This is a genomic window from Pseudomonas allii, assembly GCF_055380095.1.
The window spans coordinates 4,845,101-4,958,805 of record NZ_AP039450.1 but is presented as its reverse complement, the minus strand read 5'-3'; the positions used below and the strand labels follow the sequence as shown (position 1 = coordinate 4,958,805).

102 protein-coding genes, 1 other RNA gene and 1 pseudogene (2 of these 104 running past the window's edge) are annotated in these 113,705 nt (G+C 59.3%); 57 read left to right on the top strand and 47 right to left on the bottom strand.

Annotated elements, in window-relative coordinates; translation table 11 throughout:
• Together xdhB and xdhA are read right to left on the bottom strand one after the other, a co-directional pair.
• Positions 1-138: the start of a xanthine dehydrogenase molybdopterin binding subunit gene (gene xdhB / locus ACZ445_RS22580; RefSeq protein ID WP_058427359.1), read on the bottom strand. Its footprint begins 2,262 nt before the window's first position; the window shows 138 of its 2,400 coding nt (coding positions 1-138); its start codon is at positions 136-138; the stop codon falls past the left edge of the window.
• Complete coding sequence (gene xdhA, locus ACZ445_RS22575; RefSeq protein ID WP_464707599.1) at positions 131-1,579, bottom strand: xanthine dehydrogenase small subunit; 1,449 nt, start codon at positions 1,577-1,579, stop codon at positions 131-133. Before xdhA ends, xdhB begins: the two co-directional genes overlap by 8 nt.
• 280 nt (positions 1,580-1,859) lie before the next feature.
• Between xdhA and ACZ445_RS22570 the strand changes: the two genes are divergently transcribed.
• From ACZ445_RS22570 to ACZ445_RS22525, 10 genes are all read left to right on the top strand, one after another.
• Entirely contained in the window at positions 1,860-2,519 is a 660-nt protein-coding gene (locus ACZ445_RS22570) for a GntR family transcriptional regulator (protein WP_464707598.1), read from the top strand.
• Positions 2,520-2,521: 2 nt separating this feature from the next.
• Positions 2,522-6,010, top strand: coding sequence for a chromosome segregation protein SMC (gene smc / locus ACZ445_RS22565; RefSeq protein WP_464707597.1), 3,489 nt, complete (start codon positions 2,522-2,524; stop codon positions 6,008-6,010).
• Positions 6,011-6,269: 259 nt separating this feature from the next.
• A complete protein-coding gene (zipA, locus tag ACZ445_RS22560) occupies positions 6,270-7,133 on the top strand; it encodes a cell division protein ZipA (RefSeq protein WP_179030156.1) in 864 nt (287 codons plus the stop codon).
• An 87-nt stretch (positions 7,134-7,220) separates the two neighbouring features.
• Complete coding sequence (ligA, locus tag ACZ445_RS22555; RefSeq protein ID WP_464707595.1) at positions 7,221-9,578, top strand: NAD-dependent DNA ligase LigA; 2,358 nt, start codon at positions 7,221-7,223, stop codon at positions 9,576-9,578.
• Positions 9,579-9,724: 146 nt separating this feature from the next.
• Entirely contained in the window at positions 9,725-10,891 is a 1,167-nt protein-coding gene (locus ACZ445_RS22550; RefSeq protein ID WP_464707594.1) for a zinc-binding metallopeptidase family protein, read from the top strand.
• 224 nt (positions 10,892-11,115) lie between these two features.
• Positions 11,116-11,212, top strand: an RNA gene (gene ffs, locus ACZ445_RS22545) — signal recognition particle sRNA small type.
• A gap of 125 nt (positions 11,213-11,337) precedes the next feature.
• On the top strand, positions 11,338-11,751 hold the full coding sequence (locus tag ACZ445_RS22540) for a hypothetical protein (protein WP_179040977.1): 414 nt from the start codon (positions 11,338-11,340) through the stop codon (positions 11,749-11,751).
• A 20-nt stretch (positions 11,752-11,771) separates the two neighbouring features.
• Positions 11,772-13,733: a hypothetical protein gene (locus tag ACZ445_RS22535; RefSeq protein WP_464704320.1), complete on the top strand. Its 1,962-nt coding sequence runs from the start codon at positions 11,772-11,774 to the stop codon at positions 13,731-13,733.
• A gap of 157 nt (positions 13,734-13,890) precedes the next feature.
• A complete protein-coding gene (locus tag ACZ445_RS22530; protein WP_058427350.1) occupies positions 13,891-14,937 on the top strand; it encodes an N-acetylmuramidase family protein in 1,047 nt (348 codons plus the stop codon).
• Between the two features lies 1 nt (position 14,938).
• Entirely contained in the window at positions 14,939-15,529 is a 591-nt protein-coding gene (locus ACZ445_RS22525) for a type 2 periplasmic-binding domain-containing protein (RefSeq protein WP_058427349.1), read from the top strand.
• On the opposite strand, the gene ACZ445_RS22520 is transcribed toward ACZ445_RS22525, so the two are convergent.
• The gene (locus ACZ445_RS22520) at positions 15,530-16,393 is read right to left on the bottom strand and encodes a LysR family transcriptional regulator (RefSeq protein ID WP_058427348.1); all 864 of its coding nucleotides are present in this window, start codon (positions 16,391-16,393) and stop codon (positions 15,530-15,532) included.
• Positions 16,394-16,495: 102 nt separating this feature from the next.
• Here ACZ445_RS22520 and ACZ445_RS22515 point away from each other — a divergent pair, with 102 nt between their 5' ends.
• Positions 16,496-17,455, top strand: coding sequence for a DMT family transporter (locus ACZ445_RS22515; RefSeq protein WP_179029789.1), 960 nt, complete (start codon positions 16,496-16,498; stop codon positions 17,453-17,455).
• Here the strand turns inward: ACZ445_RS22515 and ACZ445_RS22510 are convergent.
• Positions 17,369-17,740, bottom strand: a complete 372-nt coding sequence (locus ACZ445_RS22510; protein WP_179029790.1) for a VOC family protein — start codon at positions 17,738-17,740, stop codon at positions 17,369-17,371. The two genes, ACZ445_RS22515 and ACZ445_RS22510, sit on opposite strands and share 87 nt — an antisense overlap.
• Before the next feature lie 54 nt (positions 17,741-17,794).
• Positions 17,795-18,544, bottom strand: a complete 750-nt coding sequence (locus tag ACZ445_RS22505; RefSeq protein ID WP_179029791.1) for a substrate-binding periplasmic protein — start codon at positions 18,542-18,544, stop codon at positions 17,795-17,797.
• Positions 18,545-18,677: 133 nt separating this feature from the next.
• Here ACZ445_RS22505 and dnaX point away from each other — a divergent pair, with 133 nt between their 5' ends.
• From dnaX to ACZ445_RS22480, 5 genes are all read left to right on the top strand, one after another.
• Positions 18,678-20,723: a DNA polymerase III subunit gamma/tau gene (gene dnaX, locus ACZ445_RS22500; RefSeq protein WP_464707592.1), complete on the top strand. Its 2,046-nt coding sequence runs from the start codon at positions 18,678-18,680 to the stop codon at positions 20,721-20,723.
• Positions 20,724-20,766: 43 nt separating this feature from the next.
• Positions 20,767-21,105, top strand: coding sequence for a YbaB/EbfC family nucleoid-associated protein (locus ACZ445_RS22495; protein WP_003175481.1), 339 nt, complete (start codon positions 20,767-20,769; stop codon positions 21,103-21,105).
• Positions 21,106-21,287: 182 nt separating this feature from the next.
• Complete coding sequence (locus ACZ445_RS22490) at positions 21,288-22,322, top strand: NADP-dependent oxidoreductase (RefSeq protein WP_464707591.1); 1,035 nt, start codon at positions 21,288-21,290, stop codon at positions 22,320-22,322.
• 65 nt (positions 22,323-22,387) lie between these two features.
• On the top strand, positions 22,388-22,990 hold the full coding sequence (recR, locus tag ACZ445_RS22485) for a recombination mediator RecR (RefSeq protein WP_015885312.1): 603 nt from the start codon (positions 22,388-22,390) through the stop codon (positions 22,988-22,990).
• A 200-nt stretch (positions 22,991-23,190) separates the two neighbouring features.
• On the top strand, positions 23,191-24,339 hold the full coding sequence (locus ACZ445_RS22480) for an acyl-CoA dehydrogenase family protein (protein WP_464707589.1): 1,149 nt from the start codon (positions 23,191-23,193) through the stop codon (positions 24,337-24,339).
• Positions 24,340-24,453: 114 nt separating this feature from the next.
• Here the strand turns inward: ACZ445_RS22480 and ACZ445_RS22475 are convergent, their stop codons facing one another.
• Together ACZ445_RS22475 and fnr are read right to left on the bottom strand one after the other, a co-directional pair.
• Positions 24,454-25,002: an adenine phosphoribosyltransferase gene (locus ACZ445_RS22475; RefSeq protein WP_058427341.1), complete on the bottom strand. Its 549-nt coding sequence runs from the start codon at positions 25,000-25,002 to the stop codon at positions 24,454-24,456.
• 80 nt (positions 25,003-25,082) lie between these two features.
• Positions 25,083-25,817: a fumarate/nitrate reduction transcriptional regulator Fnr gene (gene fnr / locus ACZ445_RS22470; RefSeq protein WP_058427340.1), complete on the bottom strand. Its 735-nt coding sequence runs from the start codon at positions 25,815-25,817 to the stop codon at positions 25,083-25,085.
• Between the two features lie 155 nt (positions 25,818-25,972).
• Here fnr and ACZ445_RS22465 point away from each other — a divergent pair, with 155 nt between their 5' ends.
• The gene (locus ACZ445_RS22465; RefSeq protein ID WP_058427339.1) at positions 25,973-26,470 is read left to right on the top strand and encodes a hypothetical protein; all 498 of its coding nucleotides are present in this window, start codon (positions 25,973-25,975) and stop codon (positions 26,468-26,470) included.
• Between the two features lie 6 nt (positions 26,471-26,476).
• Here the strand turns inward: ACZ445_RS22465 and hemN are convergent, their stop codons facing one another.
• The 14 genes from hemN to ccoN (ACZ445_RS22395) all read right to left on the bottom strand — a co-directional run bounded on the left by hemN (position 26,477) and on the right by ccoN (ACZ445_RS22395) (position 40,475).
• Positions 26,477-27,859: an oxygen-independent coproporphyrinogen III oxidase gene (gene hemN / locus ACZ445_RS22460; protein ID WP_464707588.1), complete on the bottom strand. Its 1,383-nt coding sequence runs from the start codon at positions 27,857-27,859 to the stop codon at positions 26,477-26,479.
• Positions 27,860-27,962: 103 nt separating this feature from the next.
• Positions 27,963-28,646, bottom strand: coding sequence for a sulfite exporter TauE/SafE family protein (locus ACZ445_RS22455; protein ID WP_093122081.1), 684 nt, complete (start codon positions 28,644-28,646; stop codon positions 27,963-27,965).
• Positions 28,639-28,851 (bottom strand): cbb3-type cytochrome oxidase assembly protein CcoS, encoded by a 213-nt coding sequence (gene ccoS, locus ACZ445_RS22450; RefSeq protein ID WP_010208549.1) that lies wholly within the window; start codon positions 28,849-28,851, stop codon positions 28,639-28,641. The genes ACZ445_RS22455 and ccoS overlap by 8 nt, the downstream gene beginning before the upstream one ends.
• 22 nt (positions 28,852-28,873) lie before the next feature.
• Entirely contained in the window at positions 28,874-31,318 is a 2,445-nt protein-coding gene (locus tag ACZ445_RS22445) for a heavy metal translocating P-type ATPase (RefSeq protein ID WP_464707587.1), read from the bottom strand.
• Positions 31,319-31,459: 141 nt separating this feature from the next.
• On the bottom strand, positions 31,460-31,999 hold the full coding sequence (locus ACZ445_RS22440) for a FixH family protein (RefSeq protein ID WP_071491367.1): 540 nt from the start codon (positions 31,997-31,999) through the stop codon (positions 31,460-31,462).
• Between the two features lie 14 nt (positions 32,000-32,013).
• Positions 32,014-33,417, bottom strand: coding sequence for a cytochrome c oxidase accessory protein CcoG (gene ccoG, locus ACZ445_RS22435; RefSeq protein ID WP_464693824.1), 1,404 nt, complete (start codon positions 33,415-33,417; stop codon positions 32,014-32,016).
• A 302-nt stretch (positions 33,418-33,719) separates the two neighbouring features.
• Complete coding sequence (ccoP, locus tag ACZ445_RS22430; RefSeq protein WP_058427333.1) at positions 33,720-34,697, bottom strand: cytochrome-c oxidase, cbb3-type subunit III; 978 nt, start codon at positions 34,695-34,697, stop codon at positions 33,720-33,722.
• Positions 34,694-34,879, bottom strand: a complete 186-nt coding sequence (locus ACZ445_RS22425; RefSeq protein WP_003175465.1) for a CcoQ/FixQ family Cbb3-type cytochrome c oxidase assembly chaperone — start codon at positions 34,877-34,879, stop codon at positions 34,694-34,696. Before ACZ445_RS22425 ends, ccoP (ACZ445_RS22430) begins: the two co-directional genes overlap by 4 nt.
• A gap of 3 nt (positions 34,880-34,882) precedes the next feature.
• Entirely contained in the window at positions 34,883-35,491 is a 609-nt protein-coding gene (gene ccoO / locus ACZ445_RS22420) for a cytochrome-c oxidase, cbb3-type subunit II (RefSeq protein ID WP_003193167.1), read from the bottom strand.
• Positions 35,491-36,933, bottom strand: coding sequence for a cytochrome-c oxidase, cbb3-type subunit I (gene ccoN, locus ACZ445_RS22415; protein WP_058427332.1), 1,443 nt, complete (start codon positions 36,931-36,933; stop codon positions 35,491-35,493). The genes ccoO (ACZ445_RS22420) and ccoN (ACZ445_RS22415) overlap by 1 nt, the downstream gene beginning before the upstream one ends.
• 350 nt (positions 36,934-37,283) lie before the next feature.
• The gene (ccoP, locus tag ACZ445_RS22410) at positions 37,284-38,231 is read right to left on the bottom strand and encodes a cytochrome-c oxidase, cbb3-type subunit III (protein ID WP_058427331.1); all 948 of its coding nucleotides are present in this window, start codon (positions 38,229-38,231) and stop codon (positions 37,284-37,286) included.
• Positions 38,228-38,428 (bottom strand): cbb3-type cytochrome oxidase subunit 3, encoded by a 201-nt coding sequence (locus ACZ445_RS22405; RefSeq protein WP_010208563.1) that lies wholly within the window; start codon positions 38,426-38,428, stop codon positions 38,228-38,230. The genes ccoP (ACZ445_RS22410) and ACZ445_RS22405 overlap by 4 nt, the downstream gene beginning before the upstream one ends.
• Positions 38,429-38,431: 3 nt before the next feature.
• Positions 38,432-39,040 carry a cytochrome-c oxidase, cbb3-type subunit II gene (gene ccoO, locus ACZ445_RS22400; protein ID WP_017735321.1) on the bottom strand — a complete coding sequence of 203 codons (609 nt, stop codon included), beginning with the start codon at positions 39,038-39,040 and terminating at the stop codon, positions 38,432-38,434.
• Between the two features lie 10 nt (positions 39,041-39,050).
• The gene (ccoN, locus tag ACZ445_RS22395; protein WP_058427329.1) at positions 39,051-40,475 is read right to left on the bottom strand and encodes a cytochrome-c oxidase, cbb3-type subunit I; all 1,425 of its coding nucleotides are present in this window, start codon (positions 40,473-40,475) and stop codon (positions 39,051-39,053) included.
• 79 nt (positions 40,476-40,554) lie between these two features.
• On the opposite strand from ccoN (ACZ445_RS22395), the gene ACZ445_RS22390 reads away from it, so the two are divergent.
• Complete coding sequence (locus tag ACZ445_RS22390) at positions 40,555-41,247, top strand: alpha/beta family hydrolase (protein ID WP_464707585.1); 693 nt, start codon at positions 40,555-40,557, stop codon at positions 41,245-41,247.
• Between the two features lie 100 nt (positions 41,248-41,347).
• Here ACZ445_RS22390 and ACZ445_RS22385 read toward each other — a convergent pair whose 3' ends face one another.
• A complete protein-coding gene (locus tag ACZ445_RS22385) occupies positions 41,348-42,913 on the bottom strand; it encodes a methyl-accepting chemotaxis protein (RefSeq protein ID WP_058427327.1) in 1,566 nt (521 codons plus the stop codon).
• Between the two features lie 104 nt (positions 42,914-43,017).
• Positions 43,018-43,809 (bottom strand): lysostaphin resistance A-like protein, encoded by a 792-nt coding sequence (locus ACZ445_RS22380; protein WP_464707584.1) that lies wholly within the window; start codon positions 43,807-43,809, stop codon positions 43,018-43,020.
• A gap of 409 nt (positions 43,810-44,218) precedes the next feature.
• Between ACZ445_RS22380 and ACZ445_RS22375 the strand changes: the two genes are divergently transcribed.
• Entirely contained in the window at positions 44,219-45,079 is an 861-nt protein-coding gene (locus ACZ445_RS22375; RefSeq protein WP_058427325.1) for a DMT family transporter, read from the top strand.
• Positions 45,080-45,135: 56 nt separating this feature from the next.
• Here the strand turns inward: ACZ445_RS22375 and ACZ445_RS22370 are convergent, their stop codons facing one another.
• Positions 45,136-46,524, bottom strand: a complete 1,389-nt coding sequence (locus ACZ445_RS22370; RefSeq protein WP_058427324.1) for an FAD/NAD(P)-binding protein — start codon at positions 46,522-46,524, stop codon at positions 45,136-45,138.
• 675 nt (positions 46,525-47,199) lie between these two features.
• Here ACZ445_RS22370 and ACZ445_RS22365 point away from each other — a divergent pair.
• The 8 genes from ACZ445_RS22365 to cysC all read left to right on the top strand — a co-directional run bounded on the left by ACZ445_RS22365 (position 47,200) and on the right by cysC (position 57,529).
• Positions 47,200-48,096, top strand: a complete 897-nt coding sequence (locus ACZ445_RS22365) for a glycosyltransferase family 2 protein (protein ID WP_058427323.1) — start codon at positions 47,200-47,202, stop codon at positions 48,094-48,096.
• A 186-nt stretch (positions 48,097-48,282) separates the two neighbouring features.
• Positions 48,283-49,977, top strand: coding sequence for a sulfotransferase family protein (locus tag ACZ445_RS22360; RefSeq protein ID WP_310863404.1), 1,695 nt, complete (start codon positions 48,283-48,285; stop codon positions 49,975-49,977).
• Between the two features lie 61 nt (positions 49,978-50,038).
• Entirely contained in the window at positions 50,039-51,691 is a 1,653-nt protein-coding gene (locus ACZ445_RS22355) for a glycosyltransferase (protein WP_179029801.1), read from the top strand.
• Positions 51,688-52,956 (top strand): hypothetical protein, encoded by a 1,269-nt coding sequence (locus ACZ445_RS22350; protein ID WP_058427320.1) that lies wholly within the window; start codon positions 51,688-51,690, stop codon positions 52,954-52,956. Before ACZ445_RS22355 ends, ACZ445_RS22350 begins: the two co-directional genes overlap by 4 nt.
• Positions 52,957-53,089: 133 nt before the next feature.
• Positions 53,090-54,436: a hypothetical protein gene (locus tag ACZ445_RS22345; RefSeq protein ID WP_179029800.1), complete on the top strand. Its 1,347-nt coding sequence runs from the start codon at positions 53,090-53,092 to the stop codon at positions 54,434-54,436.
• A gap of 270 nt (positions 54,437-54,706) precedes the next feature.
• A complete protein-coding gene (locus ACZ445_RS22340; RefSeq protein ID WP_058427318.1) occupies positions 54,707-55,546 on the top strand; it encodes an ABC transporter permease in 840 nt (279 codons plus the stop codon).
• Positions 55,536-56,900: an ABC transporter ATP-binding protein gene (locus ACZ445_RS22335; RefSeq protein ID WP_183133315.1), complete on the top strand. Its 1,365-nt coding sequence runs from the start codon at positions 55,536-55,538 to the stop codon at positions 56,898-56,900. The genes ACZ445_RS22340 and ACZ445_RS22335 overlap by 11 nt, the downstream gene beginning before the upstream one ends.
• Before the next feature lie 35 nt (positions 56,901-56,935).
• A complete protein-coding gene (gene cysC, locus ACZ445_RS22330; RefSeq protein WP_464707582.1) occupies positions 56,936-57,529 on the top strand; it encodes an adenylyl-sulfate kinase in 594 nt (197 codons plus the stop codon).
• A 16-nt stretch (positions 57,530-57,545) separates the two neighbouring features.
• Here the strand turns inward: cysC and ACZ445_RS22325 are convergent, their stop codons facing one another.
• Together ACZ445_RS22325 and ACZ445_RS22320 are read right to left on the bottom strand one after the other, a co-directional pair.
• Entirely contained in the window at positions 57,546-57,884 is a 339-nt protein-coding gene (locus ACZ445_RS22325; protein ID WP_058427316.1) for an EamA family transporter, read from the bottom strand.
• Positions 57,881-58,879, bottom strand: a complete 999-nt coding sequence (locus ACZ445_RS22320; RefSeq protein ID WP_058427315.1) for a glycosyltransferase family 2 protein — start codon at positions 58,877-58,879, stop codon at positions 57,881-57,883. The genes ACZ445_RS22325 and ACZ445_RS22320 overlap by 4 nt, the downstream gene beginning before the upstream one ends.
• A 1,362-nt stretch (positions 58,880-60,241) precedes the next feature.
• Between ACZ445_RS22320 and ACZ445_RS22315 the strand changes: the two genes are divergently transcribed.
• Both ACZ445_RS22315 and ACZ445_RS22310 read left to right on the top strand, forming a co-directional pair.
• The gene (locus ACZ445_RS22315) at positions 60,242-61,693 is read left to right on the top strand and encodes an MBOAT family O-acyltransferase (protein WP_081049274.1); all 1,452 of its coding nucleotides are present in this window, start codon (positions 60,242-60,244) and stop codon (positions 61,691-61,693) included.
• Positions 61,694-61,702: 9 nt separating this feature from the next.
• Entirely contained in the window at positions 61,703-62,875 is a 1,173-nt protein-coding gene (locus ACZ445_RS22310; protein WP_464707581.1) for an alginate O-acetyltransferase AlgX-related protein, read from the top strand.
• 136 nt (positions 62,876-63,011) lie between these two features.
• Here ACZ445_RS22310 and ACZ445_RS22305 read toward each other — a convergent pair whose 3' ends face one another.
• The 3 genes from ACZ445_RS22305 to ACZ445_RS22295 form a co-directional block, all read right to left on the bottom strand.
• Complete coding sequence (locus ACZ445_RS22305; protein ID WP_464707579.1) at positions 63,012-63,758, bottom strand: class I SAM-dependent methyltransferase; 747 nt, start codon at positions 63,756-63,758, stop codon at positions 63,012-63,014.
• A 170-nt stretch (positions 63,759-63,928) separates the two neighbouring features.
• Positions 63,929-64,813 carry a DMT family transporter gene (locus tag ACZ445_RS22300; RefSeq protein ID WP_058425376.1) on the bottom strand — a complete coding sequence of 295 codons (885 nt, stop codon included), beginning with the start codon at positions 64,811-64,813 and terminating at the stop codon, positions 63,929-63,931.
• A 52-nt stretch (positions 64,814-64,865) separates the two neighbouring features.
• Complete coding sequence (locus tag ACZ445_RS22295) at positions 64,866-66,476, bottom strand: methyl-accepting chemotaxis protein (RefSeq protein ID WP_464708635.1); 1,611 nt, start codon at positions 66,474-66,476, stop codon at positions 64,866-64,868.
• Between the two features lie 406 nt (positions 66,477-66,882).
• On the opposite strand from ACZ445_RS22295, the gene aceK reads away from it, so the two are divergent.
• A complete protein-coding gene (gene aceK, locus ACZ445_RS22290; RefSeq protein ID WP_464707578.1) occupies positions 66,883-68,589 on the top strand; it encodes a bifunctional isocitrate dehydrogenase kinase/phosphatase in 1,707 nt (568 codons plus the stop codon).
• Positions 68,590-68,642: 53 nt separating this feature from the next.
• Here aceK and ACZ445_RS22285 read toward each other — a convergent pair whose 3' ends face one another.
• Positions 68,643-70,520, bottom strand: a complete 1,878-nt coding sequence (locus ACZ445_RS22285) for an NAD(P)/FAD-dependent oxidoreductase (protein WP_464707577.1) — start codon at positions 70,518-70,520, stop codon at positions 68,643-68,645.
• A 238-nt stretch (positions 70,521-70,758) separates the two neighbouring features.
• Here ACZ445_RS22285 and ACZ445_RS22280 point away from each other — a divergent pair.
• Positions 70,759-70,908, top strand: a pseudogene (locus ACZ445_RS22280) (isocitrate dehydrogenase kinase/phosphatase-domain containing protein); the annotation flags it as partial.
• Positions 70,909-70,933: 25 nt separating this feature from the next.
• Here ACZ445_RS22280 and ACZ445_RS22275 read toward each other — a convergent pair.
• On the bottom strand, positions 70,934-71,521 hold the full coding sequence (locus ACZ445_RS22275) for a hypothetical protein (protein ID WP_058425372.1): 588 nt from the start codon (positions 71,519-71,521) through the stop codon (positions 70,934-70,936).
• 585 nt (positions 71,522-72,106) lie between these two features.
• Between ACZ445_RS22275 and hrpA the strand changes: the two genes are divergently transcribed.
• From hrpA to ACZ445_RS22255, 4 genes are all read left to right on the top strand, one after another.
• Positions 72,107-76,018, top strand: a complete 3,912-nt coding sequence (gene hrpA / locus ACZ445_RS22270) for an ATP-dependent RNA helicase HrpA (RefSeq protein ID WP_464707575.1) — start codon at positions 72,107-72,109, stop codon at positions 76,016-76,018.
• Positions 76,019-76,326: 308 nt separating this feature from the next.
• Positions 76,327-77,448: a beta-ketoacyl-ACP synthase III gene (locus tag ACZ445_RS22265; RefSeq protein WP_464707573.1), complete on the top strand. Its 1,122-nt coding sequence runs from the start codon at positions 76,327-76,329 to the stop codon at positions 77,446-77,448.
• 17 nt (positions 77,449-77,465) lie between these two features.
• The gene (locus ACZ445_RS22260) at positions 77,466-78,080 is read left to right on the top strand and encodes an RNA polymerase sigma factor (protein WP_058425369.1); all 615 of its coding nucleotides are present in this window, start codon (positions 77,466-77,468) and stop codon (positions 78,078-78,080) included.
• Complete coding sequence (locus tag ACZ445_RS22255) at positions 78,074-78,319, top strand: anti-sigma factor family protein (RefSeq protein ID WP_464707571.1); 246 nt, start codon at positions 78,074-78,076, stop codon at positions 78,317-78,319. The genes ACZ445_RS22260 and ACZ445_RS22255 overlap by 7 nt, the downstream gene beginning before the upstream one ends.
• Positions 78,320-78,466: 147 nt before the next feature.
• Here the strand turns inward: ACZ445_RS22255 and ACZ445_RS22250 are convergent, their stop codons facing one another.
• On the bottom strand, positions 78,467-79,789 hold the full coding sequence (locus tag ACZ445_RS22250; RefSeq protein ID WP_028617432.1) for a putative porin: 1,323 nt from the start codon (positions 79,787-79,789) through the stop codon (positions 78,467-78,469).
• Between the two features lie 283 nt (positions 79,790-80,072).
• Here ACZ445_RS22250 and ACZ445_RS22245 point away from each other — a divergent pair, with 283 nt between their 5' ends.
• From ACZ445_RS22245 to ACZ445_RS22235, 3 genes are all read left to right on the top strand, one after another.
• Positions 80,073-81,197: a GNAT family N-acetyltransferase gene (locus ACZ445_RS22245; protein WP_179030091.1), complete on the top strand. Its 1,125-nt coding sequence runs from the start codon at positions 80,073-80,075 to the stop codon at positions 81,195-81,197.
• Positions 81,198-81,274: 77 nt separating this feature from the next.
• Positions 81,275-81,553, top strand: coding sequence for a BrnT family toxin (locus tag ACZ445_RS22240; protein WP_464707569.1), 279 nt, complete (start codon positions 81,275-81,277; stop codon positions 81,551-81,553).
• Entirely contained in the window at positions 81,531-81,779 is a 249-nt protein-coding gene (locus tag ACZ445_RS22235) for a BrnA antitoxin family protein (protein ID WP_058425365.1), read from the top strand. The genes ACZ445_RS22240 and ACZ445_RS22235 overlap by 23 nt, the downstream gene beginning before the upstream one ends.
• 56 nt (positions 81,780-81,835) lie before the next feature.
• Here ACZ445_RS22235 and aqpZ read toward each other — a convergent pair whose 3' ends face one another.
• The 5 genes from aqpZ to ACZ445_RS22210 all read right to left on the bottom strand — a co-directional run bounded on the left by aqpZ (position 81,836) and on the right by ACZ445_RS22210 (position 87,009).
• Positions 81,836-82,537: an aquaporin Z gene (gene aqpZ / locus ACZ445_RS22230; protein WP_058425364.1), complete on the bottom strand. Its 702-nt coding sequence runs from the start codon at positions 82,535-82,537 to the stop codon at positions 81,836-81,838.
• A gap of 245 nt (positions 82,538-82,782) precedes the next feature.
• Complete coding sequence (locus ACZ445_RS22225) at positions 82,783-84,615, bottom strand: ABC transporter ATP-binding protein (RefSeq protein ID WP_058425363.1); 1,833 nt, start codon at positions 84,613-84,615, stop codon at positions 82,783-82,785.
• 85 nt (positions 84,616-84,700) lie between these two features.
• Positions 84,701-85,264 carry a peptidylprolyl isomerase gene (locus ACZ445_RS22220; protein WP_058425362.1) on the bottom strand — a complete coding sequence of 188 codons (564 nt, stop codon included), beginning with the start codon at positions 85,262-85,264 and terminating at the stop codon, positions 84,701-84,703.
• A gap of 3 nt (positions 85,265-85,267) precedes the next feature.
• The gene (locus tag ACZ445_RS22215) at positions 85,268-86,071 is read right to left on the bottom strand and encodes an alpha/beta fold hydrolase (protein ID WP_179040592.1); all 804 of its coding nucleotides are present in this window, start codon (positions 86,069-86,071) and stop codon (positions 85,268-85,270) included.
• 14 nt (positions 86,072-86,085) lie between these two features.
• On the bottom strand, positions 86,086-87,009 hold the full coding sequence (locus ACZ445_RS22210; protein ID WP_058425360.1) for a LysR family transcriptional regulator: 924 nt from the start codon (positions 87,007-87,009) through the stop codon (positions 86,086-86,088).
• 49 nt (positions 87,010-87,058) lie between these two features.
• Here ACZ445_RS22210 and ACZ445_RS22205 point away from each other — a divergent pair, with 49 nt between their 5' ends.
• The 3 genes from ACZ445_RS22205 (at position 87,059) to ACZ445_RS22195 (ending at position 89,181) form a co-directional block, all read left to right on the top strand.
• Positions 87,059-87,373, top strand: a complete 315-nt coding sequence (locus tag ACZ445_RS22205) for a hypothetical protein (RefSeq protein WP_058425359.1) — start codon at positions 87,059-87,061, stop codon at positions 87,371-87,373.
• Positions 87,374-87,512: 139 nt separating this feature from the next.
• Positions 87,513-88,112, top strand: coding sequence for an FMN-dependent NADH-azoreductase (locus ACZ445_RS22200; protein WP_179030089.1), 600 nt, complete (start codon positions 87,513-87,515; stop codon positions 88,110-88,112).
• Positions 88,113-88,314: 202 nt separating this feature from the next.
• Positions 88,315-89,181 carry a carboxylate/amino acid/amine transporter gene (locus ACZ445_RS22195; RefSeq protein ID WP_058425357.1) on the top strand — a complete coding sequence of 289 codons (867 nt, stop codon included), beginning with the start codon at positions 88,315-88,317 and terminating at the stop codon, positions 89,179-89,181.
• Between the two features lie 19 nt (positions 89,182-89,200).
• Here the strand turns inward: ACZ445_RS22195 and ACZ445_RS22190 are convergent, their stop codons facing one another.
• Positions 89,201-90,499: a mechanosensitive ion channel family protein gene (locus ACZ445_RS22190; protein WP_058425356.1), complete on the bottom strand. Its 1,299-nt coding sequence runs from the start codon at positions 90,497-90,499 to the stop codon at positions 89,201-89,203.
• Between the two features lie 193 nt (positions 90,500-90,692).
• Here ACZ445_RS22190 and ACZ445_RS22185 point away from each other — a divergent pair, with 193 nt between their 5' ends.
• Positions 90,693-92,039, top strand: a complete 1,347-nt coding sequence (locus ACZ445_RS22185) for a DEAD/DEAH box helicase (RefSeq protein WP_025855790.1) — start codon at positions 90,693-90,695, stop codon at positions 92,037-92,039.
• A gap of 50 nt (positions 92,040-92,089) precedes the next feature.
• Here the strand turns inward: ACZ445_RS22185 and ACZ445_RS22180 are convergent, their stop codons facing one another.
• Positions 92,090-92,365 (bottom strand): hypothetical protein, encoded by a 276-nt coding sequence (locus ACZ445_RS22180; protein ID WP_058425355.1) that lies wholly within the window; start codon positions 92,363-92,365, stop codon positions 92,090-92,092.
• A 154-nt stretch (positions 92,366-92,519) separates the two neighbouring features.
• On the opposite strand from ACZ445_RS22180, the gene ACZ445_RS22175 reads away from it, so the two are divergent.
• The 5 genes from ACZ445_RS22175 to copD all read left to right on the top strand — a co-directional run bounded on the left by ACZ445_RS22175 (position 92,520) and on the right by copD (position 96,839).
• On the top strand, positions 92,520-92,909 hold the full coding sequence (locus ACZ445_RS22175; RefSeq protein ID WP_015885270.1) for a hypothetical protein: 390 nt from the start codon (positions 92,520-92,522) through the stop codon (positions 92,907-92,909).
• 127 nt (positions 92,910-93,036) lie between these two features.
• A complete protein-coding gene (locus ACZ445_RS22170; protein ID WP_058425354.1) occupies positions 93,037-94,734 on the top strand; it encodes a copper resistance system multicopper oxidase in 1,698 nt (565 codons plus the stop codon).
• Positions 94,735-94,744: 10 nt separating this feature from the next.
• Positions 94,745-95,560, top strand: coding sequence for a copper resistance protein B (locus tag ACZ445_RS22165; protein ID WP_058425353.1), 816 nt, complete (start codon positions 94,745-94,747; stop codon positions 95,558-95,560).
• A 53-nt stretch (positions 95,561-95,613) separates the two neighbouring features.
• The gene (copC, locus tag ACZ445_RS22160; RefSeq protein ID WP_081049272.1) at positions 95,614-95,988 is read left to right on the top strand and encodes a copper homeostasis periplasmic binding protein CopC; all 375 of its coding nucleotides are present in this window, start codon (positions 95,614-95,616) and stop codon (positions 95,986-95,988) included.
• Positions 95,985-96,839 carry a copper homeostasis membrane protein CopD gene (gene copD, locus ACZ445_RS22155; RefSeq protein WP_058425351.1) on the top strand — a complete coding sequence of 285 codons (855 nt, stop codon included), beginning with the start codon at positions 95,985-95,987 and terminating at the stop codon, positions 96,837-96,839. Before copC ends, copD begins: the two co-directional genes overlap by 4 nt.
• Here the strand turns inward: copD and ACZ445_RS22150 are convergent.
• The 3 genes from ACZ445_RS22150 to ACZ445_RS22140 form a co-directional block, all read right to left on the bottom strand.
• Positions 96,836-97,702 (bottom strand): DUF6279 family lipoprotein, encoded by an 867-nt coding sequence (locus ACZ445_RS22150; protein WP_058425350.1) that lies wholly within the window; start codon positions 97,700-97,702, stop codon positions 96,836-96,838. The genes copD and ACZ445_RS22150 overlap by 4 nt on opposite strands.
• Before the next feature lie 65 nt (positions 97,703-97,767).
• Positions 97,768-98,490 (bottom strand): TorF family putative porin, encoded by a 723-nt coding sequence (locus ACZ445_RS22145; protein WP_058425349.1) that lies wholly within the window; start codon positions 98,488-98,490, stop codon positions 97,768-97,770.
• A gap of 196 nt (positions 98,491-98,686) precedes the next feature.
• A complete protein-coding gene (locus ACZ445_RS22140) occupies positions 98,687-98,866 on the bottom strand; it encodes a hypothetical protein (protein WP_003193095.1) in 180 nt (59 codons plus the stop codon).
• A 323-nt stretch (positions 98,867-99,189) separates the two neighbouring features.
• Between ACZ445_RS22140 and ACZ445_RS22135 the strand changes: the two genes are divergently transcribed.
• The 3 genes from ACZ445_RS22135 to ACZ445_RS22125 all read left to right on the top strand — a co-directional run bounded on the left by ACZ445_RS22135 (position 99,190) and on the right by ACZ445_RS22125 (position 102,118).
• Positions 99,190-100,026 (top strand): CvfB family protein, encoded by an 837-nt coding sequence (locus ACZ445_RS22135; RefSeq protein WP_017134857.1) that lies wholly within the window; start codon positions 99,190-99,192, stop codon positions 100,024-100,026.
• Positions 100,027-100,078: 52 nt separating this feature from the next.
• Positions 100,079-100,477, top strand: coding sequence for a DUF2177 family protein (locus ACZ445_RS22130; protein ID WP_179030085.1), 399 nt, complete (start codon positions 100,079-100,081; stop codon positions 100,475-100,477).
• Positions 100,478-100,675: 198 nt separating this feature from the next.
• The gene (locus ACZ445_RS22125) at positions 100,676-102,118 is read left to right on the top strand and encodes an NCS1 family nucleobase:cation symporter-1 (protein ID WP_179030084.1); all 1,443 of its coding nucleotides are present in this window, start codon (positions 100,676-100,678) and stop codon (positions 102,116-102,118) included.
• Here the strand turns inward: ACZ445_RS22125 and ACZ445_RS22120 are convergent.
• Complete coding sequence (locus ACZ445_RS22120; protein WP_179030083.1) at positions 102,030-103,235, bottom strand: MFS transporter; 1,206 nt, start codon at positions 103,233-103,235, stop codon at positions 102,030-102,032. The two genes, ACZ445_RS22125 and ACZ445_RS22120, sit on opposite strands and share 89 nt — an antisense overlap.
• Before the next feature lie 103 nt (positions 103,236-103,338).
• On the opposite strand from ACZ445_RS22120, the gene ptrR reads away from it, so the two are divergent.
• The 5 genes from ptrR to ACZ445_RS22095 all read left to right on the top strand — a co-directional run bounded on the left by ptrR (position 103,339) and on the right by ACZ445_RS22095 (position 108,000).
• The gene (gene ptrR / locus ACZ445_RS22115) at positions 103,339-104,232 is read left to right on the top strand and encodes a putrescine utilization regulator PtrR (RefSeq protein ID WP_179030082.1); all 894 of its coding nucleotides are present in this window, start codon (positions 103,339-103,341) and stop codon (positions 104,230-104,232) included.
• A gap of 143 nt (positions 104,233-104,375) precedes the next feature.
• Positions 104,376-104,498: a PA1414 family protein gene (locus ACZ445_RS22110; protein ID WP_003193089.1), complete on the top strand. Its 123-nt coding sequence runs from the start codon at positions 104,376-104,378 to the stop codon at positions 104,496-104,498.
• 232 nt (positions 104,499-104,730) lie between these two features.
• On the top strand, positions 104,731-105,333 hold the full coding sequence (locus tag ACZ445_RS22105) for a peptidoglycan recognition protein family protein (protein WP_058425344.1): 603 nt from the start codon (positions 104,731-104,733) through the stop codon (positions 105,331-105,333).
• Positions 105,330-105,713, top strand: a complete 384-nt coding sequence (locus ACZ445_RS22100; RefSeq protein WP_179030081.1) for a hypothetical protein — start codon at positions 105,330-105,332, stop codon at positions 105,711-105,713. The genes ACZ445_RS22105 and ACZ445_RS22100 overlap by 4 nt, the downstream gene beginning before the upstream one ends.
• A gap of 196 nt (positions 105,714-105,909) precedes the next feature.
• Positions 105,910-108,000, top strand: a complete 2,091-nt coding sequence (locus ACZ445_RS22095) for an amino acid dehydrogenase (RefSeq protein ID WP_464707565.1) — start codon at positions 105,910-105,912, stop codon at positions 107,998-108,000.
• Between the two features lie 64 nt (positions 108,001-108,064).
• Here ACZ445_RS22095 and ACZ445_RS22090 read toward each other — a convergent pair whose 3' ends face one another.
• From ACZ445_RS22090 to speB, 4 genes are read right to left on the bottom strand one after another with little or no spacing between them, the layout of a single operon-like run.
• Complete coding sequence (locus tag ACZ445_RS22090; RefSeq protein WP_222540211.1) at positions 108,065-109,447, bottom strand: sodium:solute symporter family protein; 1,383 nt, start codon at positions 109,445-109,447, stop codon at positions 108,065-108,067.
• Positions 109,448-109,482: 35 nt separating this feature from the next.
• Positions 109,483-110,994, bottom strand: coding sequence for a purine-cytosine permease family protein (locus ACZ445_RS22085; protein ID WP_464707563.1), 1,512 nt, complete (start codon positions 110,992-110,994; stop codon positions 109,483-109,485).
• Between the two features lie 21 nt (positions 110,995-111,015).
• Complete coding sequence (locus ACZ445_RS22080) at positions 111,016-111,438, bottom strand: YybH family protein (protein WP_179029665.1); 423 nt, start codon at positions 111,436-111,438, stop codon at positions 111,016-111,018.
• Positions 111,438-112,388, bottom strand: a complete 951-nt coding sequence (gene speB / locus ACZ445_RS22075) for an agmatinase (RefSeq protein ID WP_033900672.1) — start codon at positions 112,386-112,388, stop codon at positions 111,438-111,440. Before speB ends, ACZ445_RS22080 begins: the two co-directional genes overlap by 1 nt.
• A 249-nt stretch (positions 112,389-112,637) precedes the next feature.
• Here speB and ACZ445_RS22070 point away from each other — a divergent pair, with 249 nt between their 5' ends.
• Both ACZ445_RS22070 and ACZ445_RS22065 read left to right on the top strand, forming a co-directional pair.
• Positions 112,638-113,531, top strand: a complete 894-nt coding sequence (locus ACZ445_RS22070; protein ID WP_024076785.1) for a LysR family transcriptional regulator — start codon at positions 112,638-112,640, stop codon at positions 113,529-113,531.
• A 7-nt stretch (positions 113,532-113,538) separates the two neighbouring features.
• Positions 113,539-113,705 carry the 5' end (the start) of a tRNA-uridine aminocarboxypropyltransferase gene (locus ACZ445_RS22065; RefSeq protein WP_464704293.1) on the top strand. It continues 424 nt past the right edge of the window, so only the first 167 of its 591 coding nucleotides appear in the window; its start codon is at positions 113,539-113,541; its stop codon lies off the right edge, out of view.

The following is a 113,705-nucleotide window of genomic DNA, read 5'->3' as shown; positions in this document are numbered from 1 at the left end:
GATGTACTGCGCTTCGCCGGATACGTGCTTTGCGGCGCTGTCATGCTTGACGCTGCGGCCCACACCGGAGGTGAGGTCCTGGGCAAACAGCTCGGCGAGTTCGGCCTGGGTTTTAACGACGGCGTGATGGTTAGACATAAGCGGTCACCCGAGTCTCGATGTGCGGTGTTTGCAGTTCGATGAAGTACTTGCGCAGCAGGTTCTGCGCGCTGAGCAGGCGGTATTCCTTGCTGGCGCGGAAGTCCGACAGCGGGGTGAAGTCCTGGGCCAGGGCGGCGCAGGCTTTCTCCACGGTAGCGCTGTTCCAGGTGGCGCCGACCAATACGGCCTCGCAGATTTTGGCGCGCTTGGGCGTGGCGGCCATGCCGCCGAACGCCACGCGGGCCTCGCGGATCACGCCGTTGTCGAGCTTGAGGTTGAACGCGGCGCAGACGGCGGAAATATCATCGTCCAGGCGCTTGGACACCTTGTAGGCGCGGAACAGCGTGTGGCCTTTGGGCACGATGATTTTCTCGATGAACTCGCTGTCCTGCCGGGCGGTGACGCGGTAATCGATGAAGTAGTCTTCGAGCGCCAGGGTGCGACGCGTGTTGCCCTTGCACAGCACAATCTGCGCGCCGAGGGCGATCAGCAGCGGCGGTGAATCACCGATCGGCGACGCATTGCCGATATTGCCGCCCAGGGTGCCCTGGTTGCGGATCTGCAGGGAGGCGAAGCGGTGCAGCAGCTCACCGAAGTCGGGGTATTCGTGGTGCAGCGCGCTATAGCAGTCGGAGAGGGCGGTGGCGGCGCCGATTTCCAGGCGGTCGTCGAAGTCGTCGATGCGCTTCATTTCTTCAATGTTGCCGACGTAGATCATCACCGGCAGCGTGCGGTGGAATTGGGTGACTTCCAGCGCCAGGTCGGTGCCGCCGGCCAACAGCCGGGCTTGCGGGTAGGCGTCATAGAGGTCGGCCAGGTCGGCGACGGTGAGCGGCACCAGGCAGCGTTTGTCGCCGCTGTTGAGTTCACCGGTCTGGGTCGGCGCAATGGCTTTGAGGCGGGCGATGGTCTGCGCCTCACGGCTGTCGAACTGATCCTGGGGCTTGTTGCAGCAGGCCTGTTCAGCGGCGGCGAGGATCGGGCGGTAGCCGGTGCAGCGGCACAGGTTGCCGGCCAGGGCTTCATGGGCTTTCTGGCTGTCGGGGGCGTCGCTGTTCTTTTGCAGGGCGAACAGTGACATCACGAAACCGGGGGTGCAAAAGCCGCATTGCGAACCGTGGCACTCGACCATGGCTTGTTGCACGCTGTGCAGTTGGCCCTGGTGCTTGAGGTCTTCGACGCTGATCAGTTGTTTGCCGTGCAGTGACGAGACAAAGGTCAGGCACGAATTGAGGCTGCGATAACGAATCTGCTCGGCGCCCTGATCATCGGTGTGCAACTCGCCCACCACCACAGTGCACGCCCCGCAATCGCCGCTGGCGCAGCCTTCCTTGGTACCGGATTTGCCCAAATGCTCGCGTAAATAGTTGAGCACGGTCAGGTTGGGGTCCAGGGCGTGCTCGCTACGGAGTTCCTGGTTAAGTAAAAACTGGATCACGGAAGGCCTCGCAGACTCATTATTGTTGTTAACCGCTTTGCGCCGAATCTAGTCATCTCTGACTTTTCGGTCAATGATTTTCTGACCAGAAGGTCAAGAAAATGCGATCGCAACACTTTCAATTATGGTCCAGTCTTCTGGAACCGGCGTTTTTGGGGGCTTGTAGCTTTTCATCGCTGCTTATTCCGTGCCAAATTCGCCAGCGTGGGCGTAGCGCCATCAGCCAGCCAATGCGCTACACTGCCGCGCTTGTACCGATAGAAGATTTTGAAGGGAAAACATGACGTTCAAGGCGCCGGACAGTCTCGCCGAGCAAATTGCTCACCACCTCGCCGAACGCATCATTCGCGGCGATCTCAAGCCTGGGGAGCGGATCCAGGAACAGAAGGTCACGCTGGCGCTCAATGTCAGCCGTGGTTCCGTGCGCGAAGCCTTGCTGATCCTCGAACGCCGCCACCTGATCGCGATCCTGCCGCGCCGTGGCGCCCATGTCACCGAGTTAACGGCGCACAAGGTGCAGAGCCTGTGCACCTTGATGGGCGAGCTGTACATCCTGCTCGGCAATGCGGTGGCCCAGGGCTGGCAGGTGCAGGCCGACATGGCGCCGTTCCTACAGATCCAGCAGCGCCTGGTGATCAGTTACGAGCGCGAGGACATCCGCGCCTTCGTTGAAGAAAGCTTCAACGTGATGCGCGCCGCGTACCCCTTCGCCAATAACCCGTACTTGCAGGAAACCGTCGAGAACCTGCAGCCGGCGATGAACCGCGCCTATTACCTGGCACTGGATCAGCGCAAGGCGTCCATGAGCGAATACCTGGCGTTGTTCGAGCAACTGCTCGCCGCCGTACTCGCTCGTGACTTGCCGCAGATCCGCCAAGTGCTCTCGGCTTACGGCGAGCGCAGTTGCTCACTGGTCATCGCTGCGTTGGCGGACGCCTAAACGTGCGGCTCAAGTGCATCAAACTGGCGGGGTTCAAATCCTTCGTCGACCCGACCACGGTGAACTTCCCCAGTAACATGGCGGCGGTGGTCGGGCCCAATGGTTGCGGCAAGTCGAACATCATCGACGCCGTCCGCTGGGTGATGGGCGAGAGCTCGGCCAAGAACCTGCGTGGCGAGTCGATGACCGACGTCATCTTCAACGGCTCCACCAGCCGCAAGCCAGTGAGCCAAGCCAGCATCGAACTGGTGTTCGACAACTCCGACGGCACCCTGATCGGCGAGTACGCGGCCTACGCGGAAATTTCGATCCGCCGCAAAGTCACCCGTGACAGCCAGAACAGCTACTTCCTCAACGGCACCAAGTGTCGCCGTCGAGACATCACCGATATTTTCCTCGGCACAGGCCTGGGGCCGCGCAGCTACTCGATCATCGAGCAGGGCATGATCTCCAAGCTGATTGAAGCCAAGCCCGAGGACCTGCGTAACTTCATCGAAGAAGCGGCCGGCATCTCCAAGTACAAGGAGCGCCGCCGCGAGACCGAAAACCGCATTCGCCGCACCCACGAGAACCTCGCCCGCCTGACCGACTTGCGTGAAGAGCTGGAGCGCCAGTTGGAGCGCCTGCACCGCCAGGCCCAGGCCGCCGAGAAGTATCAGGAATACAAGGGTGAGGAACGCCAGCTCAAGGCACAACTGTCGGCCCTGCGCTGGCAGGCGCTGAATGACCAGGTGGGCCAGCGCGAAGCGATCATCGGCACCCAGGAGATCAGCTTCGAAGCCCTGGTGGCCGAGCAGCGCAATGCCGACGCCAGTATCGAACGCCTGCGTGACGGTCACCATGACCTGTCCGAGCGCTTCAATCTGGTGCAGGGGCGTTTCTATTCGGTGGGTGGCGATATCGCCCGTGTCGAGCAGAGCATCCAGCATGGCCAGCAGCGCCTGCGCCAGTTGCAGGATGACCTCAAGGAAGCCGAGCGCGCGCGCCTGGAGACCGAATCCCACCTCGGCCACGACCGCACCTTATTGCTGACCCTGGGCGAAGAGCTGGACATGCTCACCCCCGAGCAGGAAGTCACCAGCGCCGCCGCCGAAGAAGCCGCCGCTGCCCTGGAAGAAGCCGAAGCCACCATGCACGGCTGGCAGGAGCAGTGGGACACCTTCAACCTGACGTCTGCCGAACCACGACGCCAGGCCGAAGTGCAGCAGTCACGCATCCAGCAGCTGGAAACCAGTATGGAGCGTCTGGCCGAGCGCCAACGCCGCATGCAGGAAGAGCGCGCGTTGCTGTCCGCCGACCCGGAAGACGCGGCGATCATGGAACTGAGCGAGCAACTGGCCGAAAGCGAAATGACGCTGGAAGAGCTTGAAGCCAGCGAAGAACAACAAGTGGAGCGCCTGGAGCAATTGCGTCAGCAGTTGCAACAGGCGACCCAGGCACAGCAACAGGCCCAGGGGGATTTGCAGCGACTCAATGGCCGGCTGGCTTCCCTTGAGGCCTTGCAGCAAGCCGCGCTGGACCCAGGCACCGGCACCGCCGAATGGTTGCGCGATCAGCATCTGGCCGAGCGCCCGCGTTTGGCGGAAGGCTTGAAGGTAGAAGCCGGTTGGGAGCTGGCGGTGGAAACCGTCCTGGGTGCCGACCTGCAAGCGGTATTGGTGGATGATTTTGGCGGCTTCGACCTGGCCGGTTTTGCCCAGGGCGACCTGCGTTTGCTCAGCCCAGCCGCCGATGGCACGCGGGTGCCGGGCAGTTTGCTGGATAAAGTTGAGGCGGCGATTGATCTGTCGCCGTGGCTGGGCCAGGTCAAGCCGGTGGATTCCCTGAAGCAGGCCCTGGCCCAGCGCGGTCAGTTGGGTGCTGGCGAAAGCCTGATCAGCCGTGACGGCTACTGGGTCGGTCGCCACTTCCTGCGCGTGCGCCGCGCCAGTGAAGCGGAAAGCGGCGTGTTGGCCCGTGGCCAGGAAATCGTCAACCTGATCGCCGAGCGCGAAGAGCGCGAAGCCACCCTCGAAAGCCTGGAAACCGAACTGCAAACCCTGCGCGCCACCCAGCGCCAGCAGGAGACCGGCCGTGAACACCTGCGCCGCCTGTTGCAGGACGAAGCGCGCCAGCAAGGCGAATTGAAGGCCCAGCTTTCCGCGAGCAAAGCCAAGGTCGAGCAACTGACCCTGCGCCGCACCCGTCTCGACGAAGAAGTCGCGGAAATGGGCGAGCAGCGCGCCCTGGAACACGAACAGATCGGCGAAGCGCGCCTGCAGTTGCAGGAAGCCCTCGACAGCATGGCCCTCGACACCGAGCAGCGCGAGCTGTTGCTGGCCCAGCGCGACAGCCTGCGCGAACGCCTCGACCGTGTGCGCCAGGAAGCGCGCCAGCACAAGGACCACGCCCACCAGTTGGCCGTGCGCCTGGGGTCGCTCAAGGCCCAGCACGCGTCCACCGCCCAGGCCCTTGAGCGCCTGGAGATGCAGTCTGAACGCCTCACCGAAAAGCGCGAGCAACTGAGCCTCAACCTGGAGGAGGGCGAAGCCCCGCTGGAAGAGCTGCGCCTGAAGCTCGAAGAGTTGCTCGACAAGCGTATGACCGTTGATGAAGAACTCAAGACCGCGCAGATCGCCCTCGAAGACGCCGACCGCGAACTGCGTGACGCCGAAAAACGCCGGACCCAGGCCGAACAGCAATCCCAGCTGATCCGTGGTCAGCTCGAACAGCAGCGCATGGAGTGGCAAGCCCTGACCGTGCGCCGCAAGACCCTGCAAGACCAATTGCTGGAGGACGGCTACGACCTGCACGGCGTACTCAACACCCTGACCGCCCAGGCCAACGAGAAAGAAGCCGAAGAAGAACTGGAGCGCATTGCCGCACGTATCCAGCGACTCGGCGCGATCAACCTGGCGGCCATCGACGAGTACCAGCAGCAATCCGAACGTAAACGTTATCTGGATGCCCAGGACGCCGATCTGGTGGAAGCCCTGGAGACCCTGGAAAACGTGATCCGCAAGATCGACAAGGAAACCCGTAACCGCTTCAAAGATACCTTTGATCAGATTAATGGCGGTTTACAGGCGTTATTCCCAAAAGTTTTCGGCGGTGGCAGCGCTTACTTGGAACTGACGGGCGAAGATCTACTCGATACAGGGGTAACGATCATGGCGCGGCCTCCGGGCAAGAAGAACAGCACCATCCATTTGTTGTCCGGCGGCGAGAAAGCCCTGACCGCATTGGCCCTGGTATTTGCCATCTTCAAGTTGAACCCGGCGCCGTTCTGCATGCTCGACGAAGTTGACGCGCCGCTGGATGACGCTAACGTTGGACGGTACGCGCGGTTGGTCAAAGAGATGTCCCAGACCGTGCAGTTCATCTATATCACCCACAACAAGATCGCCATGGAAATGGCGGATCAGTTGATGGGGGTCACGATGCACGAACCGGGCTGTTCGCGTTTGGTGGCGGTGGATGTCGAAGAAGCGATGGCGATGGTGGAGTCTTGACCCATGCCAGCCAAGAATTTTTGTAGCGTGCGGTAAGAGGCTTAACCGGTCTGGCGAAAGTGGCAAATGGACATATTTGTTCAAGGCATTTTGACAGACGGTGTAAAGTTATCTTTGGTCGTGCTAGTTTAATGTCAAATTTTCGTATGCGTGGGCAAAACGTCAGTCAGAACATAGAGTTGGCGCCACGTTTTAAAGCGGTTTGCACGTTGCTAAACCCCTTATTTTTCAGCATTTTTTATTAGAGGCACGGGATTACATGGAAATCGGTCTGCGCGAGTGGCTGATCGTCATCGGCATTATTGTCATTGCCGGTATTCTTTTTGATGGCTGGCGCCGGATGCGCGGTGGCAAGGGCAAGCTTAAATTCCGTCTGGACCGCAACCTGTCCAACTTGCCCGACGACGACGGCAGCGCCGAGCTGCTGGGGCCGCCCCGTGTGCTGGACACCCATAAAGAACCGCAACTGGACGAGCACGACTTGCCGTCGATGAGCGCGCCGGTGCGTGAAGCCCGCGAGCCGTCGTCCAAGCGGGGCAAGCGCACCGCTCCGGTGGTCGCAGAACCGCGCCAGGCTGACCTGGACCTGGACGTCAATGACGGCCCGAGCTTCAGCAGCCGCGACGATGATTTCCCCGACGAAAACGCCGGCAAAAATGTCCCGCGCCAGTCCGTGAACGACCAGCCTGCCGCCGAAGAAGTGCTGGTGATCAGCGTGATCTGCCGCGACGCTGCTGGCTTCAAGGGCCCGGCCCTGTTGCAGAACATCCTCGAAAGCGGCCTGCGGTTTGGCGAGATGGATATCTTCCACCGTCACGAGAGCATGGCCGGCAACGGCGAAGTGCTGTTCTCCATGGCCAATGCGGTCAAGCCGGGCACCTTCGACCTGGACGACATCGACCTGTTCAGCACCCCGGCCGTGAGCTTCTTCCTTGGCCTGCCAGGCCCGCGTCACCCGAAACAGGCGTTCGACGTGATGGTGGCCGCCGCCCGCAAGCTGTCCCAGGAACTCAATGGCGAGCTCAAGGACGACCAGCGCAGCGTGCTGACCGCGCAAACCATCGAACACTACCGTCAGCGCATCGTCGAGTTCGAGCGTCGCGCCCTGACACAGAAGCGCTGAGGTCCGAGCTTAAGCGTTGCCTGTAGAATCCGTGCACTAACATATTGAGCAGCTTCGGCTGCTCTTTTGCTTTATGAGAGAACACCCATGACCGCCGCCCACACCCGCATCCTCGAACTGCGCGCTGAACTGGATCAGCACAACTACCGCTACCACGTCCTCGACGAGCCGAGTATTCCGGACGCCGAGTACGATCGCTTGTTCCATGAGCTCAAGGCCCTGGAGGCCGAGCACCCGGACCTGGTGACGCGTGATTCACCGACGCAGCGGGTCGGCAGTGCGGCGCTGTCGGCGTTCACCCAGGTCAAGCATGAGATCCCGATGCTCAGCCTGGGCAACGCGTTTGATGAAACCACCATGCTCGAGTTTGATCGCCGGGTCACCGAAGGCCTCGACCTGCCGGTGGGCGACCTGTTCGGCGCTGGCGCGGCGGTGGAATACAGCTGCGAACCGAAGCTGGACGGCCTGGCGGTCAGCCTGCTGTATCAGGACGGCGAGTTGGTACGCGGCGCCACCCGAGGCGACGGCACCACCGGCGAAGACATCAGCGTCAACGTGCGCACCGTGCGCAATATCCCGCTGAAACTGCACGGCAGCGGCTGGCCAGCAACCCTGGAAGTGCGCGGTGAAGTGTTCATGTCCAAGGCCGGTTTCGAGCGGCTTAACGCCTCGCAACTGGAAGTCGGCGGCAAGACCTTTGCCAACCCGCGCAACGCCGCCGCCGGCAGCCTGCGTCAGTTGGACTCGAAGATCACCGCCAGCCGCCCGCTGGAGTTCTGCTGCTACGGCGTGACCACCGATATCAGCGACACCCACATCGGCAACCTGCACCAGTTGAAGCAGTGGGGCATGCCGATCAGCCATGAGCTGAAGCTGGCCAAAGGTATTCAGGATTGCCTGGACTACTACCGTGACATCGGCGAGCGGCGTAACAGCCTGCCGTATGAGATCGACGGTGTGGTGTTCAAGGTCAACAGCATCGCCTCCCAGCGTGAACTGGGCTTTCGCGCCCGCGAACCGCGCTGGGCCATCGCGCATAAATTCCCGGCCATGGAAGAGTTGACCGAACTGCTCGACGTGGAATTCCAGGTCGGCCGCACCGGCGCCGTGACGCCAGTGGCGCGCCTCAAGCCGGTCAAGGTTGCGGGCGTCACCGTGTCCAACGCCACCCTGCACAACATGGATGAAGTCGCGCGCCTGGGCCTGATGATCGGCGACACCGTGATCATCCGCCGCGCGGGTGATGTGATCCCTCAGGTAGTTTCCGTCGTCACCGAGCGTCGTCCGGAAAACGCCCGCGCCGTGCAGATCCCGGAAAGCTGCCCGGTGTGCGGTTCCCACGTGGAGCGCACGCAACTGGTCAAGCGCAGCAAGGGCAAGGAAACCGTCAGCGAAGGCGCGGTGTACCGTTGCGTCGGGCGTCTGGCCTGTGGTGCGCAGCTCAAGCAGGCGATCATTCATTTCGTCTCGCGCCGCGCCATGGACATCGACGGCCTGGGCGACAAGACCATCGAGCAATTGGTGGATGAAAAGCTCATCGGCTCACCGGCCGACCTCTACAAGCTCAAGTACGAGCAGATCATCGACCTCGAAGGCTTTGCCGATATTTCCAGCAAGAAGCTGATCACCGCTATCGAAAACAGCAAGACCCCGACCCTGGCGCGGTTCATCTACGCCCTGGGCATTCCCGACGTGGGCGAGGAGACTGCCAAGGTGCTGGCGCGTTCGCTGGCATCCCTGGAGCGCGTGCAGAAAGCCTTGCCGGCAGTGCTGACGTACCTGCCGGACGTGGGCCTGGAAGTGGCGCACGAGATCCACAGCTTCTTTGAAGACAGCCATAACCAGGACGTGATCGGCGCACTGCTGTCGCCGCAGGAGTGCGGCCTGCAATTGCAGGACCAGGGCGACCTGAGCGCCGAATTCGCCGCCAGTACCACGCTGGGTGGCTTGCTCGACAAGTTGCATGTGCCGAGCGTCGGCCCCGGCGCTGCGCAGAAGTTGGCAGACAAGTTCGGCACCCTCGAAGGCGTGATCAAGGCCGACTGGCTGGACATGCGCCAGGCGTTGCCCGAGAAGCAAGCCAAGGCGGTGCGTGAGTTCTTCGATAACGCAGACAACGCCAACCATGCCCTGGCCATCGAGCAGCAGCTCAAGGACTTCGGCATGCACTGGTTGAGCGAGAAGAAGGTCGTCGAAGGCTTGCCCGAAGCGGGGCACACCTGGGTGCTCACCGGTTCCCTGGAACTGATGAGCCGCGACGTGGCCAAGGAAAAACTCGAAAGCCTCGGGGCCAAGGTGGCGGGTTCCGTCTCGGCGAAAACCCACTGCGTGGTGGCGGGGCCGGGCGCCGGTTCCAAGTTGGCCAAGGCGAGTGAGTTGGGCCTGAAGGTATTGGATGAAGAAGCTTTCGTCGCCTTCCTGGGCAAGCACAACATCACGGTCTGATCTGGGCTTTGTAGCGAGCGGGCTTGCTGTGGCGAGCGGGCTTGCCCCGCGTCGGGCTGCGCAGCAGCCCCCTCCCAACCATCACTAAAGTGGAACGATCCTGAACAGAAAGTGATCTAGTCTCAGTCACTCAGGGAGAGATCGCCATGTTCCGCTACTTCGAGCAACTCAGTTCGCGCATCGCTGCACCGTTTGTAGCCGGCACCTCTCGCGACAGCAAGGTCTGGCAGTGTCGCTGCGGCCAATCCCTGTTTTTTCGCAACAGCCAGTGCCTGGCTTGCCAGGCGCTGCTGGGCTACCAACCCCAACAAGCCCGGCTGGACTCCCTGCAGCCCGGCCCGGTCGAAGGCACCTGGCTGCAGGACGGCAACCTCGACGCCGGCGCCTTCCGCCGCTGCGCCAACCTCGACACGCCGGCCGCCTGCAACTGGCTGATCCCGGCCCACAGCACCGCGCCGCTGTGCGCGGCATGCAGCCTGAACCGCACCATTCCTGACCTGTCGATCCCGGAAAACCATGAACGCTGGCGCAAAGTCGAAACCGCCAAGCGTCGGTTGGTCGCGCAACTGATCAGCCTGGGTTTGCAAGTGGTGCCCAAAAGCGTCGACGAAGACACCGGCCTGGCCTTCGATTTTGTCGGTATCGACCTGGAAGGCAACGCGCCCATGACCGGCCATGCCAACGGCCTGATTACCCTCGATATCAAGGAAGCCGACGACGCCCACCGGGAAAAGGTCCGCGTCCAGATGCGCGAACCCTATCGCACGCTGCTCGGTCACTTTCGCCATGAGGTCGGCCATTACTACTGGGATCGCCTGATCGCCAATACCCACTGGCTTGAAGCGTTTCGTGACCTGTTCGGCGACGAACGTGCCAGTTATGCCGACGCCCTCGACCAGCACTACCAGCACGGCCCACGCGCTGACTGGCAGCAAACCTGCGTCAGCGCCTACGCCACCATGCACCCCTGGGAAGACTGGGCCGAAACCTGGGCGCACTACCTGCACATGATGGACGCCGTCGACACCGCCCTTGGCTTTGGCATGAGCGCCCGTGAGATGGACCTGGACTACCAGCCATTTCCCCTCAGCACCCTCTACGACCCCGAACACCCCGGCGGCGTGGCGTTCCTGTCGTTCGTCAACGCCTGGATCGAACTGGCCGGCATGCTCAACGAACTGTCGCGCAGCATGGGCCAGCCGGATTTCTATCCCTTCGTGCTGCCCCCAGCGGTGATCGCCAAGCTGCACTTCATTCACCTGGTGATCCAGGAAGAAGGCGGCCGAGCAGATGAGGTGGTACTGGCACAATGATGAGCGCTGTGGGAGGGGGATTGCCCCCGATGGCGCTGGATCAGTCACCTGTTTATTGGCTGATGTACCATCATCGGGGGCAAGCCCCCTCCCACAGATGCTGTTGACGGTGACAAGTACTTGAACCCCTTCATATTTTTAATCCGGCCCCAACGGTTGTAACTTCCGATGAGATCGGTACAATGGCCCCGCTTGCCGAGAGGCCAGCGTCGTTATGGTGACCCCATCGGTCCCCCCGCAACGATTACCCGTGAACCTGGTCAGAGCCGGAAGGCAGCAGCCACAGCGGGAACATTGTGTGCCGGGGTGCGGCTGGTGGGGTTGCCTCCATAACGCTCTTCCTTGCAGTACCTCTTCAAATCCAAATCAAAAATGCTTTCACGCCATCTGCCATCGGGCAGTCCATGGCGGCATACTCCAGTGCCTGGCATCCGGAGACAGCACACGTGGAAAAAGTCGACGACCTCACTCGCGAAAAACTGCGGGAATGGCAGATGCGCCGCCTGGAGATCAAGGACCGCATTCAATCCCACCCTGAGCAGACCCTGGAATTGTCGAGGGTGCTGGACCTGATGGACGATGAGCATGCGGAAATCCTCAGCCAGGCGGAAATGATCCGCTCTGCGCAAGTGGCTGATGAGCCCGCGCAGCCACCGCTGGCGGGCGCCTGCACGCTGCAATTGAACGTGGCCGCGCAGAGCGCCGAAGACTTGCGTCGGTTGCTCGATATGGCTGTGTTCGAACTCCAGCAACAGATCAGCGCGATGGCGTCTGCGGCTGACGCTGGCCCTCATGGCGGCGGTATGTCGGGCTCGCTGGGCGAGTATCGGTTTGAACTGGGCGGTCAGGGCAATGCCTGATTCCCTGGCGGCGAGGCACTATGCAACCTGAACACTTTGACCTATCCAGCCCGGTCTTCCTGCCGGTCACGGATGAAACCTGCACGGCCCTGCTCGGTTCGGACGGCGCCCAGGCCCTGGTCGGCTTGGCGGACCCGGAACTGGCCGCCGTACTGGTCATCCAGAACCTGGCCCAGGCCGCGGAAAAAGACCTGACCTGCGCGGGCGCCGAGCGCATCCTGGCCAAGTTGCTCGACTGGTCGGTCGACACGCAGGCAGAGGGCGCAGCGACGCTGCTGTCCGAAGCCCAGCGCCTGTTCGACCCGCGCAAGCTTTACTTCGGTTTCAATGTGCTGAAAAGCGTCAACCTGCGCCTGCTGTCGGCTGAAGAAGTCGCCGCGCGGGATTACCTGCTGCCTACGGGCAAATGGGATATCGGCTACAAGGTCCGCCACCTGCGCAGCAACGACCCATTCAGCCAGCAGATGATCACGCCCCGCCAGCGCGAGCGCTGGCTCAGCCCGGCCCAGGACAAGCTGGTGCGTACCTTCCGCGCCAACCTCAACGAAGACCTGCACGTTCAAGGCTACGCCGGCATCGGCAAGAGCCACCTGCTCGGCGCCTTGATGGAGTGCCTGCGCCCCGCCCAGACCCTGGTGCTGGCGCGCACGGGAGCAAAGCTGGCGACGTTGCGTGAGCGCATGGGGTTGGGCAAGGACAGCAAGGCAGGTTCGACCTTCGCTGCGTTCGCCAAGGCGCTGCTGCAGGGGCCGCGCCCCTCCGTGCAGGGCACGCCGACCAGGTTGCCCGGCAAGCATGAGGTGTCGCAGACCCTGAATATCCACGGCTGGCGGGGGCACGAGGGCGTGGCGACACTGGATATCTGTCTGAAGGTGCTCGAAAGCTATTGCCACTCCAGTCATCACAGCCTGTCGGCCAGGCACCTGCCGCATTTCAAGCACCCGTTGTCCAGCGTGGATACCCAGGCGTTGCTGGAGTATTCCAGCCGGTTGTGGACGTACCTGGAGGCCAACCCACAGTGGGCCGGCCAGACTGCTTTCGCGGCGCTATGGCTGATCAAGCGTGCGAGTCTCGAAGGCTGTGTGGTGCCGCCTCGCTATACCCACGTGTTGATCGATGAAAGCCAGGACATCCCGCCTTCATTGCTGCAGATCATCGAACGTGGCCGCCAAGTGCTGATCACCCTCGGCGATGAATACCAATTGGCCAGCGGTGTGATGGTGCGAAGAAAGCGCGAAGTCCGGCACACCGACATCAGTTACTCGGTGCGCTCGGGCCGCAATGTCGAGCGCCTGGTCAACCCATTGATCAGTGTGCATTCACAAAAGTGCAAGACACCCTTCGAAGGCGCGCGGGATGCCGACGTCGGCATCGAACATTACCCCCAGGGCTTCGTACCGCCGGAAGGCTGCGTGGTGTTGACCGCCTCCCATTGGGACACCATGAAATGGGCCATCCAGTTGCAGCAGGCCAACTGCCCGTTCGGGTTCTTCGACACTGCGGCGCAGCAGGATCTGCAGCGTTTCATGATCAGCGTCATTGCCTTGTTCAAGCCGGAGTTCTACAGCAACGAGCACAACGACAACGGCCCTCACGCCTATTTCAGTGACATGCAAGACTGGCAGCAGGTGCGCGACGCCAGCCAGTTCGATGAAGCGTTTCTGTGGGTCGAGAGCGAGCTGGAAAAAGGCTTCAACGTCGCCGATATCACGCGCTTGAACCGGCTGGGCGGCGTGGCCGGCAAACGTTGCCTGCTGATGCTGGCGGCAGAGGCAGGTGGCATGGAGTTTGACCGGGTATTGCTGACGCCCGAGTTGCTCACCAACGTGAAGTTCAAGGACGCCTACGCGTTCGACCAACGGCTGTGCGAGGTGTACATCGCTATTTCCCGCGCGCGGATGCAGCTTTACCTGCCTTACGATGTAGTCGAGTGGATTGATTTCCACACCTATCAGAAAACCCGTGAATTCCACGGCTACTGAATGATTTAATTCGGCTGTTTCACAACTTTTGCAGGTCGCTCTGGACAACCTAAAACCACCTTGTTAGTTTCCGCCAGCCACTTGTTTCAGAGTGTGACAAGTGTGCGAAGTTGATATTGAAGTGCCATCACTTCTTTAACTAACAAGGATGTCTGTGATGAAAAGCCTGCAAGGATTGCCCCGTCTTATCAGTGCTTCGGTAGGCGCGCCCGGCAAAGCCCGCAACTTGCCCGCCGATGTGCAGTGCGTCCAGTACTTATTCAATCTGATCATTCCAAAAATGGGTTTCCCGCTGGCCGAAAACGGCAAGTGCGATGGCCAATTGGTGCAATGCATCAGCCAATACCAATTCCGTCATCTCAAATATGCCCACCCTGATGGCGTGATCGACCCGACTGGTAAAACCTTCAACAGCCTGATCGAAGAAGCGGTGAAAGTGCCGGTGAAGGCGTTCCCGAGCATGCGTATCCCGAGCTTTCTGAATGTGTTCGGCAACAATCAGGGCGACGCAGTGCAGGCCACGGTCAATGTGTACCTGGACCGCATGCGCGCGATGATCGAGGCCGAGAAGCGCAACCGCCAATTGATGTTGCAGGCCACGTGCGACGGGGGTATGACCCTTAGCGAGACGGATTTCCAGAATGCCGCTACGCAGTTGGGTGGCGGTATTTCGGTGAACATCATCAAGGCCTTCGCCACCGTGGAGTCCGGCGGCCGTTCCGGTTTCGGCCCGGCCAAATTGCCGGTGATCGCGTTCGAAGGGCACCTGTTTCGCAAGTACACCAAGCACATCTACGACCAGGCGCATCCGCTGCTGTCCTACCCCTACAAGAAAAAGGCCGGGCCGCAGTGGCAGACCAATAACAAGGACCAGACCAAGGCCTGGGAAACCATGGCCACCGCGTTTGCGCTGGATCAGGAAGCCGCGTTGATGTCGGCGTCCTGGGGTATGTTTCAGATCATGGGCTTCAACTACGCGTCCTGCGGTTACAAGACGGTGTTTGAATTCTCTGCGGCATTAAAAGTGAATGCCGGTAACCAACTAAAGGCCTTCCTCGGTTTTTGCAGCAAGAGCCCGGCGTTGATGAAGGCCATGAAAGCCAAGGATTTTACCGGCATGGCGCGTAACTATAACGGTGAGGACTACGGCAACTATGACGTCCTTATGCAGAAAGCCTACGAGAAACTTGAAGGGAAAAAATAAGATGATCCGTTTTCTAGCGATGGGTGTGTTTTCGTTGTGCGCCGTAGCCCCTGCGTTTGCCGGTTCGCCCGCGTTGCATTCGGGCAAGTACGAAGGGCTGATGCTGGCGGTGACGCCTGAGCACCAGGTGGAGGGTTACTACTCGGAAGCGATGGGCGAGGGCGTCACCCGCAGTTGCACGTTCTACCTGCAAGGTAAACCCGCTGCGCTGACTACCTGGGCCGACGCCACCTACCCCGGCAGCCTGGCACCCTCGTCCGATGGTGTGACCCTGACCGTGGCAGAAGGCCGTCAGCACCCGGGTTGCCTCAATGTGCTGATGCCGGAGATCGCCACCGGCCTGGACCTGAGCCAGACCGCCAACACGAAATGGATCGGCCTGGTGAAGGTGTCCGCCGACAAGGCTTACCTGCTGAAGAACCCAAGCGCCAAGGCCGCCAAGCGTCCGTACATCGTCAAGAATGATGTGGTCGGGGTGCTGGCCTTCAAGGATGGCTGGGCCCAGGTCGAGTTCATCAATGCCGATGACCGTTCGTTTACCGGGTGGATCAGCCAGGATCAGTACAGCCGTCTGGCTGCCCCCAAAAGCTGATCAGCCGAAGGTTTCGCGCAGCAGCCCGGCAAACGCATCCCGCGCCAGGTGCCGCTGGGTGTCCTTGTGCCAGAACAGCAGGTTGTCCACCGCCTGCAGTTCCTCGAACCGGTACGACGCCAACTGGTTGGCCTGCTCATAGCGGGCCAGGATGCCTTCGGGTGCTAGCGCTACGCCGATCCCCGCACTGACACAACCAATGATCGTGCCCCAACTGGCATAGCTGGCAATCGCCGGCTTGAACGCGTGGGGCTTGACCCAGTTCTCCAGCGCCGCCCGATAAGGGCAGCCGGGCGGCCATACCAGCAGCGTGCGGCCGGCCAGGTCTTCGGCGCTGCGGATCGGCGCGCTGGAGGCGCTGGCGATCAGCACCAGGCGTTCGCTGTAGACCACGCTGTGTTCGAGCTTTGCGCGTTTGTTGCCGGCGGCCACCAGCGCCACGTCCAGGCGGTGGTGTTGCAGGTCATCGAGCAGTTCGCCCCAGGCACCGGTCACCAGCTCCAGGCTGACATCCGGGTAGCGCCGATGGTATTCGGCCAATAACGGCGGCAGGCGTCCGCTGGCGCTGGACTCCACAGCGCCGATACGCAGGGTGCCACGGGGAATCGCGTTGGCGTCGACCGCGCGTTTGGACTCGTCCACCAGCGCCAGGATGCGTTCGCAATACTCCAGGAAGATCTCACCGGCCGCACTGATCGCCAGCCCGCGCCCGGCACGGATAAACAGTGGTGTGCCCAACTCGCTTTCCAGCTGCTTGATGCGCGTGGTGATGTTGGACGGCACACAATGCAATTGCACGGCGGCCTGGGCCACGCTGCCGGTTTGCGCCACGGCTCGCACCATTTTCAGTTGGGCCAGTTCCATTGCTCAGTTCCAGTGATTTCAGAAGTCAGAAACGGTTAATTGTCCTGCGCGTTGCTCGGGCCAAGACTGACGGCTTTCCTTCTCAGTTTTCGGATGCCGTCGATGAATACCCCGTCACCCCTGAAGCTTACGCTAGTCATCGCCAGCGTCGTCCTCTGTTGGGCCTATTCGCCGATTGGCGTGCATATGGGCTTGCACAGCTACAGCCCTGGCCAGCTTGCGCTGCTGCGGTTTCTGATTGCTTCGGTGTTCATGGCCGGTGTGGCGCTGGTGCTGGGCATTGGCCGACCGCGCCTGCGGGATCTGCCGTGGCTGTTGGTGTTGAGTTTTTTCGGGGTGTTCCTGCACCACACCAGTCTTAATTACGGGCAGCAGTTCGTGACGGCGGCGGCGTCCAGTGTGCTGGCGCAATCGGCGCCGCTGTTCAGCGTGTTGATCGCGTTCTTCTGCTTGAAGGAGCGGGTCAGCCTCTGGCGCTGGAGCTGCGTGCTGCTGGGTTTGCTCGGCGTGCTGGTGGTGATCTGGGGCGATCACGGCGTGGGTGATATCGACCCGCGCGGCTTGCTGATCCTGCTGGCGGCGGTGTCATGGAGCCTGTACTTCGCCATCCAGAAACATTACGCCCATCGCTATAGCCCGCTGACGATGGCGTGCTACATGGTCTGGGCCGGCACTTTGATGCTCTGTGTGAACCTGCAGGGCCTGTCGGCTGCCGTGGTGCAGGCGCCGTTGCCGGAGAACCTCGCGGTGCTGGTGCTCGGGATTTTCCCCAGCGCCCTGGCGTACCTGGCCTGGGGTTATGTGTTGAAACATGTCGAGGTCAGCCGTGCCTCGGTGGCGATGTACCTGATCCCGCCGGTGGCGATGACGATGGCGGCAACGCTGCTCGGTGAGCACATGGCCCTGCAAGTGGTGCTGGGCGGTGTGATCGTGTTGGCCAGCGTGGCCGCCATCAGCCTGGAGGGGCGCTGGCGGTCAGTCGCTCAGGCAAAACGCGCGCAGCCGGTGGCCGTCGAGGTCCTGAGCGACGAAGGTGTAGCCGAAGTCCAGGGTGGTCGGTGACTGGATGATGGTTGCGCCGCGCGCTACCCATTGATCATGCAGCGCGTCCACAGCGGCTTTGTCAGCCAGGGACAAGCCCACTTCGCCGCCACCCCCGGTGACCTGGGCCGCCGGTTCCACGGTATGGCGCGACCACAGCCCCAGCTTTACGCCATTGTCGAGAATGAACAGGGCGAAGGTCGGGTTGAGTTCCACGGGCGGCTTGTCCAGCAGGCGGCTGTAGAAGTTGGCGCTGGTGGCCGGGCTGTCGACGTACAGCAGGAAGTAATGGGCGAGGGTGTTCATGCAGGCTCCTTGGGAATACGTGTTCGATGGCGCCAAGTCTATAAGGCGGCACTGTCAGTTTCTGTCAGGAGTCTCACCGGTGTAGAGCCGGATGATCTGCTCGATCTCGTCCGACTGCTGCATGCGCAGCAAGGTGCGCAGGATCTGCTGCACCGGCACATTCGGGTCGTTGCGCACAATGCAGCCCAGGCGCTGCTCATCAATCACCATAACCTTGTGCAGCCGTTTGCCGACCGGCATGCGTTGATTGAAGCGGTCGAGTATCCATTCGTTGCTCACCGCAAACTTGAAGCGCCCGGCCACCAGTTTGTGCAGCACCTGCTCTTCGCTGCGCGCATCGTCGCGGCTGAGTTGGCCTTTGGCGAACAGCGGGTCGAGGGTCGTATAGCGGTAATTGAGCACGGTGCCGATCGCCTGCGGCGCGAGTGTGTCCAGCTCTACCGGCTTCGGGGGGATGTGGGTGCTGACCAACAGGCTGCGCTGCACCATCAGCGGCACGCTCCAGACGTAATCGCCGGACGCGTCGTCGACCCAGGCTTGGGTGACATAACAGCGCACATCAATATCGCCATGCTCCATGGCGCTGGAGATACGCGCCCGTGCCAACACATGGAATTCGGCCGGCCTGCCGACCTGGGTAGCCAGGCTCAACATCAGGTCATACAAAATGCCCTGGGTGGGCCGGCCGCCCTCCAATTGCACCAGGGGCATCGCCCAGCTGTCGGAAACCGAGAAACGCAACGGTGCGGGCGCTGCCAGGCAAGCCGTGGTGATCATCCATAAAGCGCCCAGGACTACGCGCATACACACTCCGGGTTCAGGCCTTTTTGGGGCCAGCCAGGCAAGCTTAGTCAGATTAGGCGAGCGTGCCGGATGCAATTTCCCCCTTGCTCCGCTAGCATTACCGGCTTCCGCTTCCCAGTTGCGACGGTTTTCGATGAGTTATCAGGTTCTTGCACGTAAATGGCGTCCGCGCTCGTTCCGCGAAATGGTCGGCCAGACCCATGTGCTCAAGGCTCTGATCAATGCCTTGGACAGCCAACGGCTGCACCACGCCTACCTGTTCACCGGTACCCGTGGGGTGGGCAAGACCACCATTGCGCGCATCATCGCCAAGTGCCTGAACTGTGAAACCGGTATCACTTCGACGCCCTGCGGCACCTGCTCGGTGTGCAAGGAAATCGACGAAGGACGTTTCGTCGACCTGATCGAGATCGACGCCGCGAGCCGCACCAAGGTCGAAGACACCCGCGAGTTGCTCGACAACGTGCAGTACGCGCCCAGCCGTGGTCGCTTCAAGGTCTACCTGATCGACGAAGTGCACATGCTGTCCAGCCATTCGTTCAACGCCCTGTTGAAAACCCTGGAAGAGCCGCCGCCCTACGTCAAATTCATCCTGGCCACCACCGACCCGCAGAAACTTCCTGCAACGATTCTGTCGCGGTGCCTGCAGTTCTCCCTGAAAAACATGACCCCCGAGCGGGTGGTCGAGCATTTGACCCATGTGCTGGGCGTCGAGAACGTACCGTTCGAAGACGACGCGCTGTGGCTGCTCGGCCGCGCCGCCGATGGTTCGATGCGTGATGCCATGAGCCTCACCGACCAGGCCATCGCCTTTGGTGAAGGCAAGGTCATGGCCGCCGATGTGCGCGCCATGCTTGGCACCCTCGACCACGGCCAGGTCTTCGACGTGCTGCACGCGCTGATCGAAGGCGATGCCAAGGCGTTGCTCGAGGCCGTGCGCCACCTGTCGGAGCAGGGCCCGGACTGGAACGGCGTGCTCTCGGAAATTCTCAACGTGCTGCACCGTGTCGCCATCGCCCAGGCCCTGCCTGAAGGCGTCGACAACGGCCATGGCGACCGCGACCGCGTGCTCGCCCTGGCCCAGGCGCTGCCGGCCGAAGATGTGCAGTTCTACTACCAGATGGGCCTGATCGGTCGCCGCGACCTGCCCCTGGCGCCCGACCCGCGCGGCGGTTTTGAAATGGTGTTGCTGCGAATGCTGGCCTTCCGGCCCGCCGATTCGGCAGACGCGCCGAGACAGCCGTTAAAGCCAGTGGGGATCAGCCAGGCCACAGTTGATTCCGCCAAACCAGTGGCTGGCGCGGCAGTGGCTGCGCCAGTGGTTGCTGCGCCTGCGCTTGCGCCGGTGCCTGAACCTGCGGCGGCTGCACCAGTGGTCGAGCCGGAACCAGTTGTCGAGCCCGAGCCCGTCGTCGACCTGCCCTGGAATGATCCGGTCGAAGCTGAAGTCGAGGCCGAGCAAGCGCCCGCCGTGGAGCCCGTGCTGGAAACCAGCGGTGAGCAGCCCGAGCTGACGCCGATGCCCACGCCGACTCCGGATAGCGTGGTGCCGGATGCCCCCGAATGGGTCTCTGCCCCCGTCCCCGAGCCAACCGTGGCCCAGGTGGAAGCCGCCACGCCGGGCATCGACCTCGACGACGAACCGCCGCTGGACGAAGACTACATCGAGCCGGACATGGATTCGGCCTACAGCTACCTGGACGACCTGGCCAGCGAGCACACCGCCGAACCGGCCCCCGAGCCCGAAGCGGAGCCCGCTGCGGCCCCGGCCACCGGCCTGGCCCTGCAATGGCTGGAACTGTTCCCGAAACTGCCGATCTCCGGCATGACCGGCAGCATCGCCGCCAACTGCACATTGATCTCCATTGAAGGCGACCACTGGTTGTTGCACCTGGACCCGGCCCACAGCGCCCTGTTCAACGCGACCCAGCAGCGTCGTCTCAACGATGCGCTGAACCAGTACCATGAGCGTACGTTGACCATCGCCATCGAGCTGATCAAGCCCGAGCAGGAAACCCCGGCCCAGGCCGCGACCCGCCGGCGTATCAACCGCCAGCGCGAGGCCGAGGATTCGATCCATGCCGATCCGCTCATCCAGCAAATGATGCAACAGTTCGGTGCGGTCGTCCGTCACGATACTATTGAACCTGTCGAAGCCCCGGTGCCCCAAGCGTCATAAAACCGGGCTACATATTGATCCACGTACTTTTGAGGTGATTCCCATGATGAAAGGTGGCATGGCCGGCCTGATGAAGCAGGCGCAGCAGATGCAGGAAAAGATGGCCAAGATGCAGGAAGAACTGGCCAACGCCGAAGTCACCGGTAAAGCCGGTGGCGATATGGTCAGCGTGGTGATGACCGGTCGTCACGACATCAAGCGCGTGAGCATCGACCCAAGCGTCCTGCCAGGCGTGGGCGAAGATGACCTGGAAATGCTCGAGGCGCTTTTCGCCGCGGCCGTCAACGACGCCGTGCGCAAGATCGAAGCCAACAGCCAGGAAAAAATGGGCGGCGTCACCGCAGGCATGCAACTGCCTCCGGGCATGAAGCTGCCGTTCTGATCGGCGTGCTTTAGCTAGACTCCAATGCCAGGCCTTATGCCTGGCATTTTTGTTTGTGCCAATCATCATTCCCACGCTCTGCGTGGGAATGCCGCCCCCGACGCTCCGCGTCCAATATGAACCCTGGCACGCCACGCATGGTCTGCACCCTATACCGATGGAATCGATAAAGGAGCCCCTTCATGCCTCAAGAACCGACCCTGAACCAGCGCATCGTCCTGGTCTCACGCCCCCAGGGCGCACCCACCCCGGAAAACTTCCGCCTGGAACGGGTGAACCTGCCGGAACTGGCAGACGGCCAGGTCCTGCTGAAAACCCTGTACCTGTCCCTCGACCCCTATATGCGTGGGCGCATGAGCGACGCACCTTCCTACGCGGCGCCGGTGGAGATCGACGAAGTGATGACCGGGGGCGCTGTCAGCCGTATCGAGCAGTCGCGTAATCCGAAATTCGAAGTAGGCGACCTGGTGGTCGGTGCTACCGGTTGGCAGAGCCACAGCATTTCCGATGGTCGCAACCTGATGCCAGTGCCCAAAGGCCTGGCCAGCCCGTCGATGGCCCTGGGTGTGCTGGGCATGCCGGGCATGACCGCCTACATGGGCCTGATGGACATCGGCCAGCCCAAGGCCGGGGAGACCCTGGTGGTGGCGGCCGCGTCCGGCGCGGTGGGCTCGGTGGTGGGGCAGGTGGCCAAGCTCAAGGGCTTGCGTGTGGTCGGGATTGCGGGAGGCGCAGACAAGTGCCGCTATGTGGTGGACGAACTGGGCTTTGATTCCTGCATCGACCACAAGAGCCCGACCTTTGCCGATGACTTGGCCCAGGCGTGCTTCAACGGCGTCGACATCTATTTTGAAAATGTCGGCGGCAAAGTGTTCGATGCGGTGGTGCCGCTGTTGAACCCCAAGGCGCGCGTCCCGTTGTGCGGGCTGATCGCCGGCTACAACGCCCATGAAGCGCCCAGCGGGCCTGATCGTTTGCCGGCGCTGCAACGTACCTTGTTGACCAAGCGCGTACGCATCCAGGGCTTTATCGTGTTCGATGACTACGGTGACCGCCAGCCTGAATTCCTCAGCGCCATGGCGCCGTGGGTGCGCGACGGCAAGATCAAGTTCCGCGAGGACGTGGTCGATGGTCTGGAGCGGGCGCCCGAGGCCTTTATCGGTCTGCTGGAAGGGCGCAATTTCGGCAAGTTGGTGGTACGCGTCGCGCAGGATTGAGTATTTGACGCTAATCCGGGGCGCGGGTATAAACCGCGTCTCGTTGTTTTGTCGGACCCATGCCCATGAGCTTCAGCCCCCTGATTCGCCAACTGATCGACGCCTTGCGCACTTTGCCGGGTGTCGGACAGAAAACCGCCCAGCGTATGGCGCTGCAACTGCTGGAGCGTGATCGCAGCGGCGGCACCCGGTTGGCCCAGGCCTTGAGCCAGGCCATGACCGGCGTGGGCCACTGTCGCCAGTGCCGCACCCTCACCGAGGAAGAACTCTGCCCACAATGCGCCGACCCGCGTCGCGACGACACTTTGCTGTGCGTCGTGGAGGGACCGATGGATGTGTACGCGGTGGAGCAGACTGGCTATCGCGGGCGCTATTTTGTGCTCAAGGGCCACCTGTCGCCCCTCGACGGCCTGGGCCCGGAAGCCATCGGCATTCCGCAACTGGTGGCGCGCATCGAAGAGCAGGGCACCTTCACCGAAGTGATCCTGGCCACCAACCCGACGGTGGAAGGCGAAGCGACCGCGCATTACATTGCCCAACTGCTGACCAACAAAGGCCTGATCACCTCGCGCATTGCCCACGGCGTGCCGCTAGGTGGCGAATTGGAATTGGTCGATGGCGGCACGCTGGCGCATTCCTTTGCAGGGCGCAAACCCATCGCCCTCTAACGGGCGACACCGTTAAAAATGTGGGAGCGGGCTTGCTCGCGAATGCGTTGGATCAGTCAGTATCTTTGTTGACTGATACCCTGCATTCGCGAGCAAGCCCGCTCCCACATTGGTTCTAAGTCGTCATTAGAGTTTTCGCATGGCTTGATAACCAAGCAAGCGCTTGGTAATTTCGCTCCACCTCACCGTGGAGCTTGCCGATGTCTGCCTATCAGGACTACTTCGACCCCAGCCACCAATTGGTCCGCGACAGCGTGCGTCGCTTTGTCGAGCGCGAGATGCTGCCGGGGATTGAGCACTGGGAGGAAGCCGAAAGCTTTCCCCGGGAGTTGTACCTCAAGGCGGGAGCGGCGGGGGTCCTGGGTATCGGTTATCCCGAAGCCTTCGGCGGTAGCCACGAAGGTGATCTATTTGCCAAGGTTGCGGCCAGCGAGGAACTGATGCGCTGCGGCTCCGGTGGCGTGGTGGCAGGCTTGGGGTCGCTCGATATCGGTTTGCCGCCGGTGGTGAAATGGGCCAGGCCCGAGGTGCGCGACCGGGTGGTGCCCCAAGTGCTGGCCGGCGAAAAGATCATCGCCCTGGCAGTCACAGAACCGGGCGGTGGTTCCGATGTGGCCAGCCTGCAGACCCGCGCCGTTCGCGACGGTGACCATTATCGCGTCAGCGGCAGCAAGACCTTCATTACCAGCGGCATCCGCGCCGACTTCTACACCGTCGCCGCACGCACCGGTGGGCCGGGCTTTGCCGGGATCAGCCTGCTGCTGATCGAAAAAGACACTCCCGGTTTTACCGTCGGCCAGCCCCTGAAGAAAATGGGCTGGTGGGCGTCGGACACGGCTGAATTGTTCTTCGACGATTGCCGAGTGCCCGTAAGCAACCTGATCGGCGCCGAGAACATGGGCTTTGCCTGCATCATGGGCAACTTCCAGAGTGAACGCCTGGCCCTGGCATTGATGGCTAACATGACTGCGCAGATGGCGCTGGAGGAAAGCCTGAAATGGGCTGCCGAGCGCGAGGCTTTCGGCAAACCCATCGGCAAATTCCAGGTGATCAAGCACCGGCTGGCAGAAATGGCCACCGCCGTGGAGGTCTCCCGGGAATTCACCTACCGCCAGGCGGCAAAAATGGCGGCTGGCATCAGCGTGATCAAGGAGATATCCATGGCCAAGAACCTTGCCACCGACACCGCCGACCGCGTCACCTATGACGCGGTGCAGATCCTCGGGGGCCAGGGGTATATGCGTGGCAGCCTGGTGGAGCGGCTGTATCGCGACAACCGCATCCTGTCCATCGGTGGCGGCACCCGCGAGGTGATGAATGAAATCATCAGCAAGCAGATGGGCTTGTGATCTTTAGTGCCTTTCAGCGCCTCATCGGGGGCAAGCCCCCTCCCACATTTTGATCTGTGAACCGGTCAAGTGTGGGAGGGGGCTTGCCCCCGATGGCATCAGCCCAGGCAACCGTTATTGTTCAGTCAGCGCAAACTGCGTCAGGCAGAACGTTGGAATTCCCATGTCTTCCAAACGTTGCGACCCACCCAGCTCCGGCAAATCAATGATCGCCGCTGCCTCGAAGATCTTCGCGCCCATGCGGCGTACCAGGTTCGCCGCCGCGATCAGGGTGCCGCCGGTGGCGATCAGGTCATCGAACATCAACACCGAGTCGCCTTCGCACAGGCTGTCGGCGTGCACTTCCAGGAAGGCCTCGCCGTACTCGGTCTGGTAACCCTCGGCCAGCACGTCAGCGGGCAGCTTGCCCTGCTTGCGGAACAGGATCAGCGGTTTGTTCAGTTGGTAAGCGATGATCGAACCGATCAGGAAACCCCGTGCATCCATCGCACCGATATGGCTGAAATCGGCCTCGACGTAGCGCTGGGCAAAGGTGTCGGCCACCAGGCGCAGGGCTCGGGGCGATTGGAACAGCGGCGTGATGTCACGAAAGATCACCCCCGGCTTGGGGAAGTCGATGACGGGACGGATCAGGGATTTGATGTCGAACGAATCGAAGGTCATCGTCGAAGAGTCCTGGGGCTGGAAACGGACTCGAAGTATACCTGCGGCCTCGCCGGTTGGCGCGGCCGCAAGTGTCTGCGTCAACCTTCCAGGGAACCACCGGCCAGCGCGCACAACTGGATCGGGTCGAGGATATGCACTTCCTTACCTTCGGCGGCGATCAGCTCGTTCTGCTGGAAACGGGTAAATACGCGGGACACGGTTTCCACCGCCAGGCCCAGGTAGTTGCCGATTTCGTTGCGCGACATGCTCAGGCGGAACTGGTTGGCCGAGAAACCCCGAGCACGGAACCGCGCCGACAGGTTGACGAGGAAAGTCGCGATGCGTTCGTCGGCAGTTTTCTTCGACAACAGCAGCATCATTTGCTGGTCGTCACGGATCTCGCGGCTCATCACGCGCATCAACTGGCGGCGCAGTTGCGGCAATTGCAGGGCCAATTCGTCCAGGCGTTCGAAGGGGATTTCGCAGACGGATGTAGTCTCCAGCGCCTGGGCCGAAACCGGGTGGATCTCGGTGTCCATGCCCGACAAGCCCACCAGTTCGCTGGGCAGGTGGAAACCGGTGATCTGTTCTTCGCCGCTGTCGCTCAGGCTGAACGTCTTCAATGCACCCGAACGTACTGCATAAACGGAATCGAACTTGTCGCCCTGGCGAAACAGGAACTCGCCTTTTTTCAGCGGGCGACCACGTTTAACGATCTCGTCCAGCGCATCCATGTCTTCCAGATTCAACGAAAGTGGCAAGCAGAGGGGGGCCAGGCTGCAATCCTTGCAATGAGCCTGGCTGTGAGCGCGCAGTTTGACTGGCTCGGACATTTCTTAAATCCTTGTGGGAAAACACACATAAGACGTAAGGGTAACGCACTGGGGGGCGGTGAGGCCAGCGTGTACAAAAAACCAGCAACGGTATAAAGAATTTTGTGTCGTCGCCGATACAAAGTCACGAACCCTTGAGCTTGGAGGCTCGATTCATGATTTCCATCGGTGCAATGAACTCTGCAAGCGCTCAGGTGCAGTCCTTCGCGGAGCCGAAAGACCTGGTGGCAGAGGCCAAGCTCGCCAAGGCTGCCAAAGAGCTCAAGGACGCTACTGAAGCGCCGTTGCGGGAGAAAAAGGACGAGGAGGGGGTGAAGGTGACCTTTTCCGGTGCTGCCTTGAAAGCCCTGACGGAGGCCAAGAAACCCAATAAAGACATCGAAGACAGCGGTCTGCCGGACAGTGTCCAGCAGGTCCTCAAGATGATTCGCAAGATCAAGCAGCAGATCGCCGAGAAGCAGGCCGAACTGCAAGCCGTGATGGCGGACAAGAGCCTCAGCCCCGACGAGGCGCGGATCAAGGTCAGCAATCTGCAAGGAGCACTCGCCCAGTTGCAGGCGAGCCTGGTGACTGCCCAAACCTCCCTGGCCAAGGCCATGAAAGGCCTCAGCGGAGAAGACGCGTTGAAGGCTGGCTCCCTCGCTATGGCGTAGGGTGTTTCAGATCACCCGCGAAAACCGTTGCCTGTTCTGATGCTCCAGGTAGGCATCGAACACCATGCACACCGAACGCACCAGCAGGCGCCCTGCCGGCAGTACCCGAATGGCCTGGGCGTCGAGTTCGATCAGGCCATCCTCGGCCATGGCCTCCAGTTGCGGCCAGATCTCGGCAAAATACCCGCGAAAATCAATGGTGAACGCCTGCTCGATCTTGTCGAAGGCCAGGCTGAAATTGCAGATCAACTGCTGGATCACTTCCCGGCGCAACCGGTCGTCCGTGGTGCAGACCAGACCGCGGCTGGTGGCCAGTTGCGCACCGGCCAGGGTGTTCTGGTAGACGTTGAGGTCACTGCTGTTCTGGCAGTACAGGTCGCCGATCTGGCTGATGGCCGACACTCCGAGCCCGATCAAGTCGCAATGACCGTGGGTGGTGTAGCCCTGGAAATTGCGCTGCAGGGTGCCTTCTTCCTGGGCGATGGCCAGTTCGTCGTCGGGCAGGGCGAAGTGGTCCATGCCGATGTAGCGGTAGCCGGCCTGGGTCAGTTGCTCGATGGTGGTTTGCAGCATTAGTAGTTTTGACGCCGGGGACGGCAATTCATCGGTGTTGATGCGCCGCTGGGGCATGAAGCGTTCCGGCAGGTGGGCGTAGTTGAACACCGACAAACGGTCGGGCTGCAGCCTGATTACCTCTTCCACGGTGCGTGCGAAGTTGATCGGCGTTTGCTTGGGCAGGCCGTAGATCAGGTCGATATTGATCGAGCGAAATTGCAGGGTACGTGCCGCATCGATCACCGCGCGGGTCTCTTCCAGGCTTTGCAGGCGGTTGACCGCCCGTTGCACCTCGGGGTCGAGGTCTTGCAGGCCGATACTCACGCGGTTGAAACCCAGCTCGCGCAGCAGGCCCATGGTGGCCCAATCCGCTTCGCGTGGGTCGATCTCGATGCCGTAGTCGCCGGAATCGTCATCCACCAGATTGAAGTGCTGGCGCAGGCAGCTCATCACCTGGCGCAATTCGTCGTGGCTGAGAAAGGTCGGGGTGCCGCCACCGAAGTGCAGCTGTTCCACCGGTTGTCTGGGGTCGAGGTGGCACGCCACCAGCTGTATTTCCTGCTCCAGGCGTTGCAGGTAGGCCTGGGCGCGGCCACGGTCCTTGGTGATGACCTTGTTGCAGGCGCAGTAGTAGCAGATGTTCGCGCAGAACGGCACATGCACATACAGCGACAGTGGCCGCAGCGCCTTGCGGCTGTCGCGCAGGGCGTGGAGCAGGTCGAAGGTGCCGACCTGGCTGTCGAATTGTACGGCGGTAGGGTAGGACGTGTAGCGCGGTCCCGCCAGGTCGTAGCGGTGAATCAGATCGGTATCCCAACGAATGGCGTCGAGCATGCGGGCGTTCCCCCGGATAGGCTAGTGGGCCGAGTCTAGGGGCGTGGCGGGGATGGCATCTTGATTTGCATCAACGGGGAGCGGCGCTATGCCACATGGCGATTTAGTGGCCCATCAACCAGTGCTGGTGCGGGCCGGGCAACGTCCAGATACCGAAGAGTATGACCAGCACGCCACCGGTCATCCGCACGCTGCGTTTGCGCAATAATGCAGTGACCCGTTCTGCGGCCAGGCCGGTAGCCAACAGCACCGGCCAGGTCCCCAGCCCGAACGCCAGCATCAGCAACCCGCTGTCCAGAGCATTGCCCTGGCTCGCTGCCCATAGCAGCGTACTGTAGACCAATCCGCACGGCAACCATCCCCACAGCGCGCCCAGCAGCAATGCACGCGGTACGTTGGACACGGGCAGCAAACGGTTGGCGACCGGCTGTATATAGCGCCATAGGCCGCGTCCGAGGCTTTCGATACGGGTGAGGCCGCTCCACCAGCCCGCCAGGTACAGGCCCATGCTGATCAATAGCAGGCCGGCGAGCACGCGCATGAACATCGCCGCCGGGCTGTTCGCCACGGCCCAGCCGGCGAGGCCGATCAACACACCGGCCGCGGCGTAGCTGAGGATGCGCCCCAGGTTGTAGGCCAGCAGCAGTTGAAACCTGCGGCCGCGTTGCTCCTTGGGGATCGCCAGGGTCAACGCGCCCATCAGCCCGCCGCACATGCCCAGGCAATGGCCGCCACCGAGCAGGCCGAGGATCAGCGCAGAGACCAGTAGCGGCGCCAGCTCAAGCATGGGGCGGGTCTTTGGGTGGTTGTTCGGGGTGGTTGGCCTCTTCGACGCCAGCCAGGTGGTTCGGGTCCTGATCGTCGAACAGCACGCTATGGGCCGGGCCGTCGAGGTCGTCGTACTGGCCGCTGTCCACGGCCCAGAAGAAGATGTAGATGGCCACGCCCACCAAGAGCAGCGCCGCCGGGATCATCACGTATAAAGCTGGCATCTGCACTCCATGCCCGCGCGGCTCACACCGGCAGCGGGCGGGTTATTGAGGGGGCTCGGGCGGCCGGCGCGCTCGGCAGGCGAGTCAGGCGCAGGGCATTGAGCACCACGGTCAACGAACTGAGGGACATGCCGATCGCCGCCCAGATGGGAGTGATCCAGCCCAGGGCGGCAAACGGCAGCATCAGGCCATTGTACAGCCCGGCCCACAGCAGGTTTTCAATGATTACCCGGCGGGTGCGCCGCGCCAGAGTAAAGGCTTGCACCAAGGCGTCCAGGCGGTTGGACAGCAACACCGCATCGGCGCTGGTCTTGGCCAGGTCGGTGGCCGTGCCCATCGCCACGCTGATGTCCGCGGCGGCGAGTACCGGCACATCGTTGACGCCATCGCCAAGCATCAGCACCTTGCGACCTTCCTTGTGCAGTTGCTGAAGAACTTGCAGCTTGTCATCCGGGCGCAGGCCGCCGTGAGCCTCGTCGATACCCAGCTCGGCGGCGACGCTGGCGACCATCGGCGAACTGTCCCCGGACAGCAACAGCGTGCGCCAACCCCGCGCCTTGCACGCGGCCAGCAGGGCAGGGGCATCACTGCGCAGGCGGTCGTCGAGCACGAACCAGGCCAGGGCGCCGTCGCGGTCGCCGAGCAACAGCCATTGGCCGCAAACTTCCGGCGCCGCAGGGATCGGACAGCCACTGAGCTCGCAGACGAAACCCGGTTGGCCAATACGCAATACGCGCTCGCCGACGCGACCTTCAAGGCCCAGTCCTGGCGAACTGATGACCTCATCGGCGGCCAATGGCGCACGCCCAAAGGCGCGGGCAATCGGGTGTTCGGAGCGGTTCTCCAGGGCGGCGGCGAGGCTCAGGCACAGGTCGGTGCTCAAGGACCCCAAGGGCCGGATGGCTCTCAACGCCAGGCGCCCTTCGGTGAGAGTGCCGGTCTTGTCGAAGATCACCGTGTCGATCTGGTTGAGCCCTTCCAGCACATGGCCGCGCGTCAACAGCAGCCCGAGTTTGTGCAAGGTACCGGTGGCGGCGGTGAGGGCGGTGGGTGTGGCGAGGGACAACGCGCAGGGGCAGGTCGCCACCAGCATCGCCAGCACAATCCAGAACGCCCGCGACGCATCCAGTTCCCACCACAGCAGGCCGATCAGCGCGGCGGCGATCAGCGAGCACAGCAGGAACCACTGCGCGGCGCGGTCGGCAATCTGCGCCAGGCGTGGTTTATCGGCCTGGGCGCGTTCCAGCAGGCGCACGATAGTGGACAGCCGCGTGTCATGGCCCAGGGCGCGCACTTCGACGGTCAATGCGCCCTCGACATTCAGCGTGCCCGCCGTGACCGTGTCGCCAGTCTGGCGCGGTTGCGGCAGGTACTCACCGGTGAGCAGGGATTCATCGATGCTTGATTGGCCGTCGAGGATCACCCCATCCGCCGGCAGCACGGCGCCGGGGTGCACCAGCACGCGGTCGCCCAGCGTCAGTTCGGGGAGCAGGATGCGCTCGCTCTGGCCATCGACCTTGAGGCGCAGGCACGAGGCGGGCAGCAGGTTGACCAACTGCGCCGTTGCGGCTGCCGTGCGTTCCCTGGCGCGACGCTCCAGGTAACGGCCGGCCAGCAGGAACAGCGCAAACATGCCCACCGCATCGAAGTACAACTCGCCCACGCCGGTGATTGCGGTCCAGATGCCGGCCAGGTACGCGCCGCCGATGGCCAGGGACACCGAGACGTCCATGGTCAGGTGGCGCGTGCGCAAGTCGCGCAGGGCGCCCTTGAAAAATGGTGCGCAGCTGTAAAACACGATGGGTGTTGTAAGAAACATCGCCACCCAGCGCAGGATCACATGCAGCTCGGGGCTCAGGTCAATGTTGAATTCCGGCCAGGTAGCCATGGTTGCCATCATTGCCTGGAACCACAGCAATCCGGCCACGCCCAGTTGGCGCAGGGCCAGGCGGTTTTCGCCGGCCAGTTGCTCGGCGGCGCGATCCGCCTGATAAGGGTGAGCGGCGTAGCCGATATGGCGCAGTTCACCGAGCAGTTGGCTCAGCGGCAGTTGCCCATCGGCCCAACGTACGTGCAGGCGGTGGTTGGACAGGTTCAACCGCGCCTCGGCCACGGCGGGCAGGCGGCGCAGGTGCTTTTCGATCAGCCAGCCGCAGGCGGCGCAACTGATGCCTTCCATCAGCAGGGTGGTTTCGGCCAGCTCGCCTTCGTGGCGCACAAAGGGTTTCTGCACGTCGGCGCGGTCATACAGCGCCAGTTCATCTACCAGTTGCACCGGTAATGCCTCGGGGTTGGCCGAGGCTTCGCTGCGGTGCTGGTAATAACTTTCCAGGCCACCGGCCACGATGGCTTCGGCCACGGCCTGGCAGCCGGGGCAGCAGAGTTCGCGGCGCTCACCGAGGATGACCGTGGTGAAACGGCTACCGGAGGGGACGGGGAGGGCGCAGTGGTAGCAGGGGGTGGTCATGGCTTGGGAATCTATGGTGGCTGGTAGGGCCTCATCGGGGGCAAGCCCCCTCCCACATTTGACTGATTTCACCAATAGATATGTGTAAACCCAATCCAGTGTGGGAGGGGGCTTGCCCCCGATGCGCGAAGCGCAGGCTTTTTACTTTTTCAGGTCTTCGGCACCCTGCAACGGTTCATCACCCAGCAGCAAGTCCTTGTCGTGGCTGACTTGTTCTTCTTCGAACATGCGCCAGGTCCGGTCGCCTTCCACGCCGAGCAACTCGACGAAACGCCGACCTTCGACCTTGTCGGTGACCTGGCCGATGTAGCGGCCGGGCTCACTGTCGCTACGGGCCAGGTTGATCTTGCGGTCCTTCTCCGGCTGGGTCGGGGAAATCAGGTTCAGTTCCAGGGTTTTCGGGTTGCTGTAGCCGGTGAGGTTGACCTCGACTTCACCGGTCAGCTCATCCAGGTGCACTTTGGCGCGCAGTTGCAGGGTCTGGGCCAGCAGCTCGCGGTCCAGGGAGCGGTTGATGCCTTTGCCGGCCTCGTAGTAGTTGTCATTGACCAGATTGTCCGGGTTGTTCACCGCGATGGTCACCATGGACAGGGTCAAGGTCACCGAACAGGCGAGGATGCCAATGATGATCCAGGGCCAGAGGTGCTTGTACCAAGGGCTTGCGGCAGTGGCTACGGACATTGTTCGGTTCCCTGTTAGCGGACTTGTGGGCCGATGAATCGGCTCTTGGCTTCAATATGGACGCTGGCGTCATCGGCATCGGTGAGGATGAATTTCACCTCGTTGGTGCTCGACGGCAATTGTTCCGGCGCACTCGACAGCTCCACCGGCATGCTGACGATATCGCCGGCCGCCACCTTGATCTCGCGCCGACCCTGCAGCTTGAGGTCGGGCAGGCCGGCGGCATCGAGCACGTAGGTGTGGTCGCGCTGGTCCTTGTTCATGATCTTCAGGCTGTAGACGTTCTCGATGCGGCCTTCGGCGTTTTCGCGGTACAGCACGCGGTCCTTGCTCACGTCGAAACCCACCAGCGAGCGCATGAAGAACGCCGCCACCAGCAGGCTGATCATCGCCAGCAGCACCAGGGCGTAGCCGATCAGGCGCGGACGCAGCTTGTGGGTTTTCTGCCCGGACAGGTTGTGTTCGGTGGTGTAGCTGATCAGGCCGCGCGGGTAGTCCATCTTGTCCATGATGTTGTCGCAGGCATCGATACAGGCGGCGCAGCCGATGCACTCGATCTGCAGGCCGTCGCGGATGTCGATACCGGTGGGGCACACCTGCACGCACATCGTGCAATCGATGCAGTCGCCCAGGCCCTGGGCCTTGTAGTCGGTGCCTTTTTTACGCGGGCCGCGCAGCTCGCCACGGCGTGGGTCGTAGGAAACGATCAGGGTGTCCTTGTCGAACATCACGCTCTGGAAGCGCGCGTACGGGCACATGTAGATGCACACCTGTTCGCGCAGCCAGCCGGCGTTGCCATAGGTGGCGAGGGTGAAGAAACCGACCCAGAAATACGACCAGCCATCGGCCTGGCCGGTGAAGAAGTCGAACACCAGTTCGCGGATCGGCGAGAAGTAGCCGACAAAGGTCATGCCGGTGATAAAGCCGATCAACAGCCACAGGGTGTGCTTGCTGAATTTGCGCAGGAATTTGTTGGCGCCCATCGGCGCTTTATCGAGCTTGATGCGTTGGTTGCGGTCGCCTTCGGTGACCTTTTCGCACCACATGAAGATCCACGTCCACACGCTTTGCGGGCAGGTGTAGCCGCACCACACGCGACCGGCGTACACCGTGATAAAGAACAGGCCAAACGCTGCAACGATCAGGATGCCCGAGAGCAGGATGAAGTCCTGGGGCCAGAAGGTTGCGCCAAAAATAAAGAACTTACGCTCGGGCAGGTTCCACCACACGGCCTGGTGGCCACCCCAGTTCAGCCACACCGTACCGAAGTAGAGCAGGAACAGGCCGGCCCCGCCGAGCATGCGCAGGTTGCGGAACAGGCCGGTGAAGGCGCGCGTGTAGATTTTCTCTCGCGAGGCGTAGAGGTCGACGGTTTTGGCAGGCGGGGTAACGTCATGTACCGGTATCTGGTTGCTCATCATTGCATCCCACGGCGGTGGAGATTTGCCTCGGCCAGTACGTGCCAACCGGGGTCAAATGAAGGGTGTTGCAGTGGCCTAATGATACGCCCCCGGTGGTGCTGAAAGGAGGCGACCTAAGTGATCTGGATCAATTGATCTGGCAAGTATGGCCGGTTTTGGCTGGCCCAGTTCTCTGAAACACGGCGGATCCAATGTGGGAGGGGGCTTGCCCCCGATAGCGGTGGATCAGCGACAGATGCACTGTCTGACACACTGCAATCGGGGGCAAGCCCCCTCCCACATTGGTATTGCAGCGGCTTTTATTGCTCTTCAGCCTTCTTATCCCCATGGGACAAGCTGTACACATACGCCGCCAGCAGGTGCACCTTGTCATTGCCTTGCAGTTGCTCTTGCGCAGGCATCTGGCCCTGGCGGCCCCAACGGATGGTCTGTTGCAGCTGGGCGAAGCTCGAGCCGTAGATGAATGCACCCGGGTGAGTCAGGTCGGGCGCGCCCATGGCGGCGGTGCCTTTACCGGCCGGGCCGTGGCAGGCCACGCAGTTGGCGGCGAAGAGTTTCTCGCCGTTGGTCACATCAGCTTTCACGCCTTCGGGCAGCTTGCGCCCGTCGAGGTTGGTGAGCACGAATGCGGCCACATCGCTGACGCCTTGTTCCTTGAGGATATCCAGCCAGGCCGGCATCACCGCATGGCGACCCTTCATGATGGTTTCCTTGATGGTGGCCGGTTCGCCGCCCCAGCGCCAGTCGGCGTCGGTGAGGTTGGGGAAGCCATAGGCGCCCTTGGCGTCGGAACCGTGGCACACCGAGCAGTTGGAGGCGAACAGGCGGCCACCCATCTTCAGGGCTTGCGGGTCCTTGGCCACTTCTTCAATCGGCATCGACGCGAATTTGGCGAAGATCGGCCCGAACTTGGCGTCCGACCTGGCCATTTCCTTTTCCCATTCGTGCACGCCGGTCCAGCCGGTCTGGCCGTTGGCGAAGGGGGTTTGCTTGTCGGTGTCGAGGTAGTTGTAGCCCGGCAGCAGGCCTTTCCAGTTGCCCAGGCCGGGGTACAGCGCCAGGTAGCCGAGGGCGAAGACGATGGTGCCGACGAACAGCATGAACCACCACTTGGGCAGCGGGTTGTCGTACTCCTCGATGCCGTCGAACGAGTGGCCGACGGTCTCGTCGGTTTGCTCGGCGCGCTGGCCCTTGCGGGTCGACAGCAGCAGCCAGGTCAGGGCGAAGATGGTACCCAGGCTGAGGACTGTGACGTACAGACTCCAGAACGTAGTCATTCTTTGTTACTCCTAGAAGCTTGCTCGACGTGCTTGATGGCTTCGGGATCATCCGCAAAGGGCAGCAAGGTCGCGTCTTCAAACTCCGACTTGCGCTTGGGGCTGAACACCCACAACGCCAGGCCGATAAAGGCCACCATCACCACAACGGTGCCCAGGCCACGAATCATCCCGATATCCATAGATCACCGTTTGCTTTTGATGATGGTGCCCAGGCCTTGCAGGTAGGCCACCAGTGCGTCCATTTCGGTCTTGCCCTTCACGGCGGCGGCTGCACCGGCGATGTCTTCGTCGGTGTAGGGCACGCCCAGGGTGCGCAAGACTTCCATCTTCTTCGCGGTGTCCTTGCCGTCGAGCTTGTTTTCCACGAGGAACGGGTACGCCGGCATTTTCGACTCAGGCACTACGTTGCGCGGGTTGTACAGGTGCGCACGCTGCCAGTCATCGGAGTAACGCCCGCCGACACGGGCCAGGTCCGGGCCGGTACGCTTGGAACCCCACAGGAACGGGTGGTCCCACACACTTTCACCGGCGACCGAGTAGTGGCCGTAGCGTTCGGTTTCGGCACGGAACGGGCGGATCATCTGCGAGTGGCAGCCGACACAACCGTTGGCGATGTAGACGTCGCGGCCTTCCAGTTCAAGGGCGGTGCGCGGCTTCATGCCTTCCACCGGCTTGTTGGTCACGTCCTGGAAAAACAGTGGAACGATCTGGGTCAGGCCGCCGATGCTCACGGCGATGACCATGAAGAAGGCCAGCAGGCCGATATTCTTCTCGACTACTTCATGCTTCATCAGTGAGCTCCCACAACGGCGATCTTGGCGGCGGCTTCGGCTTCCACAGGGTCGGCGGCACGCACGGTGCGCCAGACGTTGTAGGCCATCAGGAACATGCCGGAGGCAAAGAATGCACCGCCCAGGGCGCGTACGATGAAACCCGGATGGCTGGCTTGCAGCGCTTCGACGAAGGAGTAGGTGAGGGTGCCGTCATCGTTGATGGCTCGCCACATCAGGCCCTGGGTGATGCCGTTGACCCACATCGAGGCGATGTAGAGCACGGTGCCGATGGTGGCCAGCCAGAAGTGCGCGTTGATTAGGCCAACGCTGTGCATCTGCGGACGGCCGAACAGTTTGGGGATCATGTGGTACAGCGCGCCGATGGAGATCATCGCCACCCAACCGAGGGCGCCGGCGTGTACGTGGCCGATGGTCCAGTCGGTGTAGTGGGACAGCGAGTTGACGGTCTTGATCGCCATCATCGGCCCTTCGAAGGTCGACATGCCGTAGAACGCCAGCGACACCACGAGGAAACGCAGGATCGGGTCGGTGCGCAATTTATGCCAGGCGCCCGAGAGGGTCATCATGCCGTTGATCATGCCGCCCCAGCTCGGGGCCAGCAGGATGATCGACATCGCCATGCCCAGGGACTGTGCCCAGTCCGGCAACGCGGTGTAGTGCAAGTGGTGGGGACCTGCCCAGATATACAGGGTGATCAGCGCCCAGAAGTGCACGATGGACAGGCGATACGAGTAAATAGGACGTTCGGCCTGTTTCGGCACGAAGTAGTACATCATCCCCAGGAAACCGGTGGTCAGGAAGAAACCCACGGCGTTGTGGCCGTACCACCACTGGATCATCGCATCGGTGGCCCCGGCGTAGGCCGAGTAGGACTTGAACAGGCTCACCGGCAACGAGGCGTGGTTGACGATGTGCAGCATCGCCGTGACCAGGATGAACGCGCCGTAGAACCAGTTACCCACGTAGATGTGCTTGGTCTTGCGCTTGACGATGGTGCCGAAGAACACCACGGCATAGGTCACCCACACGATGGCGAGCAAAATGGCAATGGGCCATTCCAGCTCGGCGTATTCCTTGGTGGTGGTGTAGCCCAGCGGCAGGGTGACGATGGCGCCGACGATGACCGCTTGCCAACCCCAGAAGGTGAAGGCCGCAAGGCTGTCGGAGATCAGTCGCGTCTGGCAGGTTCGCTGCACGACATAGTAGGAGGTGGCAAACAGTGCACATCCGCCGAAGGCGAAGATCACCAGGTTGGTGTGCAGCGGGCGCAGGCGGCCAAAGGTCGTCCATGGCAAACCGAAATTCAATTCCGGCCAGACCAGTTGCGAGGCGATGAACACCCCGAGCCCCATGCCAAGGATCCCCCAGACCACCGTCATGATGGCGAACTGGCGGACTACCTTATAGTTATAAGCAGTCGGACTGATTGCTGTGCTCATTCTAAGGTTCCACGGTTTAGGTTTTTTTATAGGTAAAATCGGCCGCAAGTATGTAGAAAGCGAGGGGTCATTGCAACGCAATGACTGACCTGTATCAATGCGTTCCACGCCAGATTCTGCGCCCTTTCCATGTTTGGTGTAAGGACAAAATCGGAAATCGAAAGCTGATCGATTGGACAGGAAAATTCAGGGGTCGCAACGAATGTCGTCGCGTACGCCAGGATTGGTCCGCTGTAGGAACAAGCGTAGACCCGAAAGTGAGGGGGGGAAAGTTGTGCTTTGGAAGGGTGTGACACTTGGTCGCGTACAGCACCAGGGTTGCCGCCCCAAAATGGGGCGGCGATCGGCGGTTATTGCGCTTGGCTTTCTGGCGTTGCGCCATCAGCGTTGTGGGACAGGCTGTAAACATAGGCCGCCAGCAGGTGCACCTTGTCATTGCCTTGCAGCACTTCCTGCGCCGGCATCTGGCCTTGGCGGCCGTGGCGGATGGTCTGCTGCAACTGCGCAAGGCTGGTGCCGTAGATGTAGCCGGCCGGTTTGGTCAGGTCGGGCGCGCCCATGGCTTCCATGCCGTGGCCTTCGGGACCGTGGCAGGCAACACAGGTGGTGTTGAAGGCCGCCTGGCCGGCAGCCACATCGGCGCTGCTGTCGGCGGGCAGGGGCAACTTGGCCAGGTCGTGGCGGACAAAGGCCGCAACGTTTTTCACACCCTCATCGCCGAGCATGTCACCCCAGGCCGGCATCGCCGCGTGGCGGCCGTTGAGGATGGTGGTCTTGATCGCCTCGGCCGAACCGCCCCAGCGCCAGATGTTGTCCGCCAGGTTCGGGAAACCAAACGCGCCCTTGGCGTCCGAGCCGTGGCACACCGCGCAGTTGGAGGCGAACAGGCGACCGCCCATTTTCAGCGCTTGCGGGTCTTTGGCCACTTCTTCCACGGGCATGGCCGAGAATTTGGCGAAGATCGGCCCGAACTTGGCGTCGGCCTTGGCCATTTCCTTGTCCCATTCCTTGGCCTGGGTCCAGCCGTCTTCATAGCCCGGCAACACGCCTTTCCAGTTGCCCAGGCCCGGGTAGAGGATCAGGTAGCCGACCGCGAACACCAGGGTGCCGGCGAACAGCATGAACCACCACTGGGGCAGCGGGTTGTCGTATTCCTCGATACCGTCGAAGGCGTGGCCCATGGTCTGGTCGACGCTGCCCTTGGTCTCGCCCTTACGGGTGCCGACCAGCAGCCAGGTCAAGCCGATCAGGCTGCCGAGGGTCAGTACGCAGATCCATGTACTCCAGAATAGGGTCATGGCCGGGTGCTCCTTATTGCAGGCTCTTCTTGAGCGTCGGATGGAGAGGGTTCATCGGCGAAGGGCAGCAGGCGCGCCTGCTCGAATTCCGCATTGCGCCGGTTGTTGAACACCCACAGCGACAGGCCGATAAAGGCGATGGCGACCACCAGCGTGCCGAGGCCGCGGATGGTGCCTGCATCGAATTCAAATCCCATGGCTCACCTCTTGCTCTTGATGGCAGTGCCGAGCACTTGCAGGTACGAAACCAGCGCGTCCATCTCGGTCTTGCCCTTGAGGCTGGCCACGGCGCCACTGATGTCGTCGTCGGTGTATGGCACGCCGAGCGTGCGCATCACTTTCAACTTGGTCTCGGTGTGGCTGCTGTCGACGGCGGCGGTGACCAGCCATGGATAGGCCGGCATTTTCGACTCGGGCACCACGTTGCGCGGGTTGTACAGGTGCGCGCGGTGCCAGTCGTCCGAGTAGCGTGCGCCGACGCGGGCCAGGTCTGGGCCGGTGCGCTTGGAGCCCCACAGGAACGGGTGGTCCCACACGCTTTCACCGGCGACCGAGTAGTGGCCGTAGCGTTCGGTTTCGGCACGGAAGGGGCGGATCATCTGCGAGTGGCACTGTACGCAGCCCTCGCGGATGTAGATGTCACGGCCTTCCAGTTGCAGCGCGGTGTAGGGTTTCATGCCCTCCACCGGCTTGTTGGTCACGTCCTGGAAGAACAGCGGGACGATCTGGGTCAGGCCGCCGATACTCACGGCGAGCACCATGAGCAGCATCAGCAGGCCGACGTTCTTTTCAATCGTTTCGTGTTTCATCACAGACTCCTCAGGCCAACTGCGCAGTGGTGGCGGCTTCGACAGGCTGCGCCGAACGCACGGTGCGCCAGGTGTTGTAAGCCATCAGGAACATGCCGCTGAGGAAGATCGCACCGCCCACCAGCCGCACGATGAAGCCAGGGTGGCTGGCCACCAGGGTTTCGACGAAGGAGTAGGTCAAGGTGCCGTCTTCGTTGACCGCACGCCACATCAGGCCCTGGGCGATGCCGTTGACCCACATCGAGGCGATGTAGAGCACGGTGCCGATGGTGGCCAGCCAGAAGTGCGCGTTGATCAGGCCGAGGCTGTACATCTGCTCGCGGCCAAAGACTTTCGGGATCATGTGGTACAGCGCGCCGATGGAGATCATCGCCACCCAGCCGAGGGCGCCGGCGTGTACGTGGCCGATGGTCCAGTCGGTGTAGTGGGAGAGGGCGTTGACGGTCTTGATTGCCATCATCGGGCCTTCGAAGGTCGACATGCCGTAGAACGCCAGGGACACCACGAGGAAGCGCAGGATCGGGTCGCTGCGCAACTTATGCCAGGCGCCCGACAGGGTCATCATGCCGTTGATCATGCCGCCCCAGCTCGGTGCCAGCAGCACCAGGGACATCACCATGCCCAGGGACTGTGCCCAGTCCGGCAGCGCGGTGTAGTGCAAGTGGTGCGGGCCGGCCCAGATGTACAGGGTGATCAGCGCCCAGAAGTGCACGATGGACAAGCGATAGGAATACACCGGACGCTCGGCCTGCTTGGGCACGAAGTAATACATCATGCCCAAGAAACCGGCGGTGAGGAAAAAGCCTACCGCGTTATGCCCATACCACCACTGCACCATGGCATCCGTCGCACCGCCATAGAGGGAGTAGGACTTGGTCAGGCTGACCGGGATTTCCAGGTTGTTGACGATATGCAGGATGGCCACGGTGATGATGAACGCACCGAAGAACCAGTTGCCGACGTAGATGTGCTTGGTGTTGCGCTTGGCCACGGTGCCAAAGAACACAATTGCGTAGGCCACCCAGACAATGGTGATCAGAATATCGATCGGCCATTCCAGCTCAGCGTATTCCTTGGAACTGGTGTAGCCCAGCGGCAGGGAGATCGCTGCCAGCAGGATGACCAACTGCCAGCCCCAGAAGCAGAACGCGGCGATTTTCGGCGCGAACAGCTGCGTCTGGCAGGTGCGTTGCACCGAGTAGAAGGAGCTGGCGAACAGCGCGCAGCCACCGAAGGCGAAGATCACCGCGTTGGTGTGCAGCGGGCGCAGGCGGCCGAAGCTGGTCCACGGCAGATCGAAGTTGAGTGCAGGCCACACCAATTGGGCCGCGAGAAAAACCCCGAGCCCCATGCCGACGATGCCCCACACCACCGTCATAATGGCGAATTGGCGGACCACCTTGTAGTTATAGGCGGTACTTAAAGTAGTGTTCATGGTTCCCCATCCACGGTTCAACCCAAGCAGATGCGGCACTTGGGCTGGAGTTATAGGCAGACTAAAAAGCGAGGCAAGCATGGGCAAAGAGCACAAGGCCAGTATTGACGGGGATCAATGGGCGCAGTGTGTGCGGGAACATGGGTGGTTGTGGGATGTCGCGGCCGGGGCGCTTTCGAGCGAGCCCGTCACGCTGATCCTGGCCCACGGCGCCGGCGCACCGATGGACTCATCCTTCATGAACGACATGGCTGCACGCCTTGCCGGGCATGGCGTCAACGTGTTGCGCTTTGAGTTCCCCTACATGGCCCAGCGCCGGGTGGATGGCGGCAAGCGCCCGCCGAACCCGGCACCGAAACTGCTGGAAGCCTGGCGCGGGGTGCATGCCGAGGTGCGACGTCATGTCGCTGGGAAACTGGCCATTGGCGGCAAGTCCATGGGCGGGCGCATGGCCAGTTTGTTGGCCGATGAACTGGGGGCCGATGGGCTGGTGTGCCTGGGGTATCCGTTCTATGCGGTGGGCAAGCCGGAGAAACCACGGGTCGAGCATTTGGCGGGGTTGAAGACGCCGACCTTGATTGTGCAGGGCGAGCGCGATGCGCTGGGTAATCGGGCGGCGGTTGAAGGGTATGAATTGTCGCCGAGCATCGAGGTGATGTGGCTGGTGGCGGGGGATCATGACTTGAAGCCGTTGAAGGCGTCGGGGTTTAGTCATGAGCAGCATTTGGGGGCGGCTGCGGTGAAGGTGGCCGGGTTTCTCGGCGTGCTCTAGGGCCCTATCGGGGGCAAGCCCCCTCCCACATTTTGATTTGCGAATACAGTCAAAGTGTGGGAGGGGGCTTGTCGAATCGTCGCACCGCCCCGATAGCGACCTACCGGTTAAACCGCTCCACCAGCGAATACTGGGTATTCGCCGTATGCGTCAATTCTTCACTCAACTGCGCCGAGTTCAACGCCTGCTCCGAGGTCTGGTCCGCCAGCAACGCAATGGTGCTGATGTTGCGGCTGATCTCTTCGGCCACCGAGCTTTGCTCTTCGGTCGCCGCCGCGATCTGGGTGGTCATGTCGGTGATATGCGCCACCGCCTCACTGATCCCTACCAACGCCTGATCCGCCTCCATCACCCGCGCCACACCTTCTTCGGCCTGGCGATGCCCGGCGTCCATGGTCTGTACGGCAGCGGCGGCGGTTTGTTGCAGCTTGGCGATCAGGGCATGGATCTGCCCGGTCGACTCGGCTGTGCGCTGTGCCAATTGGCGGACTTCGTCGGCAACCACCGCAAAACCCCGGCCCATTTCACCGGCACGGGCCGCTTCGATGGCGGCGTTGAGCGCCAGCAGGTTGGTCTGGTCGGCAATGCCCTTGATCACGTCGACCACGCCGCCGATTTCATCACTGTCCTTGGCCAGTTGGGTGACGGTCACACCGGTCTCACCCACTGCAACGGACAAGCGCTGGATCGCCTCGCGGGTTTCCCCGGCGATATCGCGGCCACGGCCGGTGAGGCGGTTGGCTTCCTGGGTTGCGTCCGCTGTGCGCTGCACATGGCTGGCGACTTCCTGGGTGGTGGCCGCCATCTGGTTAACGGCGGTCGCCACCTGCTCAGTCTCGACGCGCTGGCGTTCCAGGCCGCTGGAGCTGTTGTGCGCCAGGGTGTTGGACTGCGCGGCCTGGTCGTTGAGGTGCTCGGCGGTGTCCTGCAGGCGGGTAAGACACGTTTTCAGACGTGCCTCCTGGCTGAGGATCGACATCTCCAGGCGCGCCTGGGCGCCACGGCTGTCGGTGTACATCTGCGCGATCAGCGGGTCGGAGGTGGTCTGCTCGGCCAGGCGCAGCAAACGCTTGAGGCCGCGCTGTTGCCAGCTCAGGCCGAGCAGGCCCAACGGCACCGACAATCCCGCCGCCAGGGCAAAGCCCCAGTGGGAGTTGAGCGAGGCGCCGATCATGAAACTCAACTGGCTCACCAGGATAAACGGCAGCCAGTCCTGCAACACCGGTAGCCACTTGTCCCGCTGGGGGATCGCCGACTTGCCCTGGTTGATGCGTTGGTAGAGCGCTTCGGCCCGGCGGATCTGCTCGGCGGTGGGCTTGATGCGCACCGATTCGTAGCCGACCACCTGGTTGCCTTCGAAAACCGGCGTCACATAGGCGTTAACCCAGTAATGGTCACCGGTCTTGCAGCGATTCTTGACAATGCCCATCCATGGCAAGCCTTGTTTGAGCGTTGACCACATGTGCGCGAACACCGCCGCCGGAACGTCCGGGTGACGCACCAGGTTGTGCGGGGCACGCACCAGTTCGTCGCGAGAGAACCCACTGATTTCGACGAAGGCGTCGTTGCAGTAGGTGATCACGCCTTTGGCATCTGTGGTGGAGATCAACCGTTGCTGAGCGGGGAAGGTACGTTCGCGCTGGGTAACGGGTTGGTTATTACGCATGATTGTTCAATCCGCAAGGCTTTCAGGGGGTATCGGCAAGATCGGCGGTTTATTTAACTTATTTTTGCAACAATCGGCGGTACGCAAGTCCCCCCTGCAGGGGATCAACCGGCCAGCATCGGGTACGTAAACAACCCGAAGTGAAGCAGATTCAAGCCAAAGTGCGTGGCCACCGCCGCACCCAGGCCGCCAAACCGATAGGCCAGGCCGTAACCCACCCCGGCGATGCTCGCCAGCAATACCCAATGCCAGCCTGCGCCGATGTGCACCAGGCCGAACAGCAGCGAGGCCAGCAGCAGCGCCAGGTTCTCGCCATAAGGCAGGTGTTTGAAACGTCGGCTCAAGCCGCCCTGCACATAACCGCGGAACAGGGCTTCTTCCACCAGGGTCACCAGCAGCAGGTTATTGAGTACCCACAGCCAGGCCTGTTCCGGCCATTTCGGTGCCCAACTGATCACGCCCAGCAACGCCGCTCCGCCGAGGGCGGCGATGGCGGTGAGGGTCAACGCCAGGGCGGCCACGCAGATCGACAAACGCAACGAGCGCCGCGCCGCAATCCACGGGCAGGCCAGCAACAGCCAGAAGCCGATCAGCGGTTTATCCTGGTTCAGGTACATCGAGAAGGGCACGGCATCCTCGGTGAAACGCTGCGAGGCAATGCCGCGCCCGTTGTAGAAACCCGGCAACCAGTGCATCGCCAGGCTCAGGGCCAGCACCACAAACAGCCCGTGGCCCAGGTAACGCGCCCAGGGCATGCGTTGCTGGCGTACGGCGTAGCCGGCAATCAGCAGCAGGGCGACGGACACGCCCGCCAGCGCGCCCAATTGCCCGTAGATCAAGGCCAGTAGATAGCCAATGGAAAGAAGCGCCAGGTACAGCCAGGGCAATGCGATCATGGGAAATCCTTGGGAAAAACTGGGCGACATTATAGCGATCTGTCCTACGGGCCCCACATGAAACTCCTCCATTCAGAGTGATTGCAAAACCTATCACCGGCTGGTTATAGTCCGAGCCTCTTCATCCCTTCACACAAGATCAGCCCATGCCAGCTCTCCAGCGCACAGCGGTAGTCGATTCAGCGGTCAACGCTGTGGTCGTGCCGTGCGCGAACAAGCAGCCTGCGCAGATCAGTCACTACCCCCCACCTGTCAGTAGCACGCCGGTGTACGCAGTCGTATCACCGCCGGGTGTTGGTATTTCGGGCTGATCAGCTGATTGCTGTTCCCGTCTGCCCGCCTGAAAAAAACCTAATGCATTTCAGCGTCTGCTGAATCGGCTTTTTTTGCCTGATGACAGGTGGTAACCATGTCTGTTCTTTCGAAACAATCCGTGGCCGCGGCGGCCTCGACGAGCCTGTTTGTATTGCTGTGGAGCAGCGGGGCGATCTTCTCCAAATGGGGCCTGGCGCACGCGTCACCCTTTGCGTTTCTGTTGATCCGTTTTGCCATTGCCCTTGTGGGCCTGGTGGTGCTGATACCGATCCTCAAGTTGAAACTGCCGCACCCCGGCAAGCCTCTGTTGTACGCAGCGACGACGGGGTTGGTGTTGTTGGGGGCCTATCAGATTTTCTATCTGTTGGCCCTGGACCTCAACGTCACCCCCGGCGTGATGGCAACCATCATGGGCGTACAGCCGATCCTCACCGTTGTGCTGATGGAGCGCCAGCGCTCATTCAGCCGCGTGTTCGGCCTCGGCCTCGGGTTGGCGGGGCTGATCATGGTGGTGTATCAGGGCATCGGCCTGTCTGGCATGTCCCTGGCGGGCATGCTGTTCGGGCTGCTGGCCCTGGCCAGCATGACCTTCGGCTCGATCATGCAGAAACGCATCACCGACAACCCCTTGGGCACGCTGCCGGTGCAGTACCTGGCGGGGTTGCTGCTGTGTTCGGTGTTTGTGCCGTTCCAGCCGTTTCATTTTGAACACAGCAGCAGCTTCTACCTACCGGTACTGTGGATGGGCTTGGTGGTGTCGTTGCTGGCCACGCTGTTGCTGTACCGCCTGATCGCCCGGGGCAACCTGGTGAATGTCACCAGTTTGTTTTACCTGGTGCCGGCGGTGACGGCGGTGATGGATTACCTGATCTTTGGCAATAGGCTCGCGCTGTTGAGCCTGTTGGGGATGGGGTTGATCATCATCGGTTTGGTGTTTGTTTTTCGTAAGGGTTAGGGGCTCGCGCCCTCCTTCGTCGCTGTGTGCGGAGGAGGGGCAGGCGAGACGAGTGGCTACTCGCTCAGTGTCTCGGCGAGGCGTTTCACGTAGTCGCGTAATTCCGGTACGGCCGTCGCTTCCCAGTCACGTGCCTGGAGAAAGGGGCCGACGTAATACAGCCAGTGTGATTCTGTTCCGTCACGCCCTACCAGCGCGCCGGAAGGTGCTATTGCGATGCTTGTTCCGAGTACGTCGGGTATAAGCAGGCCGCTGATGCGTAGTGATTCCAGTAAGGGGTCGTTCAATTGTCGCAGGTCAAATGCCGGCGTCGTGCAGTTGATCACTGCACCGACTTCAATGCTTTCCTCGGTGTAGGTGCCCCGGCGTTGAAAACTTACGCTGACGTACTCCTCATTGGGTGCGAAGCCGGTTACCCGTCCCGCGAAAAGCTTGAGTTTGCCGCTGGTGATCTCGGTCTGCAGGCGTGCTCCTGATTGCGGGGCGCAACGATGACGATGAGTGTCCCAGTAGGGGCGCACATGACGCAAAAAACGCTGTCGCTCGATAATGGGGAGTGCATGCCATAGCTGGGCCGTGGTTGATCTGAGCCCGCCGATCACATCTCTCCAGTCCCCCCCAGTACGCGCTTGGTGCTTGATTGCGTCACGGACTGCGCGCAGATAGTGCCGGGTCGTGCAGTTGTCCAACATTCGCCGGGACAGGTGTTCATCATAGGAAGGGCGTTCATTCAACACCCGATGAGGTTGTGGGGCGAGGCCTCGACGAGATACTGCATGAATCACTCCATGATGCCCACGGTCACGGAGGTCAAGCACTACGTCCAACATTGTCAGTCCGCTACCGATGAGGAAAACGGGGGTGTCTGAGCCGACATTGCTGAGTGCATCGGCTTTCCACGGGTCATGTATGTAACGCGGGTTTGCGTAAAACAACTGGTGCTCTGCCGCGCTGTACGGTTGTTGGCGAGCGCAGCTGCCGATACTCAAGACAACCTTGTCGACCTCGAAATGATCGCCGTTGTTCATGATCAGGTGCGCTCCATCATCCGCTGTGTTGGGTATCACCTCAACAACCTCGCCGATGACATTTTGCAGTTCGCGGCCTTGAGCTGCGTTCTGCGAGGCGTCGTCCAACAACGACTCCAAATAATCACCGTAGAGCTGTCTTTGCACAAAGGATCCCGGCGTGATGTCGGAATCATGGTTCTTGGCAAATTCAAGGAAACTGTCTTCATCGTCACTCAGGGCGTTCATTCTGCCTGCTGGGACGTTGAGGACGTGTGCGGGAGAGTGGGTTCCATAGGCAATGCCACGCGCAATTGAACCAGGCCGGCTGATCAACAGGATTTTCTGTTGTGTAGCGGTTGGGTTGCGCAGTAACCGCACCGCTAGCGTCGAGCCGCAAAAGCCTGCACCTATAATTGCAATAGTCCGGGTCTTCATCCTTGCTCCAGTTTGAATGAGGTAGCTTTTCTCAACTGACGACGTGAAGCGTTGAGTTTTTTGTGGGTGGGTGGTCCAGCAAGCGATTAGCGCATAGTGACGTGGATAAGGGGAGGCGTTCTAGTGCTCAGCTGGCGGGAATGAGTTTTTATTGATGGGTGTCACTTCGCTTGCGTCGGCTGTAGAGGCAAATAAAGCTCGGAAGCCTGAGTGGTATCAATGAGCCATGCTAGTTAAGGGTTGAGTTGAGCACCAGGATATAATTAATGAACTTTCTTTCAGTTGACGCTGTCCTGCTGTTTTGTGCCAAGTTGGTGCAAAAGCGAGTTAGAGCAGAAAGTTCTTTCAAGAGTCACATGTTAGTAATAAGTCGATGGTTGTTTGTAAGCGGTTCAAGGCTGCGATTTCAGCCTTGTAGCGCTCTAGCTTGCAGATTGTGCAGCGCAGCCCCACAGGCCGGGCTCGGCCTTATTATCACGCCCGACCATTGGTCATGATGTAAGATTGTACCTTCTGAATATAACTGCAATAATTCTGGTTTTCTTAGGGCACATACCGCTGATTCCTACAGGCGAGTAGGTGCATTGCAGCGGGATACTTGTGTCTATTACCACATTGCGTAGTCCGTCTCGCCTTGAGTCAAGCGATGTTTGCGAAGCGAAAGTTGTCGTCCTGATGTGCACGTACAACGGCCAGTCATTCCTTGCAGAGCAGCTTGATTCGTTTGAGCGGCAGACCCACTCCAACTGGACGTTGATGGTGTCGGACGACGGCTCTCAGGATGGAACCCTTTCGCTGTTGGACGATTACAGCCGTCGCTGGGGTCGTGCTCGCCTTGGAGTAATGGAGGGACCGAAGAGAGGGTATGCTGCCAATTTCCTCTCGTTGACTTATAGAGTGGATGAGGCGGATTTCTTTGCCTGGTCCGATCAAGACGACATCTGGAATGAAGACAAGCTGGAGGTGGCGCTGGTTTGGTTACAGACCGTTCCGGCCCATGTACCTGCGCTTTATTGTGGTCGTACTCAATTGATTAGTGAGGCGGGCGTGCATCTTGGATATTCGCCGCGATTTCGCCTCGCTCCTGGTTTTGGCAATGCACTGGTCCAAAGTATTGCAGGTGGGAACACGATGGTGTTCAACAAGGCTGCTCGTGCGCTGTTATGCGAGGCGGGCTATGATCTGAGTGTGCCTGCTCATGACTGGTGGCTCTATCAGTTGATCTCGGGGGCGGGCGGACGCGTTCACTATGATCCGCAGCCTAAGATGAAATATCGTCAGCATGCTGAGAATGTGATTGGTAGCAATGCTGGTTGGGCGGCACGATTAGTTCGACTGAGGATGGTTTTTCAAGGGCGGTTTCATGAGTGGAATGACCAGAACATCCTGGCCCTTGATGCAATGCAACACCGTTTGTGCAAAAAAAACCAAGGAACGCTCGAGCGTTTCAAGCAGGCGCGGACCCAGACCGTCTTTCGCAGAATTTCTGGCGTCTGGTTGGCGGGACTCTACCGCCAAACTCTGTTGGGGAATCTGGGGCTTCTGCTAGCAACTATAATGAAGAAACTTTGAGTTCGATCGAACGTAATCCATTCAATCTGCGGATAAGCGTTGGTCAAAACGCCCTGGGCGTCAGTCATTTTTTGGTGGTTTTCGATGGCTCTACACTCTGTGCTTTGACGATCATCCGTAAGAACCGGAGTGCAAGAATGCTCCAGGTCCCTGTTTTTAAATTATCCAATGATAGAGTGTTCGATAATGCACCCAGTTGACGCGAATAAAAATGTAGTAATCGTTCTGGGGATGCATCGCAGTGGCACCAGCGCTATCGCTGCGGGGCTTGAGCAGCTCGGCCTGAGCATGGGGAATTCTTTGTATCAGGGCGACGAATGGAATCCCAAGGGCTATTTCGAAGAGCGTCAAGTTGTCGAATTCAATAACAGGCTGCTTGCCTCGTACAACTGCCGCTGGGACTCTCCCTTGCCGCCTCTGCTGGGGAGTGGAGGGCAGTGGGAGGCGCATATCGGTGAAGCTGTGGAGCTGGTACGAGGGTTGTTTGGCGAAGCGCCTGCCTGGGGATTCAAAGATCCACGAATGTGTCTGCTTGCCCCGTTTTGGGGGAAAGTGTTCTCACAATTGGAAGTAAAGCCGCAACTGATGCTGGTGGTGCGCCACCCAGGCGAGGTGGTGCATTCGCTAGCTCGACGTGATGGTATTTCAGTTGAACGTGGGGCCTGGCTGTGGATGACACATTTGCTTGGAGCCTTGGAATATCTGGAAATCGCAGGTGACATGCGATTTTTCATATTTGATCATTTGCTTTTTCAACCGGCCGACTTTCTTTCAGGTGTCGCGAATTGGCTTGGGTTGACACCTGCCCAAGACACTATCGAGCACTTCGCGGGCGACTTCATTGCTCCAACGTTATCCCATGGCTCGGAGGCCCAGCATTTGAGTCTTCCGGGGCTGGTCCTGAGAGCCTATGAGGCTGTGCGTGGCGCTATCGATGAGGGTATGACCCCCAGTGCCTTGCGTGAGAGTGCTCAGTGGATTCGCATAACGTCTGAATTTCAGCGTGATATCATCCCGAAGCTTTTGTCGGTAGAAAAGTTTTACAAGGATGACCGGCAGCTTTCGACCTTAGAGTCACGAATTGCTGCTTTGACTAAGGGATTGGCAGTGGCTGAGAAGATGGCAGTCGAACGTCTGGGTGAGATGCGGAAACTCGATACTCAGCTTATTCAGACCAGCGACGCTCTGGCCCGCGCTGAATTGATCGTTTTGGAGCAGCGTTCGATGCTTGAGCGTGCAAACGAGCAGGGGGGGAGCGAGTCTGGCAACCAAGTCGAGCCGTTGGCTCAATCCAAGTTTCAGCAAGAAGCAACTGCGCGACTAGAAGCGCTTGATTCCCGTCTGCACAAGGCCGAGACACTTGCAGTTGAGCGTTTGGAGCAGATGCACAAGCTTGATGCCCAATTGAATCAAACCAGCGCCGCGCTTGCCCGTGCTGAGCACATTGTATTGGATCAGCAGGCTGTGATTGAGCGTCAAAACGAGGCCTACTCCCTGTTCCGAGAGGCCGAGTTGATAGCGATTGAACGTTTGGAGCATATGCAAAAACTGGATGCTCAGTTGATTGAAATGAGTGCTGCGCTTTCGCGCGCCGAAGGCATCGTCGTTGAGCAACAGCAAGCTTTCCAGCAAAGGGATGAGATGCAGGCGGGTTTTCGAGAGGCAGAGAGGCTTGCGTTTGAGCGTCTGGCAGAGATGCAGAAACTTAACGCTCAGCTTGTTCAAACCACGGATGCTCTGGCTAACGCCGAACGAATCGTTCAGGAGCAACAGGATGCGTTGGAACGCGCATATTTACGGGTGTCGCTTAGCGAGGTGACGCCAGTGCTTGTAGCGGAGTCATCGCAAAACGCGACTCTGGACCCTCAGCTCAATAAGTAGGTGGCTTTGGCTAATGTCGAAGAACCGTTGTGGTAGTCAGTTGATAGTGGAACCGATATACATGGATGTAGTTGATCCCGACCTGCAATATGGCAGTCCAAAAGAAGTACGATCGACAACGTTAATCTGTCAGACAGACCATCTCGTGCGACATCCCCATGGCCTTTTCGGGTTTGGATGGGCGTTGGATCATGAGCATGCAATTGTTCAGGCCCGCCTTCATATGCACTTTGCGGGCGGGCGGCTTGAGCGAGTCGCAGTTTCTTTAGGTCGGTCTCGGGAAGACGTTGCCGCAGCATTCCCCGCTAATGCTCAGGCGGCCAATTCGGGTTTTATGGTGATCGCCGGGTGGGGAACTGAGGCGCCCGAGAGGTGTGAACTCGTTTTTGAGATGCAGGCTGGCGTGATAGCTCGTCATGAGCTTGCTTTACCAGCACACGACGCAGTGCAAAGTACTGAAGTGTCGCAGAGTCTATATCTCGCCAAGCGAGCCTGGGCCTATCTGCGTCGAGGAAGTATCAGGACATTGGTCAGAAAGTGCCTTCGATATCGTGGGCGAAACCCTACGCTGGAGAGCTCCAACGAGACTGCTCTCGCGGCACGTTTGAAAAACCGCCCATGCCGCCTAGTGATCGATCATTCGATGGGAGGCGGAGCCAACCTGTTTCGCGAGCGCGTGGTGACTGATTGGCGGTCCTCGGGCGATACCGTAATACTGCTTAGTTTTCGCGTTTCCTCCATGCAGACTTTTGTCGAAGTACGAGACCGTAGCGGATCCTATTCATGCCAATTGCCCAGCTTGGTCAGCTTTCTCGAGTTGCTGGTGGGCACGGATCTTAAACAAGTATTTTTCAACTGCGCCGTATCTTTTCCGCACCCGCAAAGCCTCCGGGCGTTCATGCTGGCGTTGAAACAACGGACCAGCGCCAGCCTGATCGTGGCGATACATGAATATTTCCTTGTTTGCCCTTCGCATTTTCTGCTGGACGATAACGGGCAGTACTGCGGTATACCATCTGTATCGCGTTGTAATGCTTGTTTGAGCAGCCATCCCGACGGATTCGTCTCCCTCACGGGGGAGCGCTCAATCGTACGCTGGCGTGAAATGTGGGGGGAGTTGCTCTATGCCGCAGACGAAATTCGCTGCTTTTCAAAATCTTCTTGTACGTTGCTTGAGCGTGCGTATCCGGGGATCGAGGGGCGTATCAAGCTCTTTCCTCATTACGTTGAGCCTCTACGCGAAGTCAGTGTGCCCACTCCGCCGCGAAGCTATTTGACGATCGGGGTAATAGGTTCGATCTCCCACCACAAAGGGGCAGGCATCCTTCAAGATCTGGCAGCGGCGATTCATCAAGTGAGCGCGCCGGTCCGAATCGTCGTCGTTGGAAATGTAGACGCGCCATGCCACCCTGAAGTGTTGAAAGAAACAGGCCCTTATGCACAAGACGATTTACCCAAAATCGTTGAAAAGCATGGCATCAGTATGGCTTTTCTACCGTCAATTTGCCCTGAGACATTCTCATTTGTCGCGCATGAAATCCTGTCGATGAAACTTCCGCTTATCTGCCTGGATCTGGGGGCTCAAGCCGACTTGGTTCGCAGTCTTGACACCACTGGCTATATCGCAACGCGACAGGATGGCCCAGGCTTACTTGAGGATATCCTGGCGTTTGATCGTTCTCTTCACCCTTTAAGCCTTAAGGTCATTTCTTGAAAAAAATACACGTATACACCAGTGCCGCCTGCAACTACATCCCGAAAGTTCGAGCATTGGTAGAGTCGATCAAAAAATTCCATCCTGAGTGGGTTGTGCATTTGGCTCTGTCGGATGAAGTACCGGCAGGTCTGGATCTTTCCGCAGAACCGTTTGATGAAATTCACCCCATTAGCAGTCTCGATATACCGAATGCAAATGGCTGGGCGTTTTGTCACACGATCGTAGAGCTATCGACAGCTATCAAGCCGTTCCTCCTGGCAAGACTGCTTGATCGTCCAGATTGTGCCGGAGTCATCTATCTTGATCCAGATACTGTACTATTTTCACCTCTGCATGATGTGCTGGAAGCTATCCAGCATTCAAATATCGCGCTGACGCCTCATCAGGTCACTCCTGAGCCAACGTTAGCCGCCATCATGGATAACGAGATCTCCAGCCTGAAACACGGCATTTATAACCTGGGGTTCCTTGCGGTTGCGCCAACGGAAATAGGTAAACAGTTCGCGCGTTGGTGGTCAGACCGTCTGTATTATTTCTGCCGAGCTGAAATTCACAATGGCCTTTTTACTGATCAGCGCTGGATCGATCTGGTACCAGCTTTTTTCGAGGGCGTCTGCATCCTGCGAACCTCGCGCCTGAACGTCGCCCCCTGGAACATTACAACTCGGCAAATTACGGGTGAATTACCGGATAACGTGATGGTGGATGGGCAGCCTCTTGGTTTCTATCACTTCACAGGGTTTGACAGTGGTGCGCATCGGACCATGGCTTGGAAAAACGCAGCTAACCAGCCAACGGCACATGCGTTGATAAATTGGTACACGGAGACTATTGCTGACCTGGGTAAGGATCCGTTGAGCCAAGTGCCATGGGCGTTCTCTCGTTTTGCAGACGGTACTGCGATTCCCAAAGGTGCACGACTCATTTATCGAGAGCGACTGGACCTGCAGCAGGCCTTTCCTGATCCTTTTGCAACCGAAGGCGGCGGTTATCTCGCCTGGTGGGAATCCCAGGGGCGCGTGGAGTTTCCGGCCCTATTTGACCCGGTCACCTCGCCAGCGGAAATACTTCGGGTGACGTCTGCGTTGACCCCGGGATATCAAGCGGGTGGGGTTCCGGTTGTCTTCAGTTCCAGTCGTGTGCGTGAGCATTTGGGCCAAGTACTGGACGACCCACGTCACGGGGTGTTGTTGGCTAAGCGTGCTTGGGAAGTGCTTCGTACGGAAGGTGTTCCGGGAATCATGAAGCGTATTTCCCGATGAATCTGCCCGTTGAACAGGACTGGATGCAATGTCAGTGATAGATGTTAATCGACGAGCCGCCGCGACAAGTCAGAGCAAGATGTTGTCTGCGCTAGTGGCTGTTAATTCGAGCCCTGTGAGCCGGCTCGTTGTTATGCTCACTTTCGTTCTTGCGTGTGCTGCCATTGCGCTACATGCACCTGGGCAGATGTCGATGGACACGAGCATCCAACTCTACGAGGCCGCTATCGGGCAGTCCGTAAGTTGGGGGCCACCGTTTATGTCGGCCCTGCTCAGGTGGATGGGTGGTGGAGAGCTCTCGGCTGCGTTGTTTGTGATGATCAATGCGGTTCTTCTTTATGGGGCCTTTGCGGTTGTCGCTTTAACAATGCTGCAAATACGCGCTGCTCAAGGCCTTAATGACATCCCTACATGGCGGGTCGTTATTGCGTTCTTGGTGATCATGAACCCTATTGTTTTCATTTATGTGGGCATTGTCTGGAAAGATGTGCTTTTCGCGTCTTTGCTAACAGCGGCGTGTGCCTGTGCGATTGCTGCAACGATAGGTTCACCGCTGCGCCGTTATTGCTGTATCGGTTTATCCATAGTTTTGCTAGGTGCCGGGTACCAGGCGCGTCAGCAAGGGGTATTCATGGCGCCGATCCTCTTACTGTCACTTATGTTCGCTCTTTATTCCTTCAGGCCGACGAAGAAAGTCCTGGGTGCTTCGGTGATCATTGTTTTATTCGTAACTGTTGTCATGAGCATTCAGCACCAGGTCGCATCGTCGGTGAAAGGTGCCGGTGATCGCGCCAGTTCCGTGGGCTTTCGCAGCATCATACAGTTCGATCTGGCAGGTATTATCAGTAACTCTAAGCTTCCTCCTGGCGAGCTTGCTCTCCCTGTGACGCAAGAGCAGCTTTCTGCCATTAAGTCCGCCTACGATCCGGCCAGGATTGACTTTCTTGATTTGAATCCGGTGGTTCGTGTTTGGTTAGCTTCCATACCTAGCGAAACGCTACGGGATGAATGGTGGGGGATGGTGAAGCAAAATCCGGGGGCCTATTTGGAACATCGCATAATGACCTACGCGACTTTGCTGGGGCTTCGAGGACTGAATGGTACTTTGCCGGTCACCGTTGGCGTTGAAGGCAACCCGGAATACCTGACTGCAGTACATGTGAGGCCAGGTACCACGCCAAGGGCTCAAGTAGTTTATGACATGGCTGTGTCTTTTTTCAGTTGGCCGATTTACCGCCACGCTTTCTGGATGTCGGCGCTTGTCGTGATCGTTGCTGTGGGCGTGCGCAAGATTTCTCGCGGTCCGGTTAAAGCAATCGGTGGCGTTATTGCGCTGGCGACAGTCTTGATGTATGGGTCCTTCCTACCGACTAGCATTGCTTCGGACTTCAGGTATTTGTTTGCGACGATACCGTTGGTCATGGTCTTGGGCTTGATTCTGTTGTTCGGTGTCGGTGAAAAAAGCGGCGCAGAGGGTTAAGCGAGAAGCCGTTGGCAAGGCCTTGTGTATACAAGCGTCCAAGCCAATTTAAGATGGATATCTATCCGGTTTGTCTTGGCTGAGCAGCCCATACCCAGTGGTTTGTCAATCACTGGGTCTTTTAATCCCTGCTTTGGCTGTCTTGTACGTTCTTTGCCCCAAAACGGCCTACCCAAGTTTCGTTCGGAAAGGTCAAACGGCAGATTTGAGGAGAATCATTATCAACCGTCATATGGAATACGATCTGCAGGGCGATATGAGAGGCCGTTTATGAACCCTCATGCTCCTCAGCCGATCTCGATTGGGTCACTGGTACGTAGTTTGTGGGTGAATCGCCAGCTGATTACTCAAATGACAAGGCGAGAGGTGGTCGGTCGCTATAAGGGATCATTTCTTGGTTTGGGGTGGTCGTTTCTCAATCCTTTACTGATGCTCGCGGTATACACCTTTGTCTTTTCTGTCGTCTTCCGTTCACGTTGGGGAATAGCGGAAAGTGGCGTCGAAGAAAGCAAGGCAATGTTCGCCGTTGTGTTATTTGTCGGTATGATCGTGTATGGCTTGTTTGCGGAGATACTTAATCGTGCTCCCAGCTTGATTGTCGGCAATGTCAATTATGTGAAAAAAGTGGTTTTCCCTCTTGAGATCTTGCCCGTTGTTGCCGCTTGTGCGGCGCTTTTTCATGCACTGGTTAGTCTGATGGTCTGGCTAATGGCATACACATTACTTATTGGTGTCCCTCACTGGCACGTGCTATTTCTTCCTCTTGTACTGTTTCCGTTATTGGTCCTTGCGTTGGGGGTTGCATGGTTTCTTGCGGCTCTTGGAGTTTTCTTGCGGGATGTCGGGCAGACAGTGGCCATCATCACCACGATGATGATGTTTTTGGCGCCGGTATTCTTTCCCGTCAAAAACCTCCCGCCAGAATTTCAACCGCTTATCATGGCGAACCCCCTGACATTTATAATTGAACAATCTCGCGACGTTCTAATCTGGGGGAAAGCTCCGGATTTTATGGGGTTGCTTCAATACTTTATTGTTGCGTTAGTGGTGTTCTGGGCAGGGTACATCTGGTTCCAGAAAATGCGAAAAGGTTTTTCTGATGTGCTCTGATATAGCGATAAAGGTAAATGGTGTTAGTAAGTGCTTTCACATTTATGACAATCCGCGTGACCGCTTTCTGCAAATGTTTAATGGTCGACGAAAGCAATACTTTAGAGAGTTTTGGGCACTACGTGAAATTTCGTTTGTTGTAAGAAAGGGTGAGACAGTTGGAATCATTGGCCGCAACGGCAGTGGCAAGTCAACCTTATTGCAAGTTATTTGTGGAACGTTAACGCCGACCGCTGGCGATGTTCAAACTTCCGGGCGAGTGGCTGCATTACTTGAGTTAGGCTCCGGATTCAATCCGGACTTCAGTGGACGTGAAAATGTCTACATGAATGCTGCGGTACTTGGCTTGTCGCGAGAAGAAACAGACACACGATTTTCCGAAATCGAAGCATTCGCGGAGATCGGCAATTTTATTGATCAGCCGGTCAAGACCTATTCCAGTGGCATGATGGTGCGCCTTGCTTTTGCGGTAGCTATTAATGTTGATCCGCAAATTCTTATCGTTGACGAAGCATTGTCAGTGGGCGACGAGTTGTTTCAACGTAAATGCTTTGCTCGAATTGAAGCGATTAAGGCCAAGGGGGCGACAATCCTATTCGTATCGCATTCAGGCAGCGCAGTTGTTGAGTTGTGTGATCGTGCTATTCTTTTGGATAACGGTGACAAGCTCACGGAAGGTGCTCCCAAGAATGTGATCGGAAAATATCAAAAGTTACTTTATGCTCCTGCCGATAAGGTTGAGGGTATTCGTGCTGCGGTGAGCGCTGAAGGGGATGTGTCGCTGTCGACGTTGAATTCAGTAGCAGGGGCGAGCGCACACGCCTCCTCGAAGAATACTACGGATGATGTAGAGGAATTTTACGACCCTCATTTGAAATCCCAAAGTGAGCTTGCCTATGAATCCCATGGTGCAGTCATTAACTTGCCGCAAATTGTCAATCTGGCAGGCGAGCCGGTTAATTGCCTGGCGCGAGGGAGAACTTATCGCTATACCTATAAGACTGTTTTTTCCGTTGCTGCAACCGGTGTGCGTTTTGGCATGATGATTAAAACCTTGGCTGGAGTCGAGTTGGGGGGCGCCGCTACTGCGACGAGCCCGCAGGACGCAGTCAGCTATGTTTCACCCGGAACCGTTGTTCAGGTTGAGTTTGCCTTTGAATGTAATCTGAACCCAGGGACGTATTTTGTGAATGCAGGTGTTCTGGGAGCAGTCAACGGGGAGGAAACATATCTCCATCGGCTACTGGATGCGTGCCTGTTTCGAGTGCTGCCAGTAACGGAGCAGTTGGCAACAGGAGTCATAGATTTTAAATGTGTTTCTGATGTACTAATTTCAAGCGGTGAAAGCGTTTAGTACAAGAATAACCGACTTTTAATGAGTTCTATTTGATGGTTAATAATTTGGTATTTCAAGCCTCTAGCGTCAGTGTCACAGCCAGGGCGACAATGAAAGGACAAAAGCCCTTAGTGCTGTGGTTAACTGGCCTCAGTGGCGCGGGGAAGACCACGGTTGCAAACGCAATTGAGATTGCCTTGGTCGAGCGAGGTCGACACACCTTCTTGATTGACGGTGATAATGTTCGCCTGGGGTTATGTCGAGATCTAGGCTTCAGCGACGCTGATCGTGAAGAAAATATCCGGCGCGTGGCGGAAGTGTCACGGTTATTCATAGATGCAGGATTGATCGTGATTACCTCGTTTATCTCGCCATTCGAGCGAGATAGAGCAGTTGCGCGTGAAGTCATCGGTGCCGATGCGTTTACGGAAATCTTTGTTGATGCGCCGCTTTCCGAGTGCGAGCGCCGTGACCCGAAGGGGCTTTATGTAAAAGCCCGTAAAGGATTGATCAAGAAATTTACAGGTATCGACTCCATCTACGAGGCTCCACTTGCGCCGGATATACACCTCAATACGTTGAATGATGATGTAGCGACGGTGGTTTCAAAGGTGATGGCTTATCTGGACGCGCGCGGGTTGGCGTAAGTGCTTGAGCACGGATTCAGGTCTTCACAACTATGATAATGCCTAACATAATAATGGCCACACCGAAGAAATACTGTGGTTGAAAGCGTTCTCCAAATACAAAGTGACTGCCTATAGGAACCAGTACGAATGCCAGTGCCATCAGCGGATATGCCTTGCCTAAGTCAATTTTTTGTAACACCCATATCCAGGCTATTGTAGTGATTCCGTACAGCGCAAAAGCTGAGAACAGGGTGATTAACGTTTTGGTATCAAACCAACTGCCACTCTGGTGAACGGAAAGAGCACTAAGTTTAAATAAAATTTGTCCGGTCGCAATGCCAATGACACAGGCAAATGCTATAAAATAAGTCATGAGCGCTGTTCCTTTTTTGGCAGTATGTGTTTCTTTCGTAAAACGTGAAAGGCTTGGCGCGGCGAAGAGGAAATATCATGGCCTATAAAGGCAAGTAGAAGCTGGAAGCCAATAATAACAGGCAGCGCAGACAGCATGACCGTACCGGCAGGGGTGGGGATATTTTGATGCAGAGACTCGACCCAGTGGCTAATCCCAAACGTTGAGCCGGCGGTCAACAAGATAAGACCGAGGGGCAATTCGATGGATGCCAGTGACATGCCCCGAAGATAATAATTGTAGAAAATACGTTTACCAAAGTTTCGAATATGTTTAATTAGGAATTCTCCAATTACCTTGGAGACTTTAAGATTGCTGACTTCATCTTCGTACTTGGCGTCCATGGGGATGTCGATCACCAAGGCACCCAGTGTATTAAGGCGGAATAGCATGTCGGTTTCAAAGAAATAGCGTTGGCTGATTTTGTCAAGCGGAAGGTGTTTGGCTACTTCACTGTGTATGGCCGTATAACCATTTGTTGGATCAAAGAGCTCCCAATATCCGGAGGACAGTTTTGTCATAAATGACAGCACAGCGTTTCCGAAAAGCCGAATTTTTGGCATTTCAGATATTTTTTCCAAATTGAAAAAACGATTGCCTTTGGTGTAGTCGGCATTACCCGCGATGATGGGGGATACAAAGTCACTGATCAAGCTCGGGTCCATTTGCCCATCACCGTCAATCTTGACGATAATATCAATTCCATCTGCGATTGCGGCGCGGTAGCCTGTCATGACTGCTCCGCCAACGCCCAAGTTGACAGGGTTGCGCAATACGGTGATCCGCTCGTCTGTACAGTGTTGAGCGACGAAATCACCTGATCCCTCTGGACAGCAGTCGTCTACGACGTAGATCTTACAAACTTCCGGCCCGATCAGCCGAATTACTCCCAATATGTGGCTCTTTACTTTATAGCTGGGAATCAGAACCGCTATTTTCGTCGTTTGATCTGACACGCGAGTGCTCCATCTCTCATGCAAAAAAATATAAGTTAGGCTAGCATACTTAATTGTGATTAAGAACCATTAGGTGTCATTAAATTAATTGTTGTTTGATACTCCGCTTGATTGAGGGAGTAGGGGGCCTATTCCATCTAAAATGTCATGGGATGGGGAGGGGCAAGGGGGGAGGGGGGCGGGCCTTTGGTTCCTCAAGCGGATGCGAATCTGCAATGGATTCTCACAAGCTCGGACTGCAGTGCAGTGGTTGCACTTTTATCGAGTTGCCAAACCGAGGCGGGAGCAATCTGAATAAAATAGTGGCCTTGAAAAGCCCTCGCCTGAAGGTTGTTTAGGGCAGTTGATGATTATCCTAATTCAGGTGCGACAGCTTTTTATGAAGTTGCGTGAATGCAAGGCGCATAGTCGACCAATCTAAAAAGCCTTGTTGTTCATAATGCCAGAGCTGTTGATGTGAACATTATTGTAATTGATGCCGGGTCGCCCCCTTGCAGCGACTGAGTGTCGTAATAAAAATAGTTGCCTCCGCAAAAGGAAATAAACCTAACCAGCTGCGTCATTGAGACGGATATGAGTTTTCCAGATATTTTTATTGCTTTGATTGCGCACGACTTAAATAGAGTTATCTGTATGCAGTTTGTGTAATATTTATTTCAAGGGAGATCGACGATCCTTTTTAGTTTTGGTGGCATAGTATTTGTAGAGATTGAAATAGTAAAATCTTCATGGATGAGTTTCGGGCTGCAATGCGCGGCCAACATGCTGTCATTCTTGGTGGAGTAAAAAAATTTACTCGTTTTGATAATCCTTTTGGTACGCGAGCGTTGCGTTCTTTTCGGGGCCGTCGAAGTGTCTTTTAAGCGGCGAGTTATTGGACAGTAAAAGTATCGTTTAAAATGCTGCGCCTATATACGTGAATGCCGCCATCCAGCAAGCTGTTCATGAATAGGTCTCTTTATGTTAGGGCTTTAAATATTAATGGCGCATACTTGATTGAAAAGTGTGTTGCCCTTTTGTCTGCTATCAGCAGCATAGCCAGTGAAGGAGTCTCGAACGGGAAATTGTAAAGGGTTGGGCGACAACCATCAAAGCTTTTGATCAGGTTAGTCGGCCCTGGCTATCAGGGTCTGAACGCAGTGTTGTCGTAAAATTACATAGCATTTCGACGGTACGTGATCCGGTATCAGCGAGATCGCTAGCAGGAACAAGCCGTATGGATATGGTGCTGAAAAGGCCTAGCGGAGGAGTTTGGGCAAACTGGTGGCCACTGTCTTGGGTTCGTTGTGATAAATCTTGGCTTGGAAGGGTGGATTTTGTTGAAATATCGCTGTTTTGTGGTAGATTTTCGCAAAATTTAATATGGACGAAAAAGAAATGGTTTTCAGCTCGGTCGTGTTTATTTTTTACTTTTTACCATTTTTTTTATTGATTTATTATTTGACAGGTATCAGGAACGCAGTGCTGCTGACAGCAAGTGCGGTATTTTATGTGTGGGGCGAGGGGCTTTATTTATTACTGCTAATAGCCTTATTGGCTCTTAACTACAGTGCAGGTAAAATAATAGGCGTGGCAGTTGGACAACAACGCAAGTGGGCGTTGGGCGTTTTTGTTTTTATAAATCTTATGGTGTTGGGGGTTTTCAAGTATAGTCAGTTTTTTATGGATGTTATATCAGGTGCTGTGGGGGGTGAGCCTCCCCACCTCAATATGCACTTACCCTTGGGTATTTCCTTTTTTATCTTTCAGTTGGTGTCTTATCTTGTAGAGGTTTACCGTCAAACGATCAAGCCGGAAAATAGTATCGTGCGATTGTCAACGTACGTGATGATGTTTCCACATTTGGTGGCAGGTCCAATTGTCCGTTATACCGATATCAAAGAGGAACTGCATAATCGGACGGTCGGTGTTGAAAAAGTTGGTTTGGGTGTTCAATATTTTATTGTAGGTCTGTGCCAGAAAGTAATGATTGCCAACTCGGTCGCGCCGGCGGCTGATCACTTATTTAGTTTGGATCCGACAGCTGTCACATCCGCCGTCGCGTGGATCGGCGCGACAGCATACACACTGCAAATCTATTTTGATTTTTGTGGTTACTCCAATATGGCTATTGGTCTTGCCTTTATGTTGGGGTTCAGATTTCCTAAAAATTTTGATTATCCATACTCATCTAAGTCGATCACCGAGTTCTGGCGGCGCTGGCATATGTCTCTTTCGTTCTGGTTTAGGGACTACGTGTATATACCGTTAGGCGGGAGCCGCGGCGGAGAGATTTTAACTATTCGAAATCTGTTGATCGTATTTTTTGTAACGGGTCTCTGGCACGGCGCGGCTTGGACCTTCATTTTCTGGGGCATGTTTCATGGCCTGTTCGTTGTGTTGGAACGCGTGTTTTTAAAACGTGTGCTTGAGGCGGCGCCTGATCTTTTGGCGCGTCTCTACACATTGCTTGTGGTCATGGTGGGATGGGTCTATTTCAGGGCCAATAGCTTTGATCAGGCGTGGGTTATCCTTAAAGCGATGGCGGGTTTCGATGGTACGCTGCAAGAATGGCAGCCCTTCATGACATGGATGACGCCTGAAACAGTCGCTGCCCTGATCGCGGGAGTGGTTCTTTCATTCCCGGTAATTCCATGGGTATGTGCGCAGCTGAAGTTTACAAGAGTCAACGGGTCTACTGAGCCAGGCAGGCATGGTCGAGATGCAGCTGATGTTCATGCGCTACCTGCGTTTCTGCTGGTGGGCGGGCTGGTTTGTAGTGTGGTTTTGCTAGCCAGTAGCTCGCTTAACCCCTTTTTATATTTTCGATTCTGAGGCGCGTAAATGAGCCATGTTTCTGAAAGTAGCGAGCGGTCTACTGTAACTAAGCGCATCTATCACTGGTGGTCCTTGATTATCGGAGTGGTGGTGGTAGTTGTCGTCGTTCATCTGTTTCCTCTGTTCAATATTCAAGAGCCTGGGTTGGCTGAAAACAGGGTGCTCGCAAGTGCTCCTCCAGTGCCGAAAAGCGTGTCTGACTGGGCAGTATTGCCAGCCAGGTTGGATGCCTTTGCGATCGACCAGTTTCCACTTCGTACGCACATGATCGCCACGTTGAATTTGGTTCGGTACACACTCGGGTATTCGGGCTCGAAGAGAATTATCGTGGGCCAGAATGGTTGGCTATTCTATGATGATGGCAATCATTTGGCGCTTATGTCTGGTGCGTTAATCTTGGATAAACCAAATATTGACGCCTGGGTCAGTGGCTTTCGTCAGCGCGTGGAATACCTGGACAAAAGGGGAGCTAAGTTCTACTTCATGGTGGCGCCTGTCAAAGAAGATATCTACCCTGAAAATCGACCTCATTGGATGCCTAAGCAGAGAGTCAATACAGAGGTCGATGAGATCATCAAGGCTTCCAAAGAAGCTGGGATCAATCAGATCGTAGACCCGCGTGAAGCGATCTTCCAGGAGCGACATAATCAAAAGCTATATGATCAGTACGACACACACTGGACGGGGTTGGGTGCTTACATTGCTTACGACCAGCTAATGACTAGAATATCTAAAGATTTTCCCGATATACGTCCGTTGCCGTTAGCCGCTTTTACACCGGTAATACTTCCAATGGTAGGGATACCCAGAGATTTGTCATTGATGCTTGGCATTGCAGATTTTGTTCCGCATGATCGAGTTTCGTTTGCCACTATGTTGACCCACCCCCTCGAAAAGACAACGTTTTTGAGTGACAACCATAGTTGGGTTGGACCACAGGTTCTTCATACGAGCGCCAAAACAGGAAAGACATTGCTGCTGTTGAGGGATTCTTTTTCAACTGAGCTGCTGCCATTTCTCAAGGAACACTTTGATACGATTGTTACAGCACACGTTCAAGACGGATTTTTTCGAACTGATCTTATTGAACAGTTCAAGCCGGACGTTGTTGCAGTTGTCATTATCGAAACGGGAATGCGGCACACAATGGGAACGATGCCCGCCTTGGAGTCTCGATGAAAGGCCTGTTTATAAAGGCGTGTCTGAATCTTTAGCGTTGTGCGTAAGACAGTAACCAATGCCCTCGCCAAATCCATCAGGATATTGTTGGCCGAAGAGGCACCCCACCTTTAAGTTGGCGGGGTTCAGATGAGGATTATTTTGAGCAGTAAAACGTATCTCTCCAGCCTTCGCTGTAGTCTACCAACGCACTTTTGACTTCAGGTTTTTCTGAAATGTATTCATTCCAGTCGAAGGTATTTGTGGTGTACCCAAAGTGTTTGGCTATGAAGCGTACAGCGCTTCTTGATGGGCGCCCAACTAGGGTTTGGCCATGTCGAGTCAGTGAGTCGGAATAAGCCATTTGTTGATCATCTACCGGGTCAAGCAACAGCTGAACGCCGTAGGGGTTGCCGAACACTACACGAGGATCACTGGTTTCAACTTCCGGAAATTCATCGACAATCGGAGTGACTTCGGTGTCGATCACTACCAGTTTTGCCCCAGTACGTTCGATCAAGTCAAATAGCTCGGCATGTCGAATGGTGTGGTAATAAAAACCAAGGCAAAAAACAACGTCAAATTCTTTATTGCTGAGGTGGTCGAAGACATCACCGCATAAAAAATCAAAGCGCGAGGGTTCGATGCCGTACTCGTTAAATGTCTCCATGGCGTTATTTATCAGCTCTTGTCTGGGCTCAATACCCGTTACATGAGCTGCACCTGCCTGCAGCGCGGCAAATGACCAACGTCCATCATGGCTTGCTATATCAAGGATACGCTTGCCCTTTATAAACTCTCTATTTATTTCCATTATCGCGCTGTGCCGCGAATTCAGGCGGTCTGGAAATGGGCTGGTGTGACTGGTTTTATAAAACCTTGGGAAATTATCAAAAAAGCCCATATGGCTCCCATACACGCAACTCGGTGAGAGTCGACGTTGAATTGAATAAGCACCCGATAATACACGACGTTCCTATGGGTGGGGGGGCCCGGGTCGGGTTTATTCGTTCCAAGCAGGTGTGCGGATGTGCCGCTTCTCTCACTGTGAGCCAAGACACCCAACTGGTTTGTTCACGGTCTTTTCGGCCGCAACACCAACCACAACGCCCCCGCAATCAACACCCCGCCATACAGATGCGCCATGGACAGCGGCTCATCGAGCAACAACGCCCCCCACAACACCCCAAACGGCGGAATCATGAACGTCACCGTCATCGACTTCACCGGCCCAATCGACGTCAGCAACCGGAAGTAAAGAATGTAGGCAAACGCCGTACACACCAGCCCCAACCCCAGCAACGACCCCCACACCTGCCACCCACCCCAACTCGCGGGCGGCTGACTGATCGCGCTGTATGCAAAGAACGGCAACAGAAATAACGTCGCACCAAGCATGCTGCCCAACGCCGAGAGGCGGCTGTCCAAGCCACCGCGCTGATCCAGCCAGCGCCTTGCCAGGAACCCGGCGAAGCCATAACAGGTGGTCGCCAGCAAGCAGGCCAGCGCACCCATCAACAATTCCAGGTCAAACGCCACCGGCCCTGCGCGGGTCAGTACCCCCACGCCCAGCAGGCCCAGGCACACCCCGGCGACTTTCGACGGGGTCAGGCGTTCGCTGAAGAACAACCCGCCAATCAACACGCCCATCAACGGCGTGGTGGCGTTGAAGATCGCCGAGTAACCCGCCGGAAGCACCTGGGCGGCGACTGAATACATGGTCGCGGGAATGCCGGAGTTGATCACACCGAGCAGCAATACAGTCTTGAACTTGCCCTGGAAATCCCAACTCACCCGCATCACCGCCAGGATCACCAGCAACCCGGCGGCGGCGATCGACACGCGGAAAAACGCCGTCGGCAGCGTGCCGATCTCCGGCGCGATAATGCGCATGAACAGGAAGCTCGCGCCCCAGATGGCGGCGAGCCCGAGCAAGTACAAGGTGTCGACAGGTCTCACGGAGCACTCCTACCTCAATAAGCCGGCGAGTGTTACATGACACCTCTAAGGATTACAGGACAAACCGCGTCACCAGTCCATTCAGGTCCACCGCCAGGCGCGACAGTTCCTGGCTGGCGGCCGAGGTCTGGGTGGCACCGGCGGCGGTCTGGGTGGACAGGTCGCGGATGTTCACCAGGCTGCGGTCCACGTCACGTGCCACCAGCGCCTGCTGCTCGGCGGCGCTGGCGATTACCAGGTTGCGCTGGCTGATCTGCGAGATGGCCGCGGTGATTTTTTCCAGGGCGCTACCGGCGCTGTTGGCCCGTTGCAGGGTTTGGCCGGCGTGCTCGGCGCTGCTGTTCAGCGCGTCGACGGTGTCCTGGGTGCCGCGCTGGATGCCGGTGATCATCTGCTCGATTTCTTCGGTGGAGTCCTGGGTGCGTTGCGCCAGGGAGCGCACTTCATCGGCCACCACTGCAAACCCTCGTCCGGCCTCGCCTGCGCGGGCCGCTTCGATGGCGGCGTTGAGCGCCAGCAGGTTGGTCTGCCCGGCGATGCCGCGGATCACTTCCAGCACCTTGCTGATGTCCTGGGCCTGCACCGCCAGGCCTTCGGCCTTGTTCGAGGCGCCTAGCACTTCGTCGACCAGGTTCTGTATCGAACTGATGGTTTCACTGATCTGGTAGTGGCCGTGCTTGCTGTCCTCGTCGGAGGCTTGGGACGCCTCGGCGCTGGACACCGCATTGCCCGCCACTTCGTCCACGGCCGCGCTCATTTCGGTGACGGCCGTGGCGGCCTGCTCGATCTCATCGTTCTGCGCCTGCAGGCCACGGGTGCTTTGTTCCATGACCGAACTCATCTCTTCGGCGGCGGAGGCCAGCTGTTGCGCCGATTCGCTGATGCCCCGAATGGTGCCCTGCAACTGCGCCTGCATGGTCGCCAGGGCGTTGAGCAATTGGGCCGGTTCGTCCCTGCCGCTGAAGGCAATCGGCTGGCTCAGGTCGCCGCCGGCAATGGTGCGGGCCACGCTCAGCGCCTGGCCGAGCGGTGCGGTGATGCTGCGGGTCAGCAGCCAGGCGAGCAACAAGGTGGCGATCAAGGCGAATACGATGATCAGGCCGACGATCCACTGGGCGCTGGAATAGGTCTGCGCGGCTGAATCCACCGCCGTTTCCACGCCGTTCTGGTTGAACACGATCAGGTCCTCCAGGCTCTTGTTGAGGATCACGCCCTGCGGAGCGAGGCGGCTGTTGAGCAGGTCAATGGCGTCTTGCTGCTGATCCTTGTCCACCAGGGTGACGATCTGTTCGACGAGGGCCAGGTAAGTGTTCACGTTACCTTCGAGCTGTTTGAGCATCTGGCGCTCTTCGTCGCTGCTGAGCAGGGTTTTGTGATGGTCGAGCAGGGTTTGCAGCTCGCTGCGCTGGCGGCTGATCAGGGCTTTGCTGTTGTCGCGGATCCGCGATTCGTCGGTGGTCGCCAAGCGCAAGGCCTCCAGGCGGATGCTGGCGACAAAGGCCGCGCTGTCGTGGATGTTCTCGATGCTCGGCATCCACGATTGCTCGATGACCAGTGCGCTTTGTCGCAACTTGGCCATCTGGCCCAGGCCGAACAGGCCCACAATCACCAGCAAGCTGGCCAAAACCCCAAAACTCAGACTGGCACGCAGACCGATCCTCATGTTCCTCAATGACATCTCAATGCTCCTTGGGCGATTAGAACCTGTTCCCGGATCGGTCTTCGGACCTTGTTAGAGTGGGAGAGGGCGCGCTATATATCAAAGTGCCATCAAGGTGGTAATCAGGGTTTCCCTTAGTTGGATCCAAAGTTTTGTGGAGGTGAGAGTTCCGGAATGAGTACCGGTATTTGCGACTGTTAGCTGCCAGGCCACGCGGCTGCGGGCGTGTGGGGAAAACATCGCGGTATTTATAAGTACGTTTATTGACCGTTTGGTCTGATTTAAAAAATTGAAAATAAATGTACGAAATGAACGGAGTTGTACAAGACTGCACGAAAAATGACCCTTCTCCTGCGTTCGTACACTGGCTAAGCTCAGGGCTTCCCGATGCCCGTTCGAGGTTTCCCACATGTCGCAACTCGCCCTCGCCATTGCCCAAATGATCCTCGATGGCTTCGACGATTACCGCGAACACTTCCGCCAGATCACCGATGGCGCCCGCGAGCGATTTGAAAAGGCCCAGTGGCAGCAGGGCCAGGCGGCGTCGGCGGCGCGGATCAATCTCTATGAGGAAAAGGTCACTGAGGTGACCCAGCGGTTGCGTGAGCACTTCGATGACGCCGCACTGCTCGACATCGATGCGTGGCCCTTGGTCAAAAGTGCCTACATCGGCCTGATCGATTTGCGCTTTGACGATGAACTCTCCGAGACCTGGTACAACTCGATCTTCTGCGGGCTGTTCAGCCACGACCTGATCAGCGACGGCTGCATGTTCATCCACACCACCCGGCCCAGCCTGCGTCGGGCCCGGGCCGCGCAGACGCGCACCTACACGCCCGCCGGGCACATCCTGGAAATGCTCGCGCAGATCTTTGCCGACTACTGCTTCAGCGAACCCTACGCCGACCTCGCAGCCGACCTTCAACGCCTCGAAACCCAACTGCGGGAAAACCTGCCGGACTGGGTGTGCAAGGACCCGGACCTCAAGGTCGAGCTGTTTTCCTCGGTGCTCTACCGTAACAAAGGCGCTTACCTCGTCGGGCGCATCTACACCCGCGACGAACAGTGGCCGCTGGTGATCCCGTTGCTGCACCGCGAAGGGCAAGGTATCCAGATCGATGCGCTGATCACTGATGAAGCCGACGTGTCGATCATCTTCTCGTTCACCCGCTCCTACTTCATGGTCGATGTACCGGTGCCAGCGGAATTCATCGGCTTTCTCAAGCGCATCCTGCCGGGCAAGCACATTGCCGAGTTGTACACCTCCATCGGTTTCTACAAGCACGGCAAGTCGGAGTTCTATCGCGCCCTGATCAACCACCTGGCGACCACCGACGATCAATTCATCATGGCCCCCGGCGTTCGCGGCATGGTCATGAGCGTGTTCACGCTGCCGGGCTTCAACACCGTGTTCAAGATCATCAAGGACCGTTTTTCACCGTCGAAAAACGTCAACCGCGCCACGGTGATCGAGAAGTACCGCCTGGTCAAAAGCGTCGACCGGGTCGGGCGCATGGCCGATACCCAAGAGTTCGCCGACTTCCGTTTCCCCCTGAGCAAATTCAAACCTGAGTGCCTGGCCGAGCTATTGGAAGTGGCTGCGGGCACCGTCGAAGTCGAAGGCGATACCGTGCTGATCCGCCACTGCTGGACCGAACGGCGCATGACCCCGCTCAACCTCTACCTCGACAACGCCAACCCCGCCCAGGTGCGCGAAGCCCTGGAAGATTACGGCCTGGCGATCAAGCAACTGGCGGCGGCGAACATTTTTCCCGGCGATATGCTGCTGAAGAATTTCGGTGTCACCCGCCACGGCCGCGTGGTGTTCTACGACTACGACGAAATCTGCTTCCTTACCGAGGCCAACTTCCGCCACATCCCGGCGCCACGTACCCCCGAGGATGAAATGGCCTCCGAGCCCTGGTATTCCATCGGCCCGCTGGACGTCTTCCCCGAGGAGTTCCCGCCGTTTCTGTTTGCCGACGCTGGGCAGCGCAAGCTGTTCGATGAGCTGCATGGTGAGCTGTACAACGCCGATTACTGGAAAGGCCTGCAGGAGGCGATTCGCGCAGGCAAGGTGATTGATGTGTTTCCGTATCGGCGCAAATCGACGTAAAGCACCATAACTCGAACGGGGCAACAGGCAAGCCGCTGCCCCGATGTGACGAGTTAGCCTGGCAACCACTGGCGAATGAGCGGTGTGTCGTCGGCACCGTCGTTCTTGGCTTGCAAGTAGGCGCTATAGTTTTTCCTGACGGCGTCAGGTACGCCGACGACAGGTGTCAGCACCGGCGCTGCGCTGCCCCCTTCGGCCGTTGCCTTGGCCCTGAACGCCTGGTCATCCAGATGCCGCAGGTGCAAGACCTCATCAATGAAACGGCTGGCCGTGGCATTGTCGATGTTGGGGTACCGGTGGGCGATGCCTGCGCGCAGCATCGTGCGATCATCGGCGGTGAAGTTGTTTTCGCCTTGTGCCACGTAGGCCGGCATCAATCCTGAGAGTGCGGCAACGGAGGCTTTGACCGTACCCAACTGTGGAGAGACGATCACTGAAGGCAACTGGTTCAAGGTCTGGTTTTCCACTTCTTGCGCCACCCCACGCGGGCCTTTTTTCTGAGCTTGTTGCTGGAAGTACTCGCGGGCTGCCAGGTAGTCCGCGATCGAGTTGAGTAATGTCTGCATACGCGGGGGGCTTTGGGTGTCGGCCGCCCATGTCTGTATGTGTGTCTGGATGTCTTGGGTGCTTGCGTCCTCCACGATAAGGCGTGAGAGTGCTTCGCCAGCGGCGCCTGGAAGCTTTTCCAGTTGTTGGAAAATTCGGTCGGCTGCATGGTCCAGGTAGCTGTGCTGGACAGTGGCTGCCAACTGCGCGACGGCGGCGCCGACAATGAGCAGGCCGCTATCGCTGTTGCTGCCACGGGTTTGCAGGCCGAGAACGGTCTTGAAGGGCTGGTCGCTATAGACCTGATCGTAGTCGTAAACGGGTTCGAGCTTGCCACACAAGTCGCCCAAGACGGCACCGGCGCTTCCCGGCTTGTGAATGTCCTGTCCGAGGGCATAGACGTAGTAGTCGGCGTCGAGGGTTTGACGAGGCGCCTGGCTCTCGCCCGTGGGCACACTGTACCTCAGTTGCAACGGCGCGCCACCAGGGGTGGGGTTCGGATGGATGTCGAGCGCGTCCACCGACACCAAGTGGTGGTTGGCCACCTGGGGTGCAAACTTCAGCTGGTGGCCGTCCAGCAGCACCGGCTTGGTACTGCGGATCAGCCAATTGACTTGTGCGCCCAGTTCTCCCGCGCGTTCGACCGCATCGATACCTGCGTTGGGGCCGTGCACCACCACCTTCTTGCCCGCGAACTGTTCAGGTCGGCTGTCGGTGGCCCGCATAAACTCATCCAGGTCCATGACATTGCCCCGCAAGACCTCTTGCTGGTGCAGGCGGATATTGCCTAGGCGTTTCTCCGCCAAAGTCTGTGCGCTGTCGTTGTTCCATACGCTGGTGTGCGGCCCGGCCCCCATGCCCAACACTACCTGCCGGCTTTCTATAGCCTGGCCGTTTTCCAGGCGAATCTGATAGCGACCGTCTTTCAGTTGGTTGATGCCTGTGACCTGCGCCGGTAGATATTCCGCCCCCAATGCCTGTGCCCGGTCCAACTGTTGTCGATTCCGCGCTGCAAACTCGCTCCGGTCCGCGTAGCCAGGGTTATAGCTGGGTACCGTAGGGCCCCATTGGTCGATGATTTCACGTTGATGATTGATGTAGCCCTTGCCTCGCACACTGGGCAGCCAAGGATCTTCCTGGCCGATGATGCTGACTTTTCCGTGCAGAGGGGATGCGTGACTATTCGTCGAAAACCGGTGGTTCAATTCGTTGACCAGATAAGCCACGCTGCTGCCGGTGCCGACAAATGTCAGGTCACGCACTCGGTGAGGGCTCAACGGTTTGTCGGCATCGCCAACGGCTTGGGTGTCGACCTGGGTTGCGGCCGGCTGTACAGCGCTCGCTCTTTGGGGCTGTGGTTCATGCAGCGATTTACCGAGTAGCATCAGGATAATCCTTTCAAAAGGCCTCATCCGCAGGCATTAAGAACTCGTCCTTGTTATTGGTGTGAAGCGGTCATGCGGTGAAGGGGCAGATTGTTTCTCAAATCAGTGTAGATATTGAATAAATCGGTATTCAATTCGGCAACTAACGCCCGCTGTTTATTGCTTTTTTTTAGCGGATTGATGGCGCCCAGTTTGACGTGCGGTTTGCCCGTGGAATGAATCAATACCTTGAAGTCCAGCCGATGCTGTTCAGCACAAGTTGTTCGATGAGCTGCATGGCGAGTTTCACAACGCCGATTACTGGAACGGGCTGCAGGAGGCAATTCGCGCCGGTCAGGTGATTGATGTGTTTCCGTACCGGCGCAAGGAGCGCGATCACTGCTCATGAACTTGATTTACGGATTGATCAATCTTCAGAAAATACCGAATTGGCTTTTGGTCGACTTCACGCCGATATTTTCCAAGTAATCCTGTGCGGGCCTCATATTCTCCTTTGTGGGTCGGTAGTGGCCCGAGGTATTGGATAAGTGAGTTCTCCCTGTCATGGTTTGCTTTAAGTAGCCGGCACTGACGATGTTATTCGACTGCCCGGCACCGACGCCCAATTCGGCGGTGGCGGGGTGGGATATCATTTTTGGCGCTATGTTTTTACTGATGTTGGCGATCGCCATCTGTCCGTCCCCCGTCACGATAAACTTGGTAACCGTATTTGGTGTCTTCGCGATGTTCAGATCCTCTGGCTTTTTTACGCTTGTCACTGTTGCCGTGGCGTTTCGGGGGTTTGTAGCCGCTCCCGCCAGATGCAGCTCAGCGTTCAGGTCTCTTGCCTTAGTATTGGGTAGCTTCGGATAGTTCTTGGAGGTGTAGGAAGACCCAGAGGGGGCTGAGGTCCAGAAACTGTTTTCCGAGTAGGATGTAGGTGCAATGTCCTGGTATTTGTTGGCGTAACTATGAAGGTTTTGGGTGGGGGCGTTGTAGTAACGGCTGGAGTCAATGGGCATATGAAATCCTCAGATGTTAAAGGTGACATCAATCCGGTTTTTGCGGTTGCCTCACAGGCCGCTCATGAATCCCATTCCTCGTACTGCCCGACTGGTCGTCTGAAAGCTCGAGATTCGATTTGCCGTCAAATTAGTGGGCGGTGTCGAGTAGGTCCGGGGGGATGCGTTGTGCGATGGTTTCTCGGTGTACGCGGGCGCGAACTCATATTTGGGTGGTGGTTCTGACGCTGTCGAGCGCGGTTGGGCTCGCATGGATTCTGCGTAGCTGGGTAGATGAGGTCGGCTGTTTGTCGATTCGATAGGCATAAAAGCTCCGGTTTCATAAGCGATACAGTGATCTGCCAGAGGTGTCTGGCGGGTTGATTTGATCCTGCTTACTTCACTTGAACCATCGGATTTTTACTGTGAAATGGTCGGATGAGCGACTTGCTGGTGTAAGAAATATGTTCATTCGCAGGCGCTACGCGGCCAGTCACTGACTGAGCGTCTCCAGAAATGCCGAAATCTGCGACAATCGCCCCTCGTTTTTCCGTCCGTAGCTATGCAGGCGTGCCCTGCCTCACTTAGAAGACCTTTGCCGCCCTGATGACCGACCAAGCGCCCACCATCGACCAACTGCTCAAAACCCTTGATCACGCCATGCTCGCCGACCGCCACCGTTTGCGTCGGCAGTTGCTTGAGTTGCGCAAAAAGCCCGACGAGGACAAGTTGGCGCAGTGGGTCGCGCGCATGCAGGCGTCCTGCGCCCAGGTCACGGCGCGGCGCGCCAGCCTGCCGGTGATTCGTTATGACGATAGCCTGCCGATCGCGGCCAAGCGCAATGAAATCAAAGAGGCGCTGAACAAGCATCAGGTGCTGATCATTGCCGGCGAAACAGGCTCGGGCAAGACCACCCAGTTGCCGAAGATCTGCCTGGAAATCGGTCGCGGCCAGTTCGGCCTGATCGGCCACACCCAGCCCCGCCGGATCGCCGCACGCAGCGTGGCCAGCCGGGTCGCCGAAGAGTTGGCCACACCGCTCGGCGCGCTGGTCGGCTATCAGGTACGGTTCGAAGACCAGAGCGATTCCAACACCCTGATCAAGCTGATGACCGACGGCATCCTGCTGGCGGAAACCCAGAATGACCGCTACCTGGAACGCTACGACACCATCATCGTCGACGAAGCCCACGAGCGCAGCCTCAACATCGACTTCCTGCTGGGCTACCTGAAAACCCTGTTGCCACGTCGCCCGGACCTGAAAGTCATCATCACCTCGGCGACCATCGACCTGGAGCGTTTCTCCAAGCATTTCGACGATGCGCCGATTGTCGAGGTCTCCGGCCGCACCTTCCCGGTGGACACCTGGTATCGCCCACTGACCCTGGAGCAGGACGAGGAGGGCAACCGCGTCGAGGACGACCTCACCGTCGACCAGGCGATCCTCGCTACCCTCGATGAAATCGCCGCCTATGAGCGCAGCGAGCGGCGCAGCCCGGGCGACGTGCTGGTGTTCCTGCCGGGCGAGCGCGAGATTCGTGACGCTGCCGACATGCTGCGCAAGGCCCAGCTCAAGCACACCGAGATCCTGCCGCTATACGCGCGCCTGTCGCCAGCCGAGCAGCAGCGCATCTTCCAGTCCCATCCGGGCCGACGTGTGGTGCTGGCAACCAACGTCGCGGAAACCTCGCTGACCGTGCCGGGCATTCGTTATGTGATCGACAGCGGCACCGCGCGCATCAGCCGCTACAGCTACCGCGCCAAGGTGCAACGCCTGCCGATCGAGGCGATTTCCCAGGCCAGCGCCAACCAGCGTAAAGGCCGTTGCGGCCGGGTCGAGCCGGGCATCTGCATTCGTTTGTACAGCGAAGAAGATTTTATCGGCCGCCCGGAATTTACCGACCCGGAAATTCTGCGCACCAACCTCGCCGCCGTGATCCTGCAGATGCTGCATTTGCGTCTCGGCGAAATCACCGACTTCCCGTTTATCGAACCGCCGGACGGCAAGGCCATCAGCGACGGTTTCAACCTGCTGCAAGAGCTGTCGGCGGTCGACCGCAACAGCCAGCTCACCCCGCTGGGCCGCCAGCTGGCGCGCCTGCCAGTGGACCCGCGCATGGGCCGCATGTTGCTCGAAGCCGCCAAGCTCGGCAGCTTGCAGGAAGTGCTGATCGTCGCCAGTGCCATGTCGATCCAGGACCCGCGTGAGCGCCCACCGGAGCGTCAGCAGGCCGCCGACCAGGCCCACGCACAGTGGAAGGACCCGGACTCGGACTTCGCCGGTTTGGTCAATCTATGGCGTGGCTTCGAAGAGCAGCGCCAGGAACTGACAGCGAGCCCGCTGCGCAACTGGTGCCGCAAGAACTTCCTCAACTACCTGCGCCTGCGCGAATGGCGTGATTCCCATCGCCAGTTGAGTCTGATCTGCCGCGACATGCAGTTGAGCGTCAATAAAGAGCCGGCGGACTTCCCGAAACTGCACAAGGCGGTGCTGTCCGGTTTGCTCAGCCAGATCGGCCAAAAAACCGAGGACGGCGATTACCTGGGCGCGCGCCAGCGGCGTTTCTGGATTCACCCCTCGTCGGGTATCGGCAAGAAGCGCCCGCAATGGCTGATGACCGCCGAACTGGTGGAAACCACCAAGCTGTATGCGCGCATGGTCGCCAAGATCGACGCCGACTGGATCGAACCGCTGGCCGGGCACCTGATCAAGAAAAACCACTTCGAGCCGCACTGGGAGAAGAAGCGCGGCCAGGTCGTGGCCTTTGAGCAGATCACCCTGTTCGGGCTGATTGTGGTCGGGCGCCGGCCGGTGCATTACGGGCCGATTGACCCTGTGGTGTCCCGCGAGCTGTTTATCCGTGAAGGCCTGGTACGCGGCGAAATCCAGTCGCGGGCCAAGTGCCTGGCGGCCAACCAGCAACTGCTGGAGCAGCTCGACGAGTTGGAGGCCAAGGCGCGCCGGCGCGACATCCTGGCAGACGAGGAAACCCTGTTCGCCTTCTACGATGCGCGCCTGCCGGCGGAGATCCACCAGACCGCCACGTTCGACAGTTGGTACAAGGTCAACAGCCAGAAAGACCCGCAACTGCTGATCATGCGTGAAGATGATGTGCTGGCCCGCGAGGCCAGTGAAGTCACCGCCGCGCATTACCCAGACACCCTGCACCTGGGCGACCTGGCCCTGGCTTTGAGTTACCACTTCGAACCCAACCACCCGCGTGACGGTGTGACCCTGCGCGTACCGGCGCCGCTGTTACCTGCGTTGCCGGCGGAGCGCCTGGAGTGGCTGGTGCCGGGAGTGATCGAAGCCAAGTGCATCGCCCTGGTGCGCAACCTGCCCAAGGCGCTGCGCAAGAACTTTGTACCGGTGCCGGACTTCGTCAAGGCGGCCCTGCAGCGCATCGAATTCGGCCAGGGCTCGTTACCCCAGGCCCTGGGCCGCGAGTTGTTGCGCATGACCGGGGCGCGAGTCAGCGATGAAGCCTGGGCTGAGGCTGCGCAGCAGGTGGAAAGCCACCTGAAGATGAACCTGGAAGTGGTCGATGGCCAAGGCAAGTTCCTCGGCGAAGGCCGCGACCTGGCCGAACTGACGGCGCGCTTCGCCGAGGCCAGCCAGGCTGCGTTGGCCGTACCGCAAACCGCAAAAAGCCAGCAGCCGGTGGAGGCCAAGGTGTTCGCGGCGGTGGCCGAGAAGACACAGCAGAAGATCGCAGGGCTGTCGATGACGGTGTATCCGGCGCTGGTGGAGGACAACGGCACGGTCAAGGAAGGGCGTTTCTCCACGGCAGCCGAGGCCGAGTTCCAGCATCGCCGTGCCTTGCAACGCCTGCTGCTGCAGCAACTGGCGGAACCGGCGAAATTCCTGCGCAGCAAACTGCCAGGCCTGACCGAACTGGGCCTGATGTACCGCGAATTGGGCCGGATCGATGCGCTGGTGGAGGACATCCTGCTGGCCAGCCTCGACACCTGCGTGCTCGAAGGCGAAGCCAGCCTGCCGCGTGATGGCGCTGGTTTGGCTGCCCTGGCCGAGCGCAAACGCGGCAGTTGGACCGAACACGCCGAGCGCCTGGCGCGCCTGACCCTGGAGGTACTGAAGCTCTGGCACGGCCTGCAAAAACGCTTCAAAGGCAAGATCGACCTGGCCCAGGCCGTGGCCTTGAACGACATCAAGCAGCAACTGAGCCACCTGGTGTACCCAGGTTTTGTGCGGGAAACCCCGGCGCAGTGGTTCAAGGAGCTGCCGCGTTACCTCAAGGCCATCGAGTTGCGCCTGGAAAAACTGCCCAGCCAGGTGCAGAAGGATCGGGTGTGGAGCGGCGAGCTGGGCGGCCTGTGGACGCAGTACGAAAATCGCCTGAAAAAACACGCCCAGGAAGGCAAGCGCGATCCCCAGCTGGAGCTGTATCGCTGGTGGCTGGAGGAATACCGGGTGTCGTTGTTTGCCCAGCAACTGGGTACCAAAGTGCCGATTTCCGACAAGCGCCTGAGCAAGCAGTGGAGCCAGGTAGAAGCCTGATGTTTACACGGTTTCCAAGGCAATACAGGTCCAGTGTGGGAGGGGGCTTGCCCCCGATTGCGGTCTGTCAGTAAAGGATGTGTTGACTGGCCCACCGCTATCGGGGGCAAGCCCCCTCCCACAGATAGCGCCAAATTCCGAGGGTTGTGGCAAACTTCGCGGTTATAAATGCCGGGATCGTCGTGAAAGGCTGCGGCGCGATGGAATAAAGCGATGCCAGTTTGGTGCCCGCGGAGCGGAATCGGACTACTTACAGTTTGGTACGACGGTACCAATATCTTCTGCCTGACAGATTTAGAGGAACGACCGTGCATAACGTCGTCATCAGCGGCACTGGCCTGTATACCCCGGCCAACAGCATCTCCAACGAAGAGCTGGTGCAGTCTTTCAATGCCTACGTGCATCAGTTCAACAGCGACAACGCCGCCGCCATCGAGCGCGGTGACGTGCAGCCGCTGACCGAATCCAGCGCCGCCTTCATCGAAAAGGCCTCCGGCATCAAGAGCCGCTTCGTGATGGACAAGGACGGCATTCTCGATCCGCAGCGCATGGCCCCACGCCTGCCCGAGCGCAGCAACGACGAATGGTCGGTCCTCTGCCAGATGGCCGTCGGCGCCGCCGAACAGGCACTGCAGCGCGCGGGCAAGACCGCCGCCGACATCGACGGCGTGATCGTCGCCTGCTCCAATCTGCAGCGTGCCTACCCGGCCATCGCTATTGAAGTCCAGGAAGCCTTGGGCATCGAAGGGTTTGGTTTTGACATGAACGTGGCCTGTTCCTCGGCCACCTTCGGCATCCAGAACGCCGCCAACAGCATCCAGCTAGGCCAGGCGCGGGCGATCCTGATGGTCAACCCGGAAGTCTGCACCGGCCACCTGAACTTCCGCGACCGCGACAGCCACTTCATCTTTGGGGATGCGGCCACCGCCGTGGTCCTGGAGCGCGCCGACCTGGCAACCTCCGAACATCAGTTCGACGTGGTGAGCACCAAGCTGCTGACCAAGTTCTCCAATAACATCCGCAACAACTTCGGCTTCCTCAACCGCACCGCGGAAGAAGGCATCGGCGCGCCGGACAAACTGTTCGTACAGGAAGGCCGCAAGGTGTTCCGCGACGTATGCCCGATGGTGGCCGAGCTGATTGGCGTGCATCTGGCGGAAAACCAGTTGAACGTGGCCGATGTGAAGCGCTTCTGGCTGCACCAGGCCAACCTGAGCATGAACCACCTGATCGTGAAGAAGCTGCTGGGCCGCGAAGCCACGGTCGAAGAAGCACCGGTGATCCTCGATACCTACGCCAACACCAGCTCGGCGGGTTCGGTGATTGCGTTCCACAAGAATCAGGATGACCTGCCCAAGGGCTCCGTGGCGGTGCTCAGTTCGTTCGGCGCGGGCTATTCGATCGGCAGCGTGATCCTGCGCAAACGCTAAGACAATCGAGGTCTTGAATGGCAGCAGCGGACGACGCGCACCTGCTTGAACGCCTGCTCAAGGGTGAGCAGCGGGCCTACAAGGAATTGGTCACCACCTACCAGAGCGCCATGCGGGCGGTGGCCTATGCCATCGTCGGCCAGCGCCACGCCGACGAAGTCGTGCAGGACGCCTGGTTGTCGGTGGTGCGCAACCTGGCCAAATTCGAGGGGCGTTCCAGCCTCAAGACCTGGCTGCTGACCATTACCGCCAACGCTGCCAAAGGGCGCTACAAGCAGAATCGTCGTGAAGTGCTGCTCGATGATCTGCCCTCGCCCCACGGTACCATCGGTGACGATCGCTTTACCCCCGATGATGGTCATTGGGCCGTCGCCCCGTATGCCTGGCACCAGGACACCCCGGAAGCCTTGCTCACCGAGGATGAACTGCGCAAATGCCTGGAGCATACGATCCTGAGCCTGTCGGAGTTGCAGGGCAGCGTGCTGGTACTGCGTGAGCGCCAGGGCCTGGAGTTGGAAGAGATCTGTAATCTTCTGACGTTGTCGCTCTCCAATGTCCGGGTGCTGTTGCATCGGGCACGGCTTAAAGTCTTCGCCACGGTGGAGCATTTTGAGGAAACGGGCGAATGTTGACCTGTAAAGAACAAGTGGCACGTTCCAGTGACTATCTCGATGGGCAGTTGACCTTTCGCGAGCGTCTGCTGGTGCGTCATCACTTGATGTTCTGCCCGAACTGCCGCCGGTTTATCCGCCAGATGCGCCTGATGCAGGCGACGCTGAAGATAATGCCGGATGAGCCGGTAGAGGGTGTGGAGGCCTTGGCGCAGCGTCTGGCTCACGAGCGGCTCAAGGATCACAAAGGCGGGGAATAAACAGGCTTGCGTGGGTGGAGCGAACGGATGATGGGGACCGATCCACCCACGCAAGACTGGTAAAGAAGCAGCTTCAAGCGGTTAGCCTGAAGCTGCAAGTGACATGCTCTTCCTTGAAGCTTGTAGCTTGAAACTTGCCACTGTTTTTTAGAACTTCGCTTCTGCATCCAGCTGCAGGGTGTTGGTGTTGGCGTCACGCTGGGTGCGGCTGGCGTAGTCGGCCTTGGTCAGGAAGTACGTGGCACCGAGGGCGAAGTTCTTGTCGATGTCGTAGCTGACCTTCATCTTGTGACCGCGCGAACCGGTGGTGCCGTTGGCGAAGTCCGAGTCGGTGAAGGCACCCACCACGGCATTACGCTGGATGTCGCGGTAGTTGTAGTCCAGGTTGAAGCCGAACACTTTGGACTTGGCGCCGATCAGCCAAGCGGTGTCCTGGTCGGTCACGGCGTCGTTGTTTTTCACGTATTGGCCGTAGAACGCCAGCGGTACGGCCAGGCCACCGATGTCGGCTTGGGCAAAGCCTTCATACAGGCGGAACTGGTTGTCGGCCGAGTTGCCGTTGACCGCCAGTGCGCAAGGCGTGGTGGTGGTTGTGCAGCGGCTGTCCTTATCGTTCTGGTAGGCGTAGACGCTGCCGCCCAGGGTCATTTTCAGGTTGTCGGTGACCGAGAAGCGTGTGCCCAACTGGCCAGAAGTCAGGCGCAGGTCGTGACGGAACTGCACGCCGTCGCCGTCGACGTTGTCCTTGAGGTTGTAGTTACCGAGGCTACCGAACAGCTCGGCGCTGCTGCCCAGAGGGTACTTGTAGGTCAGGGCCAGGCCTTCAGGGTTGATGTCGCTATCCCAGATAACGTCGCCCATGTTCACCCACGGTTGCAGCATCTTACCGCCGATCACGTGCAGGTTCTTGATCTGGTCCGGGTGGTAGTCGATGTAGCCGAGGTCCAGCCAGATCGACTTCTTGTCGAAGTAGTTGTCCTGGTCCTGGTTGGTCGAGCGCGCATCGTCGCTGCTGCCGGTGGCAATGCGGATACCGGTGTCGACTTGCGAGTTGATCTCGGTGTAGGCGCCCAGGCGGGCACGGATGCGCTGACGGTCCTTGTCGCGGCCGCCGTTGTTGGATTCGCCCTGGATTTTCACGGTTTCCTGGCGGAAACGTACGTCACCCTTGAACTGAGTCTTGGCGGCCCAGGCCAGCTTCTGGTCGAAGCTGCTCAGCTCATTGGTTTTCTTCGCGGTGGCCGCGATCTGTTCGTTGGTCTCTTGTTGAGCTTGCCGTGCGATCTGCTGTTCTTTCTGGTCTTTGGCCAGCTCGCTTTGCAGTTCAGTGTACTGCGCCGCGGTGATCTGGCCGTTGGCCTTGAGCATGTCGAGCAATTTAGCGTCGACTGCAGCGCTGGCCGGAACGCTCAGGGCCAGTAACAGGCCGCCGCACAGGACCGCCGCAGTTTTAGTGGAAGCAAGACGCATATCAATCTCCGAAAGTGAGGAGGGATGGCAAACCATCCAGGACACAACCGACCGATGACGGACGGAAAAATAGCCGCCGGGTAGAACCAGGCGCTCTAAAAACAGGCGTCAGTATCACGATCGTTTATGACGGAGCAGTGGCGAAGTGATGTCATCTAGATGACAAATTTTTCACGTTCGGAACTATTGGTTTAGAGCCTTGTCTCGCGAAACGGGGGTGTGTCAGGGCCGGCAATCGGCGATACTCGCCAGGCTTTCACGCCCCGAACCAGTGAGGATGCCGATGCCGCTGCAACGCCTGGACAGCCTGTCCGAAATCGCCCCGCAAGCCTGGGATGCGCTGGTGCCGCAGGGGCAGCCGTTCGTGCGGCACGCGTTCCTGAGCGCCTTGGAAGACAGCGCCAGCCTGGGCCCGCAATCGGGCTGGCAGCCGGAGCATTTGCTGCACTGGGAGGGTGACCGGCTGGTGGCCGCACTGCCCAGTTACCGCAAATGGCATTCCTATGGGGAGTACGTGTTCGATCACGGTTGGGCCGATGCCTGTGAGCGCGCCGGCATCGACTATTACCCCAAGTTGCTGACGGCGGTGCCGTTCAGCCCGGTCAGCGGTCCACGTCTATTGGCCGCCAGCGCCGAAGACGGTTTTGAGCTGCTCAAGAGCCTGCCGGGTTACCTGGAGATCGAGGGGCTTTCCAGCGCCCATATCAACTTCACCGATGACCTGGCCGATGCTGCCCTGGCGCTGCAACCGGGCTGGTTGCAGCGCCTGGGCTGTCAGTATCACTGGCAGAACCGTGGCTACCGCGACTTCCAGGACTTCCTCGACGCCTTGAGCTCGCGCAAGCGCAAACAGATGCGCAAGGAGCGCGAACAAGTGGCGGGGCAGGGGATCGATTTCGAGTGGTTGCAAGGCCATGAACTGAGCGAGGCGCAGTGGGATTTTGTCTACGCCTGCTACGCCAACACCTATGCCGTGCGCCGCCAATCGCCCTACCTGACTCGCGCGTTTTTCAGCCTGCTGGCCGAGCGCATGCCTGAAGCGATCCGCGTGGTACTGGCCAAGCAAGGCTCGCGCCCGGTGGCCATGGCCTTCAGCCTGCTCGGCGGCGACAGCTTCTACGGCCGCTACTGGGGCTGCCTGGCAGAGTTTGACCGTCTACACTTCGAAACGTGCTTCTACCAGGGCATGGACTACGCCATCGCCCACGGCTTGCAACGCTTCGATGCGGGGGCGCAGGGCGAGCACAAGTTGATCCGTGGGTTCGAGCCGGTGATCACGCGGTCGTGGCACTACCTGCGCCATCCGGGATTGAAGAATGCCGTGGAGGATTTCCTCGAACGCGAGCGGGTGGGGATTGTGGCGTATGCCGAAGAGGCGAGGGCAGCCTTGCCGTATCGGCTGTGCTGAACCGCTGGTCTTGTGGCGCTTCCAGATAAGGATGAAATCGCTATTCTGTATGTACAAAAGTACATACAGGGCGTGCCATGCTATTTGAGTGGGATGAATCCAAGAATAAAGCCAATATTGTTAAACACGGCATTGACTTCAATGACGTCCCAGATCTCTTCAGGCATCCAATGCTGGCCTTACGCGATGATCGAGCGGATTATGGCGAGGAGCGTTGGATCAGTATCGGCTGGATCAAATTGTTAATGGGTGTGGTCGTATACACCGAGCGGCGTGGTGACGTAATTCGCATCATCTCTGCCCGAAAAGCAACCAATAAGGAGGCCAAATACTATGACGCAAACATCGAAAACTGATTGGGAGCGCCTGGCCAAAATGAATGATAAAGAGATCGATACCCGCGATATTCCTGAGCTGGATGCCGATTTTTTCCGGCGTGCCGAGTTACGTGTTCCAGTGAAGCAGGCGGTCACTATCAGGCTGGATGCTGACGTACTGGAGTGGTTCAAGGGTCAGGGATCTGGTTACCAGACGCGTATTAACCAGCTATTGCGCCAGTACATGCAGGCCCATCAAGGGTGATTGGCTATCCGATAAGTTCAGCCCTGCCTCTTGGGCCGGGCTGAACCCAGTTCGCCTCAGCCCGCCGCCTCCTTGCCTAGCCATCGATAAGTGAACCCACCGATCACCGCACCCAGGATCGGCGCGAGCCAGAACATCCACAATTGCTGGATCGCCCACCCACCGACGATCAGTGCCGGGCCGGTGCTGCGCGCCGGGTTGACCGAGGTGTTGGTGACGGGAATGGAGATCAGGTGGATGAGGGTCAACGCCAAACCGATGGCTATCGGTGCAAGGCCCGGCGGGGCACGGCGGTCGGTGGCGCCGAGGATGATCAGCACGAACATCGCCGTCATCACCCACTCACAGACAAACCCCGCCGCCATCGAATAACCGCCAGGCGAGTGTTCGCCATAGCCGTTGGAGGCCAGTCCCGACGCCAGTTCGAACCCCGGCTTGCCGCTGGCAATGAAGTACAGCAACGCAGCGGCGATCGTACCGCCGACTACCTGCGCGACGATGTACGCCGGTAACTCCCGGGCCGGAAACCTTCCGCCCACCACCAGCCCCACCGTTACCGCCGGGTTGAGGTGACAACCGCTGATATGCCCGATGGCGAACGCCATGGTCAGCACCGTGAGCCCGAAGGCCAGGGACACGCCCAACAACCCGATCCCGACTGCGGGAAACGCTGCGGCCAACACCGCACTCCCGCACCCGCCCAACACCAGCCAAAACGTACCTAACCCCTCTGTGACTGAACGCTTGAACAAAGACATGCAACCCGTCCTTGATAGATCGCTCTACCGGATCCGTAAATCAGTGATGCTCCCTGCAGATTTACTTCAGCGCCCGTCTGGGCACTGCTGTGAGTACAGCACGGTTATGGCACAAATCCAGGGCTCTGAAGTGGGAGGGGGCTTGCCCCGATGGCGGAATATCAGTCGCTGTATCCGGTGACTGATCTGCCGCTATCGGGGGCAAGCCCCCTCCCACAGGTTGGATTGTTAAGGGTTTGGAAGGGTCAGTCGATACCGACGAAGCCGCCGGTCTGGTGCTGCCACAACCGCGCATACAACCCACCATGGGCCAGCAGTTCGGCATGGCTGCCGCTCTCGGCGATCTGGCCTTTCTCCAGCACCACCAGGCGGTCCATCCGCGCAATGGTCGACAAGCGGTGGGCGATCGCGATCACGGTCTTGCCCTGCATCAGGGTTTCCAGGCTTTCCTGGATCGCCGCTTCCACTTCCGAGTCCAGCGCTGAGGTGGCTTCGTCCATGATCAGGATCGGCGCATCCTTGAGCAGTACGCGGGCGATGGCGATACGTTGACGCTGCCCGCCGGAGAGTTTCACCCCGCGCTCACCCACGTGCGCGTCCAGCCCGGTGCGGCCTTCGGAGTCCGACAGCAAGGGGATGAACTCATCCGCGCGCGCCTTGTGCACGGCGGCCCAGAGTTCTTCGTCGGTAGCGTCCGGTTTGCCGTACAGCAGGTTGTCGCGGATCGAGCGATGCAGCAGCGACGTGTCCTGGGTGATCATGCCGATCTGCTCGCGCAAGCTTTCCTGGGCGACGTCGGCGATGTTCTGGCCGTCGATCAGGATGCGCCCGCCTTGCAGGTCGTACAGGCGCAGCAGCAGGTTGACCAGGGTCGACTTGCCCGCACCGGACGGGCCGATCAGGCCGATCTTTTCACCGGCCTTGATCTCAAGGTTGAGGCCGCCAATGATCCCGCTCTTCTTGCCGTAATGGAAATCCACCTGCTCAAAACGCACTTGGCCACGGGGCACGCTCAGGCGCGGGGCGTTATCGCGGTCGATCACCGCCAGCGGCTGGGCGATGGTCTTCAGGCCATCCTGCACCTGGCCGATGTTTTCGAAAATGCCGTTGACCACCCACATGATCCAGCCGGACATGTTGACGATACGGATTACCAGGCCTGTAGCCAGGGCAATCGCACCAACGGAAATCATCGACTGCGTCCACAACCACAACGCCAGGCCGGTGGTGGTCACGATCAGCAGGCCGTTCATTGTGGTGATCACGATGTCCATGCTGGTCACCACGCGGCTGGCCAACTGGGTTTTTTCGGTCTGCTCGATGATCGCTTCCTTGGCGTACTCCTGCTCATAGCGGGTATGGGCGAACAGCTTCAAGGTGGTGATGTTGGTGTAGCCGTCGACGATGCGGCCCATCAATTTGGAGCGCGCCTCGGAGGAAATCACCGAGCGCTCCTTCACCCTAGGTACAAAGTAGCGCAGCGCCAGGCTGTAGCAGAGGATCCAGGTCACCAGCGGGATCATCAGGCGCCAGTCGGCCTCGGCAAACAGCACCAGGGAACTGATGGCGTAGATCGCCACGTGCCAGATCGCATCCACCGCGGCCACGGCGGAGTCGCGCAGCGAGTTGCCGGTTTGCATGATGCGCTGGGCAATACGTCCGGCGAAGTCGTTCTGGAAGAAATTCAGGCTCTGCTTGAGCACGTAGCTGTGGTTCTGCCAGCGGATCAGGCTGGTCATGCCGGGGCTGATGGTCTGGTGCACCAGCAGGTCATGCAGGGCGCCGAAGATGGGGCGCAGCAGCAGGGCGACCACGGCCATCCAGATCAGCTCGGTGCTGTGAACCTGAAAGAAGTTGGCCGGTGGCGTGCCCTGGGCCAGGTCGATGATGCGACTCAGGTAGCTGAACAGCGCCACTTCGATCAGCGCACCGATCAGACCCACCACCAGCAAGGCAGCAAAATGCGGCCAAACCTGGCGCAGGTAGTAGAGGTAGAAAGGCAGGACTTTATCAGGCGGGGCGGCGCTCGGGGCGTCGCGGAAGATGTCGATCAGTTGTTCAAAGCGACGATAGAGCATTCAGTTTGACGCCCGCCGTGCGGGCTCTCCTTTTACAAATGCGCGCGCGGCCTTGTGGGCTGCGCACGGAGCTGCCTGCCAGGCATCAGTCGATGCGCTTGGCCGACTTGATCAGGACAGGATCGATTGGCACGTTCTGCATGCCCTGCTTGGTGGTGGTCTGGGAGTTGACGATGATGTCGACCACATCCATGCCCTTGACCACTTTGGCGAACACGGCGTAACCGGCATCGCGGCCTGGGTCGAGGAACGCATTGTCGGCGACGTTGATGAAGAATTGGCTGGTGGCCGAATTCGGGTCATTGGTGCGCGCCATGGACAAGGTGCCACGCACGTTATGCAGGCCGTTGCTGGCTTCGTTCTTGATTGGCGCGTCGGTCGGCTTCTGCGCCATCTGCGCGGTGAACCCGCCGCCCTGGACCATGAAGCCCGGAATTACACGGTGGAAAATCGTGTTGGTGTAGAAGCCCTTGTCGACGTAGGCCAGGAAGTTCTTGGTGCTGATTGGCGCCTTGACCGGATCCAGTTCGATCTCGATGTCGCCGTTGGTGGTGGTGATCAATACGTGGGGCGCCTTGGCGGGCTCGGCGGCCATCAGGTTGGCGGCGAACAGAACAGAACCGGCAAAGAAGGCGATTTTTTTCAGCATGGGTCAGTGATCCTGGTTAGTGGTTTCGACTGTCTTTAGAAAATCGAGCAAGGTTGCGTTAAAGACTTCGGGTTGGTCCAAGGGCGTGGCATGGCGGGAATCTTCTATCACCACCAGTCGCGCATCGGGCAGCAGTTTTACATAGTTTTGTTTCTGCGCCACAGGGGTGTAGTCGTGGTCGGCGCTGATGACCAGGGTTGGACAGGTGATCCGCGAAAGTCGTTCCTGCACGCCCCAGCCCACAATCGCATCGAAGCTGGCGAGATAAGCACGTTTGTCGTTCTTTGCCCAGCGCTCGGCCATCTTGCGGCGCAGCTCGGCCTGGTGCGGTTTGGGGAAGAGCCGCTCGCCCAGCGCCTTGCCGATCGTGGACAGGCTCAGCAAGCGTGCCAGGCTCCAGCGCTTGGCCCACTGCCAGTAATCATCGGCACTGCGCACCTTGACCTCGGGCGCGCTGTTGACGATGCACAGGCTTTTGACCCGCGCGGGTTCGTCCACGGCCAGTTGGAAAGCGATCATGCCGCCCATGGACAAGCCCACCACGTGGGCCGGTGGCAGGTCCAGGTGTTCGAACAAGGCAATCAGGTCGTAGGTAAAACCCTGGATGCTGTAGCGTTCGCGCGGTTTGTCCGAGCGGCCGTGACCACGCACGTCCACCACGACCAGGCGGTAATGCCGGGCCAGTACTGGGATCTGCAATTCCCAATCCTGGCTGCTGGAGCCCAGGCCGTGGATCAGCACCAGTGGCGTGCCGTGACCATATTCCTCGTAGTGCAGGCTGCATCCTTCATGGTCGAACCAGGCCATGGGCGAACTCCGTTTCAGGCTTGCCGGGGGGCGGCGAAAGGCGCGTCCAGCGGTGCGGTATCAAAGGTGCGCAGCAGTTCCACGAGGATCTGCGTGGCAGGCCCCAAGGGTTTGTCCTTGTTTGAATACAGGTAGAACGTGGGGTGGCGGCTGCCGCCCTGTTCCAGGGGCAGTTGCTTGAGCACGCCCTCGGCAAGTTCGCGCTCGATCATGTGCCGGGGTAACCAGGCAAAGCCCAGGCCGCTGCCGACAAAGGCGGCGGCGGTGGCCAGGCTGCCGACGGTCCAGCGCTGCTCGGCGCCGAGCCAACCCACATCGCGCGGTTGCTGGCGGCCGGAGTCGCGGATCACCACCTGCATCTGGCTTTCCAGGTCCTGGAAGCTCAGCTCGCGGTTCATGCGGTGCAGTGCATGCTCCGGGTGGGCCACGGCGACAAACTCCACATCGCTCATTTCCGTACCGAGGTAGCCGGGTATGCTGAACCCGCAGATCGCCAGGTCGGCCACGCCTTCCATCAGCAACTCTTCTACGCCCGACAGCACCTCTTCACGCAGGCGCACGCGGCAGCCACGGCTTTGCGGCATGAATGCGGTGAGGGCGCGAACCAGACGCGCATTGGGGTAAGCCGCATCCACCACCAGGCGCACTTCGGCTTCCCAGCCCTGTTCCATGTGGTGGGCAAGGTCTTCCAGCTGGCTGGCGTTTTTCACCAGTTGTCGGGAGCGACGCAACAGCACTTCACCGGCGTCGGTGAGTACCGCCTTGCGCCCGTCGATGCGCAACAGCGGTACGCCAAGCTGGTCTTGCATGCGGGCCACGGTGTAGCTCACCGAAGACTGCGAACGGTGCAGTGCTTCGGCCGCCTGGGCGAAGCCGCCATGGTCGACTACGGCTTGCAGCGTGCGCCATTGATCGAGGGTAACGCGGGGCGCTTTCAAGATGGGCTCCTCTTGTCCTAAGCTGGCTGTCCTTATTGGAGACTGCCGAATGAGAAAATTCTGTTGTGTGTTGCTGGCGCTGCTGCCGATGAGCGCGTTTGCCTACCCCATCGACGTGACCAAGAAGATCGACGGTGTGAGCATCGATTACACCGCCTCCGACGTGGACGGCGATATCAGCTCGATCCAACTCAATAACTACGGCACCCACGATGCTGTGTGCTCGGTGACCTTCACCAACGGCCCGGAATCGCCGCGTCGCCGTACGGTCACGGTGCCGGCGGGCAAAAGCACCAACACCACGGTCAAGTTCAACCGCGCGATTATCAAGATGCGTATCGCCCTGGCCTGCACGCCGAAATAACCCGAGAGCGGAGCATGCTCCGCCTATAAACAAGTTTATAGATGGGTTATAGCAGTTTTTTGCGCTTTTTAATCGAATTGGCTCGATTTAATCTTCACTCCATCGACTTACAGCAATTACAGATGGAGCCTACAACGCCATGTCCAATGTTCTGATCATCGAAAGCAGCGCTCGCCAGCAGGATTCGATTTCCCGCCAACTGACCCAACAGTTCATCAGCCAATGGCAGGCCGCCCACCCGGCAGATCAGATCACCGTACGTGACGTGGCCCTCAACCCGGTCCCGCACCTGGATGCCAACCTGCTCGGTGGCTGGATGAAGCCGGCGGATCAGCGCAACGCCGACGAACAGGCTTCGCTGGATCGTTCCAACGCATTGACCGATGAGTTGCTCGCCGCCGATGTCCTGGTGATGGCCGCGCCGATGTACAACTTCGCCATCCCCAGCACCCTTAAAGCCTGGCTGGACCACGTGTTGCGTGCCGGTGTGACCTTCAAGTACACCGCCACCGGCCCCCAGGGCCTGCTGACCGGCAAGCGCGCCATCGTGCTGACTGCTCGCGGCGGCATCCACACCGGCGCCAGCTCCGATCATCAGGAACCGTACTTGCGTCAGGTCATGGCCTTCATCGGGATTCACGACGTCACCTTCATTCATGCCGAAGGGGTGAACCTGAGCGGGGACTTCCAGGAAAAGGGCATCAACCACGCTAAAGCGCTGCTGGCTCAGGTGGCTTGATCCTTTAATCGTCACATAATCGCGCAGTGTTTATATCGCTCCACGCCAACCCTTCAAGTACGCGTAACGAACCTCCCTTTGCACTTTTGCTCCTGAGTGCTACCGCCCGACTGACGCTTTAGCGAGGTCGGGTTTTTTTTGCCCCGAGTTTCTTCAACCGTCGAAAACCTTTAATGTCCCGCCCATTCGAAACGAGGCGCGCATGGGCTATTTACTGGTTGTCACCCTGATTCAGGCATTTTCCTTCAGCTTGATCGGCGAATACCTCGCCGGTCACGTCGACAGCTACTTCGCCGTGCTGGTGCGCGTGCTGCTGGCCGGGCTGGTGTTCATCCCGCTGACCCGCTGGCGCTCGGTGGAGCCGGCCTTCATGCGCGGCATGCTGGTGATCGGCGCATTGCAGTTCGGCGTGACCTACGTGTGCCTGTACCTGAGCTTTCGCGTGCTCACGGTGCCGGAAGTGTTGCTGTTCACCATTCTCACGCCGCTGCACGTGACCCTTATCGAGGACGCCCTCAACCGTCGCTTCAACCCCTGGGCGTTGGTCGCCGCACTGGTGGCGGTAGCGGGCGCCGCGGTGATTCGCTTCGACCAGATCACCCCGCACTTCCTTGGCGGCTTCCTGCTGCTGCAACTGGCCAACTTCACCTATGCCGCCGGGCAAGTGATGTACAAACACCTGGTGGCGCGCTACCCGAGCAATCTGCCGCACTACCGGCGTTTCGGTTACTTCTACCTCGGCGCATTGCTGGTGGTGTTGCCGGCGTTCCTGCTGTTCGGCAAGGCCGACTTTCTGCCGGAGGCGCCGCTGCAATGGGGCGTGCTGGTGTTCCTCGGCCTGGTCAGTACGGCGCTGGGCATGTATTGGTGGAATAAAGGCGCCTGCCTGGTGCAGGGCGGCACCCTGGCGGTGATGAACAACCTGCATGTGCCGGTGGGGCTGCTGTTGAATTTGCTGATCTGGAACCAGCATGAACCGCTGGGGCGGTTGGCGTTGGGTGGGCTGGTGATTCTGGGGGCGGTGTGGATCAGTCGGTTGGGGGGGCGCAAACAGCCGATACTGCGCTGACCCCCTTGTGGGACTCGTGTCAGGCAGATTTGTTTTCCTGCGTTGGCAAATGACTGGCGCCGAGCAAGGCCGGTAGCAGCCCAGTACGTAAGTCATTACCACTCGGCTGCTGATACAAACTCAAGCCAAACTCCGGCAACACCGCCAGCAGGTAATCAAAGATATCCCCCTGGATTCGCTCGTAATCCGCCCACGCCGTGGTGCGGGTGAAGCAGTAGATCTCCAGCGGCACGCCTTGGGCGGTGGTCTGCATCTGGCGCACCATGCAGGTCATGTTCGGTTGGATGTCCGGGTGGCTTTTCAGGTAGGCCAGGGCATAGGCGCGGAAGGTGCCGAGGTTGGTCATGCGACGGCGGTTGGCCGACAGTTGCGCGCTGTGCCCCTGGGCTTCGTTCCAGGCCTTGAGTTCGGCCTGTTTGCGCCCGATGTAGTCAGTGAGCAGGTGCACCTGGGTCATGCGCAGTTCTTCGTCGTCGCGCAGGAACCGCACGCCGCTGGCGTCGATGAACAGGCTGCGCTTGATGCGGCGCCCGCCGGAGGCCTGCATGCCGCGCCAGTTCTTGAACGACTCGGACATCAGGCGCCAGGTGGGGATGGAGACGATGGTCTTGTCGAAGTTCTGCACTTTGACCGTATGCAGGGTGATATCGACTACATCACCGTCTGCGCCGACCTGAGGCATCTCGATCCAGTCGCCGACCCGCAGCATGTCGTTGCTGGTCAATTGCACGCTGGCGACGAACGACAGCAGCGTGTCCTTGTACACCAACAGGATCACCGCCGACATCGCACCGAGACCCGAAAGCAATAACAGCGGTGAACGGTCGATCAAGGTGGCGACGATAATGATCGCGCCAAACACGAACAGCACCATCTTCGCCAACTGCACATAGCCCTTGATCGAGCGGGTACGCGCATGTTCGGTGCGGGCGTAGATGTCCAGCAAGGCATTGAGCAGGGCGCTGATGGACAGCACCAGGAACAGGATGCTCAGCGCCAGGGCCACGTTGCCGATGAACAGGATGGCGGTCTTGCTCAGGTCCGGCACCAGGTACAGGCCGAACTGGATCACCAGTGATGGCGTCATCTGGGCCAGGCGATGGAAGACTTTGTTGTGCCGCAGGTCGTTGAGCCAGTGCAGAGACGGTTGCCGGCCAAGTAGTTTGACGGCGTGAAGGATGAGGTAGCGCGCCACGCGTCCGAGCACCAGGGCGACCACCAGCAACACCAGCAAGCCGAGGCTGGCGTGCAGCAGCGGGTGTTCATCGAGGGCGCCCCAGAGGTCCTGGGCGTTGAGCCAGAGCTGTTTGATATCCATGGGTGAAACCGATTCTTCTGTGGGACAAGACGGGGCGATTAGAGCATTTAAGTGCAACAAAGTTGACGTCATGGACAAATGCCCTGACAAAAAAGCGGCTTAATAGCACCGTTCACGTAAAGAAACTCGGTTTGGGCGCCCGAAACCGGTAACCTATGCAGCTGATTTTTTGTATTTCTTCGAGGTAGCACCCGTGTTTTCCCAATTCGCCCTGCACGAACGCCTGCTCAAAGCCGTGGCCGAGCTTAAATTTGTCGAGCCTACGCCTGTGCAAGCAGCGGCCATCCCGCTCGCGCTCGAAGGGCGTGACCTGCGGGTGACAGCTCAAACCGGGAGTGGCAAGACCGCCGCTTTCGTCCTGCCTGTACTGAACCGCCTGATCGGCCCGGCCAAAGTGCGTGTCAGCATCAAGACCCTGATCCTGCTGCCGACCCGCGAGCTGGCGCAGCAGACGTTGAAGGAAGTGGAGCGCTTCTCGCAGTTCACCTTCATCAAGTCCGGCATCATTACCGGCGGTGAAGACTTCAAGGTCCAGGCCGCCATGCTGCGCAAGGTGCCGGATATCCTGATCGGCACCCCGGGCCGCATGATCGAGCAACTCAACGCCGGCAACCTGGACCTCAAGGAAGTCGAAGTGCTGGTGCTGGACGAAGCCGACCGCATGCTCGACATGGGCTTTGCCGACGACGTGCAGCGCCTGGTGGGCGAATGCGTCAACCGCCAGCAGACCATGCTGTTCTCCGCCACCACCGGCGGTTCCACCCTGCGCGAGATGGTCGCCAAGGTGCTGAACAACCCTGAGCACCTGCAGGTCAACAACGTCAGCGACCTGAACGCCACCACGCGCCAGCAGATCGTCACCGCCGACCACAACGTGCACAAAGAACAGATCCTCAATTGGCTGCTGGCCAACGAGACCTATCAGAAAGCCATTGTGTTCACCAACACCCGCGCCGCCGCCGACCGCATCTACGGCCGCCTGGTGGCCCAGGAATACAAGGCGTTCGTGCTGCACGGCGAGAAAGACCAGAAGGACCGCAAGCTGGCCATCGACCGCCTCAAGGCCGGCGGCGTGAAGATCCTGGTGGCCACCGACGTTGCCGCACGCGGCCTGGACGTGGATGGCCTGGACCTGGTGATCAACTTCGACATGCCCCGCAGCGGCGACGAATATGTGCACCGTATCGGCCGTACCGGGCGTGCCGGCAATGATGGCCTGGCCATCTCGCTGATCTGCCACGGCGATTGGAACTTGATGTCGAGCATCGAGCGCTACCTCAAGCAGTCGTTCGAGCGCCGCACCATCAAGGAAGTCAAAGGCACCTACACCGGGCCGAAGAAGGTCAAGGCATCGGGCAAGGCCGTTGGTGTGAAGAAGAAAAAGACCGACGCCAAGGGCGACAAGAAGAAAACCGGCGCCAAGTCGCCGACCAAGCGCAAGATCGCCAACCGGCCGAAGACCGACAACCTGTCGCTCGTCAGCAAGGACGGCATGGCACCGCTCAAGCGTCGCAAGCCGGAAGCCCCGGCTGCCGAGTAAGGCTTGGGTGATGTGAAAAAACCGGACGATTGTCCGGTTTTTTTATGGCCTCAGTTTTTGGCTTTGGCGGCGGCTTCCTTGAGTTCCTTGAGCCGGGCGTCGATCAATTGACATTTGTCGGGGAACTCCGCGCTTTCTGTATCCAGGTCCATCTTCTGCAGCTCGTCGTTCATCTCCTTGGCCATGGTCGGGTTCTGTTCCGTCAGTTTGGCCACTTCCTGGGCCAGTTGCTCGCGCTTGGTAGTGGCTTCGTCGGGCGTACAGGCCCAGGCGGGCAGGGCGCTCACCAACGCGGCCGCGACGGCCAGGTTCATCAGGGTTTTCATGGGCACACCTCCTTGGTGGTTATGAGGTGTTGAGGCCGCGAACGTCTGGAAAGTTCAGAGAAATGACGTCTGTCTATTGAGCTGAACGGCGGCGGACAGGGCGTGTCACACCTCTAGACAGGCTACTTTCCACCCGCCTGCAGGAGGAATCAGGATGACGACTTACAACTGGGATCTGATCGAACGTCTGCTGCACGAAGTGCAGAACGGCGAAGGCAGCTTCGCCCCGCGCAAATATGCCGAGCAGGAAGCGGCCGAAAAGGCCACGGCGGGCGAGTCCACTGGCAATCTGGACGCGCTGAAAAAGACTGCTGCCGATTATGAAGCGCTGCTGTTCAAGCGTGGCTTTATTGAGTCGCGTCCCGAAGAAGAGGGCGGAAATGGTGAGAATTTCATCCTCACCCCGCTGGGCGCGCAGCTTTTGGCGCTGATCGACAGCTCGATTCCGGGCAATGACCACCCGCGCCAGGTACTCGACGAACAGGCGGATGCGCTGGACCCGGCGACCTTTGCCGAGGTGGCCTCCAAGGCGCAGATCGCGTGATCCCCATCACGCCCCGGCACTGTCGCAAAGCCGGGGCGAAACTGTCAGATCGGTAATCTGCCGCTAAGCTGGCTGACAGCCGGCCGTGCCTAATCTGCTGCCATTCAACTCATGGAATTGAATCGGCATGCACTCCACAACCACCCGACGTACCTTCGTCAAAGGCCTGGCTGTCAGCGGCTTGCTCGGCGGATTCGGGCTCTGGCGCAGCCCGGTCTGGGCGCTCACCAGTCCTGGCCAACCCACCGTGCTGGCGGGCACCGAATTTGATCTGTTCATTGACCAGACGCCGGTCAACCTCACCGGTCGCAACCGCACCGCGCTGACCATCAACGGCAGCCTGCCTGGCCCTTTGCTGCGCTGGCGCGAAGGCGACACGGTCACCGTGCGCGTGAAGAACCGCCTGGCCGAGCCGACGTCGATCCACTGGCACGGCATTCTGCTGCCGTCGACCATGGACGGCGTGCCCGGCTTGAGCTTCAAGGGTATCGAGCCGGGTGGGGTGTTTGTCTACCAGTTCACGCTCAAGCAGCACGGCACCTACTGGTACCACAGCCACTCGGGGTTTCAGGAACAACAGGGCGTGTATGGCCCGCTGGTGATCGAACCGAGGGAGCCCGAGACGTTCACTTACCAGCGTGACTACGTGGTGATGCTATCGGACTGGACCGACGAAGACCCAGTCGCCTTGATGAAAACTCTCAAGAAGCAGTCCGACTACTACAACCAGCACAAGCCCACCGTGGGCGACTTTATCCGGGATGTGGGCCAGCAGGGCTGGTCAGCCACGGCTGCCGACCGTCTGATGTGGGCACAAATGAAGATGAACCCCACCGACCTGGCCGACGTCAGCGGCGAGACCTACACCTACCTGCTCAACGGCCAGCCGCCCGAGCACAACTGGACCGGCCTGTTCCGTGCGGGCGAGACCCTGCGCCTGCGCTTCATCAACGGCTCGGCGATGAGCTATTTCGATGTGCGCATCCCGGGGCTGAAAATGACGGTGATCGCCGCCGATGGCCAGCCGGTGCAGCCGGTGAGTGTCGATGAGTTCCGCATTGCCGTGGCGGAGACCTTCGATGTGCTGGTCGAACCTACTGCAGCCGCCTACACCCTGTTTGCGCAGTCGATGGACCGCAGCGGCTACGCCCGCGGCACGCTGGCCCTGCAAGCTGGGGCAACCGCGCCGGTGCCGGCGCTGGACCCGCGCCCCTGGATCACCATGGACGACATGGGCATGGGCGGCATGAATCACGGCGCCATGGCGGATATGCCGGGCATGGATCACAGCGCCATGTCGATGCAGGCCCATCCGGCCAGCGAGCAAGACAACCCGCTGGTGGATATGCAGGCCATGAGCCCGGTACCCAAACTCGACGACCCTGGTATTGGCCTGCGCAACAATGGCCGCCGTGTACTCACTTACGCCGACCTGCGCAGTACGTTCGAAGACCCTGACGGTCGCGACCCCAGCCGCACCCTTGAGTTGCACCTCACCGGGCACATGGAGAAGTTCGCCTGGTCGTTCAATGGCGTGAAGTTCTCCGATGCCGCACCCTTGCAACTCACGTATGGCGAGCGGGTCCGGCTGGTGCTGGTCAACGACACCATGATGAGCCATCCCATTCATCTGCATGGCTTGTGGAGTGATCTGGAGGATGAAAACGGCCAGTTCCAGGTGCGCAAGCACACCATCGACATGCCGCCGGGCTCGCGCCGCAGCTACCGCGTAACCGCCGATGCGCTGGGGCGTTGGGCCTATCACTGCCATCTGCTGTACCACATGGAAATGGGCATGTTCCGTGAGGTGCGCGTGCATGAATAAGGACGCAAGCATGAGTCATCGTGTTTTATTGACCTTCTTCGGGCTGGTGCTCGCTCCGCTGGCGCAGGCCGACGAGTTCCAGGGCATGAGCCCGGCGACACCGGCGCTCACCGAGAGCCGGACACCGATCCCTGCCCTGACCGATGCTGATCGCGCGGCGGTTTACAAAGCCCCCGGTGGGCACAGGGTTCACGACAGTGGCATCAATTCTTTGCTGCTGATCAACCAGTTGGAATGGCAGGGCGGCGACGGCGCTGGCGCGCTGAACTGGGATATCAAAGGCTGGGTCGGCGGCGATATCGATCGCCTGTGGCTACGCAGCGAAGGCGAGCGCACTGCCGGTCGCACCGAAAGCGCCGAAGTCCAGACCCTGTGGGGGCATGCCATCAGCCCCTGGTGGGACCTGGTGGGCGGCGTGCGCCAGGACTTCAAGCCAGGCGACGGCCAGACCTGGGCGGCGTTCGGCGCCCAGGGCATGGCGCTGTACAACTTCGAAGCCGAAGCCACGTTGTTTGTCGGTGAGGCGGGTCGTACCGCTGCTCGCCTGGAAGGCGACTACGACATCCTGCTGACCAACCAGCTGATCCTGCAGCCGACTGCTGAACTTAACTTCTATGGACGCAACGATCCGCAGCGCGGCGTCGGCTCGGGCCTGTCGGACAGTGAGTTGGGTTTGAGGTTGCGTTACGAAGTGCGCCGTGAATTCGCGCCCTATGTGGGCGTCAGTTGGAACCGCCGCTACGGCCAGACCGCGCAATACGCCCGGGATGAAGGCGAAGACATCAGCCAATGGCGCTGGGCCGTCGGTGTGCGAATGTGGTTCTGACGGTTTACCCATCCTATAACTCACTCGCCGCCATGAGCGGCCTGGAGCCTTGCGTGTCCTTGTTGAAAACTACTGTGCTGTGCGCCGGACTGATCACTAGCCTGGCGGTATCGGCTCATCCGAAGCTGCTGTCGTCTACACCATCGGATGGGGCCAAGGGGGCGCCACCGGCCGTGATCGAACTGCGATTTTCGGAAAACCTGCTGACGCAGTTTTCCGGCGCCAAGCTGACCATGCCCGAGATGCCCGGCATGTCCCACTCGCCGATGCCGGTGAAGGCCAGTGTCGCGGCCAGTACCGATCCCAAGGTGATGCTGATCAAGCCGGCCTCCGCGCTGACGGCGGGTACTTATCGGGTGGACTGGCGCGCGGTGTCGTCCGATACCCACCCGGTCCTCGGTAATGTGATGTTCAGCGTCCAGCCATGAGTGAGGCGGTCTCGATATTCCTGCGTTTTGCGCTTTATCTGGACTTGATGCTGGTGTTTGGCCTGGGGTTGTTTGGCCTTTATGGCGACCGCCGCTTATTGAATCTGCAGCCGCTGTTGCGACTGACAGCGTGCCTGGGTGTACTGCTTTCGAGTGCGTCGCTGCTGTCCATGACCCAGGCCATGAGCGGCGCTGAAGATTGGATAACGCTATGGCCGCACCTGCAGATGATGCTCTGGCAGACCGAGCTGGGTTGGACCTGGTGCCTGCGGCTGGTGGCGCTGGTGCTGGTCGCCCTCCATACCCGACTGGCCCCGTTGTTCGGCGCGATCGCGCTGGTGACACTGGCGTGGGCAGGGCATGGCGTGATGCATGAGGGCACGCTGGGGCTGTGGCATGTCCTCAGCGACAGTGCGCATCTGCTGGCGGCGGCGGGGTGGGTCGGCGCACTCGCTGCGTTCGGGTTAGCGCTGAGGAGTAGGTCTTTGCCGGCACTCCATAGGTTGGCGCGTGTGCTGGCAAGTTTCGGGCGGATGGGCGCGGTGTTCGTGGCGGTGCTGATCGGCACGGGCGTGGCGAATTATCTGTTCGTGGTCGGGCCGAATCTCGATGGCATCACCGGCGGCACCTACGCGCTCCTGTTGTGTTTCAAGTTGGGCCTGTTCGGTTTGATGCTGGGGCTCGCGGCGCTCAATCGCTCGCACTTCACGCCGTTGCTGCAACGTGCCCTGGCAGCGGGCGACGTTACTGTGGCAAACAAAGCGCTGCGCCGTAGCATTGCGCTGGAGTTTGTCGCAGTGGTGCTGATCCTGGCGCTGGTGGCTTGGCTGGGGACGCTGGCGCCCGGTTAGGACTGCGCGCTCTTCAAGCATTTAAGTGCCTGGAAATCACTGCGCACCTTGTCGATTTTCTGGGTGAGTTTCTGCCGTTGTTGCAGCGTACTTTCGGCCATCACATCGACAATCAGGCTGCGCGCCGCCGCTTCGGTCTGGGCGTAGGCCGCTCTGTATTCCGGGGTCCACAGGCTTTCACGGTCCACCAGTAACTGCTGGATCTTCTGCGGGAAATCGGCACTGCGGCGCTGTTGCACGGCCTCGATAAATTGCGCCTGCCAGCGGGCGCGATTGCCGATCCATTCCCGGTTCTGCTCGCCGAGGGCGATGGACCACGCGGTCACGCGGTTCTGCTGGCTGGCGCTGAGCGGGCCGATCCAGGCGTCCAGGCGCTTGCTCATGCGCTCGGCGCGTTCCTTGATCTGCTGGGCCAGGGGCGGCTTGAGGTATTCGTCCTGGCGCTTGCGCAAGTCCTTGGCCAGCGCGTCGCTCATGTCCTTGACTTGCTGATCATCCAGGCCTTGAAGCAGTTGGATGGCGGAGGGGGTGATCTCGTGGGCGATTTCGTCGATGGCCTGCTTGGCCTCGACCGTACGGGCCTGCAAGGCGGCGTCGGTGACCTGGTTGTCGTCGGCCATCCGCTGCAGGCGGTCAAGCCAATCCAGGTAACCCGGTAATTGCGTGGTGCAGTGCCAGGCCAGGTGCTGCTTGAGGGTGTCGTTGAACCAGCTCTTCTGCCCGGCGTTCATGTCCAGGTAGTCGTTGAGGGTCCAGGGGATGATCACGTCCAGATTGCGGTAGGCCAGGCCCACGCGATTGCAGCCGGCGAGCACCAGGCTCAGGGTCAGCAATAGCACCAGTAGTTTGAGCCGACGCAGCATGGGCGGGTCCTTCGCGAAGTGGGTTATCACATGTGAACCCGCGCAGGGTGCGACAGTTCAGCCCATCAATAGAACGACCGTGCGGCCTTCAGCGTCAACAGACCATCGCATTGCGAATTGTGTCCGGAATAGGCCGAGCAATCCCCGCCGCTGAGGCTGGAGTCGCTGTAGATCAGGTTCAAGTCGACCCCCATCCATTCCCGGGAGAATTGCACCGACCAGTCGCTGAAGCTGCGGATGGAACCGCCTTCCACCGACACCGGGGTGCCCAATTGATGAGTGGTGTATTTCATGCTGACGCCAATGCCAAATGGCTGTGTGCCCCCAAGGTCGGCGAACAGGGTGCTGTCCTGGCGGTCCGGGTCGTTGCTGAAGGATGCGCCGAAGCGGTTGCCCAACAGGTTCAGACCGCCGTAGAACTCCTGGCTGTCGAGGGGGCTGAGCTTGGGGTAGCTGTAGTGGATCAGGCCCACTTCGTAGCCCAGGGTCTGGTCGAAGGGGTGTTTGAAACCCATGTACGAATCGACTTCGAGGTTGCTGGACGAAGACAAGCCCATGTTCGGTGAGAACTGGCCGAAGTACAGGCCACTGTCGTGGCTCAGGTCCAGCCCGCCATGGAACGAGTCGCTACCGGGGGACGTTGGCTTGACCAGGCCCTGGGCCATGCTGCGGCTAGGCGTGGTGCCCAATTTCAGGTCGAAATCGCCCAATTCGCGCTGGAAGATCTGCGCTTCGGCGAGAGGGCTGGCAACCAGGGCAAAGACCAGGAATATGCAGGGTTTGAACATGCTTCACTCCATGAAAAGCGAGGAGCAGTGACGGAAAAAATCGGGCAGATGCCCGTGCTAGACGTGTGCAAGCATACCGGCGAATGCCAGGCGGTGAGGCCCGTTCGTCGATTAGAGGTATAGAAGGGGTATTTCGGGCTCTAGTCCTAGCGCCTTGAGAGTCAAGACGCTTAGGGACCAGGGATGTTGCGCGGTATTACTTTTTACCCAGGCTGATCTGCTTGGATGGGCCGAAAGTCTGGCCGCTTACGCCCTTGGCAATTTGCTGGATTTCGCCACCGGACTTGAGGAAAGCCGCAATCTGGCTGTTGATCGACTCGCTGGTTTCAACGGCGGGAGCTGGCTTTGCTTTGCTGTTGGATGCTTTTACGCGCATGGCGGCCACTAACCTGTAGAAAATTAACTTGGCCAGGCATCGTACAGGAAATACTTGACAATTGCTTGGTAAATATCCCCTGAGAATAAGTACGGCGGCCGGAAATCGCCGAAGTTCATCTTATCAATAAGCCCCTAACTTACTGTTTTAACTCGAAACCATGAGGGAGGGTGGCGCTTGCCAACCATGGAAAATTCAGCCGATTGATCTGACGAGCGGGGCACTGCCATTGGAAGGCCACGCCAGCCCGCGATTTTTCAGGCGCGCGCGCGTGGCGAGCGCAACTCGGGTAGAATGCCGCCCACGTAATGAGGGTATTGGACATGGCTTTAGTCGGGCGCTACAACAGCTTGCAAGTGGTTAAACACACTAACTTTGGTTTGTACCTGGACGGTGCGCAAGATGGCGAAATCCTCTTGCCCAATCGGTATATCCCCAAAGATATTCCCAGTGAAGATGAAGACTGGCTTAACGTTTTCATTTATCTGGACAGCGATGACAAACTTATCGCCACCACTGAAAAACCAAAAGTTCAAGTCGGTGAGTTCGCCAGTTTGAAAGTGGTGGAAGTCAACAGTATTGGCGTGTTCCTCGACTGGGGGTTGCCCAAGGATCTGTTGCTGCCGTATTCGGAAGAAAAGCGCCAACTGACCGCCGGTGAATACTGCGTGGTGCATGTCTACCTCGACAAGCACACCAAGCGCATCACCGCCACCGCGCGCCTGGATCGCTACCTGGACAAGACACCGGCCAACTACCAGGTGGGCCAGGAAGTCGACCTGCTGGTGGCCGAAGCCACGGACATGGGCTTCAAGGCGATCATCAACAACAAGCACTGGGGCCTGATCCACAAGAACGAAGTGTTCAAGTTCCTGCGCCCGGGCAAGGAAGAAAAAGGCTTTATCAAAGAGATCCGCGCCGACGGCAACATCAGCCTGAGCCTGCAACCGGTCGGCCAGGAAGCGGCGTCCAGCCTGAACTCGAAGATCCTTGCCAAGTTGCGTGAAAACAACGGCACGTTGCCAGTCAGCGACAAGAGCGACCCGGCGGTGATCAGCAACTTGTTCGGCGTGAGCAAGGGCAACTTCAAGAAGGCCATCGGTGCGCTGTATAAGCAGGGCCAGATTGTGATTCATGCGGATCGTATTGAACTAAGCTGAGTGCGTTTTGCTCTTCTGTAGGCGCCCATTGGCGTCTACAGAGGTCGCCTCAATGAATAAGAAAACGCTGTTCGCCTACCTTGGCACGTTGCTCGCTTTCCTGATTCTGGACGGCCTCTGGCTCGGCGTCATCATGGGGCCCACCTATAAGTCCCTGCTGGGCCCGCTGATGCTGGATCAACCTCGCCTCTTGCCGGCAACGCTGTTCTATCTCCTTTATGTGCTCGGTTGCGTCGTGTTCGTGGTCTTGCCCAGCGCAAGCTGGCAACGCGCCGCGCGCCTGGGCGCCTTGCTCGGTCTGGTCGCCTACGGCACCTATGACCTGAGTAACTGGGCCACGCTGCAAGGCTGGTCCGCGCAATTGGCGATCATGGACATGGCGTGGGGGACGTTCCTGACCGCCGCTTGCTGCACGGTGGGTTACCTGTGTGCACAACGAGTGCACCGCTGATTGTGTACAGGATCTACGTGCACCGTTGCTGAGCGTAGCGCCGCCCTATAGGCGCTTATCAATCCCTTTGGAGCGCCGTGCCAGAGGGATTGCGTTCAATTGGCACGCATTCTGCTGACTGTCTCGTATACAAACCATGCCGCCTCCCGTATGCACCCCGCGACGGAAGCGCAGGCCGGTATTTCGAGGAGCCCAGCGATGACCGAACAATTGCCCAAAGGCTACAGCCCGCGCCTGTACAACCAGGACTTGGGCCCGCTGCCGCAGAAGTGGACCTGGTACAACATCTTCGCTTTCTGGATGAGCGACGTGCACAGCGTCGGCGGCTATGTGTTCGCCGCCAGCCTGTTCGCCCTGGGGCTCGCCAGTTGGCAGGTGTTGATCGCGTTGCTCGCGGGCATTTGCATCGTGCAGTTGATCGCCAACCTGGTGGCCAAGCCGAGCCAGCAGGCTGCGGTGCCTTATCCGGTGATCTGCCGGCTGGCGTTTGGGGTGTTCGGCGCGAATATTCCGGCGGTGATTCGTGGGTTGATTGCCGTGGCCTGGTACGGGATTCAGACGTACCTGGCGTCGAGTGCCTTGATCATCGTGGTCCTGCGCTTCTTCCCACAGATGGCAGTGTATGCAGAGCCGCATTTTGCAGGCCTGTCCTACCTTGGCTGGTTTGGTTTCCTCAGCCTGTGGGTGTTGCAGGCGGCGGTGTTCTGGGCGGGCATGGAATCCATCCGCCGTTTTATCGATTGGGCGGGGCCGGTGGTATACGCGGTCATGTTTGCCCTGGCCGGCTGGATCGTGTGGAAGGCCGGTTGGTCGAACATCAGCTTCACCCTGGCGGAAAAAACCCTGTCGGGCTGGCAGGCGTTTGGCCAGGTCATTGTGGCGACGGCGCTGGTGGTGTCGTACTTCTCCGGGCCCACCTTGAATTTCGGCGATTTCAGCCGTTACTGCCGCAGCATGCAGGACGTACGACGCGGCAATTTCTGGGGGCTGCCGGTGAATTTCCTGGCGTTTTCCCTGGTGACTGTGGTGATTGTCTCGGGCACCTTGCCGGTGTTTGGTGAAATGCTGCATGACCCGATTGCCACTGTGTCGCGCATCGACAACAGCATGGCCGTGTTGCTCGGTGCCTTTGCGTTCGTCACCGCGACCATCGGTATCAATATCGTCGCCAACTTCGTGTCCCCGGCGTTTGACTTCGCCAACGTCGCACCAAGCAAGATCAGCTGGCGTGCCGGCGGGATGATCGCTGCCGTGGCGTCGATCTTCATCACCCCGTGGAACCTGTTCAATAACCCGCTGATGATCCACTACACCCTGGATATCCTCGCGGCGTTTATCGGGCCGTTGTTCGGGATCCTGCTGGTGGATTTCTACCTGATCAAAAAACAGCAGATCGACGTGGACGCCCTGTTCGATGACAGCCCCAGCGGGCGCTACTACTTCGACGGCGGCGTGAACTGGACGGCGGTCAAGGCATTGGTGCCTGCGACGCTGGTGGGCGTCGCGATCACCTTCACCCCGGCCTTGCAGGGCATGGCCAACTTTGCCTGGTTTACCGGGTGCTTCCTGGGTGGGCTGTTTTTCCTGGTGCTGGCGCGGCGTGAACAGGTGCGTGTACCTGCGCCGCTGGTTGCCGGTTGATCAGCACCGAGCCCGCTACCAACAAGCCTGCTCCAGCGACCACCAACGCCGGTTGCAGGCCACCGCTCAAGTGGCTGCTGACCGACGCCAGCAACGGCCCGCTCAATTGACCGATGGCAAAGCTGGCGGTCAACAGCCCGGTGCTGCGCTGGTAGCCGTGGGGCGCGACTTCCCGCAGCCGGGCCATCACCAACTGCATGCAGGCCAGGAACGGCCCGCCACACAGCAATACCCCCAGTGCCAGACCCCAGCCGTTGCCCAGCAAGCAGGCAAACACCCCGGCCGCTTGCAGCCAGAGCGTGGCCATCAGCCAGCGGCGCGTGGTGTCCGGGTCCTTGCGGCGCAGGGTCGCCACCAACACACCCATCGCGGCGGCCAGGCCGAAGCACGGCCAGAACAGGTCAGCCTGCCAGGCGCCCTTGAACTGCGCGCTGGCCATCTGCGACAGAAACGTCGCCGGAATGATGTAGCCCAGGCCGTACAACACGTAGATCCAGCACAAATGCGCGATGCTGCCGTTGCTGCCCGCGTCGGAGTGGCCGGTCAGAGGGGCGGCGGCAGACGGCTTGGGCAGAAACGGCAGAATCGCCAGTAACATCACCAGCGCCACCGTGCCGTACACCAGCCATAACGTTGCCGAGCTTTGCCCCAGCAGGTTCGAGCCCAGCGCCAGCAGGCCGGTCAACAGAATCCCCAGTCCAGGCCCGGCAAATACCAAGGCACCCAGGCGCGGACGCCCGGCGGCCATCGCCAGCGGCTGGCTCAGGCTGGTGATCATCACCAATGCCCAGGCACTCGCGACGCCGGTGCCAAAGCGCAGCAACAGATGCGGCCAGAAACCATTGGCCCAGTACGACGCCAGGGTCAGCAGCACGCACAGCCACAACCCGCCATACAAACGGCCACGTACGTGGTGATGGCTGCGCGCGAAGATCGAATCCACCGCGCCGACGAAGTAGCCCAGGTAATTGGCGGCGGCGATCAGGCCCGCACCGGTCAAGTCGATCTGCCCCTCACTGAGCAGATGCGGCATTTGTGGGGTGAGGGCGAAGCGGCCAATACCCATCGCCATCATCAAGGCAACAAAGCTGGCAGTTAAGCGAATCAAGGGAGACATGGTCAGGGTTCCTGCGGGTAAGCGAATACCTTCAGGCTAAAGCGGATTGACTTTCTGTAAAATTGAATAATAGTGAGTAACTTGTTCAGTTTTGGAGAAAGTCATGGAGTTCAGTCAATTGCGCATTTTCCAGGCCGTGGCGGAAGAGGGCTCCATTACCCGTGCGGCTGACCGCTTGCATCGGGTGCCGTCCAACCTGTCGACGCGCCTCAAGCAAATGGAGGAGCAGCTCGGTGTAGAACTGTTCGTGCGTGAGCGCCAACGCTTGCAGCTTTCTCCTGCGGGTAAGGTGCTGCTGGACTACAGCACCCGTCTGCTGGCCCTGCATGACGAAGCCCACGGTGCCGTGCAAGGTGGGCAACCGGCTGGCGATTTTGTATTGGGCAGCATGTACAGCACGGCCGCGGTGCATTTGCCGAAGTTGTTGGCGGGCTATCACAAGGCTTATCCGATGGTGAACCTTCAGGTGCAATCGGCGCCCAGCGGGGAGTTGCTCGAAGGGTTGATCACCGGTCGCCTGGATGCGGCCTTTGTGGACGGTCCCATCACCATTGCCTCCCTGGACGGCATCGCCCTGTGTGAAGAGCGCCTGGTGCTGATTTGCGAAGCCGATCATCCCCCTGTGCGTGGGCCTCAGGATGTAGCGGGGCGCTCAGTGTTCACCTTCCGCCGCAGCTGCGCCTACCGCACGCGCCTGGAAACCTGGTTTTCCCACGAGCGCGTGGCCATGGGGCGGGCGATCGAGATCGAGTCCTACCAAGGCATGCTCGCCTGCGTGATCGCCGGATCGGGTGTGGCGCTGATGTCCGAATCCATGCTCGACAGCCTGCCCGGCAAGGACAGCGTGTCCGTTCATCCGCTGATAGGGCCTTTTGCCACTGCGACCACCTGGCTGATGTGGCGAAAGGGTATGCTCGGCGCTAACCTCAACGCATGGATCGACCTGCAGCAAGCCGGCAAGGCTGCGGTTGTGCAAGACACCCGCGCCATCGCTTGAGCGATCCGTCAGGATTTTGATGGATTCAGTAATAGTTCGTTGTGTTTTCGTTCAAGCAATACGTAGGACTTAGGGCTACTATCACTGTAGGAAAGGGCGACAGAACTTGCGCCTACCCGCATTACCCTTAAAGGGGGCAAACCATGAAAGAGAAAATTCAAAACTGGCTCCATGACCTGGGTGTTGCACTGGGCTTGATCGAGCCTCCGCTGCAGCCGGTGCCGATTCGCACAGATGACGAGCAGCGTCGTCCACGTCGCAGGTAAGTCCTGAAGCGCTCACGCGATTGAATCGCGCGGGCGCTCATGGCTGGGTTGTTCTTCAGGGCGTGTTCGGTTCCCTGTAATCAGACTGTATTCCCGTTCATTGGGTAGTGTGCCCAATTGTCTGACGAGGCACGTGTCATCGTCAGAGCCTTCTTCTTATCCCGTCATCCATGCCCTTTTCCCTGTTTGTCCTTCTATATTTTTGCCTTCACACGGATGAATGGGCAGTGGCATGTCGAGTATTGATAGCGAAGGGATGTTGATTGCCGACAGAGTCGAACTCCGTCGGTTTCAATCGATCGAGCACGGGGATTTGCGCAGCGTGAGCGCGCTGGTGGTTCACCAGACGGATGCCCCTACCGCCCAGCACACCTTTAACGCCTACCTTGCCAAAGGCAACGGAGCACACTTTCTCATTGAGAAAAATGGTGTGATCTACCAGACGGCCAGCCTCAAGAAACGTTGTTATCACGTTGGCCGCTACCTGCGTTCCAGGTGCATGGCAACGGACAAGGCGACGTGCGACCCCGCCCGAATCCAAGCTATTCAAGCACTCACCTGGACCTTGCAGATCCGCGCGCTGGATCGGTATGAGCGCACCAAGGGCTATCCTGAGCGATTCCCGATGAATGCGGATTCCCTGGGCATCGAATTGGTCGGCAAGCATCTGGATGCTGCACGTTATGAGGAAGTGACCGCGATGCAGAATCAATCTCTGCGATGGCTGGTGGGGGAGTTATATGGTCATTTCCGCCTGACGCCGGAGGACGTCTACAGGCATCCGCAAATCTCTTACAAACACCCCGGCGAAGCCAGCAGTGCGGTGTGGCAATGAGTCTGCGCCGATGGTCACTTGGCGTGTGGGTATTCCTCGCCGGATGCACGACTTCCCCTCCCGATATCGACGAAATTGCCCTTTTGGGCTTTCACTCCGAAGAGCCGGAACGCTGTCGACCCAGTGACGTTGCGCTGGATGAGCGACAGGTCGCGTCCTTTTTCAAGCGTGCTGAGCCCATTGATGGAGGCACGCTGCATGACGAGTACGACTGGGCGCCTTGTTACCTTGAAGGCACACTGAAATATCATGGCAAGGCGTGTGTGTGGCGGGTGAGGGCGGGGGCGACAGGGGAGATCGAATGCCCGGCAGTCGAGCAATATTTCGGCTGTAAGGATTGTGTTGATTTGTTTAAAGGTCTCAGCAGCGGGGAGGAGTGAGCAAGCGCTGTGGGTCTGCCGGTCAGCCCTTGGCGTTCGATTGTCGGAATCGGACTACCTATCAGTCGGAATCATCTGGCTTATCCAACTTTGGAAATACCCATAGCTTGAAACTCAAGCGCCTCTTCATAGCGCCCCAACGTTTTATTGAGTGCCTCTTTTCGAGGTGTCAGTCAGAGTTGTTGGAGACAAAGCTATGTTGCTCTCTTCAGTTCCTCCGGTCGCCGCGTCACTCATCACCACCACCGACTGTGTTTTACAGGCTGCGCCTGTGTCAAAAGGCTGGAGGGCCGACGCGCCCAGAAACGTCGTGTTTCTTTCCCCGGCATTGACCAGGCAGGCGCTGCTCATACAGATCGCGCTCCTGCGTCCAACAACCATCATTGTTGGAGACCAACCCATCGATGCGGATGTCCTGGAGCAATGGCGTACCTCCCACCCCTTTGGAAACCTCTGTTTGATCCGCAGAGGGACGAGCCTGGACAAGATACGACTGGACCTGTGTGAGTCCCACGCCATTCAAGTACTCAACACCCCAGGGGTGAACGCGCCGCATGTGGCCGCCTACATCCTGCGTTGGCTGAGACTGGCGGATGGTTCCATCCCCCGGGACGTGCGCGTACTGGGATACGGTAATGTGGGGAAAGAGCTGGTCAACCTGTTGCTTGATCGAGATCCCGATGTTCGGATCAGAGTGTTGGTCCGGCCAGGTCGAGCGCCGGATACTCTCGGGAATGCCGCTTCCGACAGTCGAGTGTCATTTGTCGTGGACTGGTTCGAGGCCTTGGAGGGCGCCGCTGCTGTCGCAGTCTGCGTATCCCTCAATGACGAGTCCGTTCATCGCCTTGATCGGGTTCTCATTCAGTGCCTGCACAGCCAGGCCCGTCTGATCTGTGTCGCCAAGCCGGATGTCTTTAGCGACGGTGCGTTGCACGCCCTGGCCGAGGCTGAAAATATGCAGCTGGTATTGGACTATGGGCCAGCGACATTGGATGCGTTCCGGCAACGCACGCAGACGCTCGGCTGCGAGGTCTCCACTTGGTACAGGCCTGCGACGCTCACTACCCAGGCATCAACCACCGAGGCCTGCCAGCGCGACCTTGACTATGCCGTTTCAATACAGCTGAGTTTGATGGCCTTGCGCGGTCTGGTGAGGCGTAAAGTTGCACAGTCATTGACGCTCCCTTGTCTGCCCGCAGAGGCCAGTGCGCCGCGTGTTTCAATCATCGGCAGAGGTATCAATGGCCTGTTCCAGGCGGTGATGCTCCGCCTGGCGAATTATCAGGTCACGGTGTATGGGGGAGATCAGAAGAGCGATGGTGCCAGTCATAAGCCTGTAAACATGCGCCATATGTCGGCAACGGAGACGACTGCAAAACCACTGCATAACGAGTATCTACTTCCCGCCAATCAGTATTTGGCTATTGAGTGCAACCGTGCAGGTATCGAGCTGTTTGAAAAGTTTCTGGCTGACAACCCGACGCTGGCACCATTCGCGCGGGCTCGGGTAGTACGCGCTTATATAGACGACGCCAGTGGCGTAGAGACTGCGATACGCGAGCAACGCGATATAGAAAACAGACCTTGGCCAAGTGGCAAGCCGGGAGGTGAACTCACAGAGATCAGTCAACAGACGTTCTTGGAGACGTTTGGAGTTCCTGGGGTCGGTCGGGCTATTGAAGTGTCGGGGTACGATTTGGAGTTTATCGATTTAAAGCATGAGATAGAGGTGCTTTTGCTGAACTCTGGAGTTCAGTTCATGCCCGGGCACTTGAGTCCGATACAAATTGCTGGGCTAAGCAGAGAACACTTCGTTGTTACTGCTATGGGAGTCGAGGAGTCAGAGGTAATCGCCATCACGGGCTGGTTTTTCAAGCTGCGCGCAGTGGGTCATGAAGGCGCCGGAATACGCGGGCTCAAACTGCAGTACGATTTGCCAATCGGGGTTATGAATTGCCGATTGGACGGAGACTGCATTCTTGTTTCCGGCGGGCAGGTTCCTCCTGATTCGGCGCCAGAACGCAAAGAGCAGATATTGGGTGCCTGTTTGGCGGCTGTTTCTCGGCACTTTCCACAGTCCTACCGAAGGGCAATCGAAAGTGGTGATTTACAAGTTATCGAATGTGCCAGGCCCGGCACCTCGGATGGGCTTTCGATAGTGCATTGGTCTGCCCACCACCAAATCGCAGCCGGAGGAACCTACGCCGGCGGCACAACCCAAGGACTGTTATGGGCCTCCCTGGTCCAGGAGATCATCCAGGCAAACCAGAACCTGGCGGTTGAATGAAAAAAACGGGCGCGACATCCGACGTCGCACCCGCTGAAGAAACCCCTCTAAAACCCGCTTTTTCTCAAACCGCGCTGGCCGCTACACCTTCTGGCCGACGCGACAACAAGCTCACCACCACAAAGCTCACCAGCCCTACCGCCAGGCTGTAGTAGATCGGCGTGTTCGCATCCAGCCCATCCTTGATCATGAACACCAGCGCCGTGACAAAGCCCAGGGTCATGGAGGTGATCGCCCCCGAGGTGGTGGCGCGCTTCCAGAAGATCGCACCGATCAGCGGGATCAACATACCGCCCACCAATAGGTTGTAGGCCAGGGTCAGGGCGCTGATCACATCGCTGACTACCAGTGCGATGCCGAGCACGGCAACACCGGTCAGCATCGTGAACAGGCGGTTGACGGCCAGGCTCGACTGTTTGCCGCCACGCAGGCGCGGCAGCAGGTCTTCGGTCAGTACGGTGGAGGCGGCCAGCAAGCCGGCGCTGGCGGTGGACATCATCGCCGCCAGTGCGGCGGCAATCACCAGGCCACGGATGCCGTCTGGCAGCGAGGCTTTCACGATAGCGGCAAACGCATTGTTGACGTTGTCCAGGTCCGGGATCAGCACGTGCGCGGCCATGCCGATCAGCGCACAGGCCAGGCCGTAGAGGATGCAGTAGAAACCGGCGAAGGTGCCCGCGTACTGGGCGACCTTTTCGTCACGGGCGGTGAACACCCGCTGCCAGATATCCTGGCCGATCAGGATGCCGAAGAAGTAGATCATGAAGTAGGTGATGATCGTGTCCCAGCCGATGGCGGTGAAGCTGAAGCTCGACGCCGGCAGCTTGGCGACCAACTCGTCCCACCCGCCGACGCGGTACAGGCAGATCGGCAGCAGGATAAACATCAGGCCGACAGTCTTGATCACGAACTGCACGATGTCGGTGAGGGTCAGCGACCACATGCCGCCGATGGTCGAATACACCACCACCACGCCACCGCCGAGCAGTACCGAGATCCAGAACGGCAGGCCGAACAGCACCTGCAACACGGTGCCGATGGCCAGGATCGAGGTCACGCCGATCATCAGCGCGTAGGCCAGCATAATTACCGCACTGGCCTGGCGGGCCATGGGGTTGTAGCGTTTTTCCAGGACCTGGGTCACGGTGAAGATCTTCAGTTTCAACAGTGGCTTGGCCAGGAACAGGTTCAGCGCAATGATCCCCATGCCCAGCGCGGCACACAGCCAGAAGCCGGAGATGCCATGTACGTAGCCCAGACGCACGGTGCCGACGGTGGACGCGCCGCCTAATACCGTGGCGGCCATGGTGCCCATGTACAGCGACGGGCCCAGGTTGCGTCCGGCCACCAGGTAGTCTTCGTGGGTCTTGGCGCGGCGCATGCCGTAGTAGCCGAGCACGAGCATGCCGGCGGCGTAGATGAGTACGACGAATAAATCCAAAGCCATGACGGCGAGTCTCCGATTATCGTTTTTATGGGCGATCAGGCGGCTGGTTGCAGCGCCGGTTTAACGCGCGCATCCGTGCGCTTGCTGCGAGGGTCGGACGGCCCGTAGACGGCCGCCGGTTCCGGGAATACGCGAAGCAAGGTCAGGTACACCACCGAGGCCAGCCCCAGCGTCACCGGCAGGCTGATATCGATGCCGTCGGCCAGGTTGCCCAGTGGCCCGACAAACTGCCCCGGCAGGTTGACGAAGCACAGGCCCACCAGCGCACTCGGGATCCACGCCCCCAGCCCGCGCCAGTTCCAGCCATGGCTGAACCAGTAGCGCCCGCCGGTTTCTCCACGGGTGAATACCTGCAGGTCATCCGGGCAGTAGAAGCCGCGACGCACGATCAGGCCGATGATCATCATCACCATCCACGGCGTGGTGCAGGTGATGATCAGCACGGCAAAGGTCGACACGCTCTGCACCAGGTTGGCGGCGAAACGTCCGATAAAGATGAAGGCAATCGACATCACCCCAATCAGCAAGGTGGCCTTGACCCGTGACAGCAGGCGCGGGAACACGCTGGACATGTCCAGCCCGGTGCCATACAGCGAGGTGGTGCCCGTGGACATGCCGCCGATCACTGCGATCAGGCACACCGGCAGGAAGAACCAGCTCGGCGCCACCGCCAGCAAGCCGCCGACATAGTTATTCGCCGCGATGTAGTCCGGCGCCTTGATCGCCACGATGGTCGCCGTGGCCAGGCCGAACAGGAACGGGATCAACGTCGCGATTTGTGCCAGCACCACCGCCAGCATGATGCGCATTTTCGGCGTCTCACGCGGGATATAGCGCGACCAGTCGCCCAGGAACGCCCCGAAGGAAATCGGGTTGCTCATGGCGACCAGCGCGGCGCCGATGAAGGCGGCCCAGAAACCGGTCTGGCCCAGCGCGACGGTGCCGGCGAAGTGGCTGTCGAAGGCGGGCGCGAAGGCGAAGATGCCCAGCAGGAACAGCAGGCTTGCCGCCCACACCGCAATGCGGTTGACCCACAGCATGAAGCGAAAACCGTAGATACACACCGTCAGCACCAGAACGGCAAACACGCCGTAGGCCAGGCCCAGGGTCAGGTCGGTTTCCGGCAGGCCGATCAGACGTTTCGCACCGCCCACCAGCGCATCACCCGAACTCCACACCGACAGCGAGAAGAACGCAATCGCCGTCAGCAGCGACAGAAACGAGCCGACGATCCGCCCGTGCACACCAAAGTGAGCACCGGAAGACACGGCGTTGTTGGTGCCATTAATCGGCCCGAACAGGCCCATGGGCGCCAGGATCAGCGCACCCACCAGCACACCCAGCACAATCGCCCAGACGCCGGCCTGGAATGACAGGCCGAACAACACGGGGAAGGAGCCCAGCACGGCGGTGGCAAAGGTATTGGCACCGCCGAAGATCAGTCGGAACAGATCCTTGGGCCCGGCGGTACGTTCGTGATCCGGGATCTGCTCGACCCCGTTGGTTTCTATCTTTCGAATACTTTTATCGTTGTTTTTATTATTCATGATCAGCTCCGATCACATTGGCTAAGGGGGCGGCAGCCCTTCCGGCATAGCGGACAAATGTTCGTGACAGGCCAGCCACAGGCCTTCTTGTTGTTCTGCGCCAAGCCCTTGTCGTGTGAAGACAATGGTCTCGCGTTCCTGGCTTTTGAATTGCTCCCCGTTCATGCGCAGCTCGGTGGCCACGTCATGCATGAAAATCGCCACGTCACCTTGCAGGCTGACAAAGGCGTTGCTCGAGGTGCAGGACAGCACCTCGAACCCCTCATCCCGGCGCCAGCTGTCCCACAACGCCTGGTAGGCATCGCGACTCAGCAGCGGCTGGGGGAGGGTGTAGAACACAAAGCTGGCATCCGCCGTGAACGCGCCGAAGTAGGCGGCGCGGTCATTGCGCGCGAAGGCCGCCACCAGCTCGGCGGCGGCTTGCAGCACTTCGTGGGTGCTCATCAGCGGTGCGCCACGCCCGGCAGTACGCAGAGCATCTCGTACAGCAGGTTGGCGCCCAGCAGCGAGGTGTTGCCGGTGGTGTCGTAGGGCGGCGAAACTTCTACCAGGTCACAACCAATCAGGTCGAGGCCCTGGCAGCCGCGGATGATCTCGATTGCCTGGATGGTGGTCAGCCCGCCGATTTCCGGGGTGCCAGTGCCCGGTGCCCAGGCCGGGTCGATGCCGTCGATGTCGAAGCTCAGGTACACCGGGCCGCCACCGACTTTTTCACGCACTTCGGCCATCAGCGGCGCGAGGGAGTGGTGCCAGCATTCTTCGGCCTGGACCACGCGGAAGCCCTGTTTGCGGCTCCAGTTGAAGTCTTCGGCGGTGTAGCCCTGGGCGCGCAGGCCGATCTGCACCACGCGGTCGCAGTCCAGCAGGCCTTCTTCCACGGCGCGGCGGAAGGTAGTGCCGTGGGCGATTTTCTCGCCGAACATATGGTCGTTCACATCGGCGTGGGCATCGATGTGCACCAGCCCGACCTTGCCGTGTTTCTTGTGGATCGCCCGCAGGATCGGCAGGGTGATGGTGTGGTCGCCACCCAGGGTCATCGGGATCACGTCGTGTTCGAGGATCTCGTCGTAGGCTTCTTCGATGATGCGCACGGCGTCGAGCAGGTTGAAGGTGTTGATCGCCACATCGCCGATGTCCGCCACCGACAGCGAGTCGAACGGTGCGGCGCCGGTGGCCATGTTGTACGGGCGGATCATCACCGATTCGGCGCGGATTTCACGCGGCCCGAAGCGGGTGCCGGCGCGCAGCGAGGTGCCGATGTCCAGGGGCACGCCGATGAAGGCGGCGTCCAGGCCCTTGGCCGTTTGCAGGTGGGGAAGTCGCATCATGGTGGCGATGCCGGCAAAGCGCGGCATTTCGTTGCCGCCCAGTGGTTGGTGGAAAATCTTGTCCACGGGAGTGCCTCATCGTTGTTTTGTTTATTAGGGCCTGATTCTGCGAAATACATGGAAACGAAAGAATCGGCAGGGGCAAATACTTAGTTCAGATTTTTCTAAACTAATGCCTGGGGTAAACTGCGTTTAAGTGTGGGAGGGGGCTTGCCCTCGATGGCGGTGGGTCAGTCAGTGTTGTGCCGACTGACACGCCCTCATCGGGGGCAAGCCCCCTCCCACAGGATTTTGTGTGTGCCTCTGGAGCCGCCCATGGCCAACGCCTTGCCCGACCTGAAACTCCTGCGCATCTTCGTCAGCGTCGTGCGTCACCAGGGGTTCGCCAATGCCCAGCACGAACTCAACCTGTCCACCTCGGCCATCAGCACCTATATGAGCCAGCTGGAATCGGCATTGGGCCTGGTGCTGTGTCATCGAGGCCGCGGCGGGTTCAGCCTGACCAGCAAAGGCGAACTGTTCCATCAGGAGACCTTGCGCCTGCTCGGTGAACTGGAAGGCTTCGAGCAATACGCCGCCGCGTTGAAAGGCGAGTTGCGCGGCACGCTCAAATTGGGCGTACTCGACTCCACTGTCAGCGACAAGGCGTTGCCATTCGCCGAAGTCATCGGCGCCTACAGCCTGGAGCATCCGGCGGTGCACCTGCACTTGTCGGTGATGAGTCCCTACGAGCTGCAACTCGGCGTGCAGGACAACCGCCTGGACCTGGCCATCGGCGCCTTCTCCAACCGCATGAGCGGGCTGGTCTACATGCCGCTGTACCGCGAGCAGCACTGGCTGTATTGCAGCACCCGTCACCCTCTCTTCAACGAGCGGCGTATTCCCGAGCAAGTCATCACCCAGCAACGCATGGTCGGGCGCGGCTACTGGAGCCAGGCCGAACTGGCGCGCCACGGCTTCAAGCACAGCGCGGCGACGGTGGAAAGTATGGAGGCGCAGTTGATCCTGGTGCTGTCCGGCGCCTACATCGGCTACCTGCCCGAGCACTATGCCCAGGCCTGGGCCGACAAAGGCGATTTGCGCGTGTTGCTGCCCGCAACCTTCGGCTACCAGGCGCCGTTTTCGATGATCATGCGCCGTGGTCGCAGCCGTGAACCGCTGATCCAGACCTTTCGCGATCTACTCAAAGCCCAGCTCAACCAGGCCTGATAACACCATGTCTAGACCCCAATGTTCCCGCTGCCTACGGCCCCTCACCCACTGCCTGTGCGCGCTGATACCCAGCCTCGACAGCCGCACCCGCGTGCTGCTGTTGCAGCACCCGAGTGAGGTCAACCATGCGCTGAACACCGCGAGGCTGGCAGCGCTGGGCTTGAACAACGC

What these genes read in the sequence shown, in the direction of transcription:
- recR (WP_015885312.1), top strand. Translation starts at nt 22,388, where the DNA reads ATGAGCTTCAGCCCCCTGATTCGCCAACTGATCGACGCCTTGCGCACT.
- ACZ445_RS22480 (WP_464707589.1), top strand. Translation starts at nt 23,191, where the DNA reads ATGTCTGCCTATCAGGACTACTTCGACCCCAGCCACCAATTGGTCCGC.
- ACZ445_RS22475 (WP_058427341.1), bottom strand. Translation starts at nt 25,002, where the DNA reads ATGACCTTCGATTCGTTCGACATCAAATCCCTGATCCGTCCCGTCATC.
- ACZ445_RS22530 (WP_058427350.1), top strand. Translation starts at nt 13,891, where the DNA reads ATGAAAAGCCTGCAAGGATTGCCCCGTCTTATCAGTGCTTCGGTAGGC.
- ACZ445_RS22205 (WP_058425359.1), top strand. Translation starts at nt 87,059, where the DNA reads ATGAGAAAATTCTGTTGTGTGTTGCTGGCGCTGCTGCCGATGAGCGCG.
- ACZ445_RS22195 (WP_058425357.1), top strand. Translation starts at nt 88,315, where the DNA reads ATGGGCTATTTACTGGTTGTCACCCTGATTCAGGCATTTTCCTTCAGC.
- ACZ445_RS22455 (WP_093122081.1), bottom strand. Translation starts at nt 28,646, where the DNA reads ATGCTTGAGCTGGCGCCGCTACTGGTCTCTGCGCTGATCCTCGGCCTG.
- ACZ445_RS22525 (WP_058427349.1), top strand. Translation starts at nt 14,939, where the DNA reads ATGATCCGTTTTCTAGCGATGGGTGTGTTTTCGTTGTGCGCCGTAGCC.
- ACZ445_RS22405 (WP_010208563.1), bottom strand. Translation starts at nt 38,428, where the DNA reads ATGGGATTTGAATTCGATGCAGGCACCATCCGCGGCCTCGGCACGCTG.
- ACZ445_RS22360 (WP_310863404.1), top strand. Translation starts at nt 48,283, where the DNA reads ATGCACCCAGTTGACGCGAATAAAAATGTAGTAATCGTTCTGGGGATG.
- ACZ445_RS22110 (WP_003193089.1), top strand. Translation starts at nt 104,376, where the DNA reads ATGAAAGAGAAAATTCAAAACTGGCTCCATGACCTGGGTGTTGCACTG.
- ACZ445_RS22515 (WP_179029789.1), top strand. Translation starts at nt 16,496, where the DNA reads ATGAATACCCCGTCACCCCTGAAGCTTACGCTAGTCATCGCCAGCGTC.
- ACZ445_RS22225 (WP_058425363.1), bottom strand. Translation starts at nt 84,615, where the DNA reads ATGCTCTATCGTCGCTTTGAACAACTGATCGACATCTTCCGCGACGCC.
- ACZ445_RS22380 (WP_464707584.1), bottom strand. Translation starts at nt 43,809, where the DNA reads ATGATCGCATTGCCCTGGCTGTACCTGGCGCTTCTTTCCATTGGCTAT.
- ACZ445_RS22215 (WP_179040592.1), bottom strand. Translation starts at nt 86,071, where the DNA reads ATGGCCTGGTTCGACCATGAAGGATGCAGCCTGCACTACGAGGAATAT.
- ACZ445_RS22365 (WP_058427323.1), top strand. Translation starts at nt 47,200, where the DNA reads ATGTGCACGTACAACGGCCAGTCATTCCTTGCAGAGCAGCTTGATTCG.
- ACZ445_RS22495 (WP_003175481.1), top strand. Translation starts at nt 20,767, where the DNA reads ATGATGAAAGGTGGCATGGCCGGCCTGATGAAGCAGGCGCAGCAGATG.
- ACZ445_RS22145 (WP_058425349.1), bottom strand. Translation starts at nt 98,490, where the DNA reads ATGTTCAAACCCTGCATATTCCTGGTCTTTGCCCTGGTTGCCAGCCCT.
- ACZ445_RS22510 (WP_179029790.1), bottom strand. Translation starts at nt 17,740, where the DNA reads ATGAACACCCTCGCCCATTACTTCCTGCTGTACGTCGACAGCCCGGCC.
- dnaX (WP_464707592.1), top strand. Translation starts at nt 18,678, where the DNA reads ATGAGTTATCAGGTTCTTGCACGTAAATGGCGTCCGCGCTCGTTCCGC.
- ccoP (WP_058427333.1), bottom strand. Translation starts at nt 34,697, where the DNA reads ATGACTACGTTCTGGAGTCTGTACGTCACAGTCCTCAGCCTGGGTACC.
- ACZ445_RS22135 (WP_017134857.1), top strand. Translation starts at nt 99,190, where the DNA reads ATGGCTTTAGTCGGGCGCTACAACAGCTTGCAAGTGGTTAAACACACT.
- ACZ445_RS22465 (WP_058427339.1), top strand. Translation starts at nt 25,973, where the DNA reads ATGATTTCCATCGGTGCAATGAACTCTGCAAGCGCTCAGGTGCAGTCC.
- zipA (WP_179030156.1), top strand. Translation starts at nt 6,270, where the DNA reads ATGGAAATCGGTCTGCGCGAGTGGCTGATCGTCATCGGCATTATTGTC.
- ccoN (WP_058427332.1), bottom strand. Translation starts at nt 36,933, where the DNA reads ATGAGCACAGCAATCAGTCCGACTGCTTATAACTATAAGGTAGTCCGC.
- ACZ445_RS22220 (WP_058425362.1), bottom strand. Translation starts at nt 85,264, where the DNA reads ATGCTGAAAAAAATCGCCTTCTTTGCCGGTTCTGTTCTGTTCGCCGCC.
- ACZ445_RS22310 (WP_464707581.1), top strand. Translation starts at nt 61,703, where the DNA reads ATGAGCCATGTTTCTGAAAGTAGCGAGCGGTCTACTGTAACTAAGCGC.
- ACZ445_RS22070 (WP_024076785.1), top strand. Translation starts at nt 112,638, where the DNA reads ATGGCCAACGCCTTGCCCGACCTGAAACTCCTGCGCATCTTCGTCAGC.
- cysC (WP_464707582.1), top strand. Translation starts at nt 56,936, where the DNA reads ATGGTTAATAATTTGGTATTTCAAGCCTCTAGCGTCAGTGTCACAGCC.
- ccoO (WP_003193167.1), bottom strand. Translation starts at nt 35,491, where the DNA reads ATGAAGCATGAAGTAGTCGAGAAGAATATCGGCCTGCTGGCCTTCTTC.
- ACZ445_RS22200 (WP_179030089.1), top strand. Translation starts at nt 87,513, where the DNA reads ATGTCCAATGTTCTGATCATCGAAAGCAGCGCTCGCCAGCAGGATTCG.
- ACZ445_RS22550 (WP_464707594.1), top strand. Translation starts at nt 9,725, where the DNA reads ATGTTCCGCTACTTCGAGCAACTCAGTTCGCGCATCGCTGCACCGTTT.
- ACZ445_RS22375 (WP_058427325.1), top strand. Translation starts at nt 44,219, where the DNA reads ATGTCTGTTCTTTCGAAACAATCCGTGGCCGCGGCGGCCTCGACGAGC.
- ACZ445_RS22095 (WP_464707565.1), top strand. Translation starts at nt 105,910, where the DNA reads ATGTTGCTCTCTTCAGTTCCTCCGGTCGCCGCGTCACTCATCACCACC.
- ACZ445_RS22260 (WP_058425369.1), top strand. Translation starts at nt 77,466, where the DNA reads ATGGCAGCAGCGGACGACGCGCACCTGCTTGAACGCCTGCTCAAGGGT.
- ccoG (WP_464693824.1), bottom strand. Translation starts at nt 33,417, where the DNA reads ATGAGCAACCAGATACCGGTACATGACGTTACCCCGCCTGCCAAAACC.
- ACZ445_RS22325 (WP_058427316.1), bottom strand. Translation starts at nt 57,884, where the DNA reads ATGACTTATTTTATAGCATTTGCCTGTGTCATTGGCATTGCGACCGGA.
- ACZ445_RS22355 (WP_179029801.1), top strand. Translation starts at nt 50,039, where the DNA reads ATGGATGTAGTTGATCCCGACCTGCAATATGGCAGTCCAAAAGAAGTA.
- ccoS (WP_010208549.1), bottom strand. Translation starts at nt 28,851, where the DNA reads ATGCCAGCTTTATACGTGATGATCCCGGCGGCGCTGCTCTTGGTGGGC.
- ACZ445_RS22105 (WP_058425344.1), top strand. Translation starts at nt 104,731, where the DNA reads ATGTCGAGTATTGATAGCGAAGGGATGTTGATTGCCGACAGAGTCGAA.
- ACZ445_RS22295 (WP_464708635.1), bottom strand. Translation starts at nt 66,476, where the DNA reads ATGAGGATCGGTCTGCGTGCCAGTCTGAGTTTTGGGGTTTTGGCCAGC.
- ACZ445_RS22490 (WP_464707591.1), top strand. Translation starts at nt 21,288, where the DNA reads ATGCCTCAAGAACCGACCCTGAACCAGCGCATCGTCCTGGTCTCACGC.
- ACZ445_RS22425 (WP_003175465.1), bottom strand. Translation starts at nt 34,879, where the DNA reads ATGGATATCGGGATGATTCGTGGCCTGGGCACCGTTGTGGTGATGGTG.
- aceK (WP_464707578.1), top strand. Translation starts at nt 66,883, where the DNA reads ATGTCGCAACTCGCCCTCGCCATTGCCCAAATGATCCTCGATGGCTTC.
- ACZ445_RS22140 (WP_003193095.1), bottom strand. Translation starts at nt 98,866, where the DNA reads ATGCGCGTAAAAGCATCCAACAGCAAAGCAAAGCCAGCTCCCGCCGTT.
- ACZ445_RS22250 (WP_028617432.1), bottom strand. Translation starts at nt 79,789, where the DNA reads ATGCGTCTTGCTTCCACTAAAACTGCGGCGGTCCTGTGCGGCGGCCTG.
- ACZ445_RS22275 (WP_058425372.1), bottom strand. Translation starts at nt 71,521, where the DNA reads ATGCCCATTGACTCCAGCCGTTACTACAACGCCCCCACCCAAAACCTT.
- ACZ445_RS22390 (WP_464707585.1), top strand. Translation starts at nt 40,555, where the DNA reads ATGGGCAAAGAGCACAAGGCCAGTATTGACGGGGATCAATGGGCGCAG.
- ACZ445_RS22345 (WP_179029800.1), top strand. Translation starts at nt 53,090, where the DNA reads ATGCTCACTTTCGTTCTTGCGTGTGCTGCCATTGCGCTACATGCACCT.
- ACZ445_RS22085 (WP_464707563.1), bottom strand. Translation starts at nt 110,994, where the DNA reads ATGAATAATAAAAACAACGATAAAAGTATTCGAAAGATAGAAACCAAC.
- hrpA (WP_464707575.1), top strand. Translation starts at nt 72,107, where the DNA reads ATGACCGACCAAGCGCCCACCATCGACCAACTGCTCAAAACCCTTGAT.
- ACZ445_RS22130 (WP_179030085.1), top strand. Translation starts at nt 100,079, where the DNA reads ATGAATAAGAAAACGCTGTTCGCCTACCTTGGCACGTTGCTCGCTTTC.
- ACZ445_RS22340 (WP_058427318.1), top strand. Translation starts at nt 54,707, where the DNA reads ATGAACCCTCATGCTCCTCAGCCGATCTCGATTGGGTCACTGGTACGT.
- ACZ445_RS22165 (WP_058425353.1), top strand. Translation starts at nt 94,745, where the DNA reads ATGAGTCATCGTGTTTTATTGACCTTCTTCGGGCTGGTGCTCGCTCCG.
- ACZ445_RS22235 (WP_058425365.1), top strand. Translation starts at nt 81,531, where the DNA reads ATGACGCAAACATCGAAAACTGATTGGGAGCGCCTGGCCAAAATGAAT.
- ACZ445_RS22385 (WP_058427327.1), bottom strand. Translation starts at nt 42,913, where the DNA reads ATGCGTAATAACCAACCCGTTACCCAGCGCGAACGTACCTTCCCCGCT.
- ACZ445_RS22335 (WP_183133315.1), top strand. Translation starts at nt 55,536, where the DNA reads ATGTGCTCTGATATAGCGATAAAGGTAAATGGTGTTAGTAAGTGCTTT.
- ACZ445_RS22190 (WP_058425356.1), bottom strand. Translation starts at nt 90,499, where the DNA reads ATGGATATCAAACAGCTCTGGCTCAACGCCCAGGACCTCTGGGGCGCC.
- ACZ445_RS22445 (WP_464707587.1), bottom strand. Translation starts at nt 31,318, where the DNA reads ATGACCACCCCCTGCTACCACTGCGCCCTCCCCGTCCCCTCCGGTAGC.
- ACZ445_RS22535 (WP_464704320.1), top strand. Translation starts at nt 11,772, where the DNA reads ATGCAACCTGAACACTTTGACCTATCCAGCCCGGTCTTCCTGCCGGTC.
- copD (WP_058425351.1), top strand. Translation starts at nt 95,985, where the DNA reads ATGAGTGAGGCGGTCTCGATATTCCTGCGTTTTGCGCTTTATCTGGAC.
- ACZ445_RS22100 (WP_179030081.1), top strand. Translation starts at nt 105,330, where the DNA reads ATGAGTCTGCGCCGATGGTCACTTGGCGTGTGGGTATTCCTCGCCGGA.
- ACZ445_RS22175 (WP_015885270.1), top strand. Translation starts at nt 92,520, where the DNA reads ATGACGACTTACAACTGGGATCTGATCGAACGTCTGCTGCACGAAGTG.
- ACZ445_RS22245 (WP_179030091.1), top strand. Translation starts at nt 80,073, where the DNA reads ATGCCGCTGCAACGCCTGGACAGCCTGTCCGAAATCGCCCCGCAAGCC.
- ACZ445_RS22370 (WP_058427324.1), bottom strand. Translation starts at nt 46,524, where the DNA reads ATGAAGACCCGGACTATTGCAATTATAGGTGCAGGCTTTTGCGGCTCG.
- ACZ445_RS22150 (WP_058425350.1), bottom strand. Translation starts at nt 97,702, where the DNA reads ATGCTGCGTCGGCTCAAACTACTGGTGCTATTGCTGACCCTGAGCCTG.
- ACZ445_RS22440 (WP_071491367.1), bottom strand. Translation starts at nt 31,999, where the DNA reads ATGTCCGTAGCCACTGCCGCAAGCCCTTGGTACAAGCACCTCTGGCCC.
- ACZ445_RS22120 (WP_179030083.1), bottom strand. Translation starts at nt 103,235, where the DNA reads ATGTCTCCCTTGATTCGCTTAACTGCCAGCTTTGTTGCCTTGATGATG.
- ptrR (WP_179030082.1), top strand. Translation starts at nt 103,339, where the DNA reads ATGGAGTTCAGTCAATTGCGCATTTTCCAGGCCGTGGCGGAAGAGGGC.
- ACZ445_RS22240 (WP_464707569.1), top strand. Translation starts at nt 81,275, where the DNA reads ATGCTATTTGAGTGGGATGAATCCAAGAATAAAGCCAATATTGTTAAA.
- hemN (WP_464707588.1), bottom strand. Translation starts at nt 27,859, where the DNA reads ATGCTCGACGCCATTCGTTGGGATACCGATCTGATTCACCGCTACGAC.
- fnr (WP_058427340.1), bottom strand. Translation starts at nt 25,817, where the DNA reads ATGTCCGAGCCAGTCAAACTGCGCGCTCACAGCCAGGCTCATTGCAAG.
- ACZ445_RS22505 (WP_179029791.1), bottom strand. Translation starts at nt 18,544, where the DNA reads ATGCGCGTAGTCCTGGGCGCTTTATGGATGATCACCACGGCTTGCCTG.
- ACZ445_RS22305 (WP_464707579.1), bottom strand. Translation starts at nt 63,758, where the DNA reads ATGGGCTTTTTTGATAATTTCCCAAGGTTTTATAAAACCAGTCACACC.
- ACZ445_RS22180 (WP_058425355.1), bottom strand. Translation starts at nt 92,365, where the DNA reads ATGAAAACCCTGATGAACCTGGCCGTCGCGGCCGCGTTGGTGAGCGCC.
- aqpZ (WP_058425364.1), bottom strand. Translation starts at nt 82,537, where the DNA reads ATGTCTTTGTTCAAGCGTTCAGTCACAGAGGGGTTAGGTACGTTTTGG.
- ACZ445_RS22080 (WP_179029665.1), bottom strand. Translation starts at nt 111,438, where the DNA reads ATGAGCACCCACGAAGTGCTGCAAGCCGCCGCCGAGCTGGTGGCGGCC.
- ACZ445_RS22315 (WP_081049274.1), top strand. Translation starts at nt 60,242, where the DNA reads ATGGACGAAAAAGAAATGGTTTTCAGCTCGGTCGTGTTTATTTTTTAC.
- ACZ445_RS22520 (WP_058427348.1), bottom strand. Translation starts at nt 16,393, where the DNA reads ATGGAACTGGCCCAACTGAAAATGGTGCGAGCCGTGGCGCAAACCGGC.
- ccoP (WP_058427331.1), bottom strand. Translation starts at nt 38,231, where the DNA reads ATGACCCTATTCTGGAGTACATGGATCTGCGTACTGACCCTCGGCAGC.
- ccoO (WP_017735321.1), bottom strand. Translation starts at nt 39,040, where the DNA reads ATGAAACACGAAACGATTGAAAAGAACGTCGGCCTGCTGATGCTGCTC.
- ACZ445_RS22170 (WP_058425354.1), top strand. Translation starts at nt 93,037, where the DNA reads ATGCACTCCACAACCACCCGACGTACCTTCGTCAAAGGCCTGGCTGTC.
- ccoN (WP_058427329.1), bottom strand. Translation starts at nt 40,475, where the DNA reads ATGAACACTACTTTAAGTACCGCCTATAACTACAAGGTGGTCCGCCAA.
- ACZ445_RS22125 (WP_179030084.1), top strand. Translation starts at nt 100,676, where the DNA reads ATGACCGAACAATTGCCCAAAGGCTACAGCCCGCGCCTGTACAACCAG.
- ACZ445_RS22255 (WP_464707571.1), top strand. Translation starts at nt 78,074, where the DNA reads ATGTTGACCTGTAAAGAACAAGTGGCACGTTCCAGTGACTATCTCGAT.
- ACZ445_RS22570 (WP_464707598.1), top strand. Translation starts at nt 1,860, where the DNA reads ATGACGTTCAAGGCGCCGGACAGTCTCGCCGAGCAAATTGCTCACCAC.
- ligA (WP_464707595.1), top strand. Translation starts at nt 7,221, where the DNA reads ATGACCGCCGCCCACACCCGCATCCTCGAACTGCGCGCTGAACTGGAT.
- ACZ445_RS22285 (WP_464707577.1), bottom strand. Translation starts at nt 70,520, where the DNA reads ATGCTACTCGGTAAATCGCTGCATGAACCACAGCCCCAAAGAGCGAGC.
- ACZ445_RS22090 (WP_222540211.1), bottom strand. Translation starts at nt 109,447, where the DNA reads ATGGCTTTGGATTTATTCGTCGTACTCATCTACGCCGCCGGCATGCTC.